Source organism: Brevundimonas sp. BAL450 (assembly GCF_015767455.1).
GTDB classification, from domain to species: Bacteria; Pseudomonadota; Alphaproteobacteria; order Caulobacterales; family Caulobacteraceae; genus Brevundimonas; species Brevundimonas abyssalis.
The window spans coordinates 1-112,704 of sequence record NZ_JADWOW010000043.1 but is presented as its reverse complement, the minus strand read 5'-3'; the positions used below and the strand labels follow the sequence as shown (position 1 = coordinate 112,704).

Sequence of the window (112,704 nt, the reverse complement as noted above, 5' to 3'; positions counted from 1 at the left end):
GGGCGTGTTGATCGTGCGCTTCGCCGCCACCCGGGCCTTCGGCAAATGGAGCGCTCTGGACATCATCCTCGCCGTCATCGTCGGCTCGAACCTCAGCCGCGCCCTGACCGGAAGCGCCCCGTTCCTGCCCACCGTGATCGCCACCATCCTGCTCGTCGCCCTGCACGGCCTGCTGGCCATGGCGGCGGCGCGATGGTCATGGCTCAGCACCCTCACCAAGGGCTCGTCCATCACCCTGGTGCGCGACGGTCAGATGGACGAATCCGCCATGCGCCACGCGGGCATCGGTCAGGGCGACCTGCGCATGGCCCTGCGGGCGGCGGGCCACGCGGATCTGGACCGCGTGAAGTCCGCCTCGCTGGAGCGCAACGGCGACATCAGCGTGATCGGCGAATGAACGCCCGCGAAGATGACGGCGAGGCGCGTCAGGCCTACCTCGTCCACATCGACCACGCCGCCGACGTCACATTTCCTGCGAAACGAGTCTTCGTTCTCGCTGACGGCCTCTATCTGGTGGTCAGCGCCCTGAGCCGGTCGCGCCTCTATCACCGCATCAAGCGCCAGCTGCCGCCTGACACGGCCTTTCTGGTCGCGCCCCTGGCCGACGCCCCCAAGTTCAAGGGCATGGCGTCCGGGGCCCTGACCTTCACACGCGCGCTCTGGCCGTCAGATTAGGTAGAGAAGCCGCGCCGCATCACTCCCACTCGATCGTCCCCGCGATCATAGAATATTGTTATCGAACAGCTTTTTCTGGCCGCTTCAATTCACACCGGCGCGTTTGCCGACAGATCCCGGAGCCTATTGAAAAAGCAGGGGAAATCAGACGGATAAATTTTGAGTGATGTTGATATCACTTTCTATCCATTGACGACCAAGCAGAGATGGATGGTCGTCCCTGTTCTGGAGCTATCTTCCAGCTTACAGCCTGAAAATCACCGCCACCTCTGAAGACTTTCTGCGTTCAGGCCTGAAACCGAACATTCGCCGAGAAGCGCCAGGTCACGGTCAATTTCCTGGCGCAGAATGGCTGCCGCTTTCAGAACGCCGGCATGTCCAGCCACCGAGACCGCATAGAGGAAGGGACGCCCGAGAAAGGCCATGTCTGCGCCGAGCGCCCGGGCCTTCAGCACATCGCCGCCGCGACGCAGTCCGCCGTCAATCATGATCGCAATATCCGGCGCCGTCTCGCGTATCTCGGGCAGCACCTCAAGCGGCGACACGGCAGAACTGAGCTGACGCCCGCCATGGTTGGACAGGATCAAGCCGTCCACACGATGAGAAAGAGCCAGTCTGGCGTCCTTGACAGACAACACGCCTTTCAGCACCAGCGGCCCGTTCCAGCGGCGACGAATATGGCGAATGTGCTCCCAGCCAAGTCGGCTTCGGCGATCACCGGGGGACGCCTTTCGGGCCAGGATCGACGCGCCCGGTTCGGCCTCGAAATTGGCCTGCCGGGGGATCCCGTCCCGGACAAGGGTGCGGAGCATGGCGTTCACAAGCCAGCGCGGATGGCTAACGCCGTCCCATGCCAGGCGCGGCGTGAGCCGGGGCGGAAGGGAGAATCCTGCCCTGAGCGCGTTCTCACGATTGCCCATGACCGCCACGTCGGTGGTCACCACGAGAACCTCGACCTTCGCCCGTTTCAGTCGATCAAGGAGGGCATCGATGCGGGCCATGTCGTGGGACAGGTAGGCCTGAAACCATGTTCCCGGCGCCGCCTCCATGACGGTCTCGAGCGGGGTGGTGGCTGCGCCGCTTAGAACGAACGGAATCCCCGCCTCCTGGGCTGCGGTGGAGAGGTCCAGATCCGCCCGCCAGCCGCAAACGACCGCCCCGCCCATGGGCGCGATGCCGAAGGGCGACCCATAGGAGCGGCCGAACAGCGCGACCGACTGCGACCGTGACGAAACATCGACAAGAGATCTGGGCTTGAAGGCCCATCGACTCCAGGACTCGCGGTTGGCTTTCAGGGCCTCGCCATCTTCGGAACCGGCCTCCACAAAAGCGAAGATCGAACGGGGCAGTCGCTTGCGCGCCGCCGCCTCAAAATCGTGGAGCGAGAGAAATTCAGTCATCCGGCTCAAACGGCCCCCTCCCCAGAGACAACTCATCAGATATCTTACTATTTACCTCTACAGCGTCCTGCGTCATTCTCAAGCAAACACGTCGAGGCCGTCATGAAGCGCTCAGCCACTCTTTTTTTCGCCGTCGCGGCAGTGCTTCTCGGCGCCGGGAATGTCGACGCCTCCACCCTGGTGGTCGCCAACAAGGGCGAAGACACGGTCAGCCTCATTCATTTCGAATCCGGAGAGGAGCGCGCGCGCCTGCGTACGGGGCCGCAGCCCCACGAGGTGGCGCTGTCGCCGACCGGCGAGTACGCCGCCGTCGTCGCCTACGGAGGCCAGACCATCGATATCATCGACATCGCCGAAGCGCGTTCAGTCGCCGTGCTCACCCTGCCCCAGGGAGCGCGGCCTCACGGACTGGCGTGGTTGGACGATGGGCGGATCGTAGCCACCGCCGAGGGGCTCGGCGCCCTGATTATCATCCCTGCGGACCGAGGGGGCGTCGTTGTGATTCCACTGAATCGGCTCAGGCCCCACATGACAGTGGTAAGCCCCGACGGGCGCCTAGCCTATGTCTCAAACGTCAATTCGGGGGTTGTCAGCGTGGTCGACCTGAACCACCAGACGGTCCTCGCCGAACTGGAGGCCGGTCAAGCCCCGGAAGGAATCGCACTAAGTCCGGACGCACGAACCCTGTGGGTCGCGGAAAGGGATGCAGACCGTGTGCGTGTGTTCGACACGCACTCGCTTGCTGAACTGGGAGCGGTGAAGACGGGCGAGCGCCCCATCAGGATCATGCTCTCTTCCGACGGGCGCCACGCGATCACCTCCAATTTTGTCGATGGAACCCTGACCGTCATCGACACCGAAACCCTGCTGGTCCGGCAGACGATCACCATCGCCGACGGCGTAGACGCCAATATGGTCACCATCCTTCCCGGCTCATCTTCCGGTCAGGTTCTGGTGGCCGAAACTGGACATGACCGGGTCGCCGAAGTGGATCTAGCGTCAGCCGGCGTGGTCAGGCGCATAGCGGTAGGACGTCGCGGCGACGGCCTGGCCCTCTCCCCGGTTGACGTGGCTCCACATTAGGTCACGATCAGACGTCTGATAATATAGTCAGACCACCATAAAGGGAGGCGATATGACACATTCATCCCCCGCAACGGGCCGCATAGGGCGACGCGGTCTTCTGACCGCGGGACTGGCGGGAGGGCTCGCCCTGCCCATGGCCGCGACATCGGCGCCGGCAGCCGCGAGGCAGGTCGAAGGCTCGACCCATCCGCGCGATCCTATCGTGCGCGTGACGGCCACGGCCATCGCCACGCCGGTGACCTATCCGTACGGCTCATCCGGTCACCGGAGCCGGGAAGCCTGCTGCCACGTTGAGGTGGAAACGGCCAGCGGGCTGATCGGTCATGGCATGACCGGGATCGCGGCGGATATGCGCGCCATCGCGGCGGTGGTGAACCTGACTATCGCCCCGGCCCTCATGGGCATGGACGCCCTCAGCCACGAAGCTGTTTGGCACAAGCTTTACTGGATGCTGACTCCACGAGGGCAGTCCGGCTTCGCGGTGCACGCCATGTCGGCGGTCGACATCGCCCTGTGGGACATCAAGGGCAAGACCTTCAATATGCCGATCGCGCGGCTGCTGGGCGGAGCCCGCGACCGGACACCGCTTTACACCACCTTCGGTTCCCATTTCCTCGATCGGGATCAACTGGTCGAGGCAGGGCGCGAACTGTTCGACCGCGGCTTCACCCACCTGAAGATAGTCGTCGGGAGGCCGGGTTTGCGGGAACGGGATGAGAGGCCGCTGCAGGCCCTGCTGCAGGAGGACGCAGCCCGCGTCGGCGCGGTTCGGGCGGCGCTGGGCGACGGGGCCAGTCTCTACATCGACGCGAACTGCAACCTCGATTACCCATCAGCACGCTGGCTGGTGGAGGCGGTACGCCCGTACAACGTCACCTTTTTTGAAGAGCCCTTGCGAGAGAACGACGCGGAGCTGATGGCTGAACTCCGTCGCAACACCAACATGCTGCTGGGGGCGGGCCAGAACGAGGGCCGGTCGTCACGCTTCCGGGATCTTCTGGTCGCCGGCGCTATAGACTACGCCCAGCCGAACGTCATGAACGGCGGCGGCTTCACCCAGGCCTTGCGCATCGCCGGCATGGCGGAGGCTTTCAACGTCTCGATCGCCAACGGCGGCGCGGCCGGCGCTCATAATGTGCATCTGCATGCGGGATTGTCTCACGGCGGACGCGTGGAGTGGCACGCTACCTTCATGGAAATGTGCAAGACGATTTATCGTGGGATCGAGGATCCCACGACCGAGCACTATGTGGTCCCTGATCGTCCAGGCCTTGGTTTTGATCCTGATCCCGAGGCGATCCGGGAGTTCACACAGCCCCAGTAGCCCGCCGCGACGCTATCCCCTCTGCCCTCTGATCCTCCTAAAGGATCAGGGGGTCTTCATGCGCCATGCCCGTAGCATGCCGGGCACGCGAAAACGGCCATGGTCGCCCATGGCCGTCAACGCGCCGGAGAGGAACCGCGGGGAGGAAGTCTTCCCGGCTAGTAGGTGAAGCGCAGGCCCACCCGGAAGGATCGTCCCAGCCGGTCATACAGGCCGCTGATCGCGGTGGCCGGGAAAGGCGGGTCGCGATCAAACAGATTGTTCACGACACCGTACACTTGGAGGTTTTCGCGGACCCGATAGGATGCCGACAGATTGGTGTAAAACCGTCCGTCGATATGATTGTCCGCGATGGATATCGGCGAGGTCGGATCGTAATCGGGGCTGTCGGGTCCCACCAGCGTGTTGTCGATGGAGCCACCCTCGACCCAGCGCCCCATGACCATGGCTGTGAACGGACCGCGATCATAAGACAAGCTGCCGGCCACGGTCCAGTGCGGCGCGTTGGTCGCGCCGATGTTCGCGCCGGACTGGAAGCCGCCGACCTGACCGGCCCGATCCACTATGCTGCCCACGTTCTGGATGACGCCACTGGCGTTATAGGTGCGCGGCGTGCCGAGGCCATCATCACTGATGAGAGAGTCCGTGTAATTCCCGAAAAGACGGGCGGTCAAATTGCCCGCCCCTACCGGGGTCCGGTAGCTCGCCTCGAAATCAACGCCCTGGGTGGTCAGCGAGGCGATGTTGAGCAGTTCAACACGAACGGCTTCGATGACGGTGCCAGCGCCCGAACCACTTGTGTCCACGAACCCGCAGAAGAAGCCGGGTCCGCCACCGCTAATTTCATTGGCGCAGTTGTCGAGCAGCAACTGCGGGCTGTAACCGCCGATCGCACCCTCGATTTCGATGTCATAGTAATCCACAGACATCCGGAAGCCCGGCGCAAACGATGGCGAGTAGACGAAGCCCACGGTGAAGGTGTCAGATTCTTCCGGCTGCAGGGTCGGGCTGGACTGGTTTATGACCCGCATCTGGGCTGTGGCGCCCGAAAACGGATTACGCAGGGTGTTGTTGTTGGAGGTGGACGCGAACAACTCGCTGTTGTTGGGGGCCCGGATGTCACGGGACCGGGTGGTGCGCAGTCGCAGGTCCTCATGCGGCTCCCAGTTCAGGCCCAGCTTCCACGTGGTGACCCCGCCGCTGGTGCTGTAGTCGGTGTAGCGAGCGGCGCCGTTGAACTCCAGCGAGCGCGCCAGGGGCGCGTCGGTCAGAAGCGGTGCAACCACTTCCACATAGACCTCGCGGGCGCTGTAAGATCCGTCGAACGGCTGTGGATTGCCATAGGCCCAATCCGATTGCTGGGCGATCTCGTCCGAATCCGCCCTCGCGGATTCCTCCCGGTATTCAAGCCCTGCGGCCACCGACACAGGGCCGGCCCAGGTCGAGAACGGCTCGCCCTGAACGTTCAGGGCCGCCACGCTCTGTTCCGTCACCACCTCATAGAACTGTGTCCCCGAAATGTAGTCGAGCGCTGCTTCGGAGGGCGAGCCCTCGCCGAACAGATTCAGTGGCTGGCAGCCGGCGGCGCGGGCGGCGACATTGCGGCAGACGATTCCGCCGGCGCCGTTGTCGATGGCGTCATAGGCGAACTGGAAGTTCGGGTTGATGCGCAAATTGGAGATCTTGGAGTCGAACGTGTTCTGGCCGAACTGGTAGTAGGCGTCCCACCGCCACGCTTCGCCCAGACTCCCCTCCAGGCCCGCGACAAAGCGGGTGGTGGTGTTCTGGTTATCGCCGCGCACGGCGCCGAAGTCGTTGTTCGCCCGCCCCATGGTAAAGGACGTGATGCCATTGGCGTCCATGATGTCGGCCACTTCATCCGGCAGGAAGGCGTTGTCCCGCTGGATGATGATGCGGCTGGCGCCTCTGGGGTCGCGCACTGGTGGTGTGTTGAAGTTGGCGCCCGACCTGCCGTAGCCCAGGCTGACGAAGGCCGACAGATTGCTGGTAAGTTCGTAGTCGATATTCGCCAACGCTGTCTGACGTTCCACCGGCATAATGAGCTGGTGTCCGTCCCGAGCATACAGACCTGCATTTCCGCCGGTGAAGTTGATGGCCGAGGTGCCGATCTGCTCACCGTATTCGAAGGGGATGACGGCCCCCCCCGGGCCGAACTGAATGCCGTTGAGCGGCTGGCCGGCGCCGGCGTTGGCGCCATAGATGACCCCGCCATAGGACATGTTGAGCGACTGCACGCCTTCGGCGTAGAAGCGCGACGGCGCGCCGGCCGGGCGCGCGCCGGTGTAGGAGACCAGTTCGCCCTGTCGACGTCCCCAGTCCCGGTCGGCGTAGCTTTCCACACCGTCGTTCTCGACGTACTCGCCGCCGATGACGATGTGTCCGCGCCCATCATGAAACGGGGTCCCGAACGCCAGAGCCAGCTGATGATCAGCATTGTCGCCCTCGCCGGAAATCCCGTAGGACGTCTCGCCCTTAAAGCCGTCGAGGCGACGGTTCAGGATGATATTGACCACACCTGATACGGCATCCGAGCCCCAGGCAGCGGAGGCGCCGCCAGTGACGACCTCCACCCGCTCCACCAGGACCGTGGGTATCAGATTCAGATCCACCTGCCCCGTGGCTGATGAGGGAACGTGGCGGCGACCATCGACGAGCGTCAGGGTGCGAATGTTGCCGAGGCTGCGCAGGTCGGCGTAGTTCTGGCCCGCGCCCTGGGAGTTCTGGGGATTGGTCTGCGAGGTCTGGCTTGGTCGGAAGGCGGGGACTTCGATGAGGAAGTCGCCCACATTCGTCAGACCTCTTTGTTCTATGCTCTCCGAGTCCAGAACCTTCGTCGGGGTCGGCGCATCAAATCCAGAGCGTGAGACGCGGCTGGCGGTCACGATGATTTCGTCAACCGAGGTGACGTCGTTAGCGGCCGGGGTTTCCTGGGCCCAAGCGGCCGATGGCGCCGCCAGGGCGGCCATAACGGCGGTCGAGGCCAGACACAGGGTACGGCGTTTCATCCAAATTCCTCCCATTCAGCATAGCTGGCGCCGCTGCTTGCCGGGACCACCTTTTCGGGTCCGGACGTCCAGAATGATGACGACAATCCGTGCAAAGCCGGATGCTGTCAATAACAATCAGACGTCTGCCTGTATAGACGGCCCAGCTCAACGCCTTGGGAGCTGCGGTGCCCGGGCCAGTCAGCCTGCTGTACCGTTTCTGACGCCCGATAGGACCGCGAACGCGCTATCTGACTGTTTATCTGAAATTTTATTGATTGGCGTCAAGGGGCTTGACCGATAATGCAGGCCTTCGCTACGGCGTGTTTCATCGGTCAGGGCGGTTGCATTATGCACAGACGTCTGCATATTCGATCGATAATCAGAAAAGGCAGGGGCCTGGCGGTTGCGACCTTCGCGCCCGACAAGAGTCTCCGTCACAGGACGGAAAAGACATCATGTTCAGGTTTGACCCCACATTCAGGTCGGAGTTCAGGGAAAACTGGGGCGTGCTCGTCATCGCCTTCTGTTGTCTCTTCTTTGGCTTCAGCGCGCCAGCCTTCGCCCTGCCCTTCCTCTTCACCGAAGTCATCAATGAGTTCGGCTGGACGCGCGAACAGGCGACGCTTCTGGCCTCCGCCAAATATCTCACAGGCGCTGCGGCCGCCTTGGTGGTGGGTCGCTTCGTCGACGTCATCGGTGAGAGGTCGGCCCTGATCGTGACCTTGAGTCTCGGAGGTCTCGCCCTTCTGAGTTTCCTGTGGGTGCCCAACCTGACGGCGTATTATCTGTCAGGCATGCTGCTCGGACTGGCCGGCCCCGGCGCGATGGTGGCCGTCAAGGTTCTGGTGTCGCGCAATTTCGACACCTCCCAGGGCACCGCTACCGGCTTTGCGCTGCTGGGAACCAGCATCGGCTCCGTGATCGTGCCGCTGGTCATTACTTTCCTGATTGCAGCGTTTGGATGGAGATACGCTTTCGGGCTGCTGTCGCTGGGCGTATGGGGTCTGACCCTGCCCCTGCTGATCTTCTTCTTCCCGCGTGCGGCGCGACAGAGACATGCGGATCAGAAGAACCAACCCGCCGCCGAGCGGCCGCGGATCGGCCTGGGCGAAGTCGCAAGGCTGGCGCGCCGCAAGCCCTTCTGGTTGCTCGCCGGCGCGCTCTTTCTGGCCGCCGCCTCGGACCAGGCGTTCATCCAGCATCAGGTTCTGATGCTGAACGACATCCACATGTCGCGTGAGATGGCGGCCATGGCGATCAGTGCGATCGGCATGCTGGGCATCGTCTGCCGCGTGGCCATCGGCAACCTGTTGGACAGCCGGTCCAACAAGGCGGCTTCGGCGCTCTACATCACCCTGACGGCGACGTCCCTCCTGGCGTTCTACCTGGTGAACCCTGTTCTTCTGATTGCGTTCGTCGTCCTCAGGGCCGTGGGTCACGCCGTGGTGCTGCTGGACACCACGGTCATCACCAAACATGTGTTCGGCCTGAAAAACTTCGGCACGCTCATCGGCGTTTACACGGCCATCGTCAGCCTGGGCTACGCGGCCGGCCCATGGTTGATGGGACGCCTTTACGACATGGCGGGGAACTACAGCACCGCCTTCATCGTGTTTGCGGTCCTGCCTTTGATCGCGGCCGCCCTGATGTGGTCGCTCAAGCCCGCCTACTGGCTGGCGCTCAACCAACCCTCCCCCGCCGGAAAGGCCTCTGGAGCCATCGAATGAGTACGCTTATCGTCACCCTTCGCACCGGCGAGGAAAAGTCCGTGTCGGCGCGCGACGGACGCTCGGTCATGGAGGCGATCCGCAATAGCGGCATAGACGAGATCCTGGCCATATGCGGGGGCTGCTGCTCTTGCGCCACGTGCCACGTCTATGTGGACGAATCTTTCGCGGGCCGGGTGTCTTCAGCCAGCGGAGACGAAGAGGACCTGCTGGACTGCAGCGACCACAAGACGGATCGCTCCCGGTTGTCGTGCCAGATTCGCATGAGCCCTGAACTGGATGGGCTGCGGGTCACCATCGCGCCGGAAGACTGAACCCCGATGCCCTCCACGACGACATCGGCCATGCCGCACCAGGTCGTCATTCTCGCCTATCCCGGTGCGCACCTGCTGAACATCGCGGGATCTGCGGAGGTCTTCGCGGCGGCGAACCGCGCCATGCAGGAGCGATCGTCGGACGCCGCATCCAGCGACAACGCACCCTACCGCCTGACGATGGTGTCTCGGGATGGCGGCGGCGTCCTGACCGCCGCCGGGGTGGAAATCGCCACCCGGCCGCTTTCCGACCTTCCCCCGACCGTGAACGTACTGATCATACCGGGCGGCGCGGGCATCCGGCCCGTGATGGCGGATGAGGCCATGACTCGCTGGATCGCCGATACCGCCCGGCGGTCGCGGCGCGTGATTGGGCTCGGTGGCGGCTCCTTCATCCTGGCGGGCGCGGGGCTTCTGTCGGGTCGCCGATGCGTCAGTCACTGGCGGTTCGAGGATGATTTCGAGCGCGAGCACCCGGCCGTCCATCTTGTGCGCGACGCGCTGTTCGTGGTGGACGGGCCCTTCATCACCGCGGCGGGCTCGAGCGCCAGCCTGGACGTGGGGCTGCGGCTGGTCGAGGAGGACGTGGGCCCTCTGACGGCGCTCCACGTGGCCGCCATGCTGGTGACCCCCCGCATTCGCGCCGGCGATCAGCCGCAACTCAGCGCCGAGATGAAGGCGCGGCTGGGAGCCGCGCCACGCATCGCGCGCGCCATAGACTGGATGTCCGAAAATGTCGCGCGGCGCATATCGGTGGGCGATGCGGCCGAACGTTTCGCCATGAGCGAGCGCAACTTTTCCCGCGCCTTCCGCAAGGAAACAGGCCTCTCGCCTTCGGCCTTCATGGAGCGACTTCGGTTGGAAGCGGCGCAGCGCTGGCTAAACGGCTCTCCCCTGGCCCTGGAGGAGGTGGCGCAGCGATGCGGCTATTCCGGCGCCGTCCAGATGGCCCGCGCTTTCCAAGTTCACTTCGGCATGACTCCCCTCGCCTATCGCCGGGCCTCGGCCGTCAGCCCCCGATCAGGCTGAAGGCCATGCGCAGACCCGTGGCGCCGAGGAACAGGGCGAAGGCCCGCCGCAGCCAGAGTGGATGCAGACGGTGCGCAAGATCGGCTCCCCAAGGTGCGGCAACCACGGTCGCCGGGATCAGCACCGCCGCACCGACCAGACTGGCGTAACCCAGCGACCCCGGCGGACGCCCTGCGGCGCCCAGGCCACCCAGGATGAAACCGACTGCGCCGGGGATGGCGATGAGCACCCCCACGGCCGCCGCCGTGCCCACGGCCCGGTGAATGGGATAGCCGAACAGCGTCAACGTCGGGACGGTGAAGGTTCCGCCGCCGATGCCCATCATGACCGACACGCCCGATATGGCTATCGCCATGCAGCGCTGCGTCCCGACGCCGGGCAGGGTCTCGGCCAGACGCCACTCCGGGCGGCCGAACAGCATGTGCAGGGCCACCGCCATTGCGAACACCGCAAAGACACCCATGAGGGCCGGGCCATCGGCCCAGGCGGCGAAGACGACGCCCGCCAGGACACCGGCCAATAAGCCGGGCAGCCAGCGGCGGAACAACGCCATATCCACCGAGCCCTTCCTGTGATGGGCCATGGCCGAGCGGATCGAGGTGGGGACCATGGCCGCCAGAGAGGTGCCCACTGCCATGTGCATCCGCACCGACGGGTCCACGCTGTCCAGCGCGCCGAAGACAAAATAGAGGATCGGCACCATGATGATGCCGCCGCCGACGCCCAGCAAGCCGGCTAGCACTCCAGCGACCAGGCCGCAGGCCAGCAGGATGCCCGCCAGGGTTGCCAGGGTCGCCATGTCTCCGCCCATGGTGCTTCAGACCGCCGGAGTCACAGAAACCGCGTGGGCGCGATGATGGTACGCCACATGTGGCTGGCCGGACTGTTGTCCATGCCCAGCCCCTCCTTGGGCTGGCGGAAGTTGCGGCCGATGATGTCCTCGAATTCCTCGATCTCCACATAGGCGTCCGGGTCGAAGGCGTAGAGATCGTTCAGCGTCACCAGACGCGCGGTCATGTACCACCTGTGCCTGCGGGCTTCTTGGTAGTCCCGGTCGATGTAGGGATCTGGCGTATAATCGGCGCCGAACATCCTCAGATAGACCTCGGGATACTCGTACCCGACGGATTCATCCGGATAGAAGCGCAGGGCCTGATGCGCGCGCACGGCCCAGCTGACTTCCTCGTCCACATAGGGCTCGATCAACTGGGCGCCCCAATAGCCGTGGTCCGAGCGAATAAGCCCGAAGACGGCTATGTCGTGCAGCAGACACGCCATGACCACCTTCTCATCTAGGCCGTTTTTCATGGCCAGGCGCGCGCTTTGGAGCAGATGCTGCGACGGTCCGAAGCGATGGCGGAAAAAGTCGATCAGCGTCGGCGCCTCGGGCATCGCCCGCAGGCGAGGGTCTTCGCGCATGAGAAAATGTCGGCCGGCCAACTCGTCCTTCGACGGCCGCGACCGCGGCTCGACCGGATCGATGTCCCCGGACTGATAGAGGACCGACTTGACGATCACGTCGTCCAGTTCGCGGCTCATGGCCTCCTCATGCGCCTCGGCGCGGTCGGACAGGGTCTTGAATGGAACGGACACTGGCGCCTCCTCTTGTCTGGGCGCCTGAACCCTAAGGCCTGACGGGATTTTCGCACCGGCCAAACTCAGCACGAAATCGGCCAAATCCCGTCACAGCATGTAGATGTCCAGCACGGCGGGGATGTTGTCGTTCAGAAGCCGGACGGTCTTGGCCGCAATCAGCCAATCGCCTTCCCGGCGCAGCCGATACTCATAAAGGCCGAAGAACACGGTAGCCGCCTTGCGCCGGGGGTCATAGACGTGGACCACGCCGCTGGCCTTCACCACCGACTCGTCGCCCTCATCGGTTTGGACGACGATGTTGGACAGCATGTGTGCGGTGCGGCGCAGAGGGTTGGACGCCACGGACAGGCCGCTTTTCAGACGCCAGATGCGATCCTCTAGTCCCGCGCGGTTGTCGTAATAGATCAGCGACAGTTGGCTGTCCGGATCGGTGGTGGTTTCTGTCTCGTTCTTCCACGAGGGGACCCAGAAGCGCGCGTCCTCGCAATACAGCGCCAGCCAGTCCTCCCAGCGCCGCTCGTCCAGCGCCAGGCCCTCGGCGTAAAGCAGGCTCGCCGCTTGTTCGGAGGTCAGAACGCCGCTCATGCCGCCGCCCTCCGCGGCGTGGCCGCGTGTCTGCGCCCCTCGCTGGTCATGCGCGCCAGCCAGGCCCGGTAATAGGCGTGGAAGATGGTCTCATCGCTGAGGAAGCGGTCCGCCGCCACCGAACTGGCGGGCTTGAGGCCGATGGCGTCTGCAAACTGATCCGGCCCGGCGACCGAGGCGCACATGCCGCGCGAATAGCCCTGAAGCCACGGATCGGCTTCGGACTGATACCCCTCCTGACAGGCTTCGTAGACGACCGTGTCGTCCGGCGTGGCCAGACCGCTAGGATTGAAGAAGTCCTCATACTGGCGGATGCGCCGACGCCGTGCTTCGGCGCTCTCGCCGATGGGCGCCATGCAGAAAGTCCGCATCTCTGTCCGATTGACCGAGATCGGGCGGATGATGCGAAGCTGGCTGGAGGCGTTCTCGGCGAACTGCACGTTGGGGAAGACGGTCAGGTTGCGCGAATAGAACATCCAGTCACGCTTAGCCTTTCCCACACGAGCGGCCAGTTCTTCGTGACGCTCGTACAGCGGCAGGGCGTCCGGCGAGTCCGGCATCCGCCAGTTCATCACATGGCCCTCATGAAAGTTGTAGGTGCCGCCGGTGGGCACGCCCGGCTCTACCTCGGCCATCTTCTTGACGTCCCACATGTTGCGGGTGGAGCCCTCGTATTCCTTCTCGGTGCGGCGCTCCAGAATTCGCAGGTAGGACGGATGAACGGACGAGAAGTGGTACTGGTCCGAGCAATTCTCCAGTTGCAGTTTCCAGTTGGCGTCGAACGTGAAGCCCACCGCGCCCGGCACCAGCTCCATGCCCTCGGGGCTCTGATCCACCACCAGGTCGATCAGGGGGCGAGCGTCGCCCAGGTACGTTTCAAGCAACGGCACGTCGGCGCTCATGGAGCCGAACAGAAGCCCGCGGTAGTTGCCGAACGCTGCGACCGGCGTCAGGTCGTGTCCGGCCTCGTGAAAGGCCTCGGAATAGGCGCCGGCCGCCTTGCCCTTGATTGCCCGGTTCCGGCCCGAACTGTCGAACGACCAGGAGTGATAGGGGCAGACGTGCAGCTTGGCGTTGCCGCTTTCATGCTGGCAGATGCGCGCGCCCTTGTGCGGACAGCTATTGACGAAGGCACCCAGTTCGCCCGCCCCGTCGCGGGTCACCAGAACCGGATGGCGGCCGATGGTGGTGGTGAAGAAGTCGTGATTGCGAGGAAGCTGCGACACCAGGCCCAGAAACACCCAACCGGCCTCGAAGATGTATTTCATCTCCAGCTCGAAGATATCCGGATCCGTGAAAACACGGCGGTGCACGCGGAACAGGCCGTCCTCGGGCCGGTCATCGATCAGGGCCTTCAGGTCCTGTGGCGTCAGGGTCATGGCTGTTCTCTCCCGCTTCGCGCCCGTCACCCCTGGGCGATGTATTTTGTGACCAGATACGCCTCCAGACCCTCGATCCCGCCTTCGGAGCCGTGGCCGCTTTCCTTGACCCCGCCAAAGGGAGTTTCCGGGCCGGTGAGAATGGAGAAGTTGATGCCGATCATGCCCGCCTCCAGCGCATCGCCGATGTCGGCGGATGTGCGGGCCGAGCGGGTGTAGGCATAGGCGGCCAGGCCGTAGGGCAGCCGGTTAGCCTGGGCGACCACTTCGTCGAAGCTGGTGAATCGCTGGGTCACAGCAACCGGCCCGAACGGCTCCTCGTTCATGATGCGGGCCGTGTCCGGCACGTCGGTGAGAACCGTGGGCCGCCAGAAATTACCGGCGCCGCCTGGCCCTTCGCCACCCGTGGCGAGCCCGGCGCCGTGGGCCTGGGCGTCGCCGATGAACTCGCCCATCGCCGACAGGCGCCGGCCGTTGGCCAGCGGCCCCATGTTGGTCGCGGGATCAAGGCCGGGTCCGATCTTCAGGCCCGCCGCGTGGGCCGCGAACTTCTCGACGAACGCGTCGTGAACGCTGTCGTGCACATAAAAGCGGGTCGGCGCGATGCAAATCTGACCGGCGTTACGGTACTTGGCCGCCGCAGACAGCCGCGCGGCCAAATCCAGGTCTGCGTCGTCGAACACGATCACGGGTGCGTGCCCGCCGAGCTCCATGGTGGAGGGAATCATGCGCCTGGCCGCCAGTTCCGCCAGATGTTTGCCCACGACCGTGGAGCCGGTGAAGGAAATCTTGCGGATCACCGGCGATGTGATGAGGTAGGTCGAGATATCCGATGGTACGCCGAACACCACGTTCAAAACGCCCTTGGGCAGGCCGGCGTCATCCAGAGCCCGCGCCAGCTCCAGACAGCTCCCCGGCGCCTCTTCGGCCGGCTTGATAATGACCGGGCATCCCGCCGCCAGGGCCGCCGCGATTTTGCGGGCGGGGATCGTGGTGGGAAAGTTCCACGGCGAGAAGGCCGCCACCGGCCCGATGGGCTCCTTGAACACCATGTGGCGCACGCCCGGATGCTTGGACGGGACGATGCGGCCATAGGCGCGGCGCGCCTCCTCCGCATACCACTCGAAGATATCGGCGCAGGCGAAGGCCTCGCCCGAGGATTCGCCGATCGGCTTGCCCTGCTCGCTGGTGGTGACGGCGCCGATGTAGCGGGCGCGCTCGCGCATCAGGGCCGCGGCGGCTTTGAGTATCTTCGCCCGATCATAGGCCGAGGTTCCGCGCCAGAGGGGGAACGCGGCCTCCACCGCCGCCAGGGCCTCATCCAAGTCGGCGGTCGTCGCCATCGGCGCCTCGGCGATCGCCTGGCCGTTGGCGGGGTTTAGAACCGGCTGCACGTCGCCCGCGCCGCCCATGCGCCAGCGACCAGCGATGAACAGCTTGGGCGCTGGATATTCAAAGGTGTCCGTCACGGCGTTTTCCCACTCCTATGGGCGCAATTGGCGGGCGAAGCCGCCCCCATGTCAAGAACAATCAGACGTCTGTCTATTAAGCCCATTTGTCCAGCGCGGCGATCCGCTCCAGCCAAAGCGGCAGAACCTCTGGATTGCGCACATGGGGCGGCGGCTCCCCCCTCAGCGCGGCCAGGGTGTTGGCGGCGGCCGTTTCCGGGATCGCTGCGTAAAGCTCGGCCGAATGGCCCACGTCATGGGATGTGGCGATCACCTGGGGATGTCGTCGCAGGGGATGGTCGGCCGACGGTGGCTCCTGCTCCCAGGTGTCTATGGCCGCGCCAGAGAGGTGACCGGCGTTCAGAGCCGCGATCAGGGCCGCCTCGTCCACGCAGCCGCCCCGGCCGATGTTGATGAGCGCGGCGCCCGGCTTCATCCTGGCGATGGCCGCCCCATCGATGATGTGTCGCGTCTCGGGCGTCAGGGTGACCAGCACCAGAAGCACATCGGATCGCGCCATCAGATCGTCGAAACCGGTCAGGGCGACGCCGTTCCCGGTGGCGATCCCTGCGTCCACATAGGGATCGTGGGCGATGAGCTCACAGCCCCAGCCCGCCAGCCGCCGGGCCACGCCTTGGCCGATGCGGCCAAGGCCCAGCAGGCCGACGACCGAGCCCCGGACCAGATGGCCTGAGTGCCCCATCTTCCATTCGCCCGCCGCCATGGAGGCGGTTTTCTGCGGCATCCGCTTGCGCAGGGCCGCCACCAGCATGGCGCCCGCCTCGGCCATGCCCTCGAAATTCTCCGCCATGGCGCCGTGCGCCACCACGATCCCCAGTTCGCTGGCGGCCGTTACATCGATATGCTCCACGCCGATGATGGGCGAGGTCGCCACCCTGACGCGCGGTGAGGCTTCCAGCACCTGCCGTGTCAGGCCCACGCCCCGGAACGTGCCTAGATAAGCGTCGGCGGCCGGCGCGAACTGTTCGATCAGCTCCGGCGTCCAGCCCGCCGCGTCGGCGGGCAGCCTGTCAATGACGCAGCCGGCGGCCGCAAGACGCTCGATCGCGCCCTCATGGGGCCCCATTGTGGCGGTCGTCACGATGCGCCACGCCATCGATCAGGCCTTCCTTTCGGGCGTCTGCAGCTTGTGATAGCCCTGCTGCTTGCGCGCTTCGGCCAGGCCCATACCGGACAGGATGGCGTCGCGGATCCGGCCCTCGGCCACATCGATCGCCTCGGCCGTCGCCAGCACCTCGTCCTCGCGGTCGCCGGGAATGACGACCACGCCGTCGGAGTCGCCGCGCAGGATGTCGCCGGGGCGTACGCGAGCGTCGCCGATGTTGACCACAGTCTGCACAGCCTCCAGCTGCACCCGGTCCTTGCCGGTGCGCATGGAATAGCTACGGCTGTAGAGGGGATAGCCCAGGTCCAGCGCCAGATGGGTGTCCCGGCAGGCCCCATCGATCACCGTGCCGCCGATGCCCCGGTTGTGGGCGTAAAGGGTCATGATGTCGCCCCACACGGTGGCGTCTGGGCGACCGCCGTTGTCGATGGCCACGATCGCGCCCTCAGGCACGTCGTCGATGAAGTCGCCCACGGTCCCGTCGGGTCCCGCCGGCGCGTAGGCCAACGTGAAAGCGCGACCGGCGAGGCGGAACTTCTGGTCCAGCGGCTTGACACCGAGGCACTGGCCGGCGATGCCCAGCTTGTCTAGGGCATCACTGAGGGTGGCGGTCTCCAGACGCGCGGCGCGCTCGACGTTCCGATCGGTCATGCGGGCTTCTTTTCCAGCAGATGTTCATAGTTCGCGCCCATAACGGCGCTGACGGGATTTCCGGCCAGGACCGCTTTGGTCATGGCGGCCTCTTTGGCGGCGATGTTTTCGGCGGCGTCCAGAACAGTCTCGATCGAGGCGGCCGGCACGAAGGCCGCACCGCTGGAATCGGCGACCACCCAGTCGCCGTCGCTGACAGTCTGGGCGCCGACCGTGATCGGCCCGCCGGTCTCCGCCTCGTGGATACGCCCACGCGCCGTGCGGGCCGTGGCGCCGCGGCCATAGACGGGAAAGCCGATGTCGGCGGCCTCGTCCACATCGCGGGCCAGACCCTCGACGATGACGCCGGAAATGCCCCGACCCCGGCTGGCGTTGGACAGAATGCCGCCCCATCCGGCGCATTCCACGCCGGTCTTCTGCTCGACCACGATGACGGCGCCGACTTCCGCGCCGTCGATGGCGGTGGTGCACAGATGTCGGGGCGGCGCCTCCGCCGGCGGCTTGCCCGCCGCCAGCCGCACGGTCGTGACCCGACCCGATATGCGCTGGCGCACAGACAGGGGCCTCAGCCCTGTCACCGACGACGGCAGGCCCAGGTGATCCAGCGCGTCGGACACGGCGCAGGCGTCAAGACGCGCCAGACGCTCGGAAATGGGATCGCTCATACTCAGCCTTTCCGGTCCCAGGCCACAAAGCCGTTCGCCGTGCCCGTGCCCGCTTCGGAACGGTAGCAGGGCACATAATCCACAAGTCCGCCGGACAGGTCCGTCTCGAACAGACAGCCCGCCGCCGCGATCCAGTTCTTCAGTTCTGAGGTGCCCGACTGGAACCATTCCTCGCCGATGCCGCACAGCATCTCCGAGTCCCGCGCCTCGATGGCGTCGATGATGCTGCGGTCGAACGGCTCGTCGATAACGAAGTGGCTCATGCCGCCCGAACCGAATACAGCCACGCGGGCGTCCGAGTCCCAATCCCGGATCGCCCGGCCCACCGAACGGCCGAACTCGAACATGCGCCGCGCCGGCGGCTGGTTGGGGGGGAAGAAGGTGTTGGCGATCAACGGCACGTTGGGGATGACCTTGTCGCGCATGATCTGGCGATAGATGAAGCCGAAGGCGTGGCCGATGCCGCTGTTCCAGTGCCCCGGATGCTCCGGCAGGCGCGACGAGCGCGCCACGTCGAAGCCGTCGCCCATCGCCTGGCGGATGAGACGGTCAGCAAGTTCCGGATGCCCCGGATATTCGGTGCGCTGCGGCGGGTTATGCCCCCACTCGGCGGCGTGGATGCCCGGCGCCATCTTCTTGGCCTGCTCCTCGGACGCCGGCTCGTTCCAGATGGTCGGACCGTTGAATACGGTTAAAGCCGGGATCACATCGTCCAGGAACAGCTCGCTCTGATCGTTGCCGAAGATCACCGCCACGTCGGCCCTCGCCGCCTCGAAGGCGTCCGCCATTCGCTCCACTGCCGCGCGGCAGGCGCCGTGGCGACGCGTGCGCTCTCCAAGCGTCGCCTTCTCGCCCAGATTCTCGTCCTTGCGCAGCTCCACCAAGGCGGGAAAACCGTAGGTCTTTCCCCGGAACGGATGATCCTTGCGCGCGTGGTCGGCCGGCAAGCGCAGCAGCCACTCCTCTGGCGTGGTGGACAGGGTCGGACCGTGGGTGGTCCACATACCCAGAACAATCTCGGCCATGACGGCCTCCCTTGGTTGCCGTCACTAGACGTCCAGCTCGAACACGCGCCGTGCGTTGTCCTCGAAGATTTTCTTCTTGTCAGCGTCGCTCAGGAAATCGAACCTGGCGATGGTCGGTGCGATATGGTCCATGGTGTGATCGTGCCCCTCCAGCACCTTGGAGCCGACGCCGGGGCATTCCGAACCGAACAGACACTGGTCCACGCCCACAGTCTCGATCAGCAGGCGCAGCGCGCCTTCGGTGTAGAGCACCGTGTCGTAGTACAGTCGCCGCATGCCTTCGGAGAAGGTGCGCTTCACGCCCGGACGGATCGAACCGGCCTCGAACCGGCCCAGTTGATAAGGAATGGCGCCGCCACCGTGGCTGACCACGATCTTCAGATCGGGGAAGTCGTCCAGCACGCTGGAGTTCACCAGATTGAAGACCGCGATCGTCTCCTCGTTGATGAAATGCAGACTGTAGGGCGAGCGATCCGAGCGCGAACCCGTCGCATGGATATGCGCCGGCACGTCCAGCTCGCACAGCTTCTCGTACAGCGGATACCAGTAGCGATCGCCAAGCCCGGGTCCGTCGGTGCGGGTGTTCTCGTAGGGGTCAGGGTTCAGCAGCACGCCCTTGAAACCCAGATCGTTGATGCAGCGATCAAGCTCGTTGAAGGTGTTCTCGATCGGCTCGCCCGCCACCTGGGGCAGGCCGCCCACGCCGATGAAGCGATCCGGAAATAGCTGGGTCTGGCGATGGATGATGGTGTTCGTCTCCTCGACGAACCAGTGCACCACCCTCCCCGGCTCGAAGCTCGACATCATCTGGAACGGTCGAGGCGAAATCAGCTGCATGTCCGTGCCGTGCCGGTCCAGCATGTCCAGGTGGCCGCAGGGCGCCATCTCAACCTTGTTGACCGCGCGGCGGATGTCGTCATCACTGACCTTCACCCCGCCGCGACCGTGTGAACCGCGATGGGAAAGCACCGAAGCCTTGTAGGCCCACAGCTCGGCCGGGGCGCTGACGTGGCCGTGACAGTCGATGATCATTCCGTTTCCTCGCCTGATTGCTCCCGAAGCCATGCCGGGCTGCGGATAACACACACACCAGACAATTTGCACAGACGTCTGTACATTACGGCTGTGACCGGTGGCAAGCGCCATCGCGGCTCAGGCAGTCACGTTTTCAGGATCACGCCCCTTTGCAGGACAGATAATAAGAAACGACATGCGATGTAACGTCGCCACCCCGAATCCCGCAGTCCGCCCCACGTTCGGGGCCACCCGACTTCCACAGGCCCCGACATTTCCCTTTGCATTAGATCAGACGTCTGTTCATATTGCCGACGCCGCGTTCGCGTACGCCCCGGGAGACGACAATGACTAGCAAGTCCGCCACTCGCGCCGCCACGGCCGTCGAGCCGCGCTCGGAAGCCGTCGGCGAGACCTTCCTGGCTCTGCTGAAGCAGAAGGGCGTCGACCATCTGTTCATCAACAGCGGCACCGACTCCGCCCCCATCGCCGAGGCCTACGCCCGCCAGCATCTGTCGGGCCTCGACTTCCCGACTCCGATCATCGGCACGCACGAGAACCTCGTGGTGGGCATGGCTCATGGCTACACCATGGTCACGGGCAGGATCCAGGCGGTGATGGTCCACGTCAGCGTGGGCGCCGCCAACGCCGTATGCGGGGTGATGAACGCACGACGCGATGAAATCCCCATGCTGTTCATGGCCGGACGCACGCCCCTGTTCGAGAAGGGCCCGCTGGGCGCCCGCTCCGGCGCCATTCACTGGGCCCAGGAAATGTACGATCAGGCGGGCATGCTGCGCGAGCTGGTCAAGTGGGACTATGAACTTCGCAGCGGCATCAATGTGGATGAGGTCCTGGACCGGGGCCTGGCTCTGTCGCAGGCGGCGCCCGCCGGGCCGGTTTATCTGACCTTGCCGCGCGAGGTGCTGGCCGAGCAAACGCCGCCGGAACCCGTCGAGTCCCGCCCTCCCGCCGTGCCCGCCGCGCCGGCGCCGGTCCCCGCCGATATCGACGCCCTCGCCGACCTGATAGAATCCTCGCGCTGCCCCATCCTGGTGACCTCGGCCAGCGGCCGCGATCCGTCGACCGTGGAACCGCTGGCGGCGCTTTGCGAACGCTTCGGCATCGGCATCGTGGAGGCCAAGTCGCGCTATGTCTGCGCGCCGGCCGATCATCCCTACCACCTGGGCCAGGCTGTCCACCCCTATCTGGGCGATGCAGATCTGCTGATCTGCCTGGAAAGCGAGGTGCCTTGGCTGCCCGGCACGCGCGAGCCGCGCCCAGAGACACGCATCGTCCACATCGGGGCCGACCCTCTTTTCCGCGACTATCCCATCCGCAGTTTCCGGGGCGAGCGGTTCATCACCGGCGCGGCCGCCCATGTACTGGGCCCGCTGGCCCAGGCGCTGGAGGCGGTGAGCTCGGACGAAGGGAACGAAGCCCGCCAGGCTTCGGCCGCCCGTCTCGCCTCGACCCGCGCGGAGCGGCGCGCCAAGCGGCTGGCGCCTCTGATGGCCGAGCCGCGCATGACCAAGGACTGGCTGAACCATTGCCTGAACGAGGCGCTGCCGGACGACGTCATCGTCGTCAACGAGTACTGGGTCGACCGTGAAATCTATGACGCCAGGCGACCGGGCGGCTTCTTCATGCACTCTCCGGCCGCCGGGCTGGGATGGGGCATGCCCGCCGCCGTGGGCGCGGCCTTGGCCGCCCCGGATCAGCCCGTAGTCTGCACCCTTGGCGACGGCGCCTATCTGTTCGGCAATCCGGGCGCCTGCCATCAGGCCATCGCCATGCACGAAGCGCCGTTGCTGACCATTCTGTGCAACAACGCGCGCTGGGGCGCCGTGCAGAGCTCTACCATCGGCGTCTATCCCGAAGGCCACGCCGCACGCGGCCCCAAGCCAGCGCCGCTCAGCGACCTGCGGCCGGTTCCGGACTTCGAGAAATACTGCGAGGCGTCCGGTGGTTATGGGGAACGCGTCACCGACGCGGCTGCCCTGCCCGACGCCATCCGCCGCGCCCTGACGACTGTGCGTGAGGAACGGCGACAGGTCCTGCTCAACGTCATCTGCGAGTGATGTCGACCGGCGAGACCGGTCTGCCGATGCCCAGGCGGATTCAGGCGATCATCGCCATTTCGCTCGGGACGGCGCTGCTGGTGGTGGACAACGCCGTCTCCATTGTGGCCCTGCCCACCATCGCGGCCGATTTCGGCGTCCCCGCCTCGGCCAGCGTGGCCGTGGTGGTGGTCTATCAACTGGTCCTGCTGATGGCGATATTGCCGTTCTCGGCCTTGGGAGACCGCATTGGACACAAGCGCCTGTACCAGTCCGGCCAAGCCGTATTTCTCGCCGCGACGCTTGTCAGCGCCTTCGCCGTTGATCTGCCCATGCTGCTCGCCGGACGCGCGGCCCAGGCGTTCGGGGTCGCCGCGGCGCTCAGCGTCAGTTCGGCGATGCTCCGGCGCATCTACCCCGCCAGTAATCTCGGCCGCGGCTTCGGAATCAACAGCGTCATCATCGCGTTCTCCGCGGCCCTGGCGCCCACGCTCGGCGGCCTGCTTCTCGGCCTGGGGGTCTGGCGATGGGTGTTCGCCGCCGCAGCCCCCTTCGCCATCCTCTCGCTCGTCCTGGGCCGCAGCCTCCCGGATTCGGCGCCGGGGACGGCGCCCTACGATCTGAGCGGAGCGGTGTCGTGCGCGCTGGTGTTCGGAGCGGTCATCGGCGGTCTTCAACTGCTGGCCCAGGGGGGGCGGACAATGATGGCCGCCGCACTCACCATCGCGGGCATGGTTGGCGGGTGGCTCTTCATTCGACGCGAGCGAACGAGGCTCAACCCCACCCTGCCGGTGGACCTGCTGGGGCGACCCATCTTCGCCCTGTCGGCGCTGGCCGCGCTCGGCGCCTTCACCGCCTCGCTGTGCTTCAGCCTGTCCCTGCCCTTCCGCCTGGAGAATGTGCATGGCTTCTCGCCCCCACAGGTGGGGCTGATGATGGCCGCTTGGCCGCTGGCGATGATGGCGGCCGCCCCCGTCGCCGGATGGCTTTCTGATCGCGCCCCAAGAGGCGTTCTGGGCGGGACGGGGATGATCATCACAGCCGCAGGACTGTGCCTCATGGCTATCACCCCCGTCGACGCCGGGGTGTTCCGCCTGGGGCTGCCGCTGGTGCTGGGCGGCGCAGGATTCGGCCTGTTCGTGGCGCCCAACGCGCACCAGATTGTCGGGTCCGCCCCGCCCCATCGCACCGCCTCGGCCGGCGCCATCATATCCACCACCCGGCTGGTAGGGTCCGCACTTGGCGCCACCATCCTGGCAGGCCTGTTCTGGCTGGGTCTGGGCGAAGGACCGGCGCCGAGTCTGGCCGCCGCAGCCTGCGTCATCGCGGCGGCTGTCTGCAGCTTCGCCAACCTCCTCTTCGCCCGCAATCCGAAGCACGGGAAAAGGCAGATCGACCATGCTCCGCTATGATGTCCTCATCGTCGGTTCCGGCCACGCCGGCGCCCAGGCCGCTATCGCCCTACGCCAAGGAAACTACGCCGGTTCGATCGCGATTGTGAGCGCCGAAACCGCCCCGCCCTATGAGCGCCCACCTTTATCCAAGGACTACCTGTCGGGGGCGCGCACCTTCGACGACATCCTCATCCGCCCCGCCGATTTCTGGAGGGAGCGCGACATCGTCCTGCTGCCAGGGCGCGCGGTGCAGGCCGTTGACGCGGACTCCCGATCCGTCGTCCTTGAGGGGGGCGAGCAGCTCGGTTACGGCATTCTGATATGGACGGCTGGCGGGGTCGCCCGGCGTCTGGACGCGCCGGGCGCGGACCTGGACGGGGTTCTGAGCCTGCGCCACCGGGCCGACGCCGATGAACTGATCCGGCGGATGCCCGACGTGCGCGATGCAGTCATCATCGGCGGCGGCTACATCGGCCTCGAGGCGGCGGCCGTTCTGACCCGGGCCGGCAAATCAGTCACCGTTCTGGAAGCGCAAGACCGCGTTCTGGCCCGCGTGGCCGGCGAGCCCCTGTCTCGGTTTTACGAAGACCGCCATCGGGCTGAGGGCGTGGACGTTCGCCTCAACGCCCGGATCGCGGCGATTGTCGGCGAGAACGGCCGGGTATCGGGCGTCAGGCTCGTCGAAGGCGAAACCCTGCCAGCCCAGCTCGTGATCGTCGGCATTGGCCTTGTTCCTACGGTCAAACCCCTGGTCGACGCGGGCGCGGCCGGGGACAACGGCGTAGACGCGGACGCTTTCTGTCGAACCTCCCTGCCCGGCGTCTATGCGGCCGGGGACTGCGCCGCTCGGGTCCATCGCTTCAGCAACGGCCGCCGCGTGCGCATCGAGTCAGTCCAGAACGCATCGGACCAAGCCGCCGCAGCCGCGCGCCATATCTTAGGCGAGCCCAGGTCGTCCGAGGCTCCGCCCTGGTTCTGGTCGAACCAGTATGACCTGCGTCTGCAAACCGTCGGCCTGTCGAGCGGCCATGATCAGATCATCCGTCGCGGAGACCCCGCCTCCGGATCCTTCTCGCTGGTTTATCTCCGGCAAGGACGCGTGATCGCCCTGGATTGCGTCAACGCCGCGCGAGACTTCGCCCAGGGGCGCAGGCTGGTGCTGGACGCGGCCCAGGCGGATCCCGCCCTTCTGGCCGATGTCGCCGTTCCTCTGAAAACCCTCATCGACGCCTGAAAAGGTGTGACGTCTGCCGATGAATCTTGCCGAGCGGCGCCAGAGCGCTGATAGTCAGGGTTCGCGGATGGCGTGTCCTCTGCGTTCTTTCAAAAATCATCGGCGTCCGGCCGAGAGGTCCATATTGGTCAAGCGCACTCCGCCGAAGGTCGAAAGCCAGAGCGTCGACGCCCTCTACAAGCGACCGGGCTTCATGCTCCGGCGCGCCCACCAGATCAGCGTCTCCCTGTTCATGGAACAGGCCGTGTCCTTCGGGGTCACCACCACGCAGTACGGGGTGCTGGTGATCCTGCGGTGCTACGACAACCTGGATCAAATCGGCCTGTCGAAGAAGGTCGGGCTGGATCGTTCCACCACTGGACTGGTGATCAAGAAGCTGGAGGCCGATGGGCTTGTGGTGCGGATCGAGGACCCGGCCGACCGGCGCCGCAAGATCATCGTTCTGACCGCCAGGGGCGAACGCAAGCTTGAGGAAATGCGCCCGGCGGCCGCCCGAGCGCAGGACATCGCCCTGTCGGCTTTCACACCCGATGAAGCCGACCAGTTCCTGCTGTTGCTCGGCAAGTTCGTGGACACCTTCAACGGCGTGACCCGCGCGCCGATCATCGTGGACGGAGAGGACGTATAAGCCCCTTCCGCCCCTAGGCGACGCCCCGACCATCGACCCCTAGCGGCGACGGCCGTAGAACGGCGCGCCTTCGACGATCACTTCGGGGGCGTCCTCGGCGAAACCGTACAGATCCAGCGTGCGCGCGCCCTTGCGCAGTTCGGCGATCTTGCGCGCCTCATCGGCCTCGCGCGCCTCGCCGGCTTCAACGGCGCGTTCGGCTTGATCAGCGGGCACGACCACAACCCCGTCGCGGTCGCCCATAACCAGATCCCCGGACCGGATCACGACCTGGCCCATGCGCACTGGCGCTCTGAGCCAGGCCACGGCGCCGTAGTCCTTGCCCGTCCCCCGAATGCAGACACCGTTCGAAAAAACCGGGAAATCCATGAGCGACAGGCCCGCCGTGTCGCGGACGCCGCCATCGATCACCAGACCGCCCAGCCCTCGCGCCATGGCGGCCTCGTTGAGGACGTCTCCCCAGTACCCCGCTTCGGTTCCGCCGCTGACGTGCACCACCAGCACGTCGCCTGGTGCAGCGTGATAGAGCGCGTGGTGAATCTGAAGGTTGGACAGCGGCGGACAGTGAACCGTGAAAGCGGGACCGCACAGTGTCATCTGCATTGTCACGGGCTTGATGGAAGACGGAAGGGCGCCGATTCGCCCGGCGGCCTCATGCAGGGTGGCTGCGCCCAGACCGCGCGCCCGCGACAGCAGTTCCGAGGAAAAGGTCATGATCGCTCCATTTGCCGTTCCGTCGATTTGGCAACGCTTGATCGTCGCTTAATCAGACGTATGCATACATAGATAATCCACCGACGACCATACCTGCACCCTTCCACGTCGCCAACGCCTGGCCTTTCAAACGCAAAGGGAATGATCCGGTCGCTCTGCCAGCGGAGAATAGGCAAGGGATTGACGGAACCTCGTCGACGGCTTGCCCAAAAGAGGAATTGAACAGACGTCTTTCTATTGATATTGGAGTTCCAGCGCGCCAGCTTCAGGCGCACCGCGCTTCAGGGCGACGACGACCCTCGACGGAGACATTGGGCATGGACATCGCGATCATCGGGGGCGGAATTGTCGGACTTGCGCTCGCCCTCGGGTTGCACAAGCGGGGCGTTAGGGCGCGTGTATACGAAGCCGCCCCCCAGGTGCGGGAGGTCGGCGTCGGCATCACCCTGTTGCCGCACGCCATGCGCGAGCTCTCCGCGCTCGGCATTGATGACAAGGTCCGCGCCGCGGGCGTCGAGCTTCAACGTAGCGCCTTCTATAATCGCTTCGGCCAGCGCATCTACGCCGAGGACCGGGGCCGCGCCGCGGGCTACCCCTATCCCGAGGTAAGCATCCACAGGGGCAAACTGCACAACCTTCTATTTCAGGAAGCGCTGGCGGCGCTCGGTCCGGATCGCATCGTCACCGACCGCCAGCTCGCCTCCCTGGAACAGGACGAGGCCGGCGTGAAGCTGACCTTCCGGGACTCACAGGGTCAGACACTTCCCGCCGTTAAAGCGGATCTGGCGATCGGTTGTGACGGCGTGAATTCGGTCGTGCGGAAATCGTTCTATCCGAAAGACACCGTGGTCTTCACCGGCATCAACACCTGGCGCGGCGTGACCCGCCGGCCGCCGATCCTGGACGGGCGCACCTATCTGCGCGTCGGGTCAATCCGCACCGGCAAGATCGTCATCTATCCCATCGGTGACGATGCGGACGGCTCGGGGAACCAACTGATCAACTGGGTCGCCGAGATCGAGCGCCCCACCTCCGAACGCAACGACTGGAACAAGGGCGGCCGGCTGGAGGACTTCCTGCCGGTCTATGAAGACTGGAAGTTCGATTGGCTGGATGTGGGCGAGCTGATCCGCAATTCCGGGGTGCTGCTCGAATACCCCATGGTCGACAAGGATCCTCTGGACCGGTGGACCTTCGGCCGCGTGACGCTGGCCGGTGACGCCGCGCACCCCATGTATCCGCGCGGCTCCAACGGTTCGGCCCAAGGGTTGATCGACGCGCGGACCCTGGCCGACCTTCTGATGACCCACGACGACCCGGCAGCCGCGCTGAAAGCCTACGAGGCCGCACGGCTTGCGCCCACCAGTCATGTGGTGCGCACCAACCGCACCTCGCCACCGGACATCATCAATATTCGGGTCGAAGAGTTGACGGGAGACCGGCCGTTCGACGACCTGAACGAGTACATCACCCAGGACGAGCTGCGTCAGCTGTCCGACCAGTACAAGCGCATCGCCGGCTTCGCCACCGAAGATGTCGCCAAGGCTTAACAGAAAAGGGACACACCGTGGACGCCGCTGAAAACGAGTTGTTGACCCAGGTGGGGCCTGGAACGCCGATGGGCGGGCTGCTCCGCCGCCACTGGATGCCCATCGCCGGGGCCAGCGAATTCGAGAAGACGCGCATCAAGCCGGTCCGCCTGATGGGTGAAGACCTGGTGCTCTACAAGGACCTCAGCGACAAGTACGGGCTGGTCGAGCGCGCTTGCGCACACCGGCGCGCCGACCTGTCATATGGCTTCGTCGAGAAATGCGGCCTGCGCTGCAATTACCACGGCTGGGCCTACGATCAGACAGGCCAATGCGTGGAGATGCCCTACGAGGACACGGTCGCGGCGAAGGCCCGCTACAAGGACAAAGTCAAGATTCTGGCTTATCCGGTGCGTGAACACGCGGGCATGATCTGGGCCTATCTCGGCCCCCTGCCCGCGCCTGAGCTGCCGGACTGGGAGCCGTTCGGCTGGGGCAACGGATTCCGCCAGATCATCATTTCGGAAATTCCCTGCAACTGGCTGCAGTGTCAGGAGAACTCCATCGACCCTGTCCATTTTGAGTGGATGCACACCAATTGGAGTCGCCGTCAGAGCGATCCCGAGGCCGCGCACGGCCCACGCCACATGAAGGTGGGCTTCGACTCCTTTGAGTATGGCCTCGTCTATCGCCGCCAGCGGGAGGATCTGCCCGAAGACCACACCATGTGGACCGTGGGTCGGGTGTGCCTGTGGCCCAACTGTTTCTTTCTGGGCGACCACTTCGAATGGCGAGTGCCCATCGACGACGAGAACACGCTCAGCGTGGCCTGGGTCTATTCCCGCGTTCCGCAGGAGCAGGAGCCCTACGTTCAAGAACGCATTCCCACATGGCATGGCCCGATCAAGGATCCGGAAACAGGGCGCTGGATCAGCACGCACGTCATCAACCAGGACTTCATCGCCTGGGTGGGCCAAGGGACCATCGCGGACCGCACCAAGGAAAAGCTGGGGCTCAGTGATCGCGGCATCCTGATGTTGCGCAGTCATCTCCACGACGATCTGGACGCCATCACGCGCGGCAAGGACCCCAAGGGGGTGATCCGCGACCCATCGATCAACAAGGCCATCCCCTTGCCTATCGCGGATCGGGAACTCCTGATCGACGGGATGAGCATGGAGCAATGGAAAAGTCACCCCGTGTACAGCAAGCACTTGAAACGTTTCATGTTTCAGGCGGGACAACCCGCCGAAGTGTGGGCTGAATACTGCGCGGCCATGGGCGTCGACGGCACGCCGCCGGCGGATGACCGCCAGGTCATCAACATCTGATGGCGGGCCCCCTGTCCAACGATCAGGCGTCCCAATTGCAGGCGCTCTATGCGGAAATGGCGCCGAAGAACCTGCTGCCCCTGTGGGAATCGCTGGCCCAGCTCGTCCTGCCTGAGCCGTCCTCCCCTGCGCGTCCGCACAAGTGGGATTACGACGGGGCCCGCGCCTATCTGATGCGCGCCGGCGATCTCATCAGCGCCAAACAAGCCGAGCGACGGGTTCTGATTCTCGAGAACCCCGGGCTGGACGGCCTGTCGGCCATCACCCCCAGCCTCTATGCCGGGCTGCAACTGATCCTGCCCGGCGAAGTGGCCCCGGCCCACAGGCACAGCCAGTGCGCCCTGCGCTTCGTACTGGAGGGCGACGGAGCCTTCACATCGGTGGACGGGGAAAAGGCGGTCATGCGCCCCTTTGACCTGGTGCTCACGCCGGGGGGGCAGTGGCACGATCACGGCAACCCCACGGACCAGCCGATGGTCTGGCTGGACGGCCTGGACATCCCCACGGTCCGTCACTTCGACGCCAGCTTCGCCGAGCAGTACGAGGCGGAGCAGTTCCCCGAACAAGCGCCGCCGGGGGACAGTCTGAACCGCTATGGCCGCAACATGAGACCGCTCAAGGGGCGCAGCGCTGACAGGCGGCCTGCGCACCAGCCATTGTTCCACTACCCCTACGCCGAATGGCGCCCGGCGCTGGACGCCCTGGCCGCCAGCGGCGCCGATCCGGATCCCCATCTGGGCCATGCGCTGGAGTTCCTGAACCCCGTCAATGGCGGACCGATCATGGCGACCATCTCGGCCCATGTGCGCCTGATGCCCGCCGGGTTCGAGACGCGCGCCCGGCGCGCCACCGACGGCACGGTCTTTGTGGTGGTCGAGGGTGAAGGACGCGCCTGGGTCGAGGATGAGGAGATCGCCCTCGTCCCCCGTGACATCCTAGTGGTGCCGTCATGGAAGGCCCTGCGCCTGAAGGCCGACAGCCGCTTGGTGCTGTTCGGCTATTCCGACAAGGCCTGCCAGGAAAAACTGAACCTCTACAGGGAAGACAACACATGAGCCTGGCGTTTCAGCCGACCCCGCCCGTTCTCGCGCCCACCTCATCGGGCGAACAGTTCCCGGTGCGTCGGGTGTTCTGCGTCGGGCGAAACTACGCCGCACATGCCCGCGAGATGGGCCGCGACCCTGACCGTGAGCCGCCCTTCTTCTTCACGGCCTGGGCCGAGACCGTCGTCCCCGACGGCTCCACAATCGCCTACCCCCAGAAGACCTCGAACTATCACTATGAGGCCGAGCTCGTGGTCGCTATCGGCCGTTCCGGGCGGGATATCTCGGTGGAAAACGCCCTGGATCACGTCTGGGGCTACGCCGCCGGCCTGGACATGACCCGCCGCGATCTTCAGCTCGAAGCCCGCGAACAGGGACGCCCCTGGGACACCGGCAAGAACGTGGAGCAGTCGTCGCCGCTGGGCCTGATTCACAAGGCCGGCGACGGTGATTTCACCCCGGATCACGGCGCCATTCGCCTGACGCAGAACGGCGATGTGCGTCAGGAAGCCGATCTGGCGGACCTGATCTGGCCTGTGGCTGACGTCATCGCCTATCTGTCGACCCTGTACCGGATTGAACCCGGCGACCTGATCTATACCGGCACCCCCGCCGGCGTGGGCGCCGTGGTCCAAGGCGACGAGATCGTCGTCAGCATCGATGGCCTGACGCCGCTCAAGGTCACGGTGGGACCGCCAGCCCCATGACGGTTCTGCACGGCTATTTCCGCTCCACCGCCTCGTGGCGGGTGCGCATCGCCCTGGCCCTGAAGCATGTGGAGCACCAGAAGGCCTTCCATCATCTGCGCAAGGGCGAGCATCGCGAGCCAGGCTATCTGGCGCTGAACCCACAGGGCTTGCTGCCGGCGCTGGAACTGGACGATGGTTGCGTCCTCACCCAGTCCTTGGCGATTTGCGAGTATCTGGACGATCTCCTCCCCGAGCCGCCGCTGCTGCCTCGCGGTCCCTATGACCGGGCGCGCGTCAGGGCCATGGCCCAGGTGATCGCGTGCGACATCCATCCGGTGCAGAACCTCAAGGTGCTGGCGCGCCTGCGTGAGAACGGCCTGACCGATGACGCCGTTCAGGAATGGGCCCGCTTGACCATCGACGAAGGGCTGACCGCCTTCGCCGCCCTTCTGGACCAGGGCTCGCAAGGCGCGTTCTGTTTCGGGGATCAACCGGGGCTGGCAGATCTGTGCCTAATTCCACAATTGGGCAACGCCCGCCGCTTCGGCGTCCAACTGCGCTGGCCGCGCCTCCAGGAAATCGAGAACGCCTGCGCCGCATTGCCCGCTTTCCAGACCGCACGCCCGGACGCCCAACCCGACGCTGAGTGAGCCGTAAGGACGAACTCGCCCTCTCTCTTGCTCTCACCGCGCCTAATTTTTACGCGTCCGCCGGAAGGGAAAGTGATGGCACTCATGGTCTCTCCTCGATCAGCCGCCGGATCGGCGATGAGGGAAGAGACGTTTGGTAAGGCCGGGGCGGTCGTTCAGGTTCCTACGCTTTCACCAGATTCCGAGCGACGCCTTTTCAGGTCGGCTTGGCGCCAGAAGCAGACGTCGGGCCGGGGCCTGAAAGCTGACCTTTTGTTGAGCGCACCAACGTTGCGCAGGGCCGCTACCGTTACGATCATGGCCATTTGGACTCCGCTGTTGACCGGACGGGCCAGCTTCAACGAACAACCGAGTGGCCGCCGACGGTCGAAGGGCGGCCTTGAAGGGCGGAATCCTGACGGCTAGCCGGCGTCCCGTTCTCGCTCCGGCCTGATAACCAGCACGTCCGCGGGAACAGCCTGGACTATCCTGGGGCCCTTACCCTTCACGACCGTATGAAAGAGCCGGCCGCGCTCGTAAGCGCCTATTACCGTCAGGTCGGCCGCCTTCTCACGAACGTAGCTGCTGAGCATGACTTCGGGAGCACCATGCTCGATCAGCGTGTCGATGCGGCCCCGGATGTCGTCCGGAATGACCGCTTCGGAAAGGGACTCACGGATCGCCTCCCTCTCCATTTCCCCGAAAGCGTCGCTGAGAGGCGAGTTCAGGAACAGCCTGCCATAGGCGATCTCGTGAGCGTGCATGAGAGCGAATTCGGCGTCCGGGAAGAGGCGCACGGCGACTTCCAGTCCGTGCCGGGCCTCGGGGGTAAAATCCTCGCCGATAACCACTCTCTGATAGGGACCGTGCGGACGCCGTTTTACGACCAGGACGGAGGCGGGACACCGCCTGAACAGTTCATCGATCGTTTTTCCCAGATCTCCGAATGGCTCGGGCCGCCGCCCGCCGACGACGACCAGATCAGGCATTTCGCGCGCGACGATCTTAAGGATCGACGCCAGGACCGGGCCTTCCTCGACGTGGAAGCGCAGGTTGGGGCAGGGTCCGTAGATGTCCTCTCGGATCTGGCGCTCGACGACAGCCGCCATGTCCGGAGGCCAGCGCCACGATGGAAGGCCCCGACTGTCAGAAAGGGCTGAACTCTCTTCCAGAACATGCACGACGTGCAGTTCTGCCTTCCAGGTGTTGGCGAGTTGAACCGCCCGGTCCAGCGCACGATCACTTCGTCCGCTCAGGTCAGTTGCAAGAAGGATTTTCCCGGGAGGGTTCTCGTGCCATTCGTTCACTTTTAGAACTCCTGCCTGTTCTGTGGATTTTTCTTGCTTTGATTCAAGGTAGGGCTTCACCCACGGGGATCAACGGCGTGTCGGGTTCGCCACGCGTCGGACGTCAGACGAACAGCACGAGCCCTGCGCCGGCGGCGACCAGCATCAACAGGGTGAGAACCCAGACTCTTCCACCCCCGGATCGCCGGGCCTGGAGCCTAGGCCCGGGTCGCATGTAGAAGGGTGGTCGCGGCCGCCCGACTTCGGTCCCTACGATGTTGTGTCTCTCTCTCATCAGGCCGCTCGCTTCAGAAATGAGTTGAACCAGCGAGGCAGCGCGCCCCACGACCATCCGGACGACAGGTCTTCGGATCGGTCCCGAAGTCGGGGGACGGAGCAGAGCATGGTCAGCCGAGTATCGTCGCTCGCGGGTATGTCGGGATGATCCCAAAGCAGCTCCTGCAGGATCGCATCCTGCAGAAGGCGCTCCGGCAGGAGGTCGAACCGCGCTTCCCGGCCCAGACGTCGCGCGTGCCCCTCCTCGATCTGTCCTACCAGCGCCACGGTCTCGGACGACCGGCGAGGCCCTCGTCCAAAGACGCTCCGGGCGATCCGGGCGCGTTCGGCAGGCCGGTCAGACAGGTCGATCAGGGACGCATCGGGGTCGCCCGGCGACGCGCCGCGCTCGAGCGCGAGCGAGATCAGCTGGTCACGCCCGACGGGGGATAGGGCCAGTTCGGCCGCTCTCGCGAGCAGCAGCTCGCGATGCGCCACACCGGGCCGCCTGGTTTCAAGATCAATGCGCTCCCAGCGCGCTGCGCAGAGCGCTTCCGACGATGCGGCCGCGAGCAGCCGGGCGTCGCTATCCGACGTGCGGGGCATGGTCATTCACCACATCCAGGACCTTAAGCCGGTGCGGCCGGCCCCTGTCATCTGTCCAGTCGAACTCGGCGTCCGTCGTCAGGCCCAGCAAGGCGGCGCCGACCAGACTGAGGACGGAAACGCAGCGCTTGTCGATGTCCGAATCGGCAGGCAGGACGAGCTGGATTTCGCGGGTCTGGCCGGACCCCTGATCCTCGTAGGTGACCCGGCTCCCGATCCGGCAGAAGGGCCGACCGTTGAAAAATTCGCCCACGACCACGGCCCGGTCGAGTTCCTCCCCCAGCAATTTCGCGGCGGCGGAGGTCGGTCTATGACCGACCATCGACTCAAGAAGTTCGAGATCGCTCGTTGTGATGAGAAGTCGCGGCTTCTTGATCGTTCTGGATTTGGTTTTCGTCATCGTATTGTCCGGTTCTGTGAATTTTAACGCAACCCATCGGGGCGTGCGCCTCCGAGGCGCGCAGCGTTCAGGTTGTTGTAAAAAATTCTGGACTTCCGAACACGCGTCGGGAATGGCCGAAGTTATCGCGCCGCTGATTTCAATCTAATGCGTGCAGGAAGGCAGTCCCCAAACTCTGAGCTTTCGCTCAAGACGAGTTTGGGGCTAGACGCCTCCGACGAAGCGTCCGGCGTGAAGCGTATTCCGCGAAGGGATGGCGTATTTCCACATAACGAAGCGATAGTGCGCTCCCAGAGCGTCAATTGTCAACTTAAGGGCGGGCCGCCGAATTCTACAGCACACTTGTCTAAAGCCCGGCAGTATCAAAACGGTCTAGCTCCGCCCGGGTGCTGCGACAGGCAGTCTCCACCCTCGTCGGATCGCCGCCACCCGCAGGCTGAAACAGGCTAGGCCGCCGGCTAGCGCCGTGACCAGTATGGGCAAATTCAGCAGACTGCCCCCGGCCACGATCCCCGCCCCGAGCAGCGCGGCAACCGCATACAGGTCCGACCGAAGGACCGCCGGAATTTCCGCCAGCAGGACGTCGCGCGCGACACCTCCCCCAATGCCCGTCAGCATCCCCAGCAGGGCAGCCATCGCCGGGCTCAAGCCAAAGGCGAGGGCCTTCTCCGTGCCGGCGACCGCGAACAGCGCCAAGCCCATCGCGTCCAGCATGCGGACGGGATTGCGCACTTTCTCAATCAGGGACGACCAGAAGAAGACGATGGCTCCGGCCGTCAGGGACACCGCCAGATACCGCCAGTCCTGCAAGGCCGCGGGCGGCGTCGCACCGATCAGCAAGTCCCGGGCTATGCCCCCGAACGTGGCGGCCGCGAAGGACAGCACGAGCACGCCAAACAGATCGAGCCGCCGCCGCACGCCCGCCATGGCCCCGCTGAGGGCAAAGGCGAATGTCCCGCAGAGATCCAAGACCAGCACGAGTGTGCGCAGAAGCTCGTCTGTTCCGTCGGTCTGGATCACGATGGTCAATCCTTGGCATTAATCGGCTAGCGCCATCGGCCTTATAGATCGTCTGACTGACCGATATCATAGCGCACTGGAGCCTTGACTGCTCTTCAGCTGATGGGCGGAACGCTCTGTGGCTCGCCGCCAAATGACATCCGATGCTTGCTCAGTGCCCGAAAAGCGGACGTGCCAACCGCCGCAATGAGCCCGAAGCAGACTTTGTGCGGGCCTCTGGTTCCGATCCCCGTGTTCGCACCAACCTATTAGATCATTAGGCCTAGAGTTCATGGCCGCCAGCCTTGAGCGGCGTTTATCGTCAGGAGCGATCATTGGGCGTTCGTATGCAAACGAGCCCCACTCGCTCTCAAAGCCCAAGCCCAATCCCTGGCGGCCGCTGCTTCCCTTGAATTCCTCCGCTTGACTCTGATGGCTGAAGAGGAGGCATATAGAGGAACATACCAGGAACATTTATGCCTCCGCCCCTCGCCCTTCACCATCTGCGCCGCCAGCTTTCAGCTCTGGAGCCCAGGCAGTGCGCGTCCGTGCGGTCCTTTCGGCTGGGGGTAGAGGCGCTGGATGAGCGGCTGGGGGCGGTGAGGGCCGATGCGGTGCACGAGGTTCTGCCCGAGGCGCCGCGTCAGGCGGTGGCGGCGCAGGGGTTCGCCCTGGGTCTGGCGTCCCGGGCTTCGGCGGGCGCGATGGTGTGGATCCTTCAGACAATGGGGCGATCCGAGATGGGGGAGCCCTTTGGCCCCGGGCTGTCGGCCTGGGGCCTGGATCCGGGCGCTCTGATCCTGGTGCGGGTGTCCGACGCCGCGTCCCTGCTGGCGGCGGGCGAGGAGGCGCTACGCAGCGGGGCGGCGGGCGCGGTGATCATGAGCGGCTGGGGCGAGGCCAGGGTCCACGGCCTGACCGCCAGCCGGCGACTGATGATGGCGGCGCGCAGCGGCTCGACCCTGGGCCTGCTGGTGCGGGCCAACGCCGAGCCGGCGCCCAGCGCGGCGGAGACCCGCTGGTCCATCGCCTCGGCCCCGTCAGCGCCCCTAGCCGCCAATGCGCCGGGAAGACCCGCTTTTCGCGCGCGGCTGTTGCGCAGCCGGTCCGGCGCGCCGCCCGGCGAATGGACCATGGAGTGGGATCGTGAGACGCGCAGTTTCGTCACGCCGTCGGCATCTGGCGGTCTGGTTTCCCGTCCTGCCGACCGACCGGCTGCGGCGGGAACAGGCCGATCCCGCGCCGCCTGAGCATCTCGTGGTTCTGGTGGACAAGGACCGGGGCGCCCTGCGTCTGACGGCGGCGAACCCGGCCGCCCTGTCGCTGGGACTGTCGCCCGGCATGACCCTGGCCGACGCCCAGGCGCGGGTACCCGGGATCGCGGCGGTTCCCCACGACGGCGAGGCCGACGCCCGACTGCTGCGCGCGGTGCTGGAGGATTTCGACCGTTTCACCCCCATGGCGGCGCTGGACGCGCCCAACGGCCTGATGCTGGACGTGACCGGCTGCGCCCATCTGTTCGGCGGCGAGGCGCGGATGGTCGGCGTGGTCAGGGCCCGGGCTGAACGCCTCGGGCTGCAGGTCCGGCTGGCCCTCGCCCGCACGCCCCAGACCGCCCGCGCCTTGGCCCGGTTCGGTCCCGGCGGCGTCGCGCCGGAGGGTCAGGACGCGGCCCTCGCCCGCTGCCTGCCCGTGGCCGCCATGGAGCTGGCCCCGCGCGATCATCAGGCCATCCGCCGCGCGGGGCTGAAGACCCTCGGCGATCTGGACGCCCGGCCCCGGGCGCCGCTGGCCGCCCGCTTCGGCGCCGATTTCCCGGACCGGCTGGACCGGGTGATGGGCCGGGTGGATGTGCGCATTACCCCCCACCGTCCGGCGGCGCCGGTCACCGTTGACCGGGTGCTCGCCGAACCCATCACCGATCTGGACGCGGTGCACGCCGTCATCGCCGACCTGCTGAAGGGCGCCGAACAGCAGCTCGAGACCCGGGGTCAGGGCGCACGGCGCTTTGTTCTGAGCCTTTACCGCTTGGACGGCCACGTCCGCCGCATCGCCCTGCAGACCGCACGTCCCGTGCGCGAGGCGGGGGTGGTCATGCGTCTGTTCCGCGAAAGGCTGGCGGCGCTGGCCCGGCCGGTGGATCCCGGCTTCGGCTTCGATCACCTGCGTCTGGGCGCCGAGCATCTGCGCGCCGTCGCGGCCCGGCAGATCGCCTTCGACCGACGCCCCCACGGCGGCGAGGCCCTGGACGCCCTGATCGACCAGTTGAGCGCGCGGCTGGGCCCCGAGGCGGTGCTGCGTGTCACGCCCGTGGCCTCGCACCTGCCGGAGCGGTCCAGCCGCCTCACGCTCGCCCAGGCCGCGCCGTGTGGCGAGGTCTGGCCCGCCCCCGATCCGGAGTCGCCCCCGCTGCGGCCGCTGCACCTGTTCGATCCGCCCCAGCCGGTTGAGGCCGTGGCCCTGGCGCCCGACAGCCCGCCCGCCCGGTTCCAGTGGCGGCGCGCCACCCACCGGGTCATCCGCGCCGAAGGCCCCGAGCGCATCGAGGCCGAGTGGTGGCGCGCGCCCCGCCACCGGGTGCGCGACTATTATCGGGTGGAGGACGAGGAGGGCCGCCGCTTCTGGCTGTTCCGCGCGGGCGGCTATGGCGATGATCCGCCGCCGCGCTGGTACGTGCACGGGCTGTTCGCATGAACGCCCCCATCCCCGCCTACGCCGAACTGGTCGCGGCCAGCAATTTCTCGTTCCTGCGCGGCGCCTCGCACCCGAAGGATCTGGTGCTGACGGCCGTGCTACGCGGCCACACCGGGCTGGGGCTGGCGGACCGCAACACCGTCGCGGGAGTGGTGCGGGCGTGGAGCGCGCTGAAACAGCTCAAGGAACACGGCGGCGCGCCCGAAAAGGTCCGCACCGGCGGCTCGCCCGGCGAGGTGATCTTCGTGGACGATACGACCGGCGGGCCCGATCTGGCGGAGGCCATCCGGGAACGGGTGCAGGGCTTTCGCCTGCTCACCGGGGCGCGGCTGGTGTTCGCGGACGGGACGCCGGACATCGTCGCCTACCCTGAGGACCGGGCCGGATGGGGACGGCTGACGCGGCTGCTAACCCTGGGCTCGCGACGCGCGAAAAAGGGCGCGTGCCTGCTGCATCTGAATGACCTGCTGGCGGACCCGGACGGCCTGCTGCTCATCGCCGTTCCCGACCAGAAGATAGACGGCCGGCCCGCCCCGGCGCGGTCTGGCTGGGCGCGGCCATGCACCGGCGGGGCGACGACCGGCGGCGGCTGGCGCGGCTGATGGCGCTGGCCGAGGGTGCGGGCACGCCCCTGCTGGCCATGAACGACGTGCTCTACCACGCGCCGGAGTCGCGGGATATTCAGGACGTCCTGACCTGCATCCGCGAAGGGGTCACCATCGATCAGGCCGGGCGGCGCCTGCTGGCCAACGCCGAGCGCCATCTGAAGCCTCCCGAGGAAATGGCCCGCCTGTTCGCCGACGCGCCGGAGGCCCTGGCGGAGACCCAGACCCTGCTGGCCCGCTCCACCTTCGATTTGGCTGAGCTGCGCTACGAATATCCCGAGGAGCCCATTCCGCCGGGAAAGACGCCGCAAGGCTGGCTGCAGACCCTGGTGAACCGCCACCTGCCGATGCGCTATCCGGATGGCGCGCCGGCCAAGGTCATGGGCCTGATCAGAAAGGAGCTGGCCTATATCGCCGAGCGCAATCTGGCCCCTTATTTCCTGACCATCCACGACATCGTGCGGGTGGCCGAAGACAAGGGCATAGTGTGTCAGGGGCGCGGCTCGGCGGCCAACTCGGCGGTCTGCTACGTGCTGGGCATCACCAGCGTCGATCCGGTCCACCACGACCTGCTGTTCGAGCGCTTCATGTCGGCGGACCGCAACGAACCGCCCGACATCGACGTGGACTTCGAGCACGAGCGGCGCGAGGAGATCATCCAGCACATCTACGAGACCTATGGCCGCGAGCGCGCGGGCATCGCCGCCACCGTGATCCGTTATCGCCCCCGCAGCGCCATCCGCGAGGTGGGCAAGGCCCTGGGCCTGACCGAGGACGTGACTGCGCGCCTGGCCTCCACCCAGTGGGGAAGCTGGGGGTCGTCGATCCCCGACGCCCAGATCGAACAGGCGGGCATGGACCCGGCCAATCCCATGATCCGGCGCGCCGTGGACATGGCCGGGCGCATCCTCGGGTTTCCGCGCCATCTGAGCCAACACGTGGGGGGCTTCATCCTGACGCGCGGGCGGCTGGACGAGCTGGTCCCCATCGGCAATGCGGCCATGACGGGTCGCACCTTCATCGAATGGGACAAGGACGACATCGACGAGCTGGGCCTGATGAAGGTGGATGTGCTGGCGCTGGGCATGCTGACCTGCATCCGCAAGGCGCTGGATCTGATCAAGGCGCACGAAGGGGTGGACCACGACCTGGCCTCGGTCCCGGCCGAACAGCCGGACGTCTACGACATGCTGTGCAAGGGCGACTCCATCGGGGTGTTCCAGGTGGAGAGCCGGGCCCAGATCAACATGCTGCCGCGCCTGCGGCCCCGCGCCTTCTATGATCTGGTGATCCAGGTGGCGATCGTGCGGCCCGGCCCCATCCAGGGCGACATGGTTCATCCCTATCTGCGCCGCCGCAAGGGTCAGGAGGACGTGGTCTACGCCAGCCCGGCGCCGCCCCATGACCCGGACGAGCTGAAGACCATCCTGCACCGGACCCTGGGCGTGCCCCTGTTTCAGGAGCAGGCCATGAAGGTGGCCATGGTCGCCGCCGAGTTCAGCGACCGCGAGGCCAACGGCCTGCGCAAGGCCATGGGCACCTTTCGGGGCGACGGGACGCTGCACACCTATGAGGACCGCATGGTCGGCAAGATGATCGAGCGGGGCTATGATCCCGACTTCGCCCGGCGCTGCTTCGAGCAGATCAAGGGCTTCGGCTCCTACGGCTTTCCGGAAAGCCACGCCGCCAGCTTCGCCCGGCTGGTCTATGTGTCCAGCTACATCAAGTGCCGGCACCCCGCCGCCTTCGCCGCCGCCCTGCTGAACAGCCAGCCCATGGGCTTCTATGCCCCGGCCCAGATCGTGCGCGACGCCCGGGAGCACGGGGTCGAGGTGCGGGTGATCGATGTGAACCATTCCCTCTGGGACAACACCCTGGAGGGTCCGAAGGGCGCCCTGGCCCTGCGTCTGGGCCTGCGCCAGATCGACGGCTTCCGGAAGGACTGGGCCGAAGCCTTGGCGGCGGCGCGCACCCGGCCGTTCGACGGGGGCGAGGGGCTGATGCGCCGCGCCCGGCTGCCCGTGGCGGCGCTGCGCAAGCTGGCCGACGCCGACGCCTTCCGCTCCATGGGTCTGGACCGGCGCGAGGCCCTCTGGGCGGTGCGTCGCCTGCCTGACGACGACGCCCTGCCTCTGTTCGCCGCCGCCGGCGCGAGGGAGCTGGGCGAGGAGCCGGACGCCGCCCTGCCCGCCATGGCTCTCAGCGAACACGTAGCCGCCGACTACCAGACCACGCGCCTGTCCCTGAAGGCGCACCCCATGGCCGTCCTGCGCCCGGTGTTCGCGGCCGAGGGATTCCTCACCTGCGCCCAGGTGGAAGCGAAGCGGTCGGGCTCACGGGTGCGCACCGCCGGCATCGTGCTGGTCCGTCAGAGGCCCGGCAACGGGAAGGCCATCTTCCTCACCCTGGAGGACGAGACCGGCGTCACCAATCTGGTCCTGTGGGTGCGCACCTTCGAGGCCTACCGCCGCGTGGTCATGGGCGCGCGCCTGCTGGGCGTGGAGGGCGTGGTGGAGAAGAGCGTCGAGGGCGTGGTCCATCTGATGGCCGATCGCCTCTACGACCGCTCCGCCGACCTGGGCCGCCTGTCGCCGGAGCACGAGCCGGTGCTACAGCTCTCCGGCGCCGACGAGTTCGTCCACCCTCAGCACCCCCGCGACCTGCGCATGCTGCCGGGCTCAAGGGACTTCCACTGACAGGTCTGCGCAAGAAGCGGACATAGGCGCTGCGGCGAGAACTGGACTTCAGACCAAGGCCCCCTGAGGACCGCTCCCGACCCAAAGCGGAATTCTAGCTGGCCGTCAGTTCCGATCCCCGTGTTCTCTGCAAGCGGGTCGCTCCCCGAAGGCGAAGGGTTGCGGCAGTGAGATTCACGTCTTTCGGCGCTCGCGACCCTCACGACCATTTCGGTTGAGCCCCGGTTGCTGCCTGGGTCAGCCGCACAACGGCTGAGCGGTCGACTGGCCCACCCTCCTCAATGCTTCAGGCGCGCCTGCGGCAGACTGACCAGTCCGCGGTTTCGAGACTGCAGGCGTTCGACTCGCTCGACGTTGAAGACAGTGATCTCGCTTCGCGCGACGACCTTACCGTCGCGAACCCTCGATACTTGGCGGGCGAACAGTTCGTTTTGCGGGTCCAGGAGGGACATCGCCTCGCGATTCGCTTGGCTCCAATCCGCTTGCCGTTCAGCGACCAGACGGCGGATCAGCAGCAGTACCTCCGATAGAGCCGCGACATAGGAGCGGGCCAAGGGCCCGAGTTCGATCGCGCCCTTGGAGTCGGTGAGCGCATTCAGGAGCGCTGACAGACTCGCCCTCGCCTCCTTCGACGCCTCCCTGTTGCGACGCAATGCGTCACGCTTGAAGATCACAGTCAGCGTCTGCTCCACGACGACCTGCTCGCCCTCTTCCAACCGCCGACGCGCCGTGGTGAGACCGCTGACGCTGGAGCCCTCGTGCTGGGCATGATTGCGGATCGCGTGAACCACCGTGAGAACAGGCAGACGTAGCTTCAGAGCTTCAAGCTCCTTCTCGAAAGCCTTCAGCAGGGGCCGCCCGCCCAGCTTAGGCAGCCGGTCTTTAGATTGTTCAAGGAAGGCAAAGGCTGAGCTGAGGAGATTGTCGAGCAGCCGCCCCATGGTGATCCGGACAGCATCGAACTCCTCAATCGTGGTTATCGGATGCACCAGTTCGGACGCCAGTCGCATCATGGCCCCACGCTCGAAATCGATGAAATTTCCGAGCATCGCCTCATAGGCTTCCTCAATATCGAGGATATGACCGAGCCCCTCCCTCGCCTCCACCACCCGGGCGAAAAGATCACCGCTGATCTCGACGCGGCGCCGTTGGCCGTCCCGGCGCATTCGACCGGTGGCGCGGTAGCTGTCGCAGTCTTTTGCACTCACGATCGCATCCCCCTGAAGGCCAGCCGGTCACGCTGCGGCCGCGAAAACGGTCGATTGCCGGCACAGGCCGGAGGACCGGATCAGATGGTGGGAACCCAGTGCTCCAGCCTCACTTCGAATACGGCCGGACTCTGCGAGTACCGATTGCCTGCGGGATCGATGTAGGCGAGGAAATAGTCCGAAGCTGGCGAGGCCATGATCGCCGCCCCGAAGGCGGTCGTATCAGGCCGGTAGAAGCTCAACTCGCGGCGACGTCCCAGCACCTCCCGAATGAAGGACTTCTCGAACTCGGCGACAGCCTTGCATTCGACACCAATCAACACTTCTCCGGGACTGGGGCGAGGTTGATGCTGATCCGCAAGCACGACGATATCAATCTCGTGGTACGCGCTGAGGTCGGTGATCGTCGCCCCATGCGCGAGCGCGACCTCGGCGCCGAGCGTCATCACCTCGACGTCAGTGTAAACCCGGCCTACCAGGACGCCGCCGTCAAACAGCATGAAATGGGGCGATAGAGGATCGGCATACCCCCCACTGGCCTTGAGGCGCAGCGGTCCGGTCCCGGTGTAGGTCGGTGTCAGCCCATGGTCCCCGTGCAACTGGGCGAGGAGACGCCCGACGCAGTAAACCTCGTAAAGCTTGCCGCGCGTCGCATGGACCGCATGCACAATTTGCATCGGCGTGAGCGAAGTGACCTGGTCAAAAATCGCCACGATCTCATCGGCGCAGGCCTCCTCATCCAGGGAAGGCATCGTCGTCCTCCTGAATGAGCGCCCTCAAAACTTGGATTCGGCGTAACGGCTCCGACAGGTCAGGCAACCTGGCGAGATCAAATTCGATCGTGCCTTCCGCCGTCGCAGACGGCAGGACCGCGATCGCAGTTGACGGAACATTGAGAGCCGGGCCCTCGGAGTCGCGCGCGCCGAGTTCGAGCATGCCGCGAATCTTGGACATCGCCTGGTCGTAGACGCCACGATGAAGCAGCAGAACGTGCCGTTCGAGCGCATCAAGCCGCCGCAGCAGCCGGTCGCGGGGTGGAAGCCGTCGCCGCACTCCCTCCTCGGAGCGCTCATCCGACTCGACCGATCGATCGCCCAAATCCGGAGCGCCCAACCTCACGGCGTGCTCTCTGATCAAGCTTTCCAGCCGCAAACAGCCCTGTTCGTTCATTCTCCGCCATTAGGACTAACCCGGCACCTTTGCAACCTCTACGTGGGTCACCTGACCCTACGCGGGACCTGCGTCCAGTTCCACACGTTCAAAGGTGATCCGGGGGCAGCGCTTGTCGAGCATGCCCTTGGCGAGGCTGCTGCTGGTGACGGACACCATGATCTTGTCCAGGCTGAGCATCGCTGGCAGAAGTAAAGCCACAACTTGGCGGCGAGGCGAATTCACCGGAACGGTTTTGCATATGCCCGACATCCGCTAAGTCTTCAGGGGCTGCGACCCGCGTCGCCCTATGATTCTGGAGGCGCCCGTGGCGCACGACTTACAGTTCGGAGTTCCACGGCCGGCGCTGTCATGAAGGTTTCGGTGCACAGTCATTGCTCCGGCGCCGAACGCGTGCCGGCCGGAATCCTGGAGGGCGTGGTCGCCTCGGCGGCCGCTGTGGATGTCCGGGTCGAGCGCGGCGCGGCTCGCCGCATCCGCGACCAGTTCGTCGCCCAGCTTCGCTCGCGCGGCTGGTCCAGCGAGGTGACGGTTGCGCGCGGCTCCGACATGAGCATCACCTCCATGAGAGAGGGCATCGGACTGTGTCTCCAGACCGGCAACATGGCGCGGATGTACGCCGACCTCATCAAGCTGCAGACGCTCTATCTCGATAACGCCATCGCGGCTGCGGTTCTGGTGTTGCCTTCCCAGCCAGTCGCCCTCGCGATTGGAGACAACATCGCCCAGGCGGCCCGTCTGGAGCGGGAGCTCGAGATTTTCCGCAAGGTCTTTTACGTCCCCACGCTGGTCATATCACTGGAGTGAAAATGCCGGACGCCGCCATCCCCGACATCCCCAAGGGCTCCCGGTTCGGCTGGCCTCGGCCCGCACGCCTGGAGGAGTTCAAGACCCGGCTCGAGGCCAAGGGACTGCCCACGGACCGGGTGGTGTTCCAGGGTCTGAACCAGGACTTGCCGATCATCCGGATTCCCATCGACCTGCCCAAATATCGAATGGCCAACGGACGCACCGCCTCCCTGCAGGTCGAACACCTGGCGATGAACCCCGGGCTGAGGTCGGATTTGTTCACCGGCGACCCTGAGATGTGGGACGCCCAGGAGGCGCAGCATGAGCTCTTGCTGAAGCTGGGCCGGCTTTCCGATCTGGATGGATATTTCGAGGACGCGGCGCATCAACAGGTGAACCCGCTGTTGCTCGACGAGAACGGCTTTGTCGTCAATGGTAACCGCCGCCTTTCGATGTGGCGCCAGCTCCTTCACGACGAGCCTGAGAAGTACGGCCACTTCGAACACATTGAGGTCGTCGTCCTCCCCCACGCGACGGAAAAGGACCTCAATCGGCTCGAGGCGCAGCTTCAGATCGAAAAGGACATTCGGGCCGATTACAGCTGGGACGCCCAGGCCAACATGATGGTCGCCAAAATGGAGCGGGACGGCATCAAGGCCGAAGAGCTGTGCAAGCTCTACCGGATGAAGGACGCCGAGTTCGCCCAGCTCCTGGATATGCGGACTTACGCTGACGAATATCTCCGCTCGCGCGACAAGGCCAACATGTGGTCGGAGGTCTCCGGACAGGAGCATACCTTCCAGCGTTTGGTGCAGAGCCGCTCCAGGCTGTCCGGGGTCGCCCGAAAGGAAGTCTTCAAGGAGGCCGCCTTCGCCCTCATCGACGAGCCGGCTTCGGTCGGCCGGCTGTACATCGCCATTCCGGATCTTGCGGCGAATCTTGACAAGGTCGTCGACCGCCTTGCCGCCGAACTCGAGTTGGAGACCGCGACGCCGGATGACGATCTGGACGAGCTTTTCGGCGCAGGGAAGGCTGATGACGAGGCCGGCGCAAGGGAAACCGGTCTGATCAACGCCCTGAAGGACCCGCAGCAGCGGTCTGTTGCCCGGGATACGATCGCTGATGTCCTCGAGACGGAGCGACAGCTCAAGAAGGACGTCAAGAAGGCCGGCTACCTGCTCGACCAGTGCGCAAAGGCGAACAGTTTCCTGACCGTGGCGGCGAAGGACGGCCTGCGCCCAGAGTCGAAACTCACAGGCGTGTCAAAGCAGCTCGATGAGATCGAGGCTCGAGTCGCCACGATCCGCGCCTATCTGGCCGAGCATGCTTAGTATCGACTACCGGGCTGGAGACGGAAGGGCGGTCTTCACCTGGAGCGCCGGGGAAAGCGCCTCGCCATGGGCGACGATGCTGAAACGCGTGGCCTTCGATACGAGTCGTGAAGCTGCATTCGAAGGGGTTGCCGGCGTGTCCCTGCCCTGGTGGGGATTTGTCGGCGCCCGTGATCAGTTCCTGCAGGTTTTCAGGGCAAACGGCCTGAAGGTCGGCGACGGCCTGTCGATCAGCCCGCGCGCCACGGCCCTGCTCAAGCAATCCCAGCGTGCGGCGGCGAGCTACTGGGCGGCGGCCGACGCCCCGCCGTTGCCACCGGATGCACTCCGGGCCTCGCTGAAGGCCGCAGGTTTCGGACGTGACCTTTCCAAGCATCAGACCCCGAACGTGGGCCGGCTCGCCGCCCTGCCGGCGGCGGCGACCTTTTCAGTCCCGGGGGCGGGCAAGACCACCGAAGCGCTGGCGTTCTTCACCCTGCGCGCCCAACCGGGCGATCGTCTCCTCGTCATCGCGCCCAAGAACGCCTTCGCGGCCTGGGATGAGCAAATCCGCGAGTGCCTGCCGCAAACCACCACCACGTTCGAGCGCCTTCGGGGAGGTCGAGACCGCATCCGCGCCGCCCTGGCCGCCGACCCCGCCCTCATGTTGATGACCTATCAACAGTTGCCAAGGGTGCAAGATTTGGTCGCGCAACACCTGGCGCAGCACCGCACCTTTCTCTTCCTTGACGAGAGCCACCGGATCAAGGCCGGCGTGAGCCGGGCCAGTGGTCGCTCGGTGATCGAGCTTTCGCATCTGCCGGTGGGCAAGCTCGTAATGAGCGGTACGCCCATGCCGCAGGCCGTCACCGATCTTATTCCGCAGTTCCAGTTCCTCTATCCTGAGGTTCCAGCGGAAGAAGATACGGTCGTGGACCTGATGCGTCCGATCCACGTCCGGACAAACAAGAAGCAGCTAGAGTTGCCGGACGTCACCCGCAACCTGGTGTCACTGCCGATGGCGCCTGTCCAGCAAGCGCTCTACGAGTTGATGCGTCTGGAGGTGGCACGGGAGGCTTCTGCCGTACTGGACGCCCAGGGACGCCAGACGTTCCGCGCCCTGGGCCGGTCGGTCTCCAGGCTGCTTCAGTTCGTGTCCAACCCGTCCCTCCTCGCTGCCCAGATCGGCTTCGCGCATCATGAGCTGCTTGCCGCGGTCCTGGCCGAGGGCGAGGGCCCCAAGCTTGAATACGTTCTCAAACGGGCCCGCCAACTTTCCCGCCAGGGTCACAAGGTTCTGATCTGGTCCTCATTCGTCCGGAATGTCGAATACATGGCCTCGCGGCTGGCGGACCTCGGGGCCGTCTACATCCACGGCGGCGTCGATGCTGGCGACGAGGACGATGCGGACACCCGCGAAGGCAAGATCAAGGCCTTCCACGACGACGAGAACGTCCGGGTCATGGTCGCTAATCCCGCAGCCGCCAGCGAAGGCATCAGCCTGCACCGGGTGTGCCATCATGCGATCTACCTGGATCGCACATTCAACGCGGCCCACTACCTCCAGTCAGAGGACCGGATTCACCGTTTCGGCCTGCCGCAAGATCAGGAGACGATCATCGAGATCGTTGAATGCACCGGAACCGTCGATGAAACGGTGCGTAACCGGCTCGGCTTCAAGATCGGGGAAATGGCCAAGGCCCTGGAGGATTCCTCGCTGGCTCCGGACCCAATCCCTATCGATCCGACCGATGTCGAAGCGGAGGATATCGAAGAGTATACGACCGGTCTTCAGCTCGACGACATCCGCGCGCTGGTCGATGAGTTGGGCCGCGCCTCGTGACCCTGCCGCTCTCGCCCGGCCTGGCCCAGGCGGGCATCGCCCTGCTGGAGCTGCTGCAGCGACATGCGATGACGGCGCCGAATCTTGTGGCAGGCCTGCCCAAAGTCGGCGGCATGCCCGCCAGCGCCGCGCTTTCGCTCGCCGAGGTCCTGGGCTGGCTCGACATCACTGACGCGGGGTTGCTCCAGGCCTCGACCGCAGGGTTGAAAGTCCAGGGCGCCGCCGACTACGAAGCCGCTCTGCGCTGCATCCTTCTCCAGTATGTGGACGCTCAAAAGCCCGACTGGCTGCAGAACGCGACCTATGGCCGATCCCGGGTGCTGAGTTTCTGTCCGGTGGGGGTGTGGCAGGTGTTCGTGGAGGCTGGCCTGGCCGGTCCACCGACCAGCGATGTCGTCGACTTCTGGGACCTGCTCGCGAGGATCGCCCGAGGCCTGCAGCAGGATCACCTCCTGATCATCGGCCGGGAGGGCGAAAGGCTGACGCTCGCCTATGAAGAAGCGCGAACCGGGCTAAAGCCGCAGTGGGTTGCGATCGACAGCAATCAGGACGGCTATGACGTCCTTTCCGTCGTCAGCGCGGAGAACCGTGCTTTCCTGTCGATTGAGGTCAAGACAAGTCGAACCGGGATCGGCGGCGCGCTGCACCTGACGCGTCACGAGTGGGAGATCGCAGTCGAACGCTCTGCGCATGTCTTCCACCTCTGGGATCTGGCGGCCGCTTCGCCCCGCCTGGCGAGCGCCAGCATGGACGCGATGGCCAAGCACATCCCGGCGGACACCGGCGCCGGCGGCTGGGAAATGGTTGAAGTCCCCTTTGCCGCCTTCACCAGTTTGTTCGGGTCGATAGAGCTTTAGTCAGGCGACCGCCTTCTGACGACGATGCCAAGGCAGGGTATTGAACCAGGCCCCGACCAGAAGTCCGCTCAGGATGGCCATGGCGTGGGTGGCGAGCTTCTTCGACCCCGGAATAGTATCACCCTCTTCCTCTTCAGCCGCCGCCGCCATGACGTAGCCGATCACAGCATGTTGGTCGTCGATCGCCACGACTTCCAGCCGTCGATGAACCTCGGCGGCCAACTCGCCCAGAAGGTCCGCCACCTGGAAAGGCCGCAAACCCTCGGCGCGGTGTGACCAGGCGGCCTGAAGCGCGCCCGGCGTCGTCTCCTGGAGTCTCAGCTCCGCCGTCGCGAACGCCGCGCCGGTCGTCATCATGAGCTTCTTAATCAGCGGAGAGCTTCCGAGCTGCCGCAGCAGGTCCTGGTCGAGTTCAATCTCTCGAATATCGACCGATGGGCCGAAGAAGAACCGAACCTGCCAATCCCGCTGCTGTCCACGTCCATTGGCGAGCTCGAATCTCATGCCGCTCTTGAAGCGAAGCCCGGGCAAGGCCGCGCGGAAGCTGCGGCCCGCCGGATAGGTGCGCCCCTCTGTGGTCGGCGGCGTCACTGGCGCCGACCTTTCCGGCAGCCTCAACGCCGAGCCGGCTCCGCTGTATGGGGCCAAATCCTCAGCCGAGGCGCCCTGGGCGGCTCGAGCCACGAGATAGGTGAAGGTCGGGGGAATGGCGTTGCCGACCATCTTCGCCTTTTCCGGGAAAGAGCGTGCGTAGAACTGATAGGTGATCGGGAAGCCCTGCAGGCAGGCGCGTTCCCGGATGCTCAGGCGACGGAAGCCCCCCTTCCCATCCGCTATGACAATGCTTTCGCGCGACACGCGCGTGCAGGTCGCCGTCACCGTCCGACCCGGCACGTCCATCGCATCCGGGAAAGCCATGTTGTTGTAAACCGGGTGGTAGGTCTTGGCCTCGCGGTTCATGCGAAGTTCTTCCGCATTCAAGGCGCCTTCGGTTTCGCGTTCGGTCACGGCGGCGGCGGAAAGCCTGCAACCCCACACCGGATCCACAACCTCATCACCGCAGGCGACCGCCTCGATGACGTCGCCGAGCGTCCGGCGCGGCAGGCGCGAGCGATAGGAGGCGATCAGATCAAAGGGAATATTTCCCGCGATGCACCGGCGACGGGACTGGGGCGTCCCATAGTCCGAGAAGTCGATGACCTCGATCCGCATTCCGAGATCGCGGAACCGGTACAGCGGATGTTTGGGGTCCGACATTCCGCGCCGGAGAACGTGAGCCACGCGCGGCACATTCTCCAGCGCCCAGAACTTCGGCTTCAGATGATCGACAATCTCCAGGAACCGGATGAGGTCCTTCAATCCCTCTTCAAGATCGCCGCCACCGCCCCGGTTCGAATACGAAAACTCTGTGCAGGGAGGACTGCCTACGACCAGGTCGATGTCGGAAGGCAGGTCTTCAAGCCGGAGCTGACGAACATCCGTCGCCTTTAGAGCGCCGCCATGATTGCCGTTGTGGGTGTCGACGGCCGCCTGCCACCATTCGTAGGAGGCGACGACATCGACGCCCGCCAGGCGGAGTCCGAGGCTCCACCCGCCGATTCCTGCGTATAGGTCGATTGCACGCACCAGCGATCGCTCCAGCGCGACTCACGCGCATCTCCAGACAGGTCAGACAGTCTAACGGACTGGCGTTCAGCCGCAAGATCCAATCGACCCAGAGGAACGAATCCACAGGCGGCAGACGACATCATTCAGGCGGACCTGTGATGATTTTCGTCTGAACCGCCACCACCACGGCCTCAATGCGCGTCCTGACTTGCAGTTTCGAACACGCTTTCTGGAGATAGGCGTCCACGGTCCGCGACGAAAGGTCAAGTATTACTCCAATATCCGTTGAGCTCTTTCCCAAACTGACCCACGTCAGACACTCCAGTTCACGCGGGCTCAGCGGACGCAGGGTGTGATGATCCTTCATACGCCCCTCTCTAATGGCTCCCGACCACTACAGCCTCAAGAAGAGCTGCAATCAACGAATGAGTCTTGCGGACTGGCCGCAACAATTTTGCGCGAAGGCGCGACGAAACAGCCCATGCTTGGTCGTCCGGCAAGCGTCCGCTAGGTTCAGATGTCGGGCGCCGTGGATAGGGTCGATGGTTGTGCCGGGGTTCGTCACGCACGAAGGCGTCGCATCGACCTGAAGCAGCGGGCCTCAATTCGCGAGGATTCCAACGCCCGACCCCTCCCCGCTTGCAGCGGGATTCCAAATGAATCATGCTTCGTCGTCGGCGCCTGGCGCCGATAGGGGCGTGGAATCCCCTGTGCGAAGGCTGAACATTTCTGGCCGCGACCAGCGCGGCGAACGCTTGGCGTGTGCGAGCGGCGATTTTTCGCCGGCGCGACGGCGACCAGCGCGCGCCCGGTGATTCCCGAGCCGCTTCTCAGCGGCACGTGCTCCTTCGCGAGTTCGCTGGAGCGCGGGTTTTGGCCGATACAAGACAGTGCGACGGGCCTAGTTCCACAGGCCTTGATGAGCTTTACCGGGGTTACGCCGACTGGCTGCGGCGGCGGCTCCGCCGCCACGTGGGCGATGACCAGGCGGCCGATCTGGTCCAGGAAACTTACGTCCGGCTGGCGCCCTATGCGCGTGACGACATCCGTCACCCGAGGGCTTTGTTGCTGCGGATCGCCACCAATCTGCTGCGCGATGGCAAGCGCAGGGAAGCCGTACAGGCCGCTTTCGCCGCCGGAAGTTTCCATCCAACCTCCACGCCTGGAGACCAGGCGGAAGCGGTGCAACTGAAGGAAATTCTGCTTTCCATGCCGTCGCTTTACAGGGACGTCTTCGTCTTGAGCCGTTTTAGAGGTATGACTTACGAAGACATCGCGCGGATACATGGGATCAGCGTGAAAACCGTGGAATGGCGGATGTCCAAGGCCCTGGCTCACTGCCTTGAGCGGCTGGACGACTAGGCGGGACGATGGTCGACAGCGACAAGCGACAGCAGGAGGCGGCTGCCTGGTTTTCCCGGCTGAACCAGCGGCGGGTCTCCACGGACGACGTTCACGCTTTTGCGGCCTGGCGCCGCAACCCGGCGAACGCTGCAGCCTATGCGAAGGCTGAACGCCTGTGGGACGCCGCCGGCGCCCTCGCCTCGGACCCGGCCATCGAACGCATGACCGAGGACGCCGGACGGCGGCAGCCCGGGCGACGGCGCTCCAGGCCTCTCGGCTATCTGGCCGCCGCCGGGGTCGGCGCCGCCGTGGTCATTTGCGCGCTGGTGGGCTGGAGCGTGTTGCACACGCCCACCTACAGGACCGAGATCGGCGAGCGGCGGACGATCAATCTCTCCGACGGCTCGTCGGTCACCTTGGACACGGCCAGCCGCATCGCCGTGCGGATTTCGGGGGACCGACGCAGCATCGACCTCATCGAAGGCCAGGCGTTGTTCGACGTCGCCAGCGACCCTTCCCGTCCCTTCACGGTCATAGCGGGCGCCGTCGAAATCCGCGCCCTTGGCACGCGCTTCCACGTCAGGCGACTCGACGGCGGCGCCAGGGTGATTCTCGCCGAGGGCCGTGTCGCGGTGACTGACGAGCGGACGGTGGACGGCGATTGGACCCTCAGCCCGGGACAGCAGCTGGTCACGACCCGGCCGACGCCTGCGGTCGAGACTGTGGATGTGCCGGCGGCCACGAGCTGGACGACCGGGCGGCTGACGTTTGAAGAGCTACCGCTGCGCGAAGCGGTCGCGGAAATGAACAGGTATTCGAGGGTTCAGCTTGTGCTTGACGCCTCACGGCTTGGCGACATCCCGGTCAGCGGCGCCTTCAACGCCGGGGACATGGAGGGTTTCGCCGCCGCGCTGGCCGATCTGTACCCGGTAACCGTCAGCCGCGCGGACGGGCGGTTGATCATCTCGGATCGCGCGGCCGGCGCCTCCTGAAAATAAATTCCGCAGCCATTCAGGGCGCCGGCCGCCCTGCCCCGTCTCTTCCTCTCACAGCCGCGTCGCGGCTAAAACAAAGGGGGAAGCTCACATGCGCATGGGATTATGCACCACGGCCGCTGCGGCCTTAATGGCGGCCGCGGCGCCGGCCTGGACCCAGACCGCCGCGGCCGTCCGGGACTTTGATGTGCCCGGCGGTCCGCTGGGCCCCGCGCTGGCGGCTTTCGCACGTCAGAGCGGCGATCAAATCCTTTACCCCGCAGACCTCGTCGCGGGGCGCACCGGCCAGCCGGTGCGCGGCCAGATGACGTCCCGCGAGGCGCTTGAGCGTCTGCTGGACGGCGCCGGGCTCGCCTTCCGCCAGAGCCGGCCGGATGTGTTCGTCCTCTATGACCCTGCGCAACGGTCCGGACCGGATCAAGAGACCACGGTGCTGGACGAGATCGTCATCACCGGAACGCTCCTTCGCGGAACGTCGGACGGGCCTTCCCCTGTGGTGGTAGTCAGCCGCGACGACATGGACCGCCGCGGCCATGGCACGGTGGCCGACGCCCTGGCGGACCTGCCCCAGAACTTCGGCGGGTCGGGCAACGAGGCCGCAATCACCGCCGGCGCCGACCGCGCGGGCGGCAACGCCGCCTACGCCTCGGGCGTGAACCTCAGGGGTCTCGGAAGCGACGCGACGCTTGTGCTGATCAACGGCCGCCGCCTGGCCGGCAGCGGAAGCAACGGGGATTTCGCGGACATATCCACCATCCCGGCCAGTGCGGTCAGCCGGATCGATGTGCTCCTCGACGGGGCCTCGGCCCTGTACGGCGCCGACGCCGTGGGCGGGGTGGTCAACATCATCCTGCGTCAGGATTACGAGGGTGCCGAAACCCGTCTCCGGCTGGGCGCCACGGCGGACGGCGCGATGCAGGACCGCCAGATCGGCCAGACACTGGGCCGCCGCTGGTCCGGGGGAAGCCTGCTCGCCGTCTACGAATTCAATCAGCGCGACGCCTTCGCGGCTGCCGACCGCCGCCGGGCGAGCGACGCCGACCTGCGCTGGCTCGGCGGCTCGGACCGACGGCAGTATTACAGCAACCCCGGCAACATCCTGATCCGCGATCCGGTGCTGGGCGAGACCCCGGCCTACGCCATCCCCCCGGGCCAGGACGGCTCCGCCCTGCAGCCGGGCGACTTCCTGGCGGGGCAGGTCAACCTCTTCAACATGCGCGAGGGCGTCAACATCGTGCCCCGCCAGACCCGGCATTCCGGCTTTCTCGCCTGGACTCAGAAGATCGGCGAGCGGGTCGAACTGAGTGCGGACGCCCGCTACGGCCACAGGGCCTATGACACGGTCGCCCCCGGCGCCACGACGGTGCTGACGGTGACCGACGCCAATCCCCACTTTGTCTCGCCCGTTGGGGCGATCTCCCACAACATCGCCTACGCCTTCCATCCCGACCTGGGCAATCCGGTGGTGAGCGGAAAGGCCGAAAGCTTCGGCGCCACTTTCGGCGCATCCATCACCCTGCCGGCCGAATGGCGGCTGAACAGCTACCTGGCCTATGCGACCGAGGGCGCGCGGGACCGCACCGTCGGCCTGTTGAACTCGACCCTGCTGCGCGAAGCCCTCGGCTCGACCCCCGACAACCCGGACACGGCGTTCAGCACGGCGCGGGACGGCTTCTTCAACCCCTTCGGCGACGGCTCGAACAGTCCCGCCGCCGTGCTCGACTTCATCGGCTCGGGCTGGACGAACTCGGAATTCGACACACGCGTCACGACCGCGCATCTGCAACTGGACGGAACCGTGCTGCACTTGCCCGCCGGACCGCTTCGGCTGGCGGTCGGCGCCGCCGTCCGGGAAGAAGACTTCCGTCGCCGCGCTGACAATTTCACCGCCGGCGCCGTTCCGGCCATCGGCGCGCCCGTGACGGCTTCGCGACAGGTGGCGTCTGTCTTCTCCGAGGCGCGGCTGCCCCTGTTCGGTCCGGCCTATCGCCGCCCTGGCCTGGAACGGCTGGAGCTGTCGCTGGCGGCCCGTTTCGAAGACTACGGCGACGTCGGCCAGACCCTCAGCCCGAAGATCGGACTGCTATGGGAGCCCCGATCGGACCTGCTGGTGCGCGCGAACTATGGGGAGTCCTTCAGGGCCCCGGCCCTGCGCGAGATCAATGACGCCCCCCGCGCCGGCCCCAGCATCCTGCCCAGAGGCTCATCCCAGATTCTGTCGATGATCCTGTATGGCGGCAACCCGGACCTGGAGCCGGAGGAAGCCCAGAGCTGGACGGTCGGGGCGGAATACCGGCCCTCCATCGCACCTGGCCTGCGCCTGAGCCTCAACGCCTTCCGCATCGCGTTTGACAATCGCATCGGCCAGCCCACCTCCGAGAACATTCTGACGGCCCTGTCGGACCCGTCCCTGAGCGCTTTCATCCGGGTCATCGACCCCGCCAACAATGCGGCGGACCGGGCTGACATGCAGGCCATCCTCGACCAGCCCACGACCAGCCTGAGGGACCTTTTCCCCGCGACCGCCTACGGCGCCATTGTGGACGCCCGCTATGTGAACACGGCCCGCGTGACCACCCAGGGCGTCGACTTGGGCGCTGCGTGGCCCTTCACGGTCGGGGCTTACGCCTTCAACACCGGCGTCAATCTCACCTATCTGGACCGGTTCGACGCCCAGTCCACCCCGACGTCGCCGGTCGTGTCCCAGCTCGACCGGCCCAACTATCCCGTCAGCCTTCGGGGCCGGACCCATCTGGGCTGGTCGCGGGAGAACTGGTCCGGCGCCGTGGGCGTCAGCCATGTGACGGGCTATCGCGATCTCACGGACACGGCGATCGGCTCCTGGACCACCTTCGACCTAAGCCTCCGCTACGAGCCGACGGCCGGGCCCCTGGCCGGAACGGCGGTGACGCTCAACGTCGACAACCTGTTCGATCGCGCCCCGCCCTTCTACGATTCTCCCGCAGGGGTCGCCTATGACGCGGCCAACGCCGACGTCCGGGGCCGGTATCTGTCGCTGCAGCTCGTCCGGAGCTGGTGATGCGCCCGATCATTCCGGTTCTCGCAGCGGCCCTGGCCGCTGCGGTCCCCGCGTCCGCCATGGGCCAGCGGGCCTTTTCGACCGAGCACCTGTTGTCCATGGAAGGAGTCGGCAGGGCTCGCATCAGTCCGGACGGACAGTGGGTCGCCGTCGAGCGACGGGGACCATGGAACAGCGCGTCCAGCTACCGGTTCGGCAACCTGACCTCCCACCTGCTGAGCCGCCTGGAGGTCTCTCGCAGGGACGGCGACGTCCCGGCCTTGGTCCTGAAGAATCCGGGTGCGGCGGCCGGCTACCTGTCCGGACCCTTTTCCCCCGACGGTCGGCGCATGGTGGTCTACCGCCTGACCGAAGACACCTGGCGTCTGGGCGTGCTGTCGTTCCCCGACCTGCAGGTGCGATGGTTCGACATCACCCCGGAGTATCCCCTCTACGGCCAGACCGTCGCCTGGCGATCCGACACCGAACTGGTGCTGGTCGCCCGGGAAGCCGACGACCTGCCGCTCTTCCTGCGCATGCCCGGCGGCGCGCAGGAGGAAATCTCGGCCCTCTGGCGGACGGCGGCCAACGGGCACGCGCCTTCAGGCGTTTTCGTCACCAGCGGATCAACGCGCAATGAGCGGGCCCGGTCGCGGCCTGCACGCCTGATCCGCCTCAATGTGGAGACCGGCGAAGACCGGGTGCTGGCGCGGGGCGATTTCTTTGACCTGGAGATTTCACCGGACGGCCGCAGCGTCGCAGCCATGAAGAACGGAGAGGACTACCAGATCGGCCCCGACGTCCCGGCCTCCACCGGCGAGTGGCTCAGCCGCAGACGCCTCGTCCTCTCGGACCTGGAAACGGGGCATACCCTGGAACCCCTGCCCGGGCAGGACTTCATCACCCACCTCATGACCTGGTCCCCGGACAGCCGGCGGCTCATCGCCTTCGCCCGCACCGAAGGGCGCGCCTTTCGCGGCGGACGGTTCTGGTCCATCACGGCCGGCGGGGAGTCTGAAGCCCTGGACCTTGGAAACGACGCGCCCTGGATTGACGCGACGTGGGACGGAATCCCCTTGGCGTTCGCCGGTTGGGACGGACGGGTTCCGGTCGTCCAGGTGCGTTCAGCCGACGGCGCGCGGCTCTGGCGGCGGCTATCCCCTGGCGACGACGACAGGTCTGCCCAGGTCGCGGCGCCCGGAGAGCGGCTCGTCTGGGCCAATGACCAGCTGATGGTCCTGAACGGATCGGGCCTTTCTCTTTTCGGCGGCCGCGATTCCATTCTGACCGGCTTCTCCCTCGCAGGACGAAGCTTCGACGGCGGAGATCGCCGCAATCACAACCCCGACCCCGTGTGGTTGGGCCGCCAACCCCTGGTGAACCAGGCCGGCTGCATCACCACCGCCCGGACCACCCGCCCGCACTGCCTGGCGGAAGCCCTCGAGGGAGAGATGATCCTCGCCGCCGCGGCGCAGGACCCCGCCCTCGTCACTCGCCGGCGTTCGACCCTGGGCGCGACAACCGTGACCTTGCGGACACCCGACGAGGCTCGGCGGCTCTTCACCGTCAACCCGACGCTGGAGGACCTGGACTGGGGCGAGGTCATCCCGGTCCGTCACGCCGGGCCGGACGGCGCCGAGCTGACGAGCTGGCTGCTTCTTCCACCGGAGCGCCGCACGACGCCGTCCCCGGTGGTGATCATGCCCTATCCCGGCGACATCCACGCCGAAGCCCCCGGGAGCCTGCAGCCCGGAACTGACCAACGCCACGTCAATCCCCACGTCCTCGCGGCGGCGGGCTATGCCGTGCTCGTTCCCAGCTTGCCGTACGATCGGCACCCGGCGGACCTTCGCGACATCGCCCCGCAGCTTGAGACGGTCCTGGACGCCGCCGCCGAAGCCGGTTGGGTGGACCCGGATCGCGCCGCGCTCGTCGGCCACAGTTTCGGCGCCCAGACCGTCCTGCGGGTCGCGACCCAGACCGACCGGTTCCGCGCGATCATCGCGTCCAACGGATACGCGGATCTCGCCAACATCGCCTATCTTCGGCTTTACTGGCGCGCTATCGCCCGCGACGGCGTGCCCATCACGACCATGTCGGGCTGGGCGGAGACGGGACAGGGCGGCGTCGGCGTACCCTTCGCCTCGGACCCCCTGGCCTATGTGGATCACAGCCCCCTATACGCCGCAGGGCGGATCGTGACGCCGACCCTGCTCATCGAAAGCGACCTGGACGGGGCCCGCCTGGGCGGCCTGTTCGGCGTCCTCTATCGGCTCAACAGGGAAGCGGGCCTGTTGACGGTCTTCGGCGAGGGCCACAGCTTCGCCAGCCCCGGCAATGTCCGCGACCTGCACGACCATGTCCTTGCGTGGCTTGACCGATACCTGGCCCCGTCGGCGCTCGATCCTGGCCAGCCAGGTTCGCAGCCAGGCCTCCAGAACCGCGGTGATCAGCCGGCGATTGCTGGCCGGGCGCCGGATTAGGACCGCCTCTTCCAGACCGCTCGCCATCTCGGCCGTGTCGATCAGGCGGTGACCGGCGAGCTCACCCTCCAGGATGAAGGGCCGCAGGGTGGGCAGGCTGGCGCGCACCACCTTGCCATAGTGCTGTGTCAGGTCGCCCTTGCCACGGCGCGCGATCAACCGGGTCGGCAGGCGCCGGGAGAACGCGAGGCGCGCCAGGGCCCGGTCCCGTGCGCCCTGCGTCAGGACATCGACCGGTATGGACAGACAGTGCTCGATGACCGGCTGGGCCAGCAAGGGCTGGATCAGGTTGGCCTGGCGAGCCCTCAAGGCGTCGCCCCAAAACAGCTGGGTGTTGACCAGCGCTCTGATCTGGGCGGTCTTGGCCGGCGGCAAGTCGCGGCCTCGCAACCAGGGATGGCGCGGGCCTGACGGGTCTGCACCCCCACCATCCAGGGCGCGGCGCGCCAGCGTCCAGGCGGGCACGCCCGTCCATTGCGCCAACCGCGTGAGATAGGCAGGCGAGAGCGCCTGGGGCCCGAGGCGACGAAAACGATCAATGATGATGTTCGGGTCGGCGGCGTACTGGAGCACGGCGTCGCCGCCCTGTCCGCTGACGATACCCGTCGCACCGGATGCCGCGGCGCGACGCGCCATGTCCGCATCATAGGCCGCATCCAGGCCGTTCAGCCCGGGCCGCAGAGCTCGTCCCATGGACATCAGTTGCTCGATCGTGACCGGCGCCGTCGTTTTCCGGGCGAACGCAAGACGCAGGCCCAGCGCCTCGGCCGCCACCCCGGCATAGGCGCGTTCATCGCCCTCCCGCCAGACGCCGTGGTAATTGATGAAATCCGTGTCGCCGGACCGGCCGGCTGTGACCAGGGCCGCGGCGACCACGGCGGAATCCAGCCCGCCCGACAGCTCCCCCACCAGCCGGCCGTGACCGGAGACCAGGGCCGCCGTCGTTCGGTCCACGACGGATTCCAGCGCCGCTGGATCGTCGTCCCACAGGCGCCCGCGGGAGCAGAACCCCACCGGGCTCCAGACCTCCAGGGACTCTGGATGATCGCCAGCCAGGGTGAGTTCGCCGGGCCGGACGGAGACCAGACCCCGTATCCCGAGGCGGTCGGCGATCATCGCGGGGTCATCGAGAAAGGCCGCGAGGGCCTCCCAATCGACACCCACGTGCTCCGGCCACAGCGGGTCCAGCTCCGGCGGCGGCTCGCCGGTCACGGCCGTCAGGCCGTTTGCGCGCCACCAGACGCAATCCAGGGCTCCTGACGGATCACGCAGCAGGGCCAGCGCGCCCGAGGCGTCGTCGATCCAGGCGAGCACATAGCGGCCCCATCCGCGCCCCACCGCCTTGCCTGCAATCTCCACCGACGAGCGGCTTTCGCCGATCAGCGAGGCCAGCGAACGCGAGTCGCCGCGCCAGTCGCCGATCAGGATGTGCCGCCGATGAACCTGCACCGCCTTCAGCCGCGAGCGCGGCCCCAGCCAGACCTCCAGGTCGCAGACGGCCAGCGCGCGGCGCCAGCCTTGGTCGCGCAGCGCCGCCAGGCCGGCTTCAAGCCCATCGGCCGCACCGGCCGGACGGTCACGCCGGTCGATCAGCACATAGCCGTGGGCGTGGGGCGGAGGCGGCGTCATCGGCGGAGGATCGGCGTAAAGGCCTGAAGGCGCTCAAAATCGTCATTGAGACAGACGTCCTCGCACTGGACCCAGCAATGGGCGGAGAACGGCCAGAGACGAACACCGAACACCCATTCGGCCCGAAGGCCGTGTCGCTGCAACCACGCCACCAGCAAGGCCGAGCGTTGCAGGCACTCGCCCCGGAACGGCAGCCAGACCATGATGTCCCAGAACTGGCGCGCCGCAGGCAAAATCTGGTCCGGGTCGCACGACAGGGCGGAGTCCTCCCGCACCAGCTCAAGATAGGGAGCGAGGCCGGGGCGCCGCCGGACCCTGCGCAGATCATTCAGGGCGCCGGCCGCATGGCGAAGTTCCGGCGCGCTCGGGCGCCCGGCTGCAGCCTCATGGATGATGGATCGGGTCGGACTAGCCGGCGCGAGGCGCCGCGGCGGCGCGGGTGTCTCGCGCGTCATGCCGGCCGCCTCCAGCCTCTGGGCCAGCGGACCGGGGCGAAGGCGCGGGCTCGTCGCTGTTCCCTCGAAGCCCGCCGCGCCACCGGGCACACAGAGATAGGCGTCCCTTGTGACGTGAAGGATCACCGCATCCTCGTCGATCAGGGCCACGTGGATGTCTTCACGCAGATGGAAGGTCATGCTGTGCTAACCCGTGCACAGGGGCGTCGGCGGACCGACGCCCCTGCCCGCTCAGGCCTCCTGAACGCCGGGGGGCGTCCATTGGTAGATGGGGTTCAGCTCCATCTCACGGCCACCAGACGTGGCGCGGGTTGAGCGTGCCGCATCGCCCAGGGCGACCATCTCCTGACCGGCGCCGGAGGGCGTCCATTCGAAGATGGGATTCAGCTCGGTCACCTCGCCCCGTTCAACGGCGCGGGTGGCGGCGCCGGCCGCGCCGAGCGGCACCAGGTCAAGGCCGACGCCGGCCTGCTGGTAGTAGTGGACAGGAACCAGTTCGACGAACTCGCCGCACAGGCAGGCGCGCGTCTCGCGACTGGCGAGGCCCAGAGGAATAAAAGTCGGGGTCATCATATGCTCCTTGCGTTTGAAGGGCGGGATCGCCCGGAACCAAGGAAGCGTCCCGCGCACTCTATATTCAAACTATATTTGGTCTATATTCTTGGCCGCCGGGCGCAGGGCCGCGCAAATCTCGCCAGCCCTTCCGATCCTCGCTTCATGGTGGCCATCGATGAGTCGGCGCACAGCGGGAATTTCGCCTGCGAAGAACGCGGCCTCCGCCTCGGCGTACAGAGCGGGCTCTGAAGGACAAACCTGGCTTTCAGCGCGCCGAAGCAGACGCAGGCGCGCCGCCGCGCGTCCCTGGGCTTCAGCGAGGACGACATTGCCGCTGCTCGCCGCGACGCACCGGAACAGCCAGGCGGTTCGGTCCTCCAGGTCCGCGATGTCGGGGGCCGGCTCCAGGCGTTGGGGCGAAGCAAGGGTTTCCAGCGCCCAGAGCAGGCAGCGGCGATGGAGGTCGTACAGCTGCTTCACCTCCTCGGCCGACGGGTCGGGCATGAAGTAGCCGCGCCCCACCCGGCGCTCGACGAGACCCTGGCCCGCCAGCCAGGCCAGGGCTTCGCGCACCGGCGTGGCGCTCAGGCGAGAGGCCTGGGCGATGTCCCGGACGACCAGGGGATCGCCGGCGCGCACAGGCTCGGACAGGCACACACGCCAGGTGGCCCCCATGGCCTCGCCGAACGAATCCCGCGTTCTCATCGCCGCCGGCGCAGCACGCGCGCCGCCTCTCCTGACTACAATCCGCCCATTCATTTGAGCAATCACGCGCTGATGAGCGCGCCCACGACAGATCTTTCCTCGCTCTTTGGCCCCGCTTGCCGATCTTTGCGGACCACCCGCAATAAAGCTGCGTGCGTTTGCTATGCCGCTTTTATTTGCGCTCCACTTGCCCCATTTTTCAACCAGTGGGCGAGCCGCGCGGCCTCGACCAGGGCCGTCGTCGATACGGAAGGGGGAGCCATCGTGGATCCGAAGGAGCGCCGCAGCCAGAGCGAGACCCTGTCCGCCGGCCTGCGCCTGATCCGCTCCCATCGCCGCCTCAAGGCCGCCGACGTGGCCGAACGCATGAACATGGCCCAGCGCTCCTATGAGCATTTCGAGGCCGGGGCCGGCCGCGTGAACCTGGAGCGCATCCACCGGTTCGCGGAGGCCACCGACAGCGACCCCTACGCCATCCTGGCCAGCCTCGCCCTGGGATCGCCCGAGTTCGCCCTTCGCTGCGCCGACAACAAGCTGATGACCATCGTCATGGTGGCGCTGCAGGATTTCGACCGCGACCACGGCGCCCTCGCCGCATCGCTGGATGCGCGCACCCTGATCAACGCCTTCGACCGCCTGTTCAAGGATCTCGGCGAGCTGGCCGTCCAGCGAGATCAGGACGCCCGCGCCTGGCTGGCGTCCGGCGCCGATCGGCTGGTGAAGCCCGTCGGCCCCGAAGAGGCCTGACGGCGCCACCGGAAATCTACCGACGCACGCTTGCGGGATAGCCGCAATCGACTGGCGGCGATTTCCTTAGGGCCATGTCTGGTCCCCTCGCCACTGACACGCTGTCGCCCGCCCTGGACGCCCTGTCGCTCCGGCAGTGGGAGTGCGTACACCTGGCGGCGACCGGGCTGTCCTCGGCCCGCATCGCCGCCAGACTGCGGCTGTCGCCCCGCACGGTCGATGAACATATCGCCCGAGCGTGCCGGACGCTGAACGTCCGCACCCGGGTCCAGGCGGCCGCGATCCTCGCCGGCCATGAGGCTCCGCCTCCAACATCGCCCCGGGCCCGGGGCGTGCCGCCCCGTCCCGTTTCCGCCGAAAGCCGCCCGTCATGCTCGATCTAGCCGCCGTGCTCGATCTCGCCGAGGCCTGCGCGCCCGGCGTGGCGCCGGAGACTCTGGCGGCCGTGGCTTATGTGGAGAGCCGCTTCGATCCCCTGGCGATCGGGGTGAACCGCGGTCCGGCGCCGCCGCTCCGGGCGCGCAGTCGCGCCCAGGCCGTCGCGGCGACGCGCGCTCTGCTGGCGCGCGGCGCCAATCTCGATCTCGGCCTGGCCCAGATCAACAGCGCCAATCTTCCCTGGCTGGGCCTGTCGATCGAGGACGCTTTCGATCCCTGCCGCAACCTCGCCGCTTCCGCCACCGTGCTGCGCGCGGGCTATCGCCCGGCCGGGGCCGAACCCGCCCATCGGCAGGCGGCGCTGCGCGTTGCCCTGTCCCGCTACAACACCGGCCATCCGAACCGTGGCTTGCGCAACGGCTATGTCGCCCGCGTCGAAGCCGCCGCCGCGCGCCTTTCCCTCACCCGACCGATCGCGGCCGACGCCCCCGCGCCGGGCGGGCCGATCCGGCTCGCCGCCGAACCGCCGCCGCCGTCCTGGGACGTGTTCGCGCGCGCGCGCGGCGGCGCCGTCATCACCGTTTCGACTGAGCCCATCGGGAGTTCCTCACCATGACCATCCCTGTCTCACGCCGGCGCCGCTGGGCGGCCGCCGCCATGATCGCCGGCGCCGCCAGTCTGGTGGCCGTCAGTCCGGCCTTCGCCTCCGCCAATATCGAAGGTCTGCTCCAGAACGTGGTGGACCTGCTGACCGGCAACACCGCTCGTCTCCTGGCGGTGCTGGCGGTGGTCATCGTCGGCATACTGTGGATGTTCGGCCTGTTCGACCTGCGCCGGGCCGCCATCGTGGTTCTGGGCATCGTGGTGGTTTTCGGCGCCGCCGAGATCGTCAACCTCATCACCGGGGGCGGCTGATGGCGGACGAACGGCTCGCCGAAGACCCGCTGTTCCTGGCCTGCACCCGTCCGGCGATGGTGATGGGGGCGCCGATGGAGGCCGTGGGCGTCAATGTGATCCTGTCGGGGGTCGTCTTCCTCGTCGGCGGCAGCCTGCTCTATCTGTTGGCCGCCCCGGTGCTGCATCTGGTGTTCCGCGCCATCTGCAAGGCCGACCACAACGCCTTCCGGCTGCTCTTCCTCTACGTGGACACCAAGGGTCGAGCGCGCAACGGCGCCGCCTGGGGCGGCTCTTCCCCGACCCCTCTGCCTCTCGTTCGCCGCCTTACGCCCGGAGGCCTGCGTCATGGCTGACAGCGCGCATTCCCTTCGACGCGAGCCGGCGGTCCGCGGGGCCTTGCCCTACGCCCGCCACGTCAGCCATGAGATCGTCGCCCTGGACACCGGGGCCCTGATGCTGAGCCTGAAGCTGGACGGCGTCAGCTTCGAGACCGCCGACGCGCGCGACCTCAACGATTGGCACGTCAAGCTGAACCAGGCCTGGCGCAATCTCGCCGACGACCGGCTGGCGGTCTGGCACCATGTGGTGCGCCGCCCGATCCAGCTTGCGCCGACAACGGGCCACATCTCGGCCTTCGCCCGCGAACTGTCCGCCGACTATGACGCCCGACTCGCCGCCCGGCGCCTGTTCGTCAATGACCTCTATGTCTCCCTGGTGCTTCATCCGGGCCGTGAGACCGGCGAACGCGCCGGCGCTCTGATACGTCGACTTCGCGCCGCCCGGCGGGGCGAGGCCGAGATCGACGCGACCTTGCTGGGCCGGCTGGAGGAAGCCGCCCGCGACCTGGTCCAGTTCCTCGCCCCCTACGGCCCGCGCCGCCTTGGCCTCTACAAGCACGGCGGCCTCTGGTTCTCCGAACCCATGGAGATGTTCCGCCTGATCCTGACGGGCCGGCCCGAGCGGGTTCCGCTGACCTGCGGCCATCTGGGCGACGCCGTCTATACGTCGCGGGTCATCTTTGGCCGCGAGGCGCTGGAGCTGCGGGACGTGGCCGACACCCGCTTCGCCGGCGTCCTGGCGATCAAGGAGTATCCGTCCGTCACCCGGCCCGGCCTGTGGGACGGCCTTCTGGACGCCCGTTTCCCCTTCGTCGTCTCCCAGTCCTTCGCCTTTCTCTCCAAGTCCGCCGCCCGGGCGGTGATGGAGCGCAAGCAGAACCAGATGGTCGCGTCGCGGGACCGCGCGGCGTCGCAGATCGACGGGCTGGACGCGGCCCTGGACGATCTGGTCAGCAACCGCTTCGTGATGGGCGAACATCACGCCTCGGTGCTGGTCCATGGCGACCATCCTGCGGCCCTGGCCGACCACCTCGCCAAGGCGCGCGGCGTGCTGGCCGACTGCGGTCTGGTGGTGGCGCGGGAGGATCTGGGGCTAGAAGCCGCCTTCTGGGCCCAGTTCCCGGGCAATTTCTCCAGACGCACCCGACCCGCAGCCATCACCTCCCGCAATTTCGCGGCCCTGGCCCCCTTCCACGCCCATCCTGTAGGACGCCCGGACGGCAATCACTGGGGCGAGGCCGTGGCCGTGCTGCGCACCACGGCCGCCTCCCCCTTCTATCTCAACCTGCACCTGGGCGACCTGGGCCACACCTTCATCTGCGGCCCCTCCGGCTCGGGCAAGACCGTGGTGCAGAACTTCGTCCTTGCCCAACTGGAGCGGTTCGGCGTCCAGCAGATTTTCATCGACAAGGACCTCGGCGCCGAAATCTTCGTGCGCGCGTCCGGCGGCGACTATCTGGCGCTGAAGGCCGGCGAGCCGTCGGGCTTCGCCCCCTTCAAGGCCTTGACGCCATCGCCGTCCAACCGGGCTTTCCTCGCCCGTCTGGTCCGCGCCCTGGTGGAGCGGCCAGGCGAAACCCTCAGCGTGGGCCAGCGCCGCGCCATCGACGACGCCGTCCGGGCGCTGGAGGCCTTGCCGAAAGCCAGGCGCTCGCTGTCCGCCCTGAGAAGCCTGCTCGGCCAGGGCGACGCGGGCGGGATCGGCGCCCGGCTGGAACGCTGGGTCCAGGGCGGCCCGCTGGGCTGGGTGCTGGACAATCCGGAGGACGCCGTTGCACTCGACGCCCGGCTGGTCGGCTTCGACGTCACCACGATCCTGGACGACGCCGAGGTGCGCGCGCCGGTGATGCTCTATCTGCTGCACCGGATCGGCGAACGGGTGGATGGCCGCCGCCTGGTGCTGGACATCGACGAGTTCTGGAAAGCCCTGGGCGACCCGGCATTCACCGATCTGATCCGCGACGGACTCAAGACCTGGCGCAAGCAGAACGCAGTGATGATGTTCGGCACCCAGTCGCCCTCGGACGCCCTGGCCTCTCCGATCGCCCCGGCCATCCTGGAACAATGCGCCACCAGGATTTTCCTGCCCAACGCCCATGGTCAGGCCCGCGACTATGTTGAGGGCTTCGGCCTGACCGAGACCGAGTTTCGCCTGGTCCGCGATGAGCTGACCCCGGACTCCCATCGCTTCCTGGTCAAGCAAGGCCACGCCAGCGTGGTGGTGGAGTTGGACCTGACCGGGCTGGACGACGCCCTGGCGATCCTGTCCGGCCGGGCCGGGACCGTCGCCCTCCTTGACCGCCTCAGGGCCGAGCACGGCGACGCCTATGCCCAGTGGCGCGACGCCTTCCACCAGCAAAGGAGACTCCCATGATCCGCCATTCCCTCGCCGCGGCCTCGGCAGTCGCCGCTCTTCTGCTCGCCGCCGGCGCCGCCCAGGCGCAGATGGTGGTCCACGACCCGACGTCCTATGCGCAGCTGGTGCGCGAGGCGCAGACCGCTCTTCAGCAGCTGGAGCAGTTGCGCGAACAGGTCCGCCAAGGCGAGGCGCTGTTCGACAGCCTGAACGATGTGTCGGACATCAATCGCGTGGCCCAGGCGCTGGGCCTGCCCGAGGTGCGCAGTCCGCTGCCCGACCTCCAGGCGCTGCGGGCCGCCGCCGAGGGCGACCTGTCGGCGCTGGGCGCCCTGGCGGAACGCGCCGACGCCATCCGCGCCGATATGCGCCTCTACACGCCCCCGGCCGGCGACGTCCCGGCCGCGGATCGCTACTATCACGAGGCGCTGGAGCGGGCCGGCGCCCGCACCGCCCGCGACCTGGCGGTCGGGGAGGCTGTCGGCGCCGCCGCCGACCAGCGGCTGGAAGGGCTCGAGGTCTTGCGCCAGGCGCTCGACACCGCCCCGAACGCCCGCGCCGTGATGGACCTGGAAGCACGGCTCGCTGCCGAACAGGCCCTGATCCAGAATGAACAGGTGCGCCTGCAGGGCCTGGCCATGACCCAGGCGGCCGAGGAACGGCTGGAGGCGCAGCGCGCCCGCGAGCGCGCCGCCGCCGCCCGGGACGACCGCCTGGCCACCTACCGGCAGGCGATCCAGTGAGAGGCGTCCTCCCGATCCTGGCCGTCCTGGTCCTCGGCGCCTGTGCGCAGGCCGACGACACGGTCGAAACCTTCGCCGCCGATCAGACGGCGGCGGAGGCGGCCGTGGCCGATTGCGCCGGCGGCCGGCGCACCCTGGACTGCGACGCCGCCCGCGAAGGTCTGGCGCAGGGCCGGAGCCGCGATCGCGAAGCCCTTTATCGTCAGGCCTTTTGAGGAACCTCCGCCATGAGCTTCCGCGTCTTCGAACCCAGCTATGACTTCATCGACGACCGCCTCAACGTCTTCTTGGGCGATCGGCTGTCATCGGTGATCGCGGTGGTCGAGGGTCCGCTGCGCGTGGCGCTGGTCCTCTATGTGCTGCTCTACGGCTACGCCATCCTCCGGGGGGCGATCGCGGAGCCGGTGATGGATTTCGCCATCCGCTCCATCAAGCTCGCCTTCCTCTACGCCCTGGCGACGACGGCGGCCTACTCCAGTTTCGTCACCCAGCCGCTGTTCGTCGACCTGCCGGACGCCCTGACCCAGGCCGTCAGCGGCTCGGGCGCGCCCGATGTGGGGGCGGCCTTCGACCAGTTTCTCGCCTATGCCGGCTATCTCAGCGAGACCATCGCGCGTGAGGGATCCATGTTCGACCCGGCGCCCTATGTGGTCGCCGTTGCCGTGCTGCTCATCGGCGCCCTGGCCTGCGCCATCGGTTTCGGCGTGGTCATGGTGGCCAAGCTGGCGCTGGCGCTGCTGGTCACCCTGGGGCCCATCTTCATCGCCGCCGCCCTGTTCGACGCCACGCGTCGCTACTTCTTCGGCTGGCTCAGCCAGGCGGTGAACTATCTGGTTCTGTTCGCCCTCATCATCACCATCTTCCAGCTGATTCTGGCCCTGGTCCGGGACCAGTGGGGCGCCATCGAAGGCCAGGACCCGATGGTGGGCGGGCTGATCTTCATCGCCCTGTGTCTGCTCGGCGCGATCTTCTTCCTGCAGACCCCGGCCATCGCCGCGGGCGTAGCCGGCGGCGCCAGCGCCGGCCTCGCCGATTTCGCCAACGCCGCCGCCCTCGGCTCCAGCCGCTCGGGCCGCGCCTCCGGGCCGCTCGAGGCGGGCCGGGCCCCGCCGCGCGGCGGCGGCTCCATTCGACCCCAAGGACGCTGACCCATGCGCACCCTCCTTTTCCTCGCCGCTTTCTTGCCCCTCGCCCCCGGCTGCGCGTCTCTGGCGACAGACCGCCTGCCGGTCTGCGACGGCCAGGCCCGCCGCCCCGCCAACCCCCACGGATCCGTGCTCCTGCCACCCGCGCCTGTGGCTGGGGAACCGGCGACCGATCCCGCGGAGCCGTCGGACTCCTCCGCAGCCAGCCCGACGGGAGGATGCCCGTGAGCGCCGTTCCGTCCAGGGAGCTGAAGCGCTATTTCGCCGAGGCGAAGCGCTGGGATCAGGATCGATTGGGGGCCGCCATGCGCTCCAGACGCCTGGCCTGGGTCGTGGCCGCCACAGCCGGAGGGCTCGCCATCGCGGCCACCCTGGCCGTCGCCGGCCTGGCGCCGCTGAAGACGGTGGAGCCTTTCGTCATTCGCGTCGACCAGACAACCGGCGCGGTAGACTTGGCCCGCGGCCTTTCCGAGGAGACCGGCCCGGTCCGCTACGACGAGGCGGTCAGCAAATACTTCCTCGCCCGATATGTCCGCGCCCGCGAAGGCTATCTCCATGCGGCGACCGAGGAGAATTTCCGGCTGGTCTCCATCCTCTCGGCCCCGTCCGAACAGCGACGCTGGGCCGACCTGTTCCGGGGGACCAACCCGGCCAGCCCGCAAAACCTCTACGGCCAGGCGGCCGAAGCCTCGGTCTCGATCCGGGCTGTGGGCTTCATCAATCCGGAGGTGGCCAACGTCCGCTACCGACGCACCGTGCGGCGCGCCCAGCAGGTGGAAGAGAGCGACTGGATCGCCACCATCGGCTTTTCGTGGACGCGCGCGCCGATGACCGAGGCCGACCGGCTGCGCAATCCCCTGGGTTTCCAGGTGCTCTCCTATCGTACCGACCCGGAGGTGATCCGATGAGACCGCTCGCCGCGCTGTTCGGCGCATCCGTCCTCGCCCTGGCCGCGCCCGCCACGGCTCAGGACGACCGCATCCGCGACCTGACCTATACGCCTGGCGCCGTCTACGCCATTGAGGGCGCCTTCCGCACCGCGACCCAGGTCATCTTCTCGCCGGACGAGACCATCCGCCACGCCGCCATCGGCGACAGCGTCGCCTGGGAGGTGGCGGCCGAGGGGTCTGTGCTGTTCCTGAAGCCTCGCGAACGCCACGCCCCCACCAATCTGCTGGTCGTCACTGAAGGGCCCGGCGGAATCCGGCATTACGCCTTTGAGCTCGGCGCCCCGGGCGGGTCCGCCGCCGTCTACCAGGTCCGCTTCCGCTATCCGGCCGACGAGCGCGCCGCCGCCGAGGCCGCCCTGGCGCGCGCCGCCGAAGCCGCCGAGACCCGTCTGGTCGGGCTCGAGCTGGCCCGGGGCGCCGTGGAGGGCCGCCGCAACCTGGCCTATTCCGTTCAGGGCGACCCTGCCCTGCAGCCCAGCGAGATCAGCGACAACGGCCGCTTCACCGTCCTGCGCTTCCCCGGCGGCCAGGCCATCCCCGCCCTGTTCGAGGCGGACGGCCAGACCGAACGGCTGGTGCCCTATGACGTCCGGGGCGAGTTCGTGGTCATCCATGGCGTGGTGCGCGGCCTGCGCCTGCGGCGCGGCCAAACGGTCCTTTGCATCTACAATGAGGCGTTCGACGATCGGGCCGGGGCGACGGGCACCGGCACGGCCTCGTCCCAGGTCGAGCGCATTCCGACGGGAGGCGCGTCGTGAGCGAGCCGAATGATCCGATCGACTCCCGCCCCGAAGACGACGTCCCCGAACCCCGGAGTCCGCAGGAGACCCCGACCACGGCGGACCGGTCCATTTCCCCGGTCGCCGGGCGTCTGGGCGGGCCGCGCAGCCGCTGGATCACCCTGGCCGCCCTGGCGGCGGGCTGCGGCGCCTTCCTGTTCGCCACCTGGGACCAGGGCGACCGCCCGGCCCGCGCGCCCTCCGATGAACCGGCCCGGCAGTTCGTCCCTTTTGAGCCCGCCCCGCCGCCGGCGGAGCCGCCGCTGCTGTCCGGCCGCGACCCGGATCCAGAGGCGCCCTCGCTGACGGGCGAGCCCGTGCCCGCGCTCGACGCCGGCGCATCCGCCCCCCCGGAGGCTGGCGGCCCATCGCCCGAGGACCAGCGACGCGCCCTGGCCGAAAGCGCCCGGCGCGCCCCGGTTCTCGCCTACAGCCGCGCCGGCGGCGGCGCGCGCCCGACCTTCGGCGAGGGGCTCGAGATCGAACCTTCCGACGCCGCGGAACCCACGTCCCTGGACCGGCTGCGGCAGGCCGGCCCGATCGATCGGGCCCAGGCGGACCGCCTGCCCGACCGGCGCTTCCTCCTCACCGCCGGCTCAAGCCTTCCCTGCATTCTGCAGACGGCCATGGACAGTTCCACGCCCGGCTTCGTCAGCTGCATCACGCCCCGCGACGTCTGGTCCGACGACGGCGCCGTGGTGTTGATGGAGCGGGGCACGCGGGTTCTGGGCGAGTATCGCTCCGGCCTGCAGCGCGGCCGCGGCCGGCTGTTCGTTCTGTGGACCCGCGCTGTCACCCCCGAGGGGGTGGCCGTGACCCTGGCCTCGCCGGCCGCCGACGCCCTGGGCCGGGCCGGGTTCGACGGCCGCATCGACAGCCATTTCTGGGAGCGGTTCGGCGGCGCCCTTGTGCTCAGCATCGTCGACGGCGCGGGCCATGCCGCCATGGACGCCGGCGCCGGGCGCGGCATGGTCCGCGCCCCGTCCGACGCCGCCTCGGTCGCCCTTCAGGAGTCCGTCGGCATTCCCCCGACGCTCAGGAAGGACCAGGGCAGCGAGGTTTCCATCTTCGTGGCCCGGGATCTGGACTTCGCTTCGGTCTATCGGCTGAGGTCGCGCTGATGGGCGACACCGCCGTCCTCGACCACTACCTGGCGCCGCTTCGCCCGCTGCTGGAGCCCGCCGACGTCACCGAGCTGGTGATCAATCGGCCCGGCGAGGTCGGCGTCGAACGATCCGGCCGTTGGACTTGGCGGGACGTGCCGGAGCTGTCCGAGCCCTGGTTGCGGACCCTGGCCGTGGCGGCCGCCGCCCATACCCGCCAGGACGTGGGGCCGGACCGGCCGATCTGCTCCACCGTCCTGCCCGGCCAGGAACGCTGCCAGATCGTCCTGCCGCCGGTGGTCCCGGAAGGCACGGTGTCCCTCACCATCCGCAAGCCCTCGCGGCGGCGGCTGACCCTGCAGGATTTCCAGGCCGGCGGCCTGTTCGAGACCACGGCCGTGGCCCGCGACGACGAAATCCACGCCATCGACGCGGAGTTGATCCGGCTGCGCGATCAGGGCCACTGGCCGGCCTTCTTCCGCCTGGCCGTGGAGGCGCGCCGCAACATCCTGGTCTCCGGGGCCACCGGCTCGGGCAAGACCACCTTCGCCAAGGGCCTGATCGATCTGATCCCGGCGGACGAACGGCTCCTGACCATCGAGGACACCCGCGAACTGGTCGCGCCCCACCGCAACATCGTCCACATGATCTATTCCAAGGACGGCCAGGGTCTGGCGCCGGTCGGGCCCAAGGCGCTTCTGGAGAGCGCGCTTCGCATGCGCCCGGACCGCATCCTGCTCCAGGAGCTTCGGGACGGCAGCGCCTTCTTCTTCCTCCGCAACGTCAACTCCGGCCATCCGGGCTCGATCACCACGGTCCACGCCGATTCCGCCGCCCTGGCCTTCGAGCAGTTGACCCTGCTGGTGCGGGAATCCGAAGGCGGCCGCGATCTGCCGCGCGACGATATCCGGGCCCTGCTGCATCTGCTGATCGACGTGGTGGTGCAGATGAAGAAGGTGGAGGGCCGCTTCCATATGACCGAGGTCTGGCATGAGCCGCTTCGCAAGCGCAGCAACGCGGCCTGACGCCGCCAGACTGGCCGTCGGCCTCCTGGCCGCCCTGGTGTTCGTGACGGTGGGCGGCGGGACCATCGCCCTGGTCGGCCTCGGCCAGTTTTCCGGCGACATCGACCCCGCGAGGGTCCCCGCCTGGTTCTGGTACTACCGCGGCGATCCCCAGGTGCGGCGCTGGCTCCTCATCGGCGCCGCCTCCACCGGTTTGCTGGTGCTGCTGGCCGGGGCGGGCGCCGCCCTTTCCCGGCGCCGGCCCCTCCACGGCGCCGCCCGCTGGGCCACCGGGGCCGAACAGCGCGCCGCCGGCCTGCGCGCCGGGGGCGGAATCCTCCTCGGCCACGCCTCGGGCGGCGGCTTCCTGGTCTCGGACGGGCCCGAGCATGTGATGCTCTACGCCCCGACCCGGACGGGCAAGGGCGTGGGGGTCGTGATCCCCAATCTCCTGGCCTGGCCCCATTCGGTCGTGGCGCTGGACATCAAGCGCGAGAATTTCGCCGCCACGGCGGGCTTTCGCGCGGAGGGCGGCCAGCGGGTGCTGCTGTTCGACCCCCTGGCGCTCGACGGCCGCACGGCGCGCTTCAACCCGCTGGGCCACATCAACCGCGCCGACCCCACCGCCGTCCTGGACGAACTGCAGCGCATGGCCGCCATGCTGTTCCCCGGCCACGACCATGCCGATCCGTTCTGGGCGGAAGCCGCCCGCACGGGCTTCATCGGGGTGGGCGCCTATGTGGCCGCCAGCCCGCCCCTGCCCTTCACCCTGGGCGAGGTCTTCCGCCAGCTGACCGGGGACGACCCGCGCCGGCGCTTCCCCGCGGCGATCGAGGCCCGCCGCCAGGCCGGCGATCCGCTGCCGCCCGCCTGCGCCTCGGCTCTCCATGACTTCTGCAGCTCCAGCGAGAACACCTTCGCCTCCATCCGACAGTCGATCACCACCCGCATGGGCCTGTGGCTGAACCCTGCGGTGGACGCGGCCACCAGCGCCAGCGACTTCGACCTCCGCGACCTGCGGCAAGGGACGACGTCACTCTATCTCGGCGCGACCCCCGACAACCTGCTGCGAGTGGCCCCGCTCTACAGCCTGCTGTTCCAGCAGCTGGTGGATCTCAACAGCCGCCGCCTGCCCGGACCCGACGACCAGCCGGTTCTGGTCCTGCTGGACGAGTTCGCCCGGCTCGGCCCGGCGCCCGTGCTGGCCCACGCCTTCTCCTGGGTGGCCGGCTACGGGCTGCGGCTGCTGCCGGTGATCCAGAGCCCGTCGCAGCTGCGTGGACTCTACGGCCCGGATTTGGCCGAGGACATCCTCGCCAACTGCGGCGTGGAGGTGGTGTTCGCCCCCAAGGCTTTGAAGACCGCCCAGGACCTCAGCGAACGCCTCGGCGCCTACACCTATAAGGCCCAGAGCCGCAGCCGCCCGCGCGGCCTCGGCCCCGGGCGGCGCACCCTCACCGCCTCGGACCAGCGCCGGCCGCTGATGCTGCCGCAGGAACTGATCCAGCTGCCGTCATCCGCCCTGATGGTGTTCAAGGCCGGAACCCCGCCGATCCGCGGGCGCAAGATCGTCTACTACCGCGAGGCGGCGTTCCGCCGCCGCCTGCGTCCGCCACCCGAGATCGCCCGCGCCCCCGCCCCGGCGCCGCCGACCCAGCCGGGCGGCGCACCGGCCTATCCTGTTTCATCGCCAACCCCGGAGGACCCCGAGATGGAATTCGACGCCATCGTCCGCGCCTTCGCCGAGGAGGGGCTGCCGCCGCCCGCCCACGGCGCCTCGGAAGGCGAGGTCCGCGACTGGCTTGACCGTGTCGCGGCCGCGCCGCCGTCGCCGGCCCGGGAGCGTGCGCCATGACCGATGCGACCCCATCGCGCGACCGCGCCAAAGCCGGCACGGCCGCCAACCAGATCGGGCCGGATCGCGCCCGGCCCGGCGAGCCCCGGGCCCGCTCGGTCGCCAAGGGCGACGTGCCCCAGACCCTGCTGGACCGCTATCTGATCGAGCGCGACCTGAGGGGCCGGCCGGAACGCTTTTACCGCGATCACCGGACGGCCGACCCGGCCTTCCGGGACACGGGCCGGCGGCTGAGTGCCGACCGGGCCTATCCGGACACCGTGGCCGACATGCTCAAGGTCGCCCGGCATCGCGGCTGGTCACGCCTGAAGGTCGAGGGCGAGGCGGCCTTCCGGCGCGAGGTCTGGGTCCAGGCCCGGGCCATGGGGCTGGAGGTCCAGGGGTATCGCCCGCGAGACCGGGACCGAGGGGCGGCGGGCCTGCCGCACGGCCGGGCACAGCTCGAACAGCGGCTGCGCATGGCCTCCACCGTGGTCCGCACCCTGATCGCCGCCCCGGAGGCGCAACAACGTCTGATCGCCCATGCGGCCGCGCGGCTTGGCCTGGACAGGGAGACCAGGACCCGCCGGTCTCCCGAGATTCGGCGGGCGCGGACGCGCTGAGCGCAGCCTAGAGGGCCAGCGCCCTGGTCAAATCCTCATGTTCGAAGGCGCTCTGCATGCGCTTGATCTCCGCGGCCCGCGCGCCTCGCCGCCCCGCAGCCTCCCGCCAGGTCGCGGTCACCTCGGCCACGGCCTTGACCGCCGTCCGCGCATCCGCCGGCGGCAGGTTGAAATACCCGGCCACCTCCAGCACCAGACCCAGGTCGCAGTCGAAGGCGTCAGGACCGATCCCGGTGGTCATGATCCGCGCCCGTACATCGGTCGGAGTCGGATTGACATCATAGACCGGCGACAGCCGCCAACCCGCCTTGCCAGACCAGAGGAAGCCGTGATTGCGCAGATGATCGTCCACATTGGAGACCAGCACATTGAACACCATGCGCCGGTAAAGTTCGGCGGCGTCGGCGCCGACATCGGCGCCCACGCCGGCGAGCACGTCCATCAGCTCGGGATAGCTGGCCTGCTCACCGTCCCTGAGCCCCATCATGGACAGGGCGGACAGGAAGGGAATGCGCCGGGCGCCGTCCCGATCGAAGCGATGGGACAGCAGCACCGGCTTGCCCGCCGCGACCACCAGATCGTGTTCGGCTGTCCGGATGCCCGCCTGCTGCGCCAGATCGAGCGCGACCGCCTCCCAGGTCTCCAGACTGTAGTCGTCGGTCTCCTTGGGAAATTTGGCGATCGACAGCCGGCCGTGCTGGTCGATGACCGAAGCCTTGGGCCGCGCTCCGCCGAGGGAGGAGCCCGGCGCGAAGATCATCTGCAGATCCTCCTCCGTCTCCTCATCACGGCCGATGCGTTCGGTGATCTGCAGCAGGCGGCCCAGTTCCAGGGCGCCCGGCACGCCCTGGCCGCGCTCGCTCAGGAAGACGTCGCCGCCGGCCAGGCGGAAACGCAGGGCGCCCAGACGCGAGACGTCGGAGACGCCGAGCAGATAGTCCACGTCCTGCAGGGTGCGGACCGGCCGCTTCTCCCGTTCGGCCGCCTTGCGCTCGGCCCGCTGCATCAGACGCCGGCCCCAGGTGTCCGGGGCGGAGTCTCCGATGGCCCCGAACAGCGGCGCCCCGTTCGCGGGGACGAAGGCGCCCCGGGTCAGTTGCAGGGCCGGCTCAAGCGAGAACCGGGCCGCGTGATCCAGCCAGGCGTCGTGATACTCGAAGGTGACGGTTTCCTGCCCCCGGCCAGGCCGCCGCCGCAATGTGCCGACCCGCAGGGCTTCGCCGTCCAGGTCGATGTGGACCTCCACGTCGGTCATGACGACGACCTTGTCTTCCGCGGCAGGCGTGCGCGCTGAGGCAGGGCTCCGGCCGCCAGGGTCAGGCCCGTCTCGTCGCGGCGGGCGTCGGCCACATCGCTCAAACCGTCGAGAAGCCCCAACGCCTGGAGGACGGCGGCGTAGATGCCGATGCCGACGCCGGGATCGCCGGCCTCGATCCGCTGCAGGGTCGGGCGGCTGGTGAAGGCGCGCGCCGCCACCACGCTCGCGGGCAAGGCACGACGCAGCCGCGCCTCCTTGATGTCGAGACCGAGCTTTTTCAGGCTGCGGCGAACCGCCAAAGGCGCGCGATGGGGCGTCGGCATGTAAACATCTCTTTCCGTAAACGCGACTTTACGTAACACGAAGTTGACATTCTGTCAGCCAAAGATTGACGACCCATCAAGCGCGCCACGGTGTGTGGTCGCTAACGCCCTGTGCGCAGCGGCGCTCGCCGGGGATCACGAGAGGCACGAAAGCCCGGTTCAGCGCCCCACGCGGATCAACGAGGCTGCCTGGAGAGATGGTTCTGCAGTGAGGCCGACGCTGAAGCTGCGGGAGGGCGGGCTCCAAGGGGCTGAGACTTCCGCCGCCCTGGCGCTCAATCATCCACATGAATCCGGAACAAACGGCGAACTTTTACTCGACTCCGAGCCCCTCCAGGCCGTAGCGATCCACCCGGGTCGGCGGTCTTTCCTGGGGAGTCCGCTGTGAGCGAAACCATCATAATCATCAGGCGCATGGCCGAGGCCGCCGAGGGCGACCTTGGGGCGGACTTCCGGGCCGGCCTGTGTGTCGGCATAGCCGAAGCCCAGCGACTGGCGCCCGGCTTTCTGGAGGGCATACGCCGAACCGAAGGACAGCGGCCCCTGGCCAACATCGCCCTGCGCGCCTCCCGGCTGAGGGCGGAATGAGCGGACACAAGGGCATCTCCACAAAGCAGGCGCTCACAATCGAGGACCTGGCTGAGCTGGTCGAGATTCACAGGCGGCTGCAGCGCATGCACAGCACCCTGAACCACGCTTCCGTTCAGCAGCTACCGCTCATGGCGGCGTCCGCCACTGTGAAGGCGGCCTGGGCTGAACTGAGCGGCGCGGGATGGGCCTGGGCCTATCCATCGACGGCGATGCCCCTGGATGGCGTTCCGGCGGAGGTGAAGGCCCGAGAGCGACACGAACACAGGCCCATGCGCCCCATTGGCCCCCTAGCAACCGAAGACCTCGAACCGAACACATCTCCGCATACGCAGAAGGCCCCGCCGGTGCGAACCGGCGGGGCCTGATCAAGTCATCTGATCGCGGTCCTCAGTCTGCGGCGCCGAACCCCGCGGGGCCGCCGGCGCCCTGCGATCCTTCGCCGCCCGTGGCGGGCGCGCCGCGCTCCTGGCCCGGCTGGTTCTCGTTGGGGGTCAGTTCGGGCGTATCCCCGTCTACAGGCTGGCCCTGGTCGTTGTTTTGTTCATTCGCTTGGTCGGTCATGGCACTCTCCAATGGTTGCTCCGGCCAACCGGGGGAAAGGGGCGCTTGTTCCCCCGGACTCCCCGATGAACCGGCTTCGCGCTAACCTCGGCCCATGTCGCCGCTGGATCCGCCGCCGCTCACGCCCATGACCGTCCATCGGTCGCTCCTTCCGGACATCCGCCGCGGGTCCGTATTCATTCTGGGCGAGGAAGAACTGCTGGTGGCCGACGAGCCGCGCATTGAGGGTGAATTCTGGCGCTTCCACGCACGGCGCAACGAGCGGCCGAACGCATGAGGCCCCGCCTCATATCCGTTGTGGGCTGGGCGACCGCGGGCGTCATCGCCCTGGTCCTCATCATCAACGATGACGTCCGGAACGCTCTGCCGGAGGCGCTCCGGGGATCGCCGTACTGGATTCTTGGAAGCGCCTCGGGTTTCGCCCTGTTCTGGGGCGTGCGCCGGCTGTCGAGAGCGCTTCGCCCCGAACGGACGCCGGCCGACCGCTGATGTGCAATCTGTACTCAATCCGCAAGGGTCCGGCCGCGATCCTCGATCTGGCCCGCGCCATGCGGAACGACGCAGGCAATCTGGCACCGGGCGACATCTGGCCCGACGACGCCGCACCTGTGGTCCGCGCCGATGCCAACGGCGAACGCATCCTGAGCAGGGCCCGCTGGGGCATGCCCTCCCCCGCCTTCGCTCTGGAGGGCAAAAAGACGGACAGGGGCGTCACCAACATCCGCAACACCCGCTCCCCCCACTGGCGCCGCTGGCTGAGCGCCGCAAACCGCTGCTTGGTCCCCCTGACGGCCTTCAGCGAGCCAGGCCGCAACGCCGAGGGCAGATACGAACCGGTATGGTTCCGCCTGGCGGGCGATGACCCGGAACCCCTCGCCTTCTTCGCCGGCGTCTGGACGCCCCGCTGGACCAGCGTCCGCAAGCTGAAGGAGGGCGAGGTGTCCGCCGACCTGTTCGGCTTCCTGACCTGCGAGCCCAATGCCGAGGTCGCCGCCGTCCACCCCAAGGCCATGCCCGTCATCCTGACCGAATCCTCCGAGCTCGAGCTCTGGATGACGGCGCCGTGGGAGGTCGCAGCAGAACTGCAGCGACCGCTGCCCGACGGATCGCTTCGACGGTTTGAACCAACCGATCAGTCCTAGCTGGTTCCACACCACCTCGGGCGTCATCCGCTCCGATGCTGCTCGTTTCGCAGTCGAACTCTCAGCGGGCTGTTGCCACCACAGCTCGGCCTTCCGGTGCCCGGTTCGCGCGTACCCCGAGCGTCCGCAAGCGACGCATAGATGATCCCACCTCGGTCCGGGGCAAGACCGAGCCTGACGGACGGACGCGTCGTTTTTGGTCGTAGAGTCGGTGCGAGGTGTCGAGAGACGGAGGGAATGCGAGGATTTTGGGGCCAACCCATGGCAAGCCGCGAGGGGCCTGAGGAAGGTTAGAAGTGTGTTCTCGGCGGCGGCGAACTAACATGTCCCGCCCTGGGATGCGCGGACACTCGGGAAGGCCTAAGGGATGCGCGGAATCAGGACGCGTTCTCATCCTCGCCGTTCAGCTCGGTCGACCCACGCCCTTGCAGGCGGCCTCGTTGTCCGGCGCCCAACTGGGCAGCGTTACGAGCCGCCAATCGGAATTCTGCCAGACCGATCATTCGCGTGGATGGGATCAGGTCCTAAAGCGCGTAGCGCGCCCAGTTGATCCGGACATAGTCCGCCATGCCGCGAGCGGGGCTGTAGTGAGGGTATAGGCCCTTGAATGCGGCGAGCGCTGCTTCGAGCGTCAGGCCGCGGAAGGAGTCCGTGTGCTTGACCATGTAGAGAAATGCGATCGTGGGCGACCTGGAGGCGCCTTGATTGCAGTGCACGAGCACCTTGTCCAAGCCGATCCTTTCGTGAATGGCGGCCAAGGCGGCATCCACGAGTTCGGCGCCGATGTAGTTGACGTTGTCGACATCGACCAAGTTCAGGATCAACCGGCCAGGTCGATGCGCAATCAGATATTCCGGATGATCCTTGGATGCAGCCCTACCCGAATAGCCGAGCGCTTGGCGATGGTAAGGCTCCTTGCAGGCATGGATGATGAACCAGCCCGGGGCGCCCCGGGTTTGGCGCTCGTCGTGCTCGGAGCCGACATAAAGGTTCGGGAACACCTCGATCATTCTAGCCCCCTCTGTGACCAAGCGGTCGGATTCGCAGGCTTACAGCCAACACGGGATGTCCGGTAGCAATTAACACGGAAAGATTGATCTAATTCCCTAAGAGGCGGATGGTTAGCCTCTACGGGGGTGGGCGATGATCCAGAACTTGCATGCGTCAAAGGCGGCCTATTTCTATGACGTGGCTGAGCGCATTACCGACAAGGCCATCGATGAGCTATTTCGCGATCTGAGGCGGCAGGCGATTGAGCCCACGCAGAACTTCTTTCGCCATGATCGGGAGGCCCTCAACGGCGCCCGATGGTCGGCCATCTGTTTCGCCCATCATCGGAACCCCGGCTTTCTCGATCCTCCCCCGCGGCTGAAGGAGCGAGTCTACGGTTTTCTCATGCTTGTGGAACATGAGGGTAAGGTCGCCGTCCTCAAGTCCGGCCTCGATCTGACGACGGCCTTCAAGTCCAGGCATCTGGACCGGATCGACGCCGAGCGGGTCGAGGCGGCGCTTGCCCATAGCGACGCCATTTTTGAGAAGATGCGCCTGCGCAACCTCAGCCCGTCGAAGCACGTCCTGCGGTCAAAGATGCTGGAATCTGAAGACCTGCGAAACGTCGTGGGACCCGCCGGCAGCAGTCGGTTCGCGCCTCAGGGCTATACCCTGCGCCGCGATGACAGGCACTATACGACGACGCCCAGCACGGGACGCATCTCGCAGCGATCAGACACGGCAGGGCACGAAGAGCTCGTGCCCTGGTGTGTGGGCATGATCGATGAACTCAGAAATCAAAACGCTCCGGTCGCTGCATTTTTGCGGACATTCGCGCGGTCGGTCAGCCTGGCGACCTACGGAGGCCGCCTGCAGCCCACCTTCTTTTCGGTCAACACGGCGTTGTTGGCCGAGGAGCTTCTGGATGAGCACGGCCCGCTGCGGCTCGTGAGGGAGGATGGGGGGCAGCCGGTTGCTTTATCCCATGGAGAGGCGGCGGGCGTCCTCGAGTCGCTCGGCGCGAGTTTGGCGGTCCGCACAGTCAGGAAGGAGCTTCGCCTGGAGCCCACCGAGGGCCGCCGTCGAACGCTCGGCAAGCTCAAGATCAACAAGGGGCGCATCAGCCTGCGCAGTCTTGATCTGGCGGCCGCCGAAAGCCTGATCGTCGAACGCAAGACTGCCGGTCTTGGCAAGGATCCGGAGGGGCAGTCCCTGCGGTCGTACATCAACCGCGAAAGCCGCTTCATCGTCCTCTTCGAGGACCTGGCCTTGGCCTATATCGACGGCAACCTGTACCGCGACGATGTTTTGGCGGCGGGGGGCGAAGACCTGTTGAGATACCTTCTCACGGAGCGCTCTCTGGCGGACGCGGTCAGCGAAAAAGGCGGATTGACGCCGGTTCAGACGGTATTCGATCAGAATTCGGTGTTTGGGGTGGTGGTCAATCAGATCGCTCGTCATGACGACGTGCTGCTGTGCGATGATCTCGGCGACGAGTGGGCGGATTTTATCGGGTTGAACACCCTGGCCACACCGCCGACGGTCACCTTCTACCATGCCAAGCATAAGGGGCTGTCGCTCGGCGCGTCGCCTTTTCATGAGGCGGTCAGCCAGGCGCTCAAGAACTTGGGCAACATGGCGCTGCCAGACAGTGAGATGGGGCGCAAGGTCGCCTCTTGGGCGGGCGTCTACACCAAGGACAGGGTGACGTCGGCCATCCATCGCGTCGTCCGCGGTGACATCGCGACGGTCCCGGACACGATCAGCGCAGTGCGCTCGACTCCGGACATGATGCGCCGCGCCTATGTCGTAACCTCCTCGCTGAGCAAGCAGAGCGTCAGCGACGCCTTGAACGACATTAAGGCCGGTCACGCCCCGTCACCTCATTTCGTCCAGCTCTACTGGCTGCTGATGACCTTCGTGTCGGCTTGCAGCGAAGTGGGCGCGTATGGGCGGGTGGTGTGTCAGGAGTAGCTCTTGGGGCTGGCAGCCCCAAGAGAGTCCAACGAGGTGGCTGTGATGCAGGCATCAAGCGCGTATGCTTCAGTCAAGGCAGCGCCCCGCGCAGCCGTGAGCTAGGGCGCAAATGCGCCAGGAGCGGTCATCGACTTCTCGACCGAGAGCGGACATTCGCGTCTCGCATAGTGCTCCCTGCTATACGATATGGGTCAATAGTTTTCTGCCCGTGCAAGCCAGGGTCAGTCCTCTAGCAGCGGTGCGAACAGATTGTTCAAATCGTTGTTGTCGAATTTTTCTGTCAGTGTTCTTCGAGGGGTGAAGCTAGGCGTAGAGGCTCCTGAGGAGGTCTGATCCGAAAGCTCGGCAATCCTGTCTTCGACCGTCGATATAGCGCTGCCAAGCACGTCATCCGGGATGCTGTAGCGAGGCGCGAGCTTCTTCAGGGCATCGATGCGATCAGTGAGAGATGACTCGCTGTCCTCGTCGCTGACACGGCTGTAGTTGTCTTCAAACTCAGCGAGGGCTGCCTCCTCGAGCGCCGCTGAGATGGACTGCGGGACTCCGGGACCAGCTTCGTCGATGGCCTCAATGAAGTTCGCGAGCATGTCGCTAGAGGTGTATCGGATCGAATGGATTACAGCCCGTTCGACCGCCGCTAGGAACTCCTCCTCGTAAACGAACTGCCGGCCATAGCCACGATCTTTGAGGCGCGCGAATAGGCCGACGAGTGTTGATCCATCGGACCAAGCACCAAAGCTGCCCGGCGATGCGGCTAGGTTCATGATTGCATCCGCGAAGCGAACATCGTCGGTCGCCTGCCACCAGGCCATCAAAAGTGTCAGCCGACTTGAATGGGGCGCGTCGTGGTATTGCAGCGTCCGCGGGTCGTTCGGTTTGGCCTTCCAATGTGGGCGTGTCTCAACCATGTCGATCAAACCGACGCAGGCGACAGCGATCTTCTTCTGATCGCTTTGGTCGAATAGAAATTTCTCCTCTGCGTGAGACCACAACGACCGAATCCAATCGATCGAAGTTGCGCTTGGAGCGAGCCTGACGAGCAGGTCAGCATCAGAGAGATATTTGGAGAGGTAGTCTCTGAGCGACGGGTTCACGTAGGACACCATCTGTCCCGAGATCGTGACGAAGCTGCCTTCGAGGATGCGGAGCGCGTCTTCAAAATCCTTCGGGCCGTAAGGGGTAGAGTAGGCGCTGCTCATCAACGAATGAAGAGCATCGTATTGAGCGCGGAGTTCGCCAATCGACACGGCATACTCAGAGGCGAAAAACATCGCAAAAAGTAAGTTGCGGCATCGATTGTCGATGTGCGTCCTGAACGCCGTGTCCCAGATTTGGGTGGGGTCTTCCAACGCTTGAAGGAAGACATCTGGATATTCCGATGCGCCTATTTCGCTGACGCGGAATGCATCCGTCATGGCCTCGATGACGCGAGGATTGTAGTTCTTGTGGTCTATGATGGTTGCGAGGCTGCTGCTTTCAACAAGAGCCCGAATGTGCGTCTTCGGCGTTTCGGAGACGTCTAGGTGATTGTAGAGGATGCGAGCTTTGATGCGACGGGTGTAGATTCCGACGTCCAGCACGTACTTTGTGACATCAAGGCGATCATCTCCAAGATGCTCTGAAACCCTTCGGGCCTCTTCGAAAATGTAGCCTCTCGTCGTGAGGATGAACCTCGCATTTTTGGACCGCCGGACGCGGCTCATGAAGCGGGCAAGATCGGAGTCCTTGTGGGAGAGCGCCTGCTTGTCGAGGGCGACCCTGCCAAGGAAGTCATCGAAGAGAAAAATCTGCTGCTTCGTGTCGTTGATGGCGGCAAAGCCGTCGTCGAGGCTGCGGATCGGGACCAACTCCCAGTCTTCGCTGAGGTAGGCGTACGACAGCATCTCCGCGAGGGTGGTTTTGCCAACGCCTGGCGGCCCCGAGATAATCAGGACGTGATGCTTCTCAAGCTTTGTGAGTGATTGGTCGAAGCTCGGGTTGGGGGCGTAGACTCTGACTTTTTGCTCGATGTCTTCGCGGGTGATCGCGGCGTAGGCATGCGCCGCCGACCTCAACATGCGATCAAGAACGCCGGTTCCTGAAAGCCACAACTTGATGTGCGATTTCAGGATGTCGGGATATCTTCTCAGCAGGCCGTTCAAATCTTCGGGTCCGAAAATATCGGACTGAGACAGAAGGCTAGGGCCGATGATCGTGGCGAGTTCTGCTTTGCTCGGGGGAGAAAGCTTGCAGGAAGTCGCCAAGACGTATCGATCGGGTGCAAGCGTATCGATCGATTTGCGTTCGCGCTTCATGGCGCTCTTCAGCTTGCTGTAGGGCGACCCTTCGTAGTGCTTCGCTTGTAGAATGATGTTGCCTTGGGCGTTAGCATGGCGACCATCGATTCCGCCGTCTGGACCTACGCAAAAGGCTTCGAAGCGAACGCTGAGCTCCTTGCCGATCAGATCGCGGACAAGGTCTTCGAAGTCTGGGGCCGAAAGATTTTTGAAGTCATAGGTCATGCGGCACCCTCAGCCGCCGCCGCTTGGGGCTGATGCTGGGGCTGGGGCGCTTGCGCCAATGCAGCGATGGCTTCCGGCCCCATCATCATTTCGTAGTGGGCCGTGTGTTGGGACACTTCGAAAATTCGCCTGAAGACGTCGAGGTAGCGTTCAATCACCGCGTCGTCGGTGGAAACGTAGAGGTCATCGTTGAAGCTATGAGAACCGTCGTTGACCCAAGAGAACAAAGCGCCACAGATGAGTTGGTCTCTACCCTCAAACTGAGCAACGATTGTGTCCTTGTCGATATTTCCCAAAATCTTGAAATAGTTTTCGATGATGCGTCGAAGCGTATTCTGAATTGTCGTCTTTGAACGCTCGGGTGATCTCACCTCGCTCCAAAGTAGTTCGTAGGACGTGCTGATCGGATTGTGGTTGTAGCTCACCACTCTGGTAACGTTGTCCGTCTTTCGGACAATCCAGAATGTTTCGTGAGCTCGACATTCTTTGCCACGTTTCTGGTCGAACGAAACCTCTTTGTGGAAATAGATATTGTGAGTGAGAAGAAAGACCTGCTTGATATGTCCGGTTCCGGCGCAGGCTCCGTCAACGATTTTTCGAATGAGAGCACTGACGATGAACAGGACGTCGCTGTCTAAACTCGACACCGGATCGTCAAAAACTATGACCCGATCAGCGTTGATCCCGCTGGTGGTCATGCTGCCTTTTATGAGGTGGTAGAAATACAGGAAGGTGATGAAGCTCCGCTCGCCTTCGCTGAGTGTCGTGGCCGCTTCGCTGCCATCGCCTCGAATGATCTCATATAGGTTCTGGTGGTCTCCGGCGGTCGCCAGTCTGAAACCGGTAAACCCGAAAGAGGTCAGGATTGAATTGATTTCGGTGACGGTTGGCTCAACGCTCGTCACCCCCTTCTCAAGTTCGGAGAGTTCTGCACGTGCCTGGGCGAGGGAAGCCCTTTTTGCGGCGAGCCCTGCGGTCAATCCAGCAACGGCTCTGTCTAGCGCGGTCTTGCGGGTGTCGTAGTCGACGAAGCTGGCGCGAGAACTTTCGACCAAGCATTTCCAAACCTGAGAGATCAGGCTGGCGCGTTCATTCGCAAGGTTGTCGACCAACGCATTGTGAGCCGCGACTTCGTCATTTACCGCCGCGATTCTGGACGCGAGCGAGGCAGCAATTTCGGCGAGGCCTTCAAGGGTGATTTGGGAGCTGGCTTCTTTACGCTTCCGCTCCAGTTGGCGAAGGTTAGTTTGAACCTTGCTCCTGAAACGATCAACGTCGGCGCGGAATGCCTCGGCATCCAGGAACTGGTTTCCCGACGCTGCGGTCTCTTCAAGACGCTCCAGCAGCAAGGTCGATGTTGCGAGGTAGGCGTCCTGCGTCCGATCAACCGAGGCTAGATCGTTGAGGTATGTCTCATCGAAATATTCGTCGAGCTTGCGTTTGAGATCGGAGGGTACGTCCTGCTGGCAATAGGGGCAGGCCGACCCAGCTTGTTCGGCATACGCCATGCCCTGTCGAACCCAGTCGCTGTTCCCAAGTCTGCGCATCAACGCAGCGATGTCGATGTCCTCTTTGCCAACGACCTTTTTGGCGAGGACGGGCTCTAGTTCGAGGGCTACGAGATCGGCGGCGTCGAAAGGCGGTAGCGCTCCTGCGCGGTCTAGTCCCGCTGAGAAAACTGTGCCGGCCCTCTTCTGGAGCTCCTCCAGCGGGACGATGGCTGACGTGTTGCCAGCCCATTCCAGAAGAATCTTGTCGCAGAAGCTGGAGCGCGAGTTTCGGAAGCCTGTGAAGGCTTCTTGGAAAACAGGATCGTGGGTGGTTTTAATCGCCCAAGCGATCGCCTCAAAACCTGTCCGAAGTGTGCGGAGCTCTTCGCGTTTACCCGATGAGTGATCCTCGGGGCCGAGCGTATTTTCCAGGCCGCTGATGTCAGCGAGAAGAGCGCGGACTTTTTTTGACGCTGCTTCGATCTTCGCGAGAGTGTCCCCCTCGGTTTGCCCAAGGGTGAAGATGCCGCGCATCTGGTGAGCGAAGTTGGCGGACGCGAAATCGCTGTTGTAAACGAGGCATTCAAGTTCTCGGCCAGCAGCCCATGTGAGAGAGCAACTGGGTCGGGCTGATGGATCGGCAATAACGCGAGAGATCGTCGTTTTGCCCGACCCGTTCGTGCCGAAGATGAAGTTGAGCGGGCGCAATCCGGTGAGGGTCTGGCCCTCGGCGGAATAGCTCGCCACCCCAGCGATTTTGATTTGCTCCAACATCGTTGCCGCTCCTTGGGGCAACTTGTTTTCTGTATGGCCGCCCGCCCTAGCTTGACGATACCTACTGCGGTTGGAAGAGGAAACACAATCTATAGGCGATCCAAATGGTTCACCTTCAGGGTCAACTTAGATCCTGGCGCCGAGATAAGGCATTGCGGGAGCGAACTGGCGCCAGGCAGACATTCCGAACCGCCGCTATGAGCCCCGCAGCGACATTCACCGGTCCCTCCCATCGTCTGCCGACTGCCGCCCGTTGCCCTGCCGGACCAAGGCGTTCCGCTGAAGATCCAGCTTGGGCAAACGGCGCATGTATTCCATCAATGCGGCACCCAACGCCCGGTCCTCCGGCCGAGCGGACCGCGAGAGAGCGATTGCTTCAGCCGCTAACGACCGGCGTATGCGCACCTGCCTCTCCCGGCGCTCGCGCTCCCAAGGTGGCTCGGCCTGCTTTGCTGAGCCGTCAGCCCGATTAACATCGATCAAGGCGCGATGTGCGTGTCCGGCCTTTTCCAGAAGACGTTCCCGCATCTTCCGAAGTGGAGTGCGCTCGGCCTTTCCTGCCATCCCGCGCGCCCGCCGAGGACTGGCCTCCGCTTCAATGCCTCGATCACGAAGCGCTTGGGCAAAACGCTGGCGCCATGCCTCTAGGTCCGCCTTTCTCGGATTGAGCCGAGTGCCGTCCGATCCCAGCGCCCTCACCGTCAGATGCACGTGGGGATGGCCGCCTTCATCATGCAGGGCGAATACGTATGGGAAGCGCTCCCCGAACGCCTCTGCGGCGAATGCCCGCGCCGCATCGTGCAGCCGCATCGCGTCCGTGCCCCTCGGCATGCTAAGGACGATGGACCGGGACAGCGGACGATCACGCCGGGCGCCCGGCTCCAGCGCCGCCTCTGCCGCCCAAGCCGCCGCCAGCGTCTTCATCTCCATTCGTCCCGCAAGCCGCTCCCCATCGGGCCCCTCCAGGGTCAGCTTGCCGTTACGCCCGATGTAATCCAAATGCCGCATCAGGTGGCCGCCATCGCGGGTGCTTCCCGTGACCTTGACCATCACCTCTGGCGTCCGGCGGATAATGCGCGCCAGCTGAGCGTAGGCTGCCGCATCACCACGACGCCCGGGCGGCCTCAGCACCGGCTGGGTGATGCGCGCTCGGCGCACGTTGATGGGCGGGCGCAGCGCCTCCTCGAACCCGAGCGGGCGGCGGAAGTCGCTCATGACTCTACCGACCAATAGGCCAGGTTGCCTACGAAGGCATCCTCCAGTCCGTCTATGTTGCATCGAATCTCAGTAGCGAAGGCGGCGAGCTGGGCCACCTCCAACTCCAGAACGGCGCCTTCCATGACCGCCGTGTTCAAGGCCCGGGCGATCTGGTTGATGTTGACGCCGATGCGATGAAGCTCGCGCCGGACGCCGATCAGGGCCAGCGCTTCCGGCGGCGTCAGCTGCAGCCGCCCATGGAGTCGACGACGGATGAGCATGACCGCCCACTGGGTTCGCATCAGTCCAGCGCGGGCCGCCTCGGCCTCGAGCATCGCCATGTCTTCGCCCCCCAGCCGAAGAGTCAGCTTGGTCGACTTCGCGCCCAGGGAGCCCGGCTCGGGCGACGGCAGGGGTGCCTGCGCGGCCGCCTCCATGATCGTCCGCAGGTAGTGGGACCGTCCGCCGCGCGCAGTCGCCGCCGCGTCGAAACGGCAGGCCAGGTCGGGCGGGAGGCGAAGGGTGAAGCGGTCCATCGGGGAGCGGGTCTGTCAGACGTTGCCGGCGCAAAGCCTATCCTGCCCTAGACCGCGAACCGCCTCGCCCCGCAGGCCTACGGAGGTTCCCCGCCCTCCCCTCGGCGGCCGTAATCGGCCGCTCGCCCGCCACCCTGAAGGGCGCCCCAACCGAGGGCGGCGAGCTCCCTCATCTCATCCCCCGCCACCGCCCATCCGAACAAACAAAAAGCCGCGCCCGGTCAGGACGCGGCTCAGGCTCAAAGCGAAGACGCTAGCCTATCACGGATGCGCTTCATGCAGCCAGACGACCGCCTTCTGCGCATGCGCCGCCGCCGAGAACAGAAACCGCTTGTCGGCCTTCAACACCTCGAGCCAGTGGCCGAGATAGGCAGCGTGATCCTCGCGCGGCTCCAGTTCGAGCCCGAGGTCGGCGCAGAGGAAGGCGGCGCCCAGTTCGGCGACCAACTCCTCGCGCGCGTAGGCTTGCGTCGAGCGGCTGAAGTCGCGCGCCAGCCGGGATCCATGGCCGGTCCAGTGCACGCACTCATGGCCGAGCGTGGCGTAGTAGGCGCCCGCGTCGCGGAAGGTCTCGAACGGCGGCATCTGCACATGGTCCGACGCCGGGACATAGAAGGCGGCCGATCCGCCGTGGCGGATGTCGGCGCCCAGCCGGCCGAAGAAGCGTTCGACCGCTGCCAACCGCGCGTCAGGATTCACGGGCTCCGGCGGCGTCGGACGGTAGGCGTCAGGCAGGTCGTCGATCTGTTCGACGTTGAAGACGGTGTAGGCCTTCAGGAACGGAATGCGCTGTTCGACCTCTTCGCCGGCATCGTCGGTCTCGGTGCGCACGATCTGGTTGGCGTAGACCACGGTGGAGCCCTTCTCGCCCTTGCGGACATGAGCGCCCAACGCCAGCGCCTGGCGGAAGGTCATCCAGGTCGGGGAGACGAACCCTCGGCTGAAGGCCTCCGACCACAGCAGCAGGATGTTGATGCCGCTATAGGGCGTGCCGTCGTGACGGAGCGGACGGGTGACAGGGTTGCCTCCGGTCCAGGGCTGGGTCCACGGCCGGACGCCGGCCTCCAGCTGGTCGATGATCTGGTTGGTGATCCGGCTATAGATGTCCGGACGAGCGGGATCGGCGGGGCGCGTCATGGCGGCCTCCTCAAGAATGAATTGTTCGGATGAAAGGGCGGCGGCGCCGAAGCGCCGCCGCCTCCGGATCAGCGGGACCAGATCAGGCTGTGCCCGCCATCGACCTCGACCAGGGTGGCGTAGATCGGCGCCGGGAAGCTGGGGTCGTCCAGCTTGACCGACAGGTAGTCCCGGTTCTGCTGGCTCGTCCGCTTCCAGGCGGCGCCAAACTCGGTCTGACCCGCGAAGATGCGGTAGTCCGGCGCCTTGTCGTCCGACTTCTCGTTCGGGCGCAGGGTCGCGCTCTTGACGTTGAGGGTCAGGGTCTTGATCGACCCGGTGTAGCCGTCGCCCTGGGCGGTGAAGTTTCCAATGGCGGCCATGTCAGTCTCTCCTTTGCTGTCGGGCCACGCCAGTCGCGGCCTCGATGGCGATCGGGAGACCGGGGGCCGATCGGCGCGCAGGGCGAGCGCAAGCGAACCCCCGCAGCGAAGCGGAGGACCGGAAGCGAGTGTTTCTTGTCGCGCGAGGAGGCCGTCAGGCCGGGGAAGAAACGCAAGCGCGCGGTTGCGCCAGCCGACCGGCTTTCGGTCAGATCCGCCCTTTCGAGAGGCCGCGCTGTCGGCGCGCCAAACATGGGAGAGCCCCACACGCCGCCGGAGCACCACCCACACAAGCGCACCATGCCAACGATCACGGCCCACCCCAGCGCGGAATGGCCTAGCGGCCGAAGCCCAGCAGTCGGAAAGGGAAAAGGTGCGGGCGTTGGAACCTCTGTGTCGAGGCCCGGAAGTTTCAGGCGGCGCCGCGACGGTTTTCCGGCGAACCGGCCCTACGGCGAACAGACGACGCCCTATGGAACCGGCGCCCGCAAATGCTAGCGTACCGATTATGGGCGGGGCAGCCTAGATGCGTGCGCTGATCGGGGCATTTCGACTCTTGCGTGTCAGCCCCACATTGCGGAGACTCTCGGCATGAAACGTCCGCTGAGGAAATTGCCGCTCGCCAAACAGCGTGAACTCGACGCCGCCGTCGAGATCATCCAGGACGGCTTCACCAAGGCCATTTCCACGCGCCGGGCCGACCGGCTGAAGAACGGCCGCATCCTCAGGATCGTCCTGTTCGGCAGCTATGCACGCGGCGACTGGGTCCACGATCCGGTCGGACGCTACTTCTCGGATTTCGACCTGCTGGTGGTCGTGGACCACGAGGACCTGACCGACTTCGAGTTCTGGGAGGACGTGGAGAAGCGCCTTCTGGCCGAACTCTCGGCGGGAGCCATGCGCACCCCGGTCAGCCTGATCGTCCATAGCTTGGACGACGTGAACTGGAAGCTGGAACACGGACGCGGCTTCTTCATCGACATCGCCCGCGACGGCGTGATCCTGAAAGATACGCCCGGCGTCGCCTTCTCCGAGCCGCAGCCGCTGCCTCCGGCAACCGCATTGGAAGAGGCGCTCGACCACTTCGAAGAGTGGCAGGCAGCAACGGCGCGCTTCCTCAAACTCGCGCAGATTTCTGCCCAAGAGGGTTTGCGTGACGAGGAATGGAGAAAGAATGCCGCGTTCAATCTGCATCAAGCTACGGAGACGATTTATCAGGGCCTATTGCAGGTTCTGACGCTCTACTCACCGAAGAGTCACAACCTCATCCGCCTCCGCAACATGACGGAGCCGCTCGAACCGAGCCTCCGCGACGTCTGGCCCCACGAGACCAAGTTCCAGAAGCGCTGCTTCGAGCTCCTCCGCGCCGCCTACGTCAAAGCCCGCTACTCACGCCGTTACCGCATCACCGAGGAAGAACTGGCGTACCTCACGGAGCGCATCGAGGTCCTGCGCGAGGTCGTGAACGTAGCCTCGGAACGGCGCCTCAATGCGCTGAGAGCGGCCGCTGAACAAGGGGCCTGACCCTTTCATCTGCTGCGACAGTCAAGCGAGACAGGGTTGAGCTTTCTGAAGCGCACAACCATTCCTAGTTGACAGGTTACGAAAAACAACGATCCTCCAACTTGGCTGGAGGGAACAAGATGAAACTGCTGTTCGCAGCTTTGACGGCGCTTGCCGTCATTGGCCTGGGCGCTTGCGGGACCGTCCCGAAATCGAGTCAACAGAACGCCGATGAGGTCACGCAGCTTTATCAGACTCTGACGCGCCGGGTCACCAGCGCCGACGAGGCCGCTTCGGTGGGCCAGGAATTGACTCGGCACTATCTCGAAGGCGCGGATCGATCGAGGCGCTCCCGCAGAAACACCAACATGGCGTTGCTCGTCATCAACACCTATACGCTCGGCGCGCTGGGACTGGACGCCCACCCAGACAACGCCTTGGTCTCCTCCCTGCTTGGCAACTTCGTGTCCGGCGCGGATCGGGTGAGCAACTCCGGTGGCGAGCAGGCTTGGCTCGACGCCCTTCTTAAAACCAACTGCATCACCCAGCATCTGGCTCCCGCCTATCGCCTTGAAGCCTATGACAGGGACTCATGGGTGAATGATCGGGAGCTTGTGGCGGCTCACGACGGGCTCATGCGCGCGTCCGCCACAGGATTTCTCGCAGCCTACCTCCGCTACCGGGCCGCGAGCGGACAGCAGACCCTGACCGTCCAGGAGGCGACAGCCACCGAGGCTCCCTTCGTCGGGAGCGGAGGCGATTTTCCGGCCGCACAGCGGGACACGATGCTTGCCGCGCTGGCCGGGTCCACAACAGGGGTGAACGCCTGCGTGGCCGCTTCCGCCTAGACCGGTTGCTGGCGAGCTGCTTTCCGACTTCAAGGCGCCGGGAAGCACCTTTGGAGATTCTCCTTCCACCCGAAATCTGCATGGCCATGGCTGGGCGCCTGACGTCAATTCCGGTCGCATGAACCCAGTGGCTTGCTTGAACATTCGAGCGAACAGCAGTCCTTTTTCCGCATGGCGCGACGTCGAGATCATCGACCGTTTCTGGGCTTCAGGAAGGAGCTCCATTACGGCCGCCTGCCCTCCGGCGATATCGTTCCGATCGATGCCGTTCGGCGTGGCGCCGCATGCGACTGCACCTGTCCCGCCTGCGGGGAAGCGCTGGTGGCGCGTCAAGGCGACGTTCTCATCCATCATTTCGCGCACGCGGGCGCCAACGGCGACGGCTGTGGCAAAGGATTGGAGACCAATGCCCATGTCTGGGCAAAGCGCATCCTGAAGGACGCTCTCCATATCCGGTTGCCGGACGTCAAGGCGGTGATCGGCGAACGCGCCAGGATGGTGAAGCCGGGCCGCGACTTCCACTTCGTGGAGGCGACCCTTGAGCAACGTCTTGGGGGCATAACGCCGGACGTGGTGCTGATCGCCCGGGATGGCCGGCGGCTGATCGTCGAAATCCGGGTGACCCATGCCTGCGACCGCGAGAAGATCGCCAAGCTTCGCGCGGGCGACATATCGGCCATCGAGGTCGATCTCTATCCACTCCGGAACAGCGCGGACGAGGATGAGGTTCGTCAAGCGCTCCTGGACGGCGCGAAGCGATCCTGGCTTTACAATCCTGCGGTCGAGACCGCGATCGTGGACCTGAGACGCGAAATCGCCGCGGAGGCTGCGCGGAAAGCCGCCGTCCAACGGGCTGCGGCCGAGAAAGCTGTCCGGCGCCTTCGTGCCGAGCCGGTTCGTCGGCCGGACACCCTGAAAGCCCTTCGGGCAGAGTTGGTGGAACTGGGGCTCGGCCGCCTAGCCACGGGCCTGCGGCCGGACGACGGGTTCATCGTCCCCGGCGCACTGTGGAAGGCCGCCGCCCTCATGCGCCTCATCACCGAGGCGCCGCCCTATGGCGCCTGCGGGCAGGTCACGGTCGAGCGGCTGGAAGGCTATGTCCAGAATTGCCTCGCCCCGGAGTTCCGCTATGGCGGAAGGAAACCAGTGGCGGTTTCGGCGATGGTCAGGGCCGTGCCGGATTTCACCCCGCCCTTTCGCACCCTGGAGATGTTCCTCGAGCTGCTGATCTCGGACGGCGTCCTCTACTATCGCAAGGGCGACCATTGGCTCGATCCGGCTTGGCCGGAGCGGGCGGTCGCTTTGGCCCAAGAAAGAGTCAGCAACGCCAGGATCGCCCGCGAGCGCAAGGCGCGCAGCGAGGACGCGGACCGGCTCCTCAAAGGCCTGTTCGACAGTTCTGGCGTCGATCCAGAAGGACCGGCGTTCTCATTGGCACGATGGCGGGCCGCGCCACCGGACCTCGACGGGCGCTCCATCGCTGAAGTCGCCGAGGATGGCGGCGAGGATTGGCGCAGTCTGCGCGAACGCCTGTCGGTCGTGGGGTTGATGTTGGGTGGCGGCGCGCCGTGCGACGAGCTGATGGGCCTGCCGTTCGAGACACATCGAGCCGATGCCGTGCGTCAAGCGGACGTCGTCGCCGCCGAGGAAGCCCGGCTTCTCGCGGAGGCGGAACGGCATGCGGCCGAGTCGCGGGTGCAGCATCTGCGACAAAGCGCGAATCTTGGTCTGTTCGACCAAGCGGATGCGTGGCTGGCGTCGGCGGGATCGGGCGGGACGAGCTGGGAAAAGCGCGCCCGGGAGAGTCAGGGGGGACTCAAACAGGCGCTCGAAGCCTTGGCGCCGGTCGCGGCGGCGGCGGCAGCGGCGCGACGGGAGAAGGCGAATCGTGAGGCCCTTCAAGCGGAGCTGCGGGAGGCGGCCCTCGCCGTCTATGACCCGTCGCGTGCCGAGTTGTTTCTGCGAGCCATGCACCCCGAGCTCGGAGCCTCGCCTCTCGCCTACTGTGACGAGCCGCGCAAATTGAAGCTTTGCCTGAGTTTGCTGCCGACCGCCGCCAAATGGCGCTGAGGCGCTGCACGAAAGAAAGGCCGCGCGTCCCAAAAGGGCGCGCGGCCAGATATGCATCATCGAGTCGTCCGGCCGCTACTCGGCGGCGAATGGATAGGCGTCATCATCTGGGACGGCGGCGTCTTCCGCCCCGGAGGGCTCAGCCGCCGCCGTCCGCAGCACCGACGGCAGCCAGCCTCTCCCCTCCACCAGCGCCTCCGCCGCTGCGGCCATGTCGCCCTTCTTCAGCCCGGCGATGCGTCCGGCTTCCTCGGCGCCGACCGCCTCGGTCACCGCCTCCAGTATCCGGGACTTGGACACCCGCGAGAAATACCCCCTGGCCGTGGCGGACCACGTCCCGCTCATGTCCAGCCCGGTCGCCGTGGCCAGAACCTCGGCCTGGGCCAAGGCGCCGGGCCTGCGGTCGTGGGGGTCGCGCACGGCGTAGAGACCCACGCCCGTGCAGACCGCCAGCAGGTCCAGCAGGTCGGTCCCGCCCATGAGCGCCAGCGCGGCCCACAGGTCCTCCGGCTTCTCCGGAAGCCGGACGCCCCACCGTTCCAGCCGGTCGGTTACGCGGCGTCCGGCCGGACCGTCGCTGACGCCGGGCGCCAGCCGCTCCAGTTCGGTCACGGTCAGACGCAGTTGCAGGCGCGTCCACTGGCCATAGCCCGGATAGAAGACCTGCAGGGCGAGGGCGTGGACCATCACCGCCAGCGCGACGACGGAGTCGGCCTGCACCGCGTCGCGCAGGCCCATGGTCCGGTGCGCCGTCAGGTCCATGACCAGCCGGTCCGACAGGGGCGCGGGCCCGTCTTCCGCCCCGGTCTCGGGGTCAGCGTCCGCCGAAGGCGGCGCCGCATCTTCGTCCGCGCCTGCGTCGTCCTCAGCCCAGGGCGGCGGTTCCGGGGCGACCGCATCCTCGGCCCGGACCAGACCCCGCTCGAAACGGGCCTCTCCGTCATGGCCCAGCAGGACCATCACCCCGGCCCGCTGCTTCGCCTCGGGCGCGTAGTCGTAAGCGGGACCGAAAGCCTGCAAGGCCTTGTCGATTTCCTCAAGGCGGGCGTCCACCTCGGGCGGCAGGGCTTCCGCCGCGTCGGTGTCAGAGACGAGCCGGTCGTATTCCTCGGACAGGGCCGCGATCTCGGCGGCCTCGGCCTCGGAGCGCACCGTCTCCACCGGATAGACCCGCGCGAGGGCGGCCACCTCGGCGTAGTCCGATCCGGCCTCGGCCCATTTCCAGCCCTCGCGGGCGCGCGCGTCCTCGGCCAGCGCGGCCAGCTTCTCGCTCACCAGCCGGTCCAGCAGGGCCGGGTCCTCCAGCCAGCCGCCCCCGTCCTCGGTGAACAGATCGCGCAGGATCAATCCGCCCGCCGCCTCATAGGCTTCCACGCCGATGAACACGGCCCGCCGGTCCCCCGCCGACACCTTGGCCTCGGTCATGGCCCGGCGGATGGCGTAGGCGGGGGTGTGGGGCCCCACCTGCGCCAGCACCTGCCGCTGCCGGTCCTGATCCTCGCTGACACAGAAGGCGGTCAGCTGGTCCAGCGCCAGCGTCCCCTCGCGGTAGGCCGTCATCAACTCGGGCGCCGCCGCCCCCAACCTGAGACGCTGGCGCACCACGTGGGCCGACACCCCGAACCGCGCCGCGATCTCCTCGGCGCCGTAGCCCTTCTCGTCGGCGAGGCGCTTGAAGGCCTCGAACTGGTCGGCGGGATGCATGGCCTCGCGGGTTATGTTTTCATCGAGGCTGATTTCGTGGGCGTCATTGTCGGCATCCACGATCACCCGCACCGGATGGGTCCGCTTGATCGCCTTGCGCTTGACCAGCATGCGCAGCGCCTGCCGCCGCCCCTCGCCGATGGTGACCAGATAGCTCCCGGTCGGAACGCCCTCCCCGTCCCGCTCGATCTCCACCACGGGCGGCTGCAACATTCCCTTGGCCTTGATGGACGCGGCCAGCGCCTCCAGCGCCGCCGCCGAATGCTTCACCTTGCGGGCATTGCGGGGCGATGCCTTCAGCCCGTTCAGCGGCACGGTGATCTCCGCGCCATGCACGGAATCCGCCACGGATCCCGCAGCGGCGGCGCCAGCCGCCGCTGGCGAACGGGATGGGGTGGATAGAGCGGTCATGTCTGCCTCCTCGGGTCAGGGTTTGCAGGCGCAAGGCGCGCCTGAAACCCTGCCCGTCGGCGAGACCGGGGTAGCAAGGGCCAGGGCGGACCGGCCGGAGGGGGATCGCCCGGCCTGCACAAGGCTCGGCCCCATGAGCACCATCGCCGCCCTCGCCGGCGCGGAAGGTCGGGGAGACCGGCCGGTCCGGCGGCGCAGCCGCGCACCCTGGCCCGCGCGAGGGCGGAGCCCTTAGCCCTGCGGCGGCGTGCGACTGTTCGGCTCCGGCGCCTTTATGAAGAAGAACCTCAGAGCAGCCGCGCCGTATGGAGGTCTGCCGGCGAGATGCCCGCGCGGAAGCTCGACGAAGGGGAAACCACATCAAAATATCAACGTTCTTCTGGCGCAGACACCGACAGTAGGGTAATCTTCGGTTGTACGAGCCTTGCTGCTCAACGTCCCGGCTCCGGGGGGGGGGAGCGACGATGGCCAAACGTCCCAAGTCCGCTGAATCAGATCAGAAGCCTTCGCTTCCGACCGACAAGGGGGCGGCTTCGAAGACGCCTTCCGCCAATTCGCCCAAGACCGCAGTCGTGCTGATTCACGGCATGGGTGAACAGCGCCCGATGGCGACCCTCTGGGGTTTCGTGGAGGCGGTCTGGCGGACGGACCGCAGCCTCACCCCGTCACATGGCAACGTCGTTTACGCCAAGCCGGACGAGATCAGCGACAATTTCGACCTGCGGCGGGTGACGACCCGTTACTGGAGCGATCCTGATCCCAGACGCGTCGACTTCTTTGAGTTCTACTGGGCTCACCTGATGCAGGGCAACACGGTCCAGGGCGCCCTGTCCTGGATACGGGAATTGTTCGTCCGTCCGCCGTCGAGCGTCCCGCGCGGGCTGCGCTGGGTGTGGCTGCTGGGGCTGGTTCTCCTGATCGCCGCCGGGGTGCTGATGGCGCTCGCAGCCCTGCCCTCGGAGGTGCTGGAGCAGTTCCTGCCCCGATCCTGGACATTGGCGCTTGCCGTTTTCGCCCTACTGGTGAGCCTTGGGGCGACCCGATGGCTGGCGCCGGTCGCTGGTGATGCGGCGCGCTATTTCAGTGCGGATCCTTCCAACGTCGCGGCGCGCAACACCATCCGCCGGGCTGGAGTCGATGTGCTCGAAAAACTCACCCGCTCCGGCGAGTACGACCGCATCATCGTGGTCGGCCACAGTCTCGGCTCCGCCATAGGTCTGGACGTGCTGGCCGGCGCCTATGAGCGGGTCGCCCGCGAGACCTGGGCAGCGGCCCATCCGCCCCGGAGCGCCGCCGCCAGGTCCCTGCGCGCCGTGGAAAAAGCCGCCGCAGCGCTTCGGGACGCGCCCCTCGATGCCGAGGCTTTCATCCGGTATCGCGATGCGCAGCGGGCCTATGCCCGGACGCTCTCAGCCGGCTTTAGGTCGGGCGAGGCGCCTTGGCTCGTCTCCGACTTCGTGACCCTGGGGTCGCCGCTGAGCAAGGCCGACATCCTGATCACCCGGGACCGGGACCGCTTCGACTTCAATGTCGGCGCGCGATCGGTATCCAAATGTCCGCCGCTTCTCGAGCAGGCCGACCCGCCCCGGTTTTCCTTCGAGGTCTCCCAAGGGCGTTGGGGGCCGCACCACGCCGCAGCTTTCGCGTCGACCACGTGGACCAATCTGTATTTCCCAAGCCGAATGATTGTGTTCGGGGACATCGTGTCCGGACCGGTCGCCTCTCTGTTCGGTCCGGGCATCCGGGACGTCAAGCTCGCAATCGGCGCGCCGCGCTTCCGCCACAACGACTACTGGCGTGATCCTGAGGCTGATCCCACGCCCGAGTGGATCGTGGCCCTCAGACGAGCCCTGAACCTGCGCCTGGCTGCCGAGACCGAGGTCTGGGGTGGACTTGATGATGAAGATGCGGCGCGACCGACGCTCTGATGCTTAATATCGACCGCGCCAGCCACCCTGCCCCTGCCTGCCTGTCCGACAGGCGATCAGAGCCCGGCAGAACGGCCCTTCTCGAACTCTTCTCTCTCGACCGGCAGACCGCCGCACAGCGCAGTGTCCGGATGTCGGCGCACGCCGTTGAGGACAGAGAGCTGTATCTGGCGCTCGTCCGCCTGTTCCGGGGACGATGCGCGTTCTGCGAAGCGATGGACGACACGCGCCCCTACCGCTTTCGTCCAAGCGAAGAGGCTGGCCCGAGTCATGCCGCGCCGCCCGAAGACGCCGACCGTGCTCACCTTTATTACGCCTGGCTCGTGAACGCCTGGGAGAACATCTATCCCATCTGCCACGGCTGCGCCCCACGCGATCCGACGGTCTTCCCCGTCCAGGGCAAGCGACGGCGCCTTCCCGCCCCTGACGAGCTCGCCCTCAACCTCGACGAGCCGACCGGAAGCTGGATTACGGCCGAAAAGGACCACGCCGTCTTCCTCGATCCATGCGGCAACACCGACCTGCGCAGGCATCTTGCAGTTCTGCCCGGCGGCCGGGTTCTGGGCCTCAGCTCACGGGGGGACGCGACCGTCCGTCATTTCAATCTGGACCGCGCGGAACTCCGGAGCCGGCGGGCCGCCGCATTCGACCGGTACCGCAGGCGTCTGATGGACGGGCCGGCCGGCGAACGGCCCGGCGACGTCTTCAATTTCCGGGCGCTGGAGTTCGGCGGCGGATGGTTCCTGCTGCTCTACCAGATGGCGCTCAAGATCGACGGGGCGGCCGGCTCGCGGCCGGTCCTCTCGATCAGCCGGATCGACCGCTACTACGCGGATCGTGTGCGCCGGGAGAATTTCCGCCATGAGTTCGACGAGGCCTGGCACGATCTCATGGAGCGACCTGGGCAGCTCCTCGAGCATGAAGCGTCCCCCAGGCCCAGGATCGATGGCGACGCACCGCAGCCGGTCGCGTTTGAAATCCGGAACTTCAAGGCGCTCGAGGCTGTCGACGTCCAAATGCCGCTGCCGCTCGGACCCGGCGCCGTGTTTGACGGGGACCAAAGCTCCGCCCTCGTCGTCCTGGGCGAAAACGCCGCTGGAAAAAGCACCCTGCTCGAGGCGATCGCCCTGTCGCTGGTCGACGAGCGGACCCGGCGCGAGCTTCTGGATGACAGTCAGGCCTTCATGCTGGATCCGCGGCTCATGGGGGCCCCCGATAGCGACGGCCCACGGCACGGCCAGGTCACCGTCCGCTACGGGACCGGACCGGAGTCCCAAATGGCGGTGCGTCCCGGGCTTCCCACACTGGGGGACGACGATATCCCGCGTCTCCCCGTCTTCGCCTACGGCGCCTTTCGTCTCTTCCTTGTTGGCGAGAAGCAGCTGCGCCGGTCTTCTCCGATCCGCTCCCTGTTCGATGGGGGATACGTCCTGCCGAACCCGGAAGCGTGGCTGGTGTCCATTCACGAGAAGCCGGAGTTCGAGGAAGTCGCGCGTATTCTGAAAGTCATTTTCGGCTTCGATCAGGAAGGCGACGTCATCGTGGTGAAGGATGGGGTCTGCCACCTGCGCATGCGGCAGACGCGCGCCGGTCTCGACGACCTGGTTCAGGACACGCCGCTCAGGGTGGTCTCATCGGGCTTCCGCTCGATCCTCGCCATGGCCTGCGACGTGATGCGCGGCCTGCTCAGGCAGAAGGATCGCTTCAGCACCTCTCTGGCGTTTAGCCGGGCGATCGTCCTGATCGATGAGATCGAGGCCCATCTGCATCCCCGATGGAAGATGCGGATCGTAACGGCGCTGCGCGAAGCGCTCCCCAATGTCACCTTCATCATGACCACCCACGACCCGCTTTGCCTGCGGGGACTCAGCTCCGCAGAGGTCACGGTGTTTCGTCGCGTGGAACGCCGCGAGCCGGGGCGGCTTCCGGTTGTGGTGGAACAGCTGGAGGCGCTGCCCGACATCGGTTCACTGACGGTCGAGCAGATCCTGACGTCGGACCTGTTCCAGCTGTACTCGACCGACGGGCCGGAGATCGAGGCGCGCTTCGCGAAGGCGGCCGATCTGATCGCCGCCGAACAGACGGGTGATCTGATTTCGGACGATGACCGCGAGGTTCTCAAGATGGCGCGCGCGGATATGCGGCTGATGATCGGGCGTGGGATGCCCGTGGGCTCGACTGAAGTCGAACGACTGATCCAGGAGGCGGTCGAGCTCTATCTGACCCGGCGCCGCGGCGGCCGTGCCGATGCGCTTGCGGCATTGCGCGAGAGGACCCGTCAGACGATCGTCGACGCGCTCGAGGGTCTCTGACCATGCGTCGCGTCGACCGGACACAGGAAGCGGCGCCAGCCAGTCTCACCGGGGCCACCCGCATCGGCCAGAAGGAACTGGCCCGTGCTCGCGAAGTTTTCGCCGGGGCCGCGGCGCCCGTGTCCTTCACGTTCAGGGCCTACAAGGAGGAGGATGTACGCCACGCCATGGAGCGCCTCTTTCATGGCAAATGCGCGTATTGCGAAAGCCGGTATGACATCACCGGTCCCGTCGATATCGAACACTTCCGTCCCAAGGGCGCGGTCGAAGGGGATGACGCCCACCCGGGGTACTGGTGGCTCGCCGGCGACTGGGAAAACCTGCTGCCCAGTTGTCTGGACTGCAATCGTCGCCGCTATCAGGCGTCCCCTGTACTGCTCGCCAGCGTCACGGCGGTCCTGCTCACGTCCCGCACCGGCTTCACGACCGCTTTCCAGACCGGCAAACACGCGAGCTTCCCGTTGGCGCCCGGTGGCGCGCGCATGATCACTGAACCGACCGGCGGACAGCGCAGCGTCGCGACAGCGGCGGAGCGCGCGTTGCTGCTCGACCCGTGCACGGATGAGCCCGGCGATCATCTCCGGCACTATATCAATCGCGACACGCCCCTGGGACTGATCCTGCCAGCGGGCGGTCATCCCGATGAATTTGCACCGATCACCTTCGCCGGCGCTGAAGACGCGTTGGCGATAGAACTGGCCGCGCGGACCGCCGGACTCAGCCCGCGGGGCTCGGTGTCGATCCAGGTTTACGGCCTGAACCGCCTGGGCCTCATTCAGGAGCGGACCCGGCTTCTCCGACGTCTGGAGGTTCTGGGGGAACTCGTGTTGAAGCTGTTCGAGATGGAAGCTGACCTCTCCGATCTGGCGGTGACGGAGGGCGTCCCCGCCCGGCAGACGCGTCTTAATCGACTCGCGAGTCAGGCCAACGCGCTTGCCCATCGCGCCCTCGCCGAAATCCGCGCCTCCGCTGGCGACGAAGCCCCCTTCTCGAGCCTTGCAAAAGCGTGGATCGCCGACTTTCGGCGGGAACTCGCGCCCGGCGTCGCACCCTGATGGCCCGGGACACGGCCTCTGACAGGCATAGCCGCCGGATTGTGCAAGCAGCCCAGGCCGCATTAAGCACCCTGGTCGCCAGCGCAGCCTTGTCTTGGGGCAGAATGCGGCCGTAGTGCCCGGCCACGGTCGCACGCGTGTCTTGAACGGCATAGCCGGCCTCTCGCGGGCCGCCGCCAAGGCCACCGAGGCGTCCCTCAACAAGACGTCCATTGCGGTGAACGATGCCGCCTCCCCCTGAGCCTGCACACCGCAGACCTGCGGATTTCTGCTTCGATGTCGATCGGGTTCGAATCTCCCGCAACCGAGGAGATGCGCCAATGGCGACCCAAAGCAGGCCCTTGCAGCGAACCATCAGGAAATCCGAGCTGCGCCAGATGGCGCCGCTCGCGGACAGCACGACTTGGGAAATGGAGCGAAAAGGCGAGTTTCCCCGCCGCTTCCTGCTCACACCCCGATGCGTCGTGTGGGACCTGGCCGAAGTCGAAGCCTTGGCTCGCCCTACGCCGCGAACGGCCAATCAAGCCCGCGAGGGGACCGGATGTCAGGCTGCGGCGTTCGCGTCCCGTCGAGTCCAGCCGAATCCACCCACACATCCTCTAGCGCATGGACGTCGCGGCCCTGTCCACATATCAAAACTCAGTTGCTGAGCTCGCGCGCCAGCTTGAGAAAGACGCTCCGCTGCGTTGGCGTCATGGCCGCAAAGCAGGCTGCGATCTCGTGACCGCCCTTGATAGAGCCGATGTCCAGGCGCGGCCCCGAAGGATCATGGTCGTCCGCAGGAAAGAAATCCCCTATGGGTGTGTGCAGCGTCCTGGCGACGCGCGCCAGCATTGACGCGGAAATGCGATTGGCGCCCCGCTCATATTTCTGGACCTGTTGGAACGTCACGCCTATGGCGCCCCCGAGTTCGGTCTGGCTCAGACCGAGGCGAATGCGCTCGGTGCGAACCCGCTCACCCACGTGAACGTCGACGGGGTCCGGTGTTTCGGTCGACCTGCGCGGCATCGGAAGCTCCCTCTAGATGACCGCTTTTAGCCGTTTCGTTCGCCTGCCCGCAACGCCAGGTCGACTCAGGACAAGGCCGCAGTTGCCGACACAGCCAGTCGGCTGAATTTCCCCGGCCATGCGCCGGGCCGGAATTAACCATCTGGACGTCCGCCCGCCTCGCCTTCTACCCTTCATGCGGGTTGGAGGCGCGTATGGTTCAGAAACTGTCACCCCGCGAACGGGAGTATGTGCGGTTGGCGGGTGAATGGCTGACCGATAAGGAGATCGCTGCGCGCGTCGGGGTGTCTCCGCGCACGGTCAGCAACACCCTCGCCCGCGCCATGCGCAAGTTGGGAGTCTCGAGCCGGCGTGACGCCGCGCGGCTGCTTGTGAGTAGCGATTACTCTGGTCATTCGATCCCTCTGGCAGACGATGGCCGCCTCCCGCTTCATCAGCCCCCGAAAGGAGGCCCTGATGAAAACCGAGGACGAACGGAGACGGCGCGGAAGGGAGAAGGATCGACTCCCGTTCACCTGGCGGCAGCTGGAGGACGCCCTGACCGGGTCCTCGAAGGACCAGACGGAGACGCTGGCGAGGTTCAGGCAGATTCGAGCCGACGCGCCTTATCAGTCAGCAGTGACAAGTCTGGGTCAGATTCTCGACCTGGTCCGGCCGAACGTGGCGGAGACTGGCGGCTCAGTCCACCACCTCAATCGAGAGCAAAGCGGCTCTTGATCGTTCTGGCGGTCGCGGCCGGGCTTCTCATCTTTATTCTCGGCCTCACCTCCTTGGCGCAGATCATTCTCACGCAACACGAAACCATCGATCGATCCGTCCGCATCGGTTGACCTTACTTAAAACCAAACCCATCCCGCCCGACGGCGGAGGAGCGTAGATTCATGTCCGAGACCAAGTTCACGAACCGCAACCTGGCCCAGACCGTGGCCCAGTCCATCTGGGAGGCGGAAGACGCCATTGACCGGGCCGTCGCCGCGGTCGCCCGGGTGGCGACAACCGCCGCGGACGGCCGGCTCAGCCACAAGGTGCCGGCGATGGTCGGCAACAAGGCGCTGGCCCACACCAGCGCATCCCTGAGCGCCCTGTCCGACGCCCGCAGCTTCATCGTCGAGGCGCATGGGGAATTCTCGCTGGCTGCCGAGGACCTCAAGGTGAATCCTGCCAGGCTGTTTGGTCCGGGCCAGACAAAGCCGGAGCGACCGATCCAACCTTCCGCCCTCACCGAAGCGGCCTGACGCATTTCAGGCTTTTCAGCGGGCCGCCGGAAAGCGAAGCTGCACCGATGATCCTGCTTTTGTTCTGGGCCGTCCTGGGCGGCGCCATCCTTGTCGGTTTCGGCTTCGGTCGAACGCCGGAAAGGATCGGCGCCGCAGCCATCGCGGCGGCCGCCCTAGCCACGGCGGCCGTGAATCAGCCGGACGACATGAGCGCCCGGCTCAGCATTGCGGCGATCAACCTGGGGCTGCTGGCGGCGCTGACCACCCTGGCCATGGCCGCCACGCGTTGGTGGCTGCTCGTCGCCGCGGGCGCGCAGCTGGCCGCCGTGATCGTCCAGCTCACGCTCCTGCTGGCCGCCGAGGCGGATGCGCTGACTGTCTGGACGCTTCGCGCCTCCATCACCACCCAGTGGGTCTGCAATCTCGCCGTCCTGTTCAGCCTGGCTTGGGGCGCACTGGAGGCACAGCGCGCACCCTACGCTCGGTTGAAGCACCAGGTTTCATAGGCGACCGAAACTGACGCACGTCAGGGTTAGACCTGCCCAATGGGCTCGGGAAGGCTATGCAATGAAAAGACTCGTCTTCTGTTTCGATGGAACGTGGAACCGCCTAGAGGCGCGTCATCCGACCAATGTGGTGATCACCGCCCAGAGCGTGGACCCCCTTGATGGAAAGCTGGCCCAGTTGATCTACTACGACGAGGGCGTGGGCACCGGCTTCGCGCAAAGGCTGGTCGGAGGGATATTCGGCGTCGGCCTGGTGACCAATCTGGCCCAAGCCTATCGTTTTTTGATCTTCAACTACTCGCCGGGTGATGAGATTTACGTCTTCGGGTTCTCTCGGGGCGCCTTCACCGCGCGCTCCTTCGTGGGGCTCTTGAGAACGTGCGGCGTGCTGAGACGAGCGGACGCCGCGCAAGTGTCGGAAGCGATCAAGCTCTATCAGTCGAGAAGGCCTGACAGCGACCCTGACGGACCCGAAATGCGGCGCTGGCGCCTGGAGCATGCGCCTCAGGTTATCGTGCACCCTGACGAGCAGACCTGGCGCGAAAGCGTTCAGGCGCAGGCTCCGGAAGAACCTGCGCCGCTCCTGTGCATCGCCTATGTGGGCGTTTGGGATACGGTGGGTTCGCTGGGCATCCCCTTGCGCTATCGCTGGTGGTTCGACCCCTTCAACACCCGCCACGCCTTCCACGACACCTCCATCACGGCGTTCGTCTCCAGCGCCCGCCACGCGGTGGCCCTCGACGAACGTCGTCGCGACTTCCAGCCCACTCTGTGGACCAGCGCTGACGACCTGAATCGCCTGGCCGGCAAGGAGCCGGCCGATGAGCTGGCCCCCTATCAGCAGAAAATGGTTCCCCGGGACGCACGGCTCGGTGGGCGGAGGTGGTCCCGTTCGCGGCCTGTCGGACCAAGCCCTCGACTGGGTTCTCTCTGGCGCACGCCGTCTCGGACTGAAGCTCGATTCGAGTCCGACCTCGCGAATCTACAGCCTGAACCCGACCTACCTGGCCCCGGTGGATAATGTCCCCTCCGGCTTTTCCATCATGAACAGGATCATGGGACTGTTTCCCTCCGACCGGTGTGGACCGGCCGCCCTTTATGAGCTCAGCCTCAGCGCCCGGCGCCGCTTTGTAGAAGCGCCCAAAAGCCTGCCGGAACGGCGCGCCTACCGGCCCGGCGCCCTGGGCCGTATCGAGGACGCGCTGACGGCATTGGACCCGGCGGAAGTCGGGCTCGGCCCCGGGTATGACGGCCTCTACCAGCTCTACGAGGTTCGCCCCGGGGACAGCGTGGGCAAGCTGGCGCAGCGCTTCTACGGCGCCGCCCGACACTGGCCCAGCCTTTACCGGGCCAATCCTCAGATCGAGAATCCAAACCGGATCTATCCGGGCTGTGTGCTGAAGATTCCCGAAGCGCCCTGGGTGAATCCGCAGGCGCCCACGCCGAAGGAGAAGCCGCAATGAGAGCACGCCTGGCCATCGTCTGCCTTTTGCTCGCTGCTACGTCCGCCTTCGCGCAGGACGGCGCCGAGCTCCACACATTCCATTGTCTTCACGGCTGCCCGTCCGGCGCTTCGGCCACCAATGACGTGATCGTTCGTGAGATTTACACCTTGTCGTCCAACGACCGGCGCAAGTTCGCCGACTGGGTCGCCTACCGCATCACCAGTGACACCGTGGGTCCGTCCGGCGCGCGGCGCTGGCAGGCTGATCCCTGGCTTTCCGACGAAGAAACGCTTGAGCCCGATGACTACGAGGGCGCGCCGCGGGCGCTTCAGATCGATCGTGGGCATCAGGCGCCCCTGGCCGCCTTTTCCGGGACGCCGTTCGCAGAAGACACCAACATCCTGACCAACATCACGCCCCAGCGTTCTGCCTTGAACCAGGCTTCCTGGCAGCACCTGGAGGCGCGCGAGCGATCCTTCGTCGAAAGAACCGACTCCTCTGGCCCCCGTCGCGCGCTCTATGTGCTCACCGGCCCGCTCTATGAACGGATGATGCCGCCGCTGCCGATGCCTCATGGATACGAACGGCATCGCGTGCCTTCCGCTTACTGGAAGGTCATCGCAACGACGGACGGGCAGATCGCCGCCTTCATCTTCGACCAGGAGACACCCCGATACGCCGACTACTGCGACATGCGGGTGTCGTTAGAGGAGGTGGAAATCCGGGCGGACCTCACGCTTTTCCCAAGGCTGCGAACGCGAGCGTTTTCCGATCTCGCCCCTGCACTGGGCTGTGGACCGGCCTAGCTCGGTCTGGCGGGTGAAATGTCCTGTCCGCCGCCGAGCCCCCCGCAGATGCACGGAGGGGATGTTCCGGGATGGCCCTCTCGCGGCCATTCGGGTTCGATTCCCCTCTCGTCATTTGTGGAGTGAACCGATGGCCCCGGCAGCGCCGCCCCTGCGTCGGACAATCAAGAAGCCCGAATTGCGTCAGATGGTGCCGCTCGCCGACAGCACCATCTGGGAGCTGGAGCAGCGCGGCGAGTTCCCCAAGCGGTTCCTGCTAACGCCGCGCTGCGTCGTCTGGGATCTGGGCGAAGTCGAGGCCTGGCTCGAGATGCGCCGCAAACGGCCCATCCGGCCGGCGCCGCCGCCGGACGTGCGCATGCGCATTTCTCGACCCGTCAGGAACCGCACTGAGACCAAGGATGCACGTTCCTGGAGCTGACCCCCGTTGCGTCCAAGGCGCGATCGGTCCCAAGCCGCCGGACCAAAAACGCCGATTCCCGGTCCACGGCCCGTGAACAATCGCCTGCGCCGCGAGTTGCGGCTTGCATGACCTCCCGCGATCCAGCCACCTGCCGCCGCGCCCTTCAGGAAATCAAGGAGATCGCCGCCGTCGCGACGCTCCAGGACAGCCAGATGTCCGACCAGGAAGCGCTGCAGACCATCGCGGCCATCGCCGATTGGGTGACTGAAGAAGGCGCTGCTGAGCGGGCGGACTGCGGCGATGTGATCCGGCGGCTGAATTCCCTGACCGCATCTGCGGATCTGGATTCGCTGGATGATCGGGAAGCCCTGGATCTGTTCGATCAGGTCCTGGCCACGCTCACCCGCCCGGCGGACAGACAGGCGCACCCCACAGCGGGATGAACCGCCCTGCAGCGGATGGTCACGCCCCGGCTCTCCCCTTCCCGGCCGGTCCGAGCGCCTCTGCCGCCGACGGGAAGCGTTGCAAGAGCCGGGCCGTCCATTCGGCCTTGCGCGGGTGGGGACGCTGCGCCTCACGCGGGCGCGTCTCGACCAGCGCGGCGGCTTCACGGTGCGCCGGCCAATCCATCAGGAATTCCAGGGCCGTGTCGAAGTCGGGGAACGCCGCAGCATGGGTGAAGGCGCGTTCGAGCGCTTCCACATCGTCGAAATTGGCCAGACGCGCGAGATAGTCCCGCAGAACCGGCGCCGACAGGTCTCGCTCGAACATAGTCCACCGCAGGGCCTGGGCCTCATCCGCCTTCCCCTCCGCTTCCATCACATCGATCGAGGCACGCTCCCAGGAAGAGGTCAGCGTGGGCCTACCCGGGTGATCCTGTCCGAACGTCCAGCGACGGTTCATCGCCGAGGGCCGTAGCGCCGCTTCGAGGGCGGACCTGGCCTCGGCGACCCGTCCCGCAGCCAACAGGCGACGTGCAGCGTCGGCGGCGACATCCGGGGACCTCCGTTCGTCGTCCGAGACCAGTGACAGCCACAGGTCCAGGTCCCCCGCGCGGTCCGCCAACCGTCGCACAGCCAGGCGCGACGAACGGGCCGTTCGCACGGACGGATCCATGGCGGCCAGCAGCCGCCCCGCAAGATCGGGGCTTAGGTCCTGTGCTCCAGCCTCGATCCAGCGCGCGTAGTCCAGCGGGGCTCGCCCGATGGCCTCGGCGAGCAACCGGATAGAGTCCGGTTCTTCATCGAGTGCGGCCTGGGCGACCGTCCACAGGGAGGGCGCCGCCGCGCCGAACGCGGCGGTCAACTCGCCGCGGGGATCCTTGACGCGACCGGTCAGGCCGCCGAACAGATCGAACCAGGCCTGCAGAGCCGCCAGCCCCGCCGCGGGCGCGACGGGCGCCAGGCGCGTGACGATCATGTGGCGATGGGCCTCAAGGTCACGCAGCAGGTCGGGCCTTTTCCGCCAGGAAACGCGGGCACGACTGGCGGCCAGGCTCGCCAGACGCTTGTCCACGACGGACGCCAGATGCTCCGGACCCGCTTCAGCCGCCAGCTCCAGCTGCAGGCGCCGCTTCAGATTGCCGTCGCCCACGCTGGCGGCCAGCAGCAGGTCCGCCAGACGCGCGGCGCCCAGGGATTCCAGATTGGTTGCATTCAGCCGGGTCGAGGTCGTGGGACGCCGCGCCATCTCTTTCCTTCAGTTAAATCCAGGCAGGCGCGTGGTCGCTGGCCTTGTCCCAGCCTCTCACATGGCGATCAACACTGGCGTACGCCAATCGATAAATGCGATCCGGACTGAGGAGGATATGGTCGATGCCAAAGCCGAACTCGCCTTTGGGCAGGCCGACGAATCTGGCTTTCAATAACCGCAGAGCCGTTTGAGGAGGAGCGTGATCGTGGGTGAAGCCGAGACCAATTCCACTTCGATTGCAATGGGCGTCTGAACTGGCCATCGCTTCGCAGTGGCCTGTTTCAGTAGGAGACTTCCTATGTCCCGAACCTTCACGCGCGAAGAAATCTACGAGCTCGTCTGGTCCAGACCGATGACGCAGTTGGCCAAGGAGTTCGCTCTGTCGGACGTCGCGCTTCACAAGATTTGCCGGAAGCATGGCATTCCAAACCCGCCATTGGGGTGGTGGGCGAGGAAGGCTGCGGGCAAGCCGGTCAAACGCACGCCTCTGCCCGGTCTCAGGTCGGGGGCCCGGGCCAGAACGATTACAATTGCGGAGGGGCACTTGAAGCCAGAACCGGAAGCGATGGCGGCCGTTCGCGAGAAAGCCCGTCTGCTGGCTTCCTCCATCGAGGTTGAGGCCAAAACGCCTTCGCATGCCGTCGTAACCGAGACGCTGAGGGCTCTGCGCAATGCAGCCCCTCCGACCCCACAGGGATTGGTGTCGGTCTCCGGCCCCGGTCGGGTCGAGACCGAGGTCTCGCCGGGCTCTTTCGATCGCGTTGAACTGATCTTGGGTCGACTTGCTGCGGCCGGCGCTACACTTGATGTTGAGCTGGCTGCAGATGAGAGCGGGGCATTTCTCAAACACGATGGGGAGACGATCCGCTTCTCGATTTCAGAAAGCTACCGGCGACACAAACATGCGCCGACCGAGATCGAACAGGCCCAGTTGAAAGCCTGGGAGAAGAAGCACGAAAAGGCGCTGCGGCGAGGCGGCTGGGACGTGGTCATGCTTCCTGATCTGCCCCGGTTTCCGGAATGGGACTATGTGCCGACGGGGCAACTTTCGATCGAAATGCAGGCTCCACATTTGTACGGAGTGTCACCTCGCCGCAGCTTTCGCGATGCGAAAATCCAGCGCCTCGAGAAGATGACCGGTGACATCCTCGTGGGCGTCCATGTTCTCGCCGTGGCAGTTCGAGAGGATCGGCTACGACGCGAGGCTGCCGACAAGCAGCGGCGAGAGGCCGAAGAGCGCAGAGAGCGCGCGCTACGCGAACGGCATGTTCGTGAGCGTCGCAACGCCGCGTTGGACCACCTCCTTCAGGAAATCGGAGAGCTAGACCGGCTGCGGCGGCTAATGACCGCCTTGTATGGCGAACTGGGGAATCGGCCATCCGGGCGCGTGGGTGAATTCATGGCCTTCGCCGAACTGCGCCTCCATGAAAGTGAACAGGCGCTTCGGGCTACAGGTTTATCGTCGCGGTTCGAGAACGAGCGGCTTTTCGGCGACGACGACGACTACGATTTCCGGCCTCCCGCTCTTGGTCACTAACCTGCGTCAGTCATCGGGTCAGGAGCCGCTGCCTGCGCGACCATTAAAGCAAATGCGGTGATGCTGTTGATCATGTTCCCTCCGACGCTTCATCGGGCTCCTGTGTTCAAGCTCGTCAAGCTCCCTATCCAACGAGCACCGGTCTTCAGAATCTGCGCGTAAAGCCGAACTCCGCTGCAAAGCGGCTGTAGTCATAAATCCCGACCGTTGAGTCGTTGTCCTCAACGTGAAGGCGAAGAGTTGGAGCCATTCCACGAATAGAGAGGGCCTGGAGGATCACGCCCGCCCTCGCAGTCCAGAGCCATTCTTTGCGCCGCTCCGGAAAGAGAAAGAGACGTTCATCACCTTCCGTACGCCGTAGGCCCGACGATGCAAACAGCACACCCCAAGACGCTTGTCGCCATACACCGACATTGGCGCCGCCGCCCCATGTGGCGTAGCCTGGGTCCCGGGCCGTCTGGCGCGTGGCGGACAACGTGACCGATCCCCCCATCGCCTCGCCGAATGTGCGTTCGTATGACGCCGAGACGTCGAACAGGCCGCCGTCCTGCAAATTATTTCGGTCGTAGCGGACCTGCGCGGCGCTTCCCGAAACAACCAGCTGGGAGTCTGGTCCCAGCCGCCGTAGCCAGTCCACTGAGATCGTGCGGGTCTGGGCGTAACGCTCTCCGGCGAACCAGCGATAGGTGGCTCCTATGGAGGGACTGAGACGATCGGACTGGCCGCGCCATTCCAGTCCCATGAGCCCCGAAGCAGAGAGGTCGTTAAACCGATCGTCGTCGTAGAGGTTTCCCAGCCCGGCCAGGCGCGGCACTAGCGAGACGCTCTCGCTCAGAGGAAGCCTGGCGAATATCTGTCCAGTTGTGCGAACGCCCAATCCGCTTTGCGCTCTGGCGTCGTCAGACAGCGTCAAGGGTGCGATGATCGTGTCCAGGGTCCGGGCCTGGGTAGCGCGATTGATGTTGGAATCCGGGGCCAGAGCAAACTCGACCGAGCCACCCAGCCGCCGGGACGAGCGCAGGGCGGCGGCGAACTGCTCAACCATGGGCGCCGCCTGCGCTGGAATGCCGATTTTTTGGGCTTGTCCCAGCTCCCGGCGCGCCTCCCCATGCCGACCGATAGCGGCCAACATGCGCGCTAGTTCGAGCCGTGCCGCGATGGCCTCGGGCCGTTCACTCAGCACGTCCCGAAATGCACCTGCCGCAGCCTCGAAGCGGCCCATGTCCGCCAGCAACAGCCCCTTTCGATACCGCGCTTCAGCACGGATCTCGGGATCCGGATCCGAACTCAGGGCCTCGTAGACGACGAGGGCGTCATCAAAGGCTTCGGCCTCCTTGCGGGCGTCCGCAAGATCGAACAGCTGCGCGGCGCTTAGGCCCTCCACCCGGTCCTGGGCGACAGCCTGCCCGCCCCCAGCCCCAAGCGCGACGGCAGCGTAGATTCCGATCAGGATCCGCATCGCCGGGCGGTGCAAACGGCGCCTCACTGCCTGCGCGCGACCGTCACCCCGGTGATGATCACGCCCTCATGCACGTCTTCGGGCGACCTTATGGAGAAGTCGCCGCCGATCTCCTCGCCGGAGGGACCAAAGAAGCGTGTCTCCAGATCACCGACCTCAACGCCGTTCCGGGTGATGATCGCGATGCTGGTCCTGGCCCCCAGCTGGCCGGAGAAGTCATACCGGCCAAAATCCACAGATCGATTGTCATTGCGGCCATTCAGCGTGAGGTCGCCCGAATAGGATTGCCGGGAGAAATTCACATCGAACACCGAGGCGCCCCGGACGTCGAATTCTTCGCCGGTGGCGCCGACGGCGGCCGCGCCGTACACCACGCCCTCATACCGGGCGCTTCCCGTTCTCGACGCCAGAAGACGTTGAGGCGTTTCGAGGCCATAGACGAAGTGATGGTGCTGGATGGTCGTGCCGACCCCGGCGCGTTCCAGACTCCGCCAGCGGCCCAAGCTCGAATAGGTCAGCGACAGTTCGCTGTTGGACTGCCCGACCTTGTAGAGATCCAGACGAACGTCGGCCTCGCCAAAGGTGGCTTGGTGGGTCGTGAAGTTGGGGTCGGATGACCCGACGATCGAGTCTGGCGTGAAAGTTCCTCCAGCCATGTGGGAGTAGCCTGGACTAAAGGTGAACTGGCCGCCGGTCTGATCTCGGAACTGGCCGATCATGCGCTGTGTCCGGACGCCGGCGCCGGGGCGGTCGGGGACGGTTTCAACAAACAGCGCCGTGCCATGGGCGAAGAAGGTCTCGGGCGCGACGATGTTGGTCAGGGTCAGGTTCGCTGCGGGTCCCTCCCGTCTCTGGCCTGTGAAACTCCCCACGATCGTGCCGCTGCCGCCCGAAGCGCTGAAGGTGGCGCCCAGCTCATCGGCGGCAGGACCGTAGAACCGCCCGGCGAGCGAACCGGTCAGGTTGGCGTTGCGGCTGCCAACCGTCACATTCCCGGAGAAGGATGAGGCCGAGCTGGACAGCAGCCCGGCGCCCTGCAGTTCTATGCCTCCGCCGAAGACGCCCTCCCCCGTCAGCAGGCCGGTCTCGTACAGGGAGGCGCGTGTGGAGAACACGCCCGCCATGAAATCCACATTGAACTCGCCCTCGCCTTGAAGAACGCTGGGTTCGAACCCCGGAATGGTGGCCAGGCCGAAGACATCGATGCCGAACCTCGCCTGGCCAGTGCGCGGCATCGAGGCGGCAGAGGTTTCCAGACCGTAGACAAAGGTCGCGAAGCGATCGGATTGCCGGGACGAAACCACACTGGATCTCTGCCAGTATCCCATGCCCACATATCGGTTGCTGGCGCCGCCCGAATAGGGCGTGGTGACCAGTGTCAGGCGGTCGCGGCCAGCCGCGCCGTCCTTCTGATAGCGAACTTCGCCGTTCGCGTTGGAGATGACATCTGCGGGTCTGAAGGTTTGGGAGCGACCGGAGACGGAGACCGTGTAGCTCTTCTGAGCGGCATCGTAAGCCACAGTCAGATTCGCATCGCCGCCGCCGCTGCTCAGGGTCACCGCCGATGCGAGGTCGAACTCGCTGTCGGATGTGGCCGCTGGGCCGCTGAACACCTGGTCGGCGACCAGATTCGTAATGATGGAATTCGTGGCCGCCCCCGGAGGAAGGGGCAATGCGCCGCCGCCGCTGCCGCCGCTGCCTCCGCCGCACGCGACGAGCAGCCCGGACATCAGCGACACCAGGGTAATCTTCAATGCACGCATGGCTGGCCCAACTCTTGTCTAAACGTTCTTGAGGCGCCGACCGAGGGGGGTCAAGAACGGAAAATCTTCTGAGGTGCCACTTGGTGGCGCGCGATCCAGAGGGTCAAAGGCGGTTTTCCCGGGCCAGCGCCCGAAGGGCCATTTTGCGGCGTGCAGTACCTGACCAGCACCCGACCACACCGCTTGAAATCTTCTCCGGGCGTTCTGGCTTTTGATCCAACCCATTGTCCCTCTGAGCGTCCGGCTCACGAAGCTATTTGCTCTCACCGCCCCCACGCGCCCACTTGTCAGTGCGTTTTCCCATTGTGCAGTTTGACGTCCGGATAGCGCCGATTTCGTTGAAAAAGGCCCGCGTTGGCAATTGGCATGAGGGCTCGTCACTGATTCACTCTGGTCGTTGAAGCCGGAGGTGCAGCGATGATGGGTGAGCGGCGGGTCGATCAGTCGGCTCTGTTCTACGAGTTCT

The 112,704-nt window shown here is 66.1% G+C and carries 105 protein-coding genes and 3 pseudogenes (1 of these 108 only partly in view); 66 read left to right on the top strand and 42 right to left on the bottom strand.

What is annotated here, in order from left to right; all coding sequences use genetic code 11:
• Together IWC96_RS05455 and IWC96_RS05450 are read left to right on the top strand one after the other, a co-directional pair.
• Positions 1-397, top strand: partial view of a DUF421 domain-containing protein gene (locus tag IWC96_RS05455; protein WP_196838552.1) — the 3' portion only. 92 nt of this gene lie to the left of the window's left edge; only the last 397 of its 489 coding nucleotides appear in the window; its start codon lies beyond the left edge, outside the window; it ends in the stop codon at positions 395-397.
• Positions 394-675, top strand: a complete 282-nt coding sequence (locus IWC96_RS05450) for a hypothetical protein (RefSeq protein WP_196838551.1) — start codon at positions 394-396, stop codon at positions 673-675. The genes IWC96_RS05455 and IWC96_RS05450 overlap by 4 nt, the downstream gene beginning before the upstream one ends.
• Before the next feature lie 257 nt (positions 676-932).
• On the opposite strand, the gene IWC96_RS05445 is transcribed toward IWC96_RS05450, so the two are convergent.
• Positions 933-2,075, bottom strand: a complete 1,143-nt coding sequence (locus tag IWC96_RS05445; protein ID WP_231378913.1) for an alpha-hydroxy acid oxidase — start codon at positions 2,073-2,075, stop codon at positions 933-935.
• A 102-nt stretch (positions 2,076-2,177) separates the two neighbouring features.
• Between IWC96_RS05445 and IWC96_RS05440 the strand changes: the two genes are divergently transcribed.
• Together IWC96_RS05440 and IWC96_RS05435 are read left to right on the top strand one after the other, a co-directional pair.
• The gene (locus IWC96_RS05440) at positions 2,178-3,158 is read left to right on the top strand and encodes a cytochrome D1 domain-containing protein (RefSeq protein ID WP_196838549.1); all 981 of its coding nucleotides are present in this window, start codon (positions 2,178-2,180) and stop codon (positions 3,156-3,158) included.
• A gap of 136 nt (positions 3,159-3,294) precedes the next feature.
• On the top strand, positions 3,295-4,485 hold the full coding sequence (locus IWC96_RS05435; protein WP_196838548.1) for a mandelate racemase/muconate lactonizing enzyme family protein: 1,191 nt from the start codon (positions 3,295-3,297) through the stop codon (positions 4,483-4,485).
• A gap of 158 nt (positions 4,486-4,643) precedes the next feature.
• On the opposite strand, the gene IWC96_RS05430 is transcribed toward IWC96_RS05435, so the two are convergent.
• Positions 4,644-7,511, bottom strand: coding sequence for a TonB-dependent siderophore receptor (locus IWC96_RS05430; RefSeq protein ID WP_196838547.1), 2,868 nt, complete (start codon positions 7,509-7,511; stop codon positions 4,644-4,646).
• 488 nt (positions 7,512-7,999) lie between these two features.
• Between IWC96_RS05430 and IWC96_RS05425 the strand changes: the two genes are divergently transcribed.
• Genes IWC96_RS05425 through IWC96_RS05415 form a run of 3 tightly spaced genes read left to right on the top strand, consistent with a single transcriptional unit; the run spans position 8,000 to position 10,563 of the window.
• Positions 8,000-9,220, top strand: coding sequence for an MFS transporter (locus IWC96_RS05425; RefSeq protein WP_196838546.1), 1,221 nt, complete (start codon positions 8,000-8,002; stop codon positions 9,218-9,220).
• Entirely contained in the window at positions 9,217-9,534 is a 318-nt protein-coding gene (locus tag IWC96_RS05420) for a 2Fe-2S iron-sulfur cluster-binding protein (protein ID WP_196838545.1), read from the top strand. Before IWC96_RS05425 ends, IWC96_RS05420 begins: the two co-directional genes overlap by 4 nt.
• 6 nt (positions 9,535-9,540) lie before the next feature.
• Positions 9,541-10,563 carry a GlxA family transcriptional regulator gene (locus IWC96_RS05415; protein WP_196838544.1) on the top strand — a complete coding sequence of 341 codons (1,023 nt, stop codon included), beginning with the start codon at positions 9,541-9,543 and terminating at the stop codon, positions 10,561-10,563.
• Here IWC96_RS05415 and IWC96_RS05410 read toward each other — a convergent pair.
• The 10 genes from IWC96_RS05410 to IWC96_RS05365 all read right to left on the bottom strand — a co-directional run bounded on the left by IWC96_RS05410 (position 10,544) and on the right by IWC96_RS05365 (position 20,070).
• The gene (locus tag IWC96_RS05410) at positions 10,544-11,362 is read right to left on the bottom strand and encodes a sulfite exporter TauE/SafE family protein (protein WP_196838543.1); all 819 of its coding nucleotides are present in this window, start codon (positions 11,360-11,362) and stop codon (positions 10,544-10,546) included. The two genes, IWC96_RS05415 and IWC96_RS05410, sit on opposite strands and share 20 nt — an antisense overlap.
• Before the next feature lie 32 nt (positions 11,363-11,394).
• A complete protein-coding gene (locus tag IWC96_RS15940) occupies positions 11,395-12,156 on the bottom strand; it encodes an HD domain-containing protein (RefSeq protein WP_196838542.1) in 762 nt (253 codons plus the stop codon).
• 90 nt (positions 12,157-12,246) lie between these two features.
• The gene (locus IWC96_RS05400) at positions 12,247-12,744 is read right to left on the bottom strand and encodes an aromatic-ring-hydroxylating dioxygenase subunit beta (protein ID WP_196838541.1); all 498 of its coding nucleotides are present in this window, start codon (positions 12,742-12,744) and stop codon (positions 12,247-12,249) included.
• Positions 12,741-14,123 (bottom strand): SRPBCC family protein, encoded by a 1,383-nt coding sequence (locus IWC96_RS05395; protein WP_196838540.1) that lies wholly within the window; start codon positions 14,121-14,123, stop codon positions 12,741-12,743. The genes IWC96_RS05400 and IWC96_RS05395 overlap by 4 nt, the downstream gene beginning before the upstream one ends.
• 26 nt (positions 14,124-14,149) lie before the next feature.
• On the bottom strand, positions 14,150-15,592 hold the full coding sequence (locus IWC96_RS05390; protein WP_196838539.1) for an NAD-dependent succinate-semialdehyde dehydrogenase: 1,443 nt from the start codon (positions 15,590-15,592) through the stop codon (positions 14,150-14,152).
• 76 nt (positions 15,593-15,668) lie between these two features.
• Positions 15,669-16,673, bottom strand: coding sequence for an NAD(P)-dependent oxidoreductase (locus tag IWC96_RS05385; protein WP_196838538.1), 1,005 nt, complete (start codon positions 16,671-16,673; stop codon positions 15,669-15,671).
• Positions 16,674-16,691: 18 nt separating this feature from the next.
• Complete coding sequence (locus IWC96_RS05380; RefSeq protein WP_196838537.1) at positions 16,692-17,348, bottom strand: RraA family protein; 657 nt, start codon at positions 17,346-17,348, stop codon at positions 16,692-16,694.
• Positions 17,345-18,013 carry an RraA family protein gene (locus IWC96_RS05375; RefSeq protein WP_196838536.1) on the bottom strand — a complete coding sequence of 223 codons (669 nt, stop codon included), beginning with the start codon at positions 18,011-18,013 and terminating at the stop codon, positions 17,345-17,347. The genes IWC96_RS05380 and IWC96_RS05375 overlap by 4 nt, the downstream gene beginning before the upstream one ends.
• 2 nt (positions 18,014-18,015) lie before the next feature.
• Positions 18,016-19,038, bottom strand: coding sequence for a hypothetical protein (locus IWC96_RS05370; RefSeq protein WP_196838535.1), 1,023 nt, complete (start codon positions 19,036-19,038; stop codon positions 18,016-18,018).
• Positions 19,039-19,062: 24 nt separating this feature from the next.
• Positions 19,063-20,070 carry an amidohydrolase family protein gene (locus IWC96_RS05365; RefSeq protein WP_196838534.1) on the bottom strand — a complete coding sequence of 336 codons (1,008 nt, stop codon included), beginning with the start codon at positions 20,068-20,070 and terminating at the stop codon, positions 19,063-19,065.
• A 329-nt stretch (positions 20,071-20,399) separates the two neighbouring features.
• Here IWC96_RS05365 and IWC96_RS05360 point away from each other — a divergent pair, with 329 nt between their 5' ends.
• From IWC96_RS05360 to IWC96_RS05345, 4 genes are all read left to right on the top strand, one after another.
• On the top strand, positions 20,400-22,133 hold the full coding sequence (locus IWC96_RS05360; RefSeq protein WP_196838533.1) for a thiamine pyrophosphate-requiring protein: 1,734 nt from the start codon (positions 20,400-20,402) through the stop codon (positions 22,131-22,133).
• Positions 22,134-22,159: 26 nt separating this feature from the next.
• The gene (locus IWC96_RS05355; RefSeq protein WP_196838532.1) at positions 22,160-23,524 is read left to right on the top strand and encodes an MFS transporter; all 1,365 of its coding nucleotides are present in this window, start codon (positions 22,160-22,162) and stop codon (positions 23,522-23,524) included.
• Positions 23,511-24,740 carry an NAD(P)/FAD-dependent oxidoreductase gene (locus IWC96_RS05350; RefSeq protein ID WP_196838531.1) on the top strand — a complete coding sequence of 410 codons (1,230 nt, stop codon included), beginning with the start codon at positions 23,511-23,513 and terminating at the stop codon, positions 24,738-24,740. The genes IWC96_RS05355 and IWC96_RS05350 overlap by 14 nt, the downstream gene beginning before the upstream one ends.
• Positions 24,741-24,864: 124 nt before the next feature.
• Positions 24,865-25,368 carry a MarR family winged helix-turn-helix transcriptional regulator gene (locus IWC96_RS05345; protein ID WP_196838530.1) on the top strand — a complete coding sequence of 168 codons (504 nt, stop codon included), beginning with the start codon at positions 24,865-24,867 and terminating at the stop codon, positions 25,366-25,368.
• A gap of 39 nt (positions 25,369-25,407) precedes the next feature.
• On the opposite strand, the gene IWC96_RS05340 is transcribed toward IWC96_RS05345, so the two are convergent.
• Positions 25,408-26,082 (bottom strand): 4-carboxy-4-hydroxy-2-oxoadipate aldolase/oxaloacetate decarboxylase, encoded by a 675-nt coding sequence (locus tag IWC96_RS05340; RefSeq protein WP_196838529.1) that lies wholly within the window; start codon positions 26,080-26,082, stop codon positions 25,408-25,410.
• Between the two features lie 317 nt (positions 26,083-26,399).
• Here IWC96_RS05340 and IWC96_RS05335 point away from each other — a divergent pair, with 317 nt between their 5' ends.
• Genes IWC96_RS05335 through maiA form a run of 5 tightly spaced genes read left to right on the top strand, consistent with a single transcriptional unit; the run spans position 26,400 to position 31,324 of the window.
• Positions 26,400-27,632 carry a flavin-dependent oxidoreductase gene (locus IWC96_RS05335; protein ID WP_196838528.1) on the top strand — a complete coding sequence of 411 codons (1,233 nt, stop codon included), beginning with the start codon at positions 26,400-26,402 and terminating at the stop codon, positions 27,630-27,632.
• A gap of 17 nt (positions 27,633-27,649) precedes the next feature.
• Positions 27,650-28,942, top strand: a complete 1,293-nt coding sequence (locus tag IWC96_RS05330; RefSeq protein ID WP_196838527.1) for an aromatic ring-hydroxylating dioxygenase subunit alpha — start codon at positions 27,650-27,652, stop codon at positions 28,940-28,942.
• Positions 28,942-29,997: a gentisate 1,2-dioxygenase gene (gene gtdA, locus IWC96_RS05325; RefSeq protein WP_196838526.1), complete on the top strand. Its 1,056-nt coding sequence runs from the start codon at positions 28,942-28,944 to the stop codon at positions 29,995-29,997. The genes IWC96_RS05330 and gtdA overlap by 1 nt, the downstream gene beginning before the upstream one ends.
• Positions 29,994-30,692, top strand: coding sequence for a fumarylacetoacetate hydrolase family protein (locus IWC96_RS05320; protein ID WP_196838525.1), 699 nt, complete (start codon positions 29,994-29,996; stop codon positions 30,690-30,692). Before gtdA ends, IWC96_RS05320 begins: the two co-directional genes overlap by 4 nt.
• On the top strand, positions 30,689-31,324 hold the full coding sequence (gene maiA, locus IWC96_RS05315) for a maleylacetoacetate isomerase (RefSeq protein ID WP_196838524.1): 636 nt from the start codon (positions 30,689-30,691) through the stop codon (positions 31,322-31,324). Before IWC96_RS05320 ends, maiA begins: the two co-directional genes overlap by 4 nt.
• A 401-nt stretch (positions 31,325-31,725) precedes the next feature.
• Here the strand turns inward: maiA and IWC96_RS16200 are convergent, their stop codons facing one another.
• The 4 genes from IWC96_RS16200 to IWC96_RS05295 form a co-directional block, all read right to left on the bottom strand.
• Positions 31,726-32,610, bottom strand: coding sequence for a universal stress protein (locus IWC96_RS16200; protein WP_196838523.1), 885 nt, complete (start codon positions 32,608-32,610; stop codon positions 31,726-31,728).
• A gap of 273 nt (positions 32,611-32,883) precedes the next feature.
• Positions 32,884-33,477 (bottom strand): hypothetical protein, encoded by a 594-nt coding sequence (locus IWC96_RS05305; RefSeq protein ID WP_196838522.1) that lies wholly within the window; start codon positions 33,475-33,477, stop codon positions 32,884-32,886.
• Complete coding sequence (locus IWC96_RS05300; protein ID WP_196838521.1) at positions 33,452-33,871, bottom strand: GreA/GreB family elongation factor; 420 nt, start codon at positions 33,869-33,871, stop codon at positions 33,452-33,454. The genes IWC96_RS05305 and IWC96_RS05300 overlap by 26 nt, the downstream gene beginning before the upstream one ends.
• A gap of 372 nt (positions 33,872-34,243) precedes the next feature.
• Positions 34,244-34,891 (bottom strand): trimeric intracellular cation channel family protein, encoded by a 648-nt coding sequence (locus tag IWC96_RS05295; protein ID WP_196838520.1) that lies wholly within the window; start codon positions 34,889-34,891, stop codon positions 34,244-34,246.
• A gap of 455 nt (positions 34,892-35,346) precedes the next feature.
• Here IWC96_RS05295 and IWC96_RS15935 point away from each other — a divergent pair, with 455 nt between their 5' ends.
• Genes IWC96_RS15935 through IWC96_RS05285 form a run of 4 tightly spaced genes read left to right on the top strand, consistent with a single transcriptional unit; the run spans position 35,347 to position 40,865 of the window.
• Positions 35,347-36,120: an ImuA family protein gene (locus IWC96_RS15935; RefSeq protein WP_231378915.1), complete on the top strand. Its 774-nt coding sequence runs from the start codon at positions 35,347-35,349 to the stop codon at positions 36,118-36,120.
• Positions 36,017-37,564 (top strand): DNA polymerase Y family protein, encoded by a 1,548-nt coding sequence (locus IWC96_RS05290; RefSeq protein ID WP_370541093.1) that lies wholly within the window; start codon positions 36,017-36,019, stop codon positions 37,562-37,564. The genes IWC96_RS15935 and IWC96_RS05290 overlap by 104 nt, the downstream gene beginning before the upstream one ends.
• Positions 37,561-38,166 (top strand): hypothetical protein, encoded by a 606-nt coding sequence (locus IWC96_RS15930; RefSeq protein WP_231378899.1) that lies wholly within the window; start codon positions 37,561-37,563, stop codon positions 38,164-38,166. Before IWC96_RS05290 ends, IWC96_RS15930 begins: the two co-directional genes overlap by 4 nt.
• Positions 38,124-40,865 carry an error-prone DNA polymerase gene (locus tag IWC96_RS05285; protein ID WP_231378898.1) on the top strand — a complete coding sequence of 914 codons (2,742 nt, stop codon included), beginning with the start codon at positions 38,124-38,126 and terminating at the stop codon, positions 40,863-40,865. Before IWC96_RS15930 ends, IWC96_RS05285 begins: the two co-directional genes overlap by 43 nt.
• Positions 40,866-41,143: 278 nt before the next feature.
• On the opposite strand, the gene IWC96_RS05280 is transcribed toward IWC96_RS05285, so the two are convergent.
• From IWC96_RS05280 to IWC96_RS05270, 3 genes are all read right to left on the bottom strand, one after another.
• Positions 41,144-42,073, bottom strand: coding sequence for a hypothetical protein (locus IWC96_RS05280; protein ID WP_196838518.1), 930 nt, complete (start codon positions 42,071-42,073; stop codon positions 41,144-41,146).
• Between the two features lie 80 nt (positions 42,074-42,153).
• Positions 42,154-42,825, bottom strand: a complete 672-nt coding sequence (locus IWC96_RS05275) for a hypothetical protein (RefSeq protein ID WP_196838517.1) — start codon at positions 42,823-42,825, stop codon at positions 42,154-42,156.
• Entirely contained in the window at positions 42,809-43,243 is a 435-nt protein-coding gene (locus tag IWC96_RS05270; protein ID WP_196838516.1) for a hypothetical protein, read from the bottom strand. The genes IWC96_RS05275 and IWC96_RS05270 overlap by 17 nt, the downstream gene beginning before the upstream one ends.
• Before the next feature lie 351 nt (positions 43,244-43,594).
• Between IWC96_RS05270 and IWC96_RS05265 the strand changes: the two genes are divergently transcribed.
• Genes IWC96_RS05265 through IWC96_RS05250 form a run of 4 tightly spaced genes read left to right on the top strand, consistent with a single transcriptional unit; the run spans position 43,595 to position 48,042 of the window.
• Positions 43,595-44,050 (top strand): BglII/BstYI family type II restriction endonuclease, encoded by a 456-nt coding sequence (locus tag IWC96_RS05265; RefSeq protein WP_196838515.1) that lies wholly within the window; start codon positions 43,595-43,597, stop codon positions 44,048-44,050.
• A 2-nt stretch (positions 44,051-44,052) separates the two neighbouring features.
• The gene (locus IWC96_RS05260) at positions 44,053-45,363 is read left to right on the top strand and encodes a hypothetical protein (protein WP_196838514.1); all 1,311 of its coding nucleotides are present in this window, start codon (positions 44,053-44,055) and stop codon (positions 45,361-45,363) included.
• The gene (locus tag IWC96_RS05255) at positions 45,356-47,185 is read left to right on the top strand and encodes a DEAD/DEAH box helicase (protein ID WP_196838513.1); all 1,830 of its coding nucleotides are present in this window, start codon (positions 45,356-45,358) and stop codon (positions 47,183-47,185) included. The genes IWC96_RS05260 and IWC96_RS05255 overlap by 8 nt, the downstream gene beginning before the upstream one ends.
• Entirely contained in the window at positions 47,182-48,042 is an 861-nt protein-coding gene (locus IWC96_RS05250; protein WP_196838512.1) for a DUF3883 domain-containing protein, read from the top strand. Before IWC96_RS05255 ends, IWC96_RS05250 begins: the two co-directional genes overlap by 4 nt.
• Here IWC96_RS05250 and IWC96_RS05245 read toward each other — a convergent pair whose 3' ends face one another.
• Together IWC96_RS05245 and IWC96_RS05240 are read right to left on the bottom strand one after the other, a co-directional pair.
• On the bottom strand, positions 48,043-49,668 hold the full coding sequence (locus IWC96_RS05245; protein WP_196838511.1) for a DNA (cytosine-5-)-methyltransferase: 1,626 nt from the start codon (positions 49,666-49,668) through the stop codon (positions 48,043-48,045).
• Between the two features lie 121 nt (positions 49,669-49,789).
• Entirely contained in the window at positions 49,790-50,017 is a 228-nt protein-coding gene (locus IWC96_RS05240) for a helix-turn-helix transcriptional regulator (RefSeq protein WP_196838510.1), read from the bottom strand.
• Between the two features lie 506 nt (positions 50,018-50,523).
• On the opposite strand from IWC96_RS05240, the gene IWC96_RS05235 reads away from it, so the two are divergent.
• The 4 genes from IWC96_RS05235 (at position 50,524) to IWC96_RS05220 (ending at position 57,491) form a co-directional block, all read left to right on the top strand.
• Positions 50,524-51,012 carry an RNA polymerase sigma factor gene (locus IWC96_RS05235; protein ID WP_196838509.1) on the top strand — a complete coding sequence of 163 codons (489 nt, stop codon included), beginning with the start codon at positions 50,524-50,526 and terminating at the stop codon, positions 51,010-51,012.
• An 8-nt stretch (positions 51,013-51,020) separates the two neighbouring features.
• Positions 51,021-51,986 (top strand): FecR domain-containing protein, encoded by a 966-nt coding sequence (locus IWC96_RS05230; protein WP_196838508.1) that lies wholly within the window; start codon positions 51,021-51,023, stop codon positions 51,984-51,986.
• A 94-nt stretch (positions 51,987-52,080) separates the two neighbouring features.
• Positions 52,081-55,029: a TonB-dependent receptor gene (locus tag IWC96_RS05225; protein WP_196838507.1), complete on the top strand. Its 2,949-nt coding sequence runs from the start codon at positions 52,081-52,083 to the stop codon at positions 55,027-55,029.
• Positions 55,029-57,491, top strand: coding sequence for a prolyl oligopeptidase family serine peptidase (locus IWC96_RS05220; RefSeq protein ID WP_196838506.1), 2,463 nt, complete (start codon positions 55,029-55,031; stop codon positions 57,489-57,491). Before IWC96_RS05225 ends, IWC96_RS05220 begins: the two co-directional genes overlap by 1 nt.
• On the opposite strand, the pseudogene IWC96_RS15925 reads toward IWC96_RS05220, so the two are convergent.
• From IWC96_RS15925 to IWC96_RS05205, 4 genes and pseudogenes are all read right to left on the bottom strand, one after another.
• Positions 57,489-58,607, bottom strand: a pseudogene (locus IWC96_RS15925) (asparagine synthase-related protein); the annotation flags it as partial. The gene IWC96_RS05220 and the pseudogene IWC96_RS15925 sit on opposite strands and share 3 nt — an antisense overlap.
• 509 nt (positions 58,608-59,116) lie before the next feature.
• Complete coding sequence (locus tag IWC96_RS05215; RefSeq protein ID WP_196838505.1) at positions 59,117-59,755, bottom strand: lasso peptide biosynthesis B2 protein; 639 nt, start codon at positions 59,753-59,755, stop codon at positions 59,117-59,119.
• Between the two features lie 51 nt (positions 59,756-59,806).
• On the bottom strand, positions 59,807-60,145 hold the full coding sequence (locus IWC96_RS05210; protein ID WP_196838504.1) for a hypothetical protein: 339 nt from the start codon (positions 60,143-60,145) through the stop codon (positions 59,807-59,809).
• Between the two features lie 72 nt (positions 60,146-60,217).
• Positions 60,218-60,835, bottom strand: coding sequence for a GntR family transcriptional regulator (locus IWC96_RS05205; RefSeq protein ID WP_196838503.1), 618 nt, complete (start codon positions 60,833-60,835; stop codon positions 60,218-60,220).
• A gap of 264 nt (positions 60,836-61,099) precedes the next feature.
• On the opposite strand from IWC96_RS05205, the gene IWC96_RS05200 reads away from it, so the two are divergent.
• From IWC96_RS05200 to IWC96_RS05130, 15 genes are all read left to right on the top strand, one after another.
• On the top strand, positions 61,100-61,582 hold the full coding sequence (locus IWC96_RS05200) for a helix-turn-helix transcriptional regulator (protein WP_196838502.1): 483 nt from the start codon (positions 61,100-61,102) through the stop codon (positions 61,580-61,582).
• Positions 61,583-61,656: 74 nt separating this feature from the next.
• Complete coding sequence (locus IWC96_RS05195) at positions 61,657-61,965, top strand: helix-turn-helix transcriptional regulator (protein WP_196838501.1); 309 nt, start codon at positions 61,657-61,659, stop codon at positions 61,963-61,965.
• The gene (locus IWC96_RS05190) at positions 61,953-62,576 is read left to right on the top strand and encodes a lytic transglycosylase domain-containing protein (RefSeq protein WP_196838500.1); all 624 of its coding nucleotides are present in this window, start codon (positions 61,953-61,955) and stop codon (positions 62,574-62,576) included. Before IWC96_RS05195 ends, IWC96_RS05190 begins: the two co-directional genes overlap by 13 nt.
• Complete coding sequence (locus IWC96_RS05185) at positions 62,573-62,875, top strand: TrbC/VirB2 family protein (protein ID WP_196838499.1); 303 nt, start codon at positions 62,573-62,575, stop codon at positions 62,873-62,875. The genes IWC96_RS05190 and IWC96_RS05185 overlap by 4 nt, the downstream gene beginning before the upstream one ends.
• Positions 62,875-63,210, top strand: coding sequence for a type IV secretion system protein VirB3 (locus IWC96_RS05180; RefSeq protein WP_196838498.1), 336 nt, complete (start codon positions 62,875-62,877; stop codon positions 63,208-63,210). Before IWC96_RS05185 ends, IWC96_RS05180 begins: the two co-directional genes overlap by 1 nt.
• Positions 63,203-65,569, top strand: a complete 2,367-nt coding sequence (locus IWC96_RS05175) for a VirB4 family type IV secretion/conjugal transfer ATPase (protein ID WP_196838497.1) — start codon at positions 63,203-63,205, stop codon at positions 65,567-65,569. Before IWC96_RS05180 ends, IWC96_RS05175 begins: the two co-directional genes overlap by 8 nt.
• Entirely contained in the window at positions 65,566-66,294 is a 729-nt protein-coding gene (locus IWC96_RS05170) for a type IV secretion system protein (protein WP_196838496.1), read from the top strand. The genes IWC96_RS05175 and IWC96_RS05170 overlap by 4 nt, the downstream gene beginning before the upstream one ends.
• Positions 66,291-66,509: a hypothetical protein gene (locus IWC96_RS05165; RefSeq protein ID WP_196838495.1), complete on the top strand. Its 219-nt coding sequence runs from the start codon at positions 66,291-66,293 to the stop codon at positions 66,507-66,509. Before IWC96_RS05170 ends, IWC96_RS05165 begins: the two co-directional genes overlap by 4 nt.
• Before the next feature lie 12 nt (positions 66,510-66,521).
• Entirely contained in the window at positions 66,522-67,442 is a 921-nt protein-coding gene (locus tag IWC96_RS05160; RefSeq protein WP_196838494.1) for a type IV secretion system protein, read from the top strand.
• Positions 67,443-67,663: 221 nt separating this feature from the next.
• Entirely contained in the window at positions 67,664-68,347 is a 684-nt protein-coding gene (locus tag IWC96_RS05155) for a virB8 family protein (protein WP_196838493.1), read from the top strand.
• Positions 68,344-69,147, top strand: coding sequence for a TrbG/VirB9 family P-type conjugative transfer protein (locus tag IWC96_RS05150; protein ID WP_196838492.1), 804 nt, complete (start codon positions 68,344-68,346; stop codon positions 69,145-69,147). The genes IWC96_RS05155 and IWC96_RS05150 overlap by 4 nt, the downstream gene beginning before the upstream one ends.
• Entirely contained in the window at positions 69,144-70,289 is a 1,146-nt protein-coding gene (gene virB10, locus IWC96_RS16195) for a type IV secretion system protein VirB10 (RefSeq protein WP_196838491.1), read from the top strand. The genes IWC96_RS05150 and virB10 overlap by 4 nt, the downstream gene beginning before the upstream one ends.
• A complete protein-coding gene (gene virB11, locus IWC96_RS05140) occupies positions 70,289-71,296 on the top strand; it encodes a P-type DNA transfer ATPase VirB11 (protein WP_196838490.1) in 1,008 nt (335 codons plus the stop codon). The genes virB10 and virB11 overlap by 1 nt, the downstream gene beginning before the upstream one ends.
• Complete coding sequence (locus IWC96_RS05135) at positions 71,262-73,130, top strand: type IV secretory system conjugative DNA transfer family protein (RefSeq protein ID WP_196838489.1); 1,869 nt, start codon at positions 71,262-71,264, stop codon at positions 73,128-73,130. Before virB11 ends, IWC96_RS05135 begins: the two co-directional genes overlap by 35 nt.
• Entirely contained in the window at positions 73,127-73,732 is a 606-nt protein-coding gene (locus IWC96_RS05130) for an LPD7 domain-containing protein (protein WP_196838488.1), read from the top strand. The genes IWC96_RS05135 and IWC96_RS05130 overlap by 4 nt, the downstream gene beginning before the upstream one ends.
• A 7-nt stretch (positions 73,733-73,739) precedes the next feature.
• Here the strand turns inward: IWC96_RS05130 and IWC96_RS05125 are convergent, their stop codons facing one another.
• Together IWC96_RS05125 and IWC96_RS05120 are read right to left on the bottom strand one after the other, a co-directional pair.
• Positions 73,740-74,987, bottom strand: coding sequence for a type II toxin-antitoxin system HipA family toxin (locus IWC96_RS05125; RefSeq protein ID WP_196838487.1), 1,248 nt, complete (start codon positions 74,985-74,987; stop codon positions 73,740-73,742).
• A complete protein-coding gene (locus tag IWC96_RS05120) occupies positions 74,984-75,313 on the bottom strand; it encodes an XRE family transcriptional regulator (protein WP_196838486.1) in 330 nt (109 codons plus the stop codon). Before IWC96_RS05120 ends, IWC96_RS05125 begins: the two co-directional genes overlap by 4 nt.
• Before the next feature lie 384 nt (positions 75,314-75,697).
• Here IWC96_RS05120 and IWC96_RS05115 point away from each other — a divergent pair, with 384 nt between their 5' ends.
• Together IWC96_RS05115 and IWC96_RS05110 are read left to right on the top strand one after the other, a co-directional pair.
• Positions 75,698-75,901, top strand: a complete 204-nt coding sequence (locus tag IWC96_RS05115; RefSeq protein WP_196838485.1) for a hypothetical protein — start codon at positions 75,698-75,700, stop codon at positions 75,899-75,901.
• Positions 75,898-76,269, top strand: coding sequence for a hypothetical protein (locus IWC96_RS05110; RefSeq protein ID WP_196838484.1), 372 nt, complete (start codon positions 75,898-75,900; stop codon positions 76,267-76,269). Before IWC96_RS05115 ends, IWC96_RS05110 begins: the two co-directional genes overlap by 4 nt.
• A gap of 22 nt (positions 76,270-76,291) precedes the next feature.
• On the opposite strand, the gene IWC96_RS05105 is transcribed toward IWC96_RS05110, so the two are convergent.
• On the bottom strand, positions 76,292-76,465 hold the full coding sequence (locus IWC96_RS05105) for a hypothetical protein (protein ID WP_196838483.1): 174 nt from the start codon (positions 76,463-76,465) through the stop codon (positions 76,292-76,294).
• A gap of 94 nt (positions 76,466-76,559) precedes the next feature.
• Between IWC96_RS05105 and IWC96_RS05100 the strand changes: the two genes are divergently transcribed.
• From IWC96_RS05100 to IWC96_RS05090, 3 genes are read left to right on the top strand one after another with little or no spacing between them, the layout of a single operon-like run.
• Positions 76,560-76,742 carry a hypothetical protein gene (locus IWC96_RS05100; RefSeq protein WP_196838482.1) on the top strand — a complete coding sequence of 61 codons (183 nt, stop codon included), beginning with the start codon at positions 76,560-76,562 and terminating at the stop codon, positions 76,740-76,742.
• Positions 76,739-76,954: a hypothetical protein gene (locus tag IWC96_RS05095; protein WP_196838481.1), complete on the top strand. Its 216-nt coding sequence runs from the start codon at positions 76,739-76,741 to the stop codon at positions 76,952-76,954. The genes IWC96_RS05100 and IWC96_RS05095 overlap by 4 nt, the downstream gene beginning before the upstream one ends.
• Positions 76,954-77,607, top strand: coding sequence for an SOS response-associated peptidase (locus IWC96_RS05090; RefSeq protein WP_196838480.1), 654 nt, complete (start codon positions 76,954-76,956; stop codon positions 77,605-77,607). Before IWC96_RS05095 ends, IWC96_RS05090 begins: the two co-directional genes overlap by 1 nt.
• A gap of 524 nt (positions 77,608-78,131) precedes the next feature.
• Here IWC96_RS05090 and IWC96_RS05085 read toward each other — a convergent pair.
• Positions 78,132-78,617 carry a dual specificity protein phosphatase family protein gene (locus IWC96_RS05085; protein WP_196838479.1) on the bottom strand — a complete coding sequence of 162 codons (486 nt, stop codon included), beginning with the start codon at positions 78,615-78,617 and terminating at the stop codon, positions 78,132-78,134.
• Between the two features lie 133 nt (positions 78,618-78,750).
• Between IWC96_RS05085 and IWC96_RS05080 the strand changes: the two genes are divergently transcribed.
• On the top strand, positions 78,751-80,571 hold the full coding sequence (locus IWC96_RS05080; protein WP_196838478.1) for a hypothetical protein: 1,821 nt from the start codon (positions 78,751-78,753) through the stop codon (positions 80,569-80,571).
• A gap of 224 nt (positions 80,572-80,795) precedes the next feature.
• Here IWC96_RS05080 and IWC96_RS05075 read toward each other — a convergent pair whose 3' ends face one another.
• From IWC96_RS05075 to IWC96_RS05050, 6 genes are all read right to left on the bottom strand, one after another.
• Positions 80,796-83,075, bottom strand: a complete 2,280-nt coding sequence (locus tag IWC96_RS05075; RefSeq protein ID WP_196838477.1) for a restriction endonuclease — start codon at positions 83,073-83,075, stop codon at positions 80,796-80,798.
• Positions 83,072-85,339 (bottom strand): AAA family ATPase, encoded by a 2,268-nt coding sequence (locus IWC96_RS05070; RefSeq protein ID WP_196838476.1) that lies wholly within the window; start codon positions 85,337-85,339, stop codon positions 83,072-83,074. Before IWC96_RS05070 ends, IWC96_RS05075 begins: the two co-directional genes overlap by 4 nt.
• Positions 85,340-85,555: 216 nt before the next feature.
• Entirely contained in the window at positions 85,556-86,554 is a 999-nt protein-coding gene (locus tag IWC96_RS05065) for a hypothetical protein (RefSeq protein ID WP_231378897.1), read from the bottom strand.
• On the bottom strand, positions 86,551-87,072 hold the full coding sequence (locus IWC96_RS05060; RefSeq protein ID WP_196838474.1) for a MobC family plasmid mobilization relaxosome protein: 522 nt from the start codon (positions 87,070-87,072) through the stop codon (positions 86,551-86,553). Before IWC96_RS05060 ends, IWC96_RS05065 begins: the two co-directional genes overlap by 4 nt.
• Before the next feature lie 261 nt (positions 87,073-87,333).
• Positions 87,334-88,209, bottom strand: a complete 876-nt coding sequence (locus tag IWC96_RS05055) for an ArdC family protein (protein WP_196838473.1) — start codon at positions 88,207-88,209, stop codon at positions 87,334-87,336.
• 68 nt (positions 88,210-88,277) lie between these two features.
• A complete protein-coding gene (locus IWC96_RS05050) occupies positions 88,278-88,571 on the bottom strand; it encodes a DUF736 domain-containing protein (protein WP_196838472.1) in 294 nt (97 codons plus the stop codon).
• Positions 88,572-89,162: 591 nt separating this feature from the next.
• Between IWC96_RS05050 and IWC96_RS05045 the strand changes: the two genes are divergently transcribed.
• The 3 genes from IWC96_RS05045 (at position 89,163) to IWC96_RS05035 (ending at position 92,992) form a co-directional block, all read left to right on the top strand.
• Positions 89,163-90,095: a HEPN domain-containing protein gene (locus tag IWC96_RS05045; protein ID WP_196838471.1), complete on the top strand. Its 933-nt coding sequence runs from the start codon at positions 89,163-89,165 to the stop codon at positions 90,093-90,095.
• A 119-nt stretch (positions 90,096-90,214) separates the two neighbouring features.
• Positions 90,215-90,922 (top strand): hypothetical protein, encoded by a 708-nt coding sequence (locus tag IWC96_RS05040; RefSeq protein ID WP_196838470.1) that lies wholly within the window; start codon positions 90,215-90,217, stop codon positions 90,920-90,922.
• 132 nt (positions 90,923-91,054) lie between these two features.
• The gene (locus IWC96_RS05035; RefSeq protein WP_196838469.1) at positions 91,055-92,992 is read left to right on the top strand and encodes a hypothetical protein; all 1,938 of its coding nucleotides are present in this window, start codon (positions 91,055-91,057) and stop codon (positions 92,990-92,992) included.
• Positions 92,993-93,067: 75 nt separating this feature from the next.
• Here IWC96_RS05035 and IWC96_RS05030 read toward each other — a convergent pair whose 3' ends face one another.
• A complete protein-coding gene (locus IWC96_RS05030) occupies positions 93,068-95,107 on the bottom strand; it encodes a ParB/RepB/Spo0J family partition protein (RefSeq protein WP_196838468.1) in 2,040 nt (679 codons plus the stop codon).
• 413 nt (positions 95,108-95,520) lie between these two features.
• On the opposite strand from IWC96_RS05030, the gene IWC96_RS05025 reads away from it, so the two are divergent.
• The 4 genes and pseudogenes from IWC96_RS05025 to IWC96_RS05010 all read left to right on the top strand — a co-directional run bounded on the left by IWC96_RS05025 (position 95,521) and on the right by IWC96_RS05010 (position 101,005).
• The gene (locus tag IWC96_RS05025) at positions 95,521-97,035 is read left to right on the top strand and encodes a hypothetical protein (protein ID WP_231378896.1); all 1,515 of its coding nucleotides are present in this window, start codon (positions 95,521-95,523) and stop codon (positions 97,033-97,035) included.
• Entirely contained in the window at positions 97,035-99,347 is a 2,313-nt protein-coding gene (locus IWC96_RS05020) for an AAA family ATPase (protein WP_196838466.1), read from the top strand. The genes IWC96_RS05025 and IWC96_RS05020 overlap by 1 nt, the downstream gene beginning before the upstream one ends.
• Positions 99,348-99,349: 2 nt before the next feature.
• The gene (locus IWC96_RS05015) at positions 99,350-100,402 is read left to right on the top strand and encodes an HNH endonuclease (protein WP_196838465.1); all 1,053 of its coding nucleotides are present in this window, start codon (positions 99,350-99,352) and stop codon (positions 100,400-100,402) included.
• Positions 100,403-100,722: 320 nt separating this feature from the next.
• Positions 100,723-101,005, top strand: a pseudogene (locus tag IWC96_RS05010) (helix-turn-helix transcriptional regulator).
• Between the two features lie 36 nt (positions 101,006-101,041).
• On the opposite strand, the gene IWC96_RS05005 reads toward IWC96_RS05010, so the two are convergent.
• The gene (locus IWC96_RS05005) at positions 101,042-101,410 is read right to left on the bottom strand and encodes a helix-turn-helix domain-containing protein (protein WP_196838464.1); all 369 of its coding nucleotides are present in this window, start codon (positions 101,408-101,410) and stop codon (positions 101,042-101,044) included.
• 194 nt (positions 101,411-101,604) lie between these two features.
• Between IWC96_RS05005 and IWC96_RS15915 the strand changes: the two are divergent.
• The 9 genes and pseudogenes from IWC96_RS15915 to IWC96_RS04965 all read left to right on the top strand — a co-directional run.
• A pseudogene (locus tag IWC96_RS15915) lies at positions 101,605-101,718 on the top strand (LuxR C-terminal-related transcriptional regulator); the annotation flags it as partial.
• A 148-nt stretch (positions 101,719-101,866) separates the two neighbouring features.
• Positions 101,867-102,127, top strand: a complete 261-nt coding sequence (locus IWC96_RS15910) for a hypothetical protein (RefSeq protein ID WP_231378914.1) — start codon at positions 101,867-101,869, stop codon at positions 102,125-102,127.
• 164 nt (positions 102,128-102,291) lie between these two features.
• A complete protein-coding gene (locus IWC96_RS04995) occupies positions 102,292-102,645 on the top strand; it encodes a hypothetical protein (protein WP_196838462.1) in 354 nt (117 codons plus the stop codon).
• A 47-nt stretch (positions 102,646-102,692) separates the two neighbouring features.
• Positions 102,693-103,133 (top strand): hypothetical protein, encoded by a 441-nt coding sequence (locus tag IWC96_RS04990; RefSeq protein WP_196838461.1) that lies wholly within the window; start codon positions 102,693-102,695, stop codon positions 103,131-103,133.
• Between the two features lie 61 nt (positions 103,134-103,194).
• On the top strand, positions 103,195-104,154 hold the full coding sequence (locus IWC96_RS04985) for a DUF2235 domain-containing protein (protein ID WP_196838460.1): 960 nt from the start codon (positions 103,195-103,197) through the stop codon (positions 104,152-104,154).
• Positions 104,155-104,188: 34 nt separating this feature from the next.
• Complete coding sequence (locus tag IWC96_RS04980; protein ID WP_196838459.1) at positions 104,189-104,596, top strand: LysM peptidoglycan-binding domain-containing protein; 408 nt, start codon at positions 104,189-104,191, stop codon at positions 104,594-104,596.
• On the top strand, positions 104,593-105,384 hold the full coding sequence (locus tag IWC96_RS04975; protein ID WP_196838458.1) for a DNA/RNA non-specific endonuclease: 792 nt from the start codon (positions 104,593-104,595) through the stop codon (positions 105,382-105,384). Before IWC96_RS04980 ends, IWC96_RS04975 begins: the two co-directional genes overlap by 4 nt.
• 130 nt (positions 105,385-105,514) lie before the next feature.
• Positions 105,515-105,805: an AlpA family transcriptional regulator gene (locus tag IWC96_RS04970; RefSeq protein WP_196838457.1), complete on the top strand. Its 291-nt coding sequence runs from the start codon at positions 105,515-105,517 to the stop codon at positions 105,803-105,805.
• 107 nt (positions 105,806-105,912) lie between these two features.
• Positions 105,913-106,230, top strand: a complete 318-nt coding sequence (locus IWC96_RS04965) for a hypothetical protein (RefSeq protein WP_196838456.1) — start codon at positions 105,913-105,915, stop codon at positions 106,228-106,230.
• A 19-nt stretch (positions 106,231-106,249) separates the two neighbouring features.
• Here the strand turns inward: IWC96_RS04965 and IWC96_RS04960 are convergent, their stop codons facing one another.
• Positions 106,250-107,476 (bottom strand): DUF6880 family protein, encoded by a 1,227-nt coding sequence (locus IWC96_RS04960; protein WP_231378895.1) that lies wholly within the window; start codon positions 107,474-107,476, stop codon positions 106,250-106,252.
• Between the two features lie 301 nt (positions 107,477-107,777).
• Between IWC96_RS04960 and IWC96_RS04955 the strand changes: the two genes are divergently transcribed.
• Entirely contained in the window at positions 107,778-109,016 is a 1,239-nt protein-coding gene (locus tag IWC96_RS04955; RefSeq protein WP_196838455.1) for a hypothetical protein, read from the top strand.
• 145 nt (positions 109,017-109,161) lie between these two features.
• On the opposite strand, the gene IWC96_RS04950 is transcribed toward IWC96_RS04955, so the two are convergent.
• The 3 genes from IWC96_RS04950 to IWC96_RS15905 form a co-directional block, all read right to left on the bottom strand.
• Positions 109,162-110,475 carry a surface lipoprotein assembly modifier gene (locus IWC96_RS04950; RefSeq protein ID WP_196838454.1) on the bottom strand — a complete coding sequence of 438 codons (1,314 nt, stop codon included), beginning with the start codon at positions 110,473-110,475 and terminating at the stop codon, positions 109,162-109,164.
• A 23-nt stretch (positions 110,476-110,498) separates the two neighbouring features.
• Positions 110,499-112,238, bottom strand: coding sequence for a transferrin-binding protein-like solute binding protein (locus IWC96_RS04945; RefSeq protein WP_196838453.1), 1,740 nt, complete (start codon positions 112,236-112,238; stop codon positions 110,499-110,501).
• Between the two features lie 18 nt (positions 112,239-112,256).
• On the bottom strand, positions 112,257-112,704 hold a 448-nt coding region (locus IWC96_RS15905; RefSeq protein ID WP_231378894.1), incomplete at its 5' end, for a hypothetical protein.

What these genes read in the sequence shown, in the direction of transcription:
- IWC96_RS05450 (WP_196838551.1), top strand. Translation starts at nt 394, where the DNA reads ATGAACGCCCGCGAAGATGACGGCGAGGCGCGTCAGGCCTACCTCGTC.
- IWC96_RS05445 (WP_231378913.1), bottom strand. Translation starts at nt 2,075, where the DNA reads ATGACTGAATTTCTCTCGCTCCACGATTTTGAGGCGGCGGCGCGCAAG.
- IWC96_RS05440 (WP_196838549.1), top strand. Translation starts at nt 2,178, where the DNA reads ATGAAGCGCTCAGCCACTCTTTTTTTCGCCGTCGCGGCAGTGCTTCTC.
- IWC96_RS05435 (WP_196838548.1), top strand. Translation starts at nt 3,295, where the DNA reads ATGGCCGCGACATCGGCGCCGGCAGCCGCGAGGCAGGTCGAAGGCTCG.
- IWC96_RS05430 (WP_196838547.1), bottom strand. Translation starts at nt 7,511, where the DNA reads ATGAAACGCCGTACCCTGTGTCTGGCCTCGACCGCCGTTATGGCCGCC.
- IWC96_RS05420 (WP_196838545.1), top strand. Translation starts at nt 9,217, where the DNA reads ATGAGTACGCTTATCGTCACCCTTCGCACCGGCGAGGAAAAGTCCGTG.
- IWC96_RS05415 (WP_196838544.1), top strand. Translation starts at nt 9,541, where the DNA reads ATGCCCTCCACGACGACATCGGCCATGCCGCACCAGGTCGTCATTCTC.
- IWC96_RS05410 (WP_196838543.1), bottom strand. Translation starts at nt 11,362, where the DNA reads ATGGCGACCCTGGCAACCCTGGCGGGCATCCTGCTGGCCTGCGGCCTG.
- IWC96_RS05400 (WP_196838541.1), bottom strand. Translation starts at nt 12,744, where the DNA reads ATGAGCGGCGTTCTGACCTCCGAACAAGCGGCGAGCCTGCTTTACGCC.
- IWC96_RS05395 (WP_196838540.1), bottom strand. Translation starts at nt 14,123, where the DNA reads ATGACCCTGACGCCACAGGACCTGAAGGCCCTGATCGATGACCGGCCC.
- IWC96_RS05380 (WP_196838537.1), bottom strand. Translation starts at nt 17,348, where the DNA reads ATGACCGATCGGAACGTCGAGCGCGCCGCGCGTCTGGAGACCGCCACC.
- IWC96_RS05375 (WP_196838536.1), bottom strand. Translation starts at nt 18,013, where the DNA reads ATGAGCGATCCCATTTCCGAGCGTCTGGCGCGTCTTGACGCCTGCGCC.
- IWC96_RS05370 (WP_196838535.1), bottom strand. Translation starts at nt 19,038, where the DNA reads ATGGCCGAGATTGTTCTGGGTATGTGGACCACCCACGGTCCGACCCTG.
- IWC96_RS05365 (WP_196838534.1), bottom strand. Translation starts at nt 20,070, where the DNA reads ATGATCATCGACTGTCACGGCCACGTCAGCGCCCCGGCCGAGCTGTGG.
- IWC96_RS05360 (WP_196838533.1), top strand. Translation starts at nt 20,400, where the DNA reads ATGACTAGCAAGTCCGCCACTCGCGCCGCCACGGCCGTCGAGCCGCGC.
- IWC96_RS05355 (WP_196838532.1), top strand. Translation starts at nt 22,160, where the DNA reads ATGCCCAGGCGGATTCAGGCGATCATCGCCATTTCGCTCGGGACGGCG.
- IWC96_RS05350 (WP_196838531.1), top strand. Translation starts at nt 23,511, where the DNA reads ATGCTCCGCTATGATGTCCTCATCGTCGGTTCCGGCCACGCCGGCGCC.
- IWC96_RS05340 (WP_196838529.1), bottom strand. Translation starts at nt 26,082, where the DNA reads ATGACCTTTTCCTCGGAACTGCTGTCGCGGGCGCGCGGTCTGGGCGCA.
- IWC96_RS05335 (WP_196838528.1), top strand. Translation starts at nt 26,400, where the DNA reads ATGGACATCGCGATCATCGGGGGCGGAATTGTCGGACTTGCGCTCGCC.
- gtdA (WP_196838526.1), top strand. Translation starts at nt 28,942, where the DNA reads ATGGCGGGCCCCCTGTCCAACGATCAGGCGTCCCAATTGCAGGCGCTC.
- IWC96_RS05320 (WP_196838525.1), top strand. Translation starts at nt 29,994, where the DNA reads ATGAGCCTGGCGTTTCAGCCGACCCCGCCCGTTCTCGCGCCCACCTCA.
- maiA (WP_196838524.1), top strand. Translation starts at nt 30,689, where the DNA reads ATGACGGTTCTGCACGGCTATTTCCGCTCCACCGCCTCGTGGCGGGTG.
- IWC96_RS05305 (WP_196838522.1), bottom strand. Translation starts at nt 33,477, where the DNA reads ATGACCATGCCCCGCACGTCGGATAGCGACGCCCGGCTGCTCGCGGCC.
- IWC96_RS05300 (WP_196838521.1), bottom strand. Translation starts at nt 33,871, where the DNA reads ATGACGAAAACCAAATCCAGAACGATCAAGAAGCCGCGACTTCTCATC.
- IWC96_RS15935 (WP_231378915.1), top strand. Translation starts at nt 35,347, where the DNA reads ATGCCTCCGCCCCTCGCCCTTCACCATCTGCGCCGCCAGCTTTCAGCT.
- IWC96_RS15930 (WP_231378899.1), top strand. Translation starts at nt 37,561, where the DNA reads ATGAACGCCCCCATCCCCGCCTACGCCGAACTGGTCGCGGCCAGCAAT.
- IWC96_RS05285 (WP_231378898.1), top strand. Translation starts at nt 38,124, where the DNA reads ATGCACCGGCGGGGCGACGACCGGCGGCGGCTGGCGCGGCTGATGGCG.
- IWC96_RS05275 (WP_196838517.1), bottom strand. Translation starts at nt 42,825, where the DNA reads ATGCCTTCCCTGGATGAGGAGGCCTGCGCCGATGAGATCGTGGCGATT.
- IWC96_RS05270 (WP_196838516.1), bottom strand. Translation starts at nt 43,243, where the DNA reads ATGAACGAACAGGGCTGTTTGCGGCTGGAAAGCTTGATCAGAGAGCAC.
- IWC96_RS05265 (WP_196838515.1), top strand. Translation starts at nt 43,595, where the DNA reads ATGAAGGTTTCGGTGCACAGTCATTGCTCCGGCGCCGAACGCGTGCCG.
- IWC96_RS05260 (WP_196838514.1), top strand. Translation starts at nt 44,053, where the DNA reads ATGCCGGACGCCGCCATCCCCGACATCCCCAAGGGCTCCCGGTTCGGC.
- IWC96_RS05255 (WP_196838513.1), top strand. Translation starts at nt 45,356, where the DNA reads ATGCTTAGTATCGACTACCGGGCTGGAGACGGAAGGGCGGTCTTCACC.
- IWC96_RS05240 (WP_196838510.1), bottom strand. Translation starts at nt 50,017, where the DNA reads ATGAAGGATCATCACACCCTGCGTCCGCTGAGCCCGCGTGAACTGGAG.
- IWC96_RS05230 (WP_196838508.1), top strand. Translation starts at nt 51,021, where the DNA reads ATGGTCGACAGCGACAAGCGACAGCAGGAGGCGGCTGCCTGGTTTTCC.
- IWC96_RS05225 (WP_196838507.1), top strand. Translation starts at nt 52,081, where the DNA reads ATGCGCATGGGATTATGCACCACGGCCGCTGCGGCCTTAATGGCGGCC.
- IWC96_RS05220 (WP_196838506.1), top strand. Translation starts at nt 55,029, where the DNA reads ATGCGCCCGATCATTCCGGTTCTCGCAGCGGCCCTGGCCGCTGCGGTC.
- IWC96_RS05215 (WP_196838505.1), bottom strand. Translation starts at nt 59,755, where the DNA reads ATGACCTTCCATCTGCGTGAAGACATCCACGTGGCCCTGATCGACGAG.
- IWC96_RS05210 (WP_196838504.1), bottom strand. Translation starts at nt 60,145, where the DNA reads ATGACCCCGACTTTTATTCCTCTGGGCCTCGCCAGTCGCGAGACGCGC.
- IWC96_RS05205 (WP_196838503.1), bottom strand. Translation starts at nt 60,835, where the DNA reads ATGAGAACGCGGGATTCGTTCGGCGAGGCCATGGGGGCCACCTGGCGT.
- IWC96_RS05195 (WP_196838501.1), top strand. Translation starts at nt 61,657, where the DNA reads ATGTCTGGTCCCCTCGCCACTGACACGCTGTCGCCCGCCCTGGACGCC.
- IWC96_RS05190 (WP_196838500.1), top strand. Translation starts at nt 61,953, where the DNA reads ATGCTCGATCTAGCCGCCGTGCTCGATCTCGCCGAGGCCTGCGCGCCC.
- IWC96_RS05185 (WP_196838499.1), top strand. Translation starts at nt 62,573, where the DNA reads ATGACCATCCCTGTCTCACGCCGGCGCCGCTGGGCGGCCGCCGCCATG.
- IWC96_RS05180 (WP_196838498.1), top strand. Translation starts at nt 62,875, where the DNA reads ATGGCGGACGAACGGCTCGCCGAAGACCCGCTGTTCCTGGCCTGCACC.
- IWC96_RS05175 (WP_196838497.1), top strand. Translation starts at nt 63,203, where the DNA reads ATGGCTGACAGCGCGCATTCCCTTCGACGCGAGCCGGCGGTCCGCGGG.
- IWC96_RS05170 (WP_196838496.1), top strand. Translation starts at nt 65,566, where the DNA reads ATGATCCGCCATTCCCTCGCCGCGGCCTCGGCAGTCGCCGCTCTTCTG.
- IWC96_RS05160 (WP_196838494.1), top strand. Translation starts at nt 66,522, where the DNA reads ATGAGCTTCCGCGTCTTCGAACCCAGCTATGACTTCATCGACGACCGC.
- IWC96_RS05150 (WP_196838492.1), top strand. Translation starts at nt 68,344, where the DNA reads ATGAGACCGCTCGCCGCGCTGTTCGGCGCATCCGTCCTCGCCCTGGCC.
- virB11 (WP_196838490.1), top strand. Translation starts at nt 70,289, where the DNA reads ATGGGCGACACCGCCGTCCTCGACCACTACCTGGCGCCGCTTCGCCCG.
- IWC96_RS05135 (WP_196838489.1), top strand. Translation starts at nt 71,262, where the DNA reads ATGAGCCGCTTCGCAAGCGCAGCAACGCGGCCTGACGCCGCCAGACTG.
- IWC96_RS05130 (WP_196838488.1), top strand. Translation starts at nt 73,127, where the DNA reads ATGACCGATGCGACCCCATCGCGCGACCGCGCCAAAGCCGGCACGGCC.
- IWC96_RS05125 (WP_196838487.1), bottom strand. Translation starts at nt 74,987, where the DNA reads ATGACCGACGTGGAGGTCCACATCGACCTGGACGGCGAAGCCCTGCGG.
- IWC96_RS05120 (WP_196838486.1), bottom strand. Translation starts at nt 75,313, where the DNA reads ATGCCGACGCCCCATCGCGCGCCTTTGGCGGTTCGCCGCAGCCTGAAA.
- IWC96_RS05110 (WP_196838484.1), top strand. Translation starts at nt 75,898, where the DNA reads ATGAGCGGACACAAGGGCATCTCCACAAAGCAGGCGCTCACAATCGAG.
- IWC96_RS05105 (WP_196838483.1), bottom strand. Translation starts at nt 76,465, where the DNA reads ATGACCGACCAAGCGAATGAACAAAACAACGACCAGGGCCAGCCTGTA.
- IWC96_RS05100 (WP_196838482.1), top strand. Translation starts at nt 76,560, where the DNA reads ATGTCGCCGCTGGATCCGCCGCCGCTCACGCCCATGACCGTCCATCGG.
- IWC96_RS05095 (WP_196838481.1), top strand. Translation starts at nt 76,739, where the DNA reads ATGAGGCCCCGCCTCATATCCGTTGTGGGCTGGGCGACCGCGGGCGTC.
- IWC96_RS05090 (WP_196838480.1), top strand. Translation starts at nt 76,954, where the DNA reads ATGTGCAATCTGTACTCAATCCGCAAGGGTCCGGCCGCGATCCTCGAT.
- IWC96_RS05085 (WP_196838479.1), bottom strand. Translation starts at nt 78,617, where the DNA reads ATGATCGAGGTGTTCCCGAACCTTTATGTCGGCTCCGAGCACGACGAG.
- IWC96_RS05080 (WP_196838478.1), top strand. Translation starts at nt 78,751, where the DNA reads ATGATCCAGAACTTGCATGCGTCAAAGGCGGCCTATTTCTATGACGTG.
- IWC96_RS05075 (WP_196838477.1), bottom strand. Translation starts at nt 83,075, where the DNA reads ATGACCTATGACTTCAAAAATCTTTCGGCCCCAGACTTCGAAGACCTT.
- IWC96_RS05070 (WP_196838476.1), bottom strand. Translation starts at nt 85,339, where the DNA reads ATGTTGGAGCAAATCAAAATCGCTGGGGTGGCGAGCTATTCCGCCGAG.
- IWC96_RS05065 (WP_231378897.1), bottom strand. Translation starts at nt 86,554, where the DNA reads ATGAGCGACTTCCGCCGCCCGCTCGGGTTCGAGGAGGCGCTGCGCCCG.
- IWC96_RS05060 (WP_196838474.1), bottom strand. Translation starts at nt 87,072, where the DNA reads ATGGACCGCTTCACCCTTCGCCTCCCGCCCGACCTGGCCTGCCGTTTC.
- IWC96_RS05055 (WP_196838473.1), bottom strand. Translation starts at nt 88,209, where the DNA reads ATGACGCGCCCCGCCGATCCCGCTCGTCCGGACATCTATAGCCGGATC.
- IWC96_RS05050 (WP_196838472.1), bottom strand. Translation starts at nt 88,571, where the DNA reads ATGGCCGCCATTGGAAACTTCACCGCCCAGGGCGACGGCTACACCGGG.
- IWC96_RS05045 (WP_196838471.1), top strand. Translation starts at nt 89,163, where the DNA reads ATGAAACGTCCGCTGAGGAAATTGCCGCTCGCCAAACAGCGTGAACTC.
- IWC96_RS05040 (WP_196838470.1), top strand. Translation starts at nt 90,215, where the DNA reads ATGAAACTGCTGTTCGCAGCTTTGACGGCGCTTGCCGTCATTGGCCTG.
- IWC96_RS05030 (WP_196838468.1), bottom strand. Translation starts at nt 95,107, where the DNA reads ATGACCGCTCTATCCACCCCATCCCGTTCGCCAGCGGCGGCTGGCGCC.
- IWC96_RS05020 (WP_196838466.1), top strand. Translation starts at nt 97,035, where the DNA reads ATGCTTAATATCGACCGCGCCAGCCACCCTGCCCCTGCCTGCCTGTCC.
- IWC96_RS05015 (WP_196838465.1), top strand. Translation starts at nt 99,350, where the DNA reads ATGCGTCGCGTCGACCGGACACAGGAAGCGGCGCCAGCCAGTCTCACC.
- IWC96_RS05005 (WP_196838464.1), bottom strand. Translation starts at nt 101,410, where the DNA reads ATGCCGCGCAGGTCGACCGAAACACCGGACCCCGTCGACGTTCACGTG.
- IWC96_RS15910 (WP_231378914.1), top strand. Translation starts at nt 101,867, where the DNA reads ATGAAAACCGAGGACGAACGGAGACGGCGCGGAAGGGAGAAGGATCGA.
- IWC96_RS04995 (WP_196838462.1), top strand. Translation starts at nt 102,292, where the DNA reads ATGTCCGAGACCAAGTTCACGAACCGCAACCTGGCCCAGACCGTGGCC.
- IWC96_RS04990 (WP_196838461.1), top strand. Translation starts at nt 102,693, where the DNA reads ATGATCCTGCTTTTGTTCTGGGCCGTCCTGGGCGGCGCCATCCTTGTC.
- IWC96_RS04985 (WP_196838460.1), top strand. Translation starts at nt 103,195, where the DNA reads ATGAAAAGACTCGTCTTCTGTTTCGATGGAACGTGGAACCGCCTAGAG.
- IWC96_RS04980 (WP_196838459.1), top strand. Translation starts at nt 104,189, where the DNA reads ATGGGACTGTTTCCCTCCGACCGGTGTGGACCGGCCGCCCTTTATGAG.
- IWC96_RS04975 (WP_196838458.1), top strand. Translation starts at nt 104,593, where the DNA reads ATGAGAGCACGCCTGGCCATCGTCTGCCTTTTGCTCGCTGCTACGTCC.
- IWC96_RS04970 (WP_196838457.1), top strand. Translation starts at nt 105,515, where the DNA reads ATGGCCCCGGCAGCGCCGCCCCTGCGTCGGACAATCAAGAAGCCCGAA.
- IWC96_RS04965 (WP_196838456.1), top strand. Translation starts at nt 105,913, where the DNA reads ATGACCTCCCGCGATCCAGCCACCTGCCGCCGCGCCCTTCAGGAAATC.
- IWC96_RS04960 (WP_231378895.1), bottom strand. Translation starts at nt 107,476, where the DNA reads ATGGCGCGGCGTCCCACGACCTCGACCCGGCTGAATGCAACCAATCTG.
- IWC96_RS04955 (WP_196838455.1), top strand. Translation starts at nt 107,778, where the DNA reads ATGTCCCGAACCTTCACGCGCGAAGAAATCTACGAGCTCGTCTGGTCC.
- IWC96_RS04950 (WP_196838454.1), bottom strand. Translation starts at nt 110,475, where the DNA reads ATGCGGATCCTGATCGGAATCTACGCTGCCGTCGCGCTTGGGGCTGGG.
- IWC96_RS04945 (WP_196838453.1), bottom strand. Translation starts at nt 112,238, where the DNA reads ATGCGTGCATTGAAGATTACCCTGGTGTCGCTGATGTCCGGGCTGCTC.